General features: G+C 41.9%; 103 protein-coding genes, 1 tRNA gene and 1 pseudogene (2 of these 105 running past the window's edge). 55 read left to right on the top strand and 50 right to left on the bottom strand.

Annotated elements, in window-relative coordinates; genetic code table 11:
• On the bottom strand, positions 1–1,159 hold the 5' portion of the coding sequence (locus KW060_RS10585; protein WP_249034796.1) for a histidine kinase dimerization/phospho-acceptor domain-containing protein. Its footprint begins 374 nt before the window's first position; only the first 1,159 of its 1,533 coding nucleotides appear in the window; the start codon lies at positions 1,157–1,159; the stop codon falls past the left edge of the window.
• A gap of 145 nt (positions 1,160–1,304) precedes the next feature.
• Here KW060_RS10585 and KW060_RS10580 point away from each other — a divergent pair, with 145 nt between their 5' ends.
• Positions 1,305–2,657, top strand: a complete 1,353-nt coding sequence (locus KW060_RS10580) for a serine hydrolase domain-containing protein (protein WP_249034795.1) — start codon at positions 1,305–1,307, stop codon at positions 2,655–2,657.
• Here KW060_RS10580 and KW060_RS10575 read toward each other — a convergent pair.
• Entirely contained in the window at positions 2,647–3,786 is a 1,140-nt protein-coding gene (locus KW060_RS10575; protein WP_249034794.1) for an alpha-hydroxy acid oxidase, read from the bottom strand. The two genes, KW060_RS10580 and KW060_RS10575, sit on opposite strands and share 11 nt — an antisense overlap.
• Before the next feature lie 149 nt (positions 3,787–3,935).
• Between KW060_RS10575 and KW060_RS10570 the strand changes: the two genes are divergently transcribed.
• Positions 3,936–4,349: an STAS/SEC14 domain-containing protein gene (locus KW060_RS10570; protein ID WP_249034793.1), complete on the top strand. Its 414-nt coding sequence runs from the start codon at positions 3,936–3,938 to the stop codon at positions 4,347–4,349.
• Here the strand turns inward: KW060_RS10570 and KW060_RS10565 are convergent.
• From KW060_RS10565 to KW060_RS10545, 5 genes and pseudogenes are all read right to left on the bottom strand, one after another.
• Positions 4,322–5,281 (bottom strand): annotated as a pseudogene (locus KW060_RS10565) (TRAP transporter substrate-binding protein). The gene KW060_RS10570 and the pseudogene KW060_RS10565 overlap by 28 nt on opposite strands.
• 150 nt (positions 5,282–5,431) lie before the next feature.
• The gene (locus tag KW060_RS10560) at positions 5,432–6,550 is read right to left on the bottom strand and encodes a pyridoxal phosphate-dependent aminotransferase (RefSeq protein WP_249034792.1); all 1,119 of its coding nucleotides are present in this window, start codon (positions 6,548–6,550) and stop codon (positions 5,432–5,434) included.
• Positions 6,551–6,552: 2 nt separating this feature from the next.
• The gene (locus KW060_RS10555) at positions 6,553–7,620 is read right to left on the bottom strand and encodes a fumarylacetoacetate hydrolase family protein (RefSeq protein ID WP_249034791.1); all 1,068 of its coding nucleotides are present in this window, start codon (positions 7,618–7,620) and stop codon (positions 6,553–6,555) included.
• Between the two features lie 124 nt (positions 7,621–7,744).
• Positions 7,745–8,761, bottom strand: coding sequence for an MsnO8 family LLM class oxidoreductase (locus KW060_RS10550; RefSeq protein ID WP_249034790.1), 1,017 nt, complete (start codon positions 8,759–8,761; stop codon positions 7,745–7,747).
• 29 nt (positions 8,762–8,790) lie between these two features.
• A complete protein-coding gene (locus KW060_RS10545; RefSeq protein WP_249034789.1) occupies positions 8,791–9,036 on the bottom strand; it encodes a GlsB/YeaQ/YmgE family stress response membrane protein in 246 nt (81 codons plus the stop codon).
• A gap of 220 nt (positions 9,037–9,256) precedes the next feature.
• Between KW060_RS10545 and KW060_RS10540 the strand changes: the two genes are divergently transcribed.
• Entirely contained in the window at positions 9,257–10,573 is a 1,317-nt protein-coding gene (locus KW060_RS10540; RefSeq protein WP_249034788.1) for a sulfatase family protein, read from the top strand.
• Here KW060_RS10540 and KW060_RS10535 read toward each other — a convergent pair.
• Positions 10,554–10,805, bottom strand: a complete 252-nt coding sequence (locus KW060_RS10535) for a GIY-YIG nuclease family protein (protein ID WP_249034787.1) — start codon at positions 10,803–10,805, stop codon at positions 10,554–10,556. The genes KW060_RS10540 and KW060_RS10535 overlap by 20 nt on opposite strands.
• Positions 10,806–10,873: 68 nt before the next feature.
• On the opposite strand from KW060_RS10535, the gene KW060_RS10530 reads away from it, so the two are divergent.
• The gene (locus KW060_RS10530; RefSeq protein ID WP_249034786.1) at positions 10,874–11,740 is read left to right on the top strand and encodes a cupin domain-containing protein; all 867 of its coding nucleotides are present in this window, start codon (positions 10,874–10,876) and stop codon (positions 11,738–11,740) included.
• A gap of 3 nt (positions 11,741–11,743) precedes the next feature.
• On the opposite strand, the gene cobT is transcribed toward KW060_RS10530, so the two are convergent.
• From cobT to KW060_RS10515, 3 genes are read right to left on the bottom strand one after another with little or no spacing between them, the layout of a single operon-like run.
• Positions 11,744–13,582: a cobaltochelatase subunit CobT gene (gene cobT / locus KW060_RS10525; protein WP_249034785.1), complete on the bottom strand. Its 1,839-nt coding sequence runs from the start codon at positions 13,580–13,582 to the stop codon at positions 11,744–11,746.
• Between the two features lie 10 nt (positions 13,583–13,592).
• Positions 13,593–14,582 carry a cobaltochelatase subunit CobS gene (gene cobS / locus KW060_RS10520; RefSeq protein ID WP_249034784.1) on the bottom strand — a complete coding sequence of 330 codons (990 nt, stop codon included), beginning with the start codon at positions 14,580–14,582 and terminating at the stop codon, positions 13,593–13,595.
• Positions 14,583–14,603: 21 nt separating this feature from the next.
• Positions 14,604–15,098 carry a J domain-containing protein gene (locus KW060_RS10515; RefSeq protein ID WP_249034783.1) on the bottom strand — a complete coding sequence of 165 codons (495 nt, stop codon included), beginning with the start codon at positions 15,096–15,098 and terminating at the stop codon, positions 14,604–14,606.
• A gap of 83 nt (positions 15,099–15,181) precedes the next feature.
• Between KW060_RS10515 and KW060_RS10510 the strand changes: the two genes are divergently transcribed.
• On the top strand, positions 15,182–15,448 hold the full coding sequence (locus tag KW060_RS10510; protein WP_249034782.1) for a BolA family protein: 267 nt from the start codon (positions 15,182–15,184) through the stop codon (positions 15,446–15,448).
• On the opposite strand, the gene KW060_RS10505 is transcribed toward KW060_RS10510, so the two are convergent.
• Both KW060_RS10505 and KW060_RS10500 read right to left on the bottom strand, forming a co-directional pair.
• The gene (locus KW060_RS10505; protein ID WP_249034781.1) at positions 15,445–16,320 is read right to left on the bottom strand and encodes an AEC family transporter; all 876 of its coding nucleotides are present in this window, start codon (positions 16,318–16,320) and stop codon (positions 15,445–15,447) included. The genes KW060_RS10510 and KW060_RS10505 overlap by 4 nt on opposite strands.
• 6 nt (positions 16,321–16,326) lie before the next feature.
• A complete protein-coding gene (locus tag KW060_RS10500) occupies positions 16,327–17,214 on the bottom strand; it encodes a LysR family transcriptional regulator (RefSeq protein ID WP_249034780.1) in 888 nt (295 codons plus the stop codon).
• Positions 17,215–17,328: 114 nt separating this feature from the next.
• Here KW060_RS10500 and KW060_RS10495 point away from each other — a divergent pair, with 114 nt between their 5' ends.
• Both KW060_RS10495 and KW060_RS10490 read left to right on the top strand, forming a co-directional pair.
• Positions 17,329–17,694 (top strand): hypothetical protein, encoded by a 366-nt coding sequence (locus tag KW060_RS10495; protein ID WP_249034779.1) that lies wholly within the window; start codon positions 17,329–17,331, stop codon positions 17,692–17,694.
• Between the two features lie 47 nt (positions 17,695–17,741).
• Complete coding sequence (locus KW060_RS10490) at positions 17,742–19,010, top strand: serine hydrolase domain-containing protein (protein WP_249034778.1); 1,269 nt, start codon at positions 17,742–17,744, stop codon at positions 19,008–19,010.
• Positions 19,011–19,033: 23 nt separating this feature from the next.
• Here KW060_RS10490 and KW060_RS10485 read toward each other — a convergent pair whose 3' ends face one another.
• Positions 19,034–19,963, bottom strand: coding sequence for a hypothetical protein (locus KW060_RS10485; RefSeq protein WP_249034777.1), 930 nt, complete (start codon positions 19,961–19,963; stop codon positions 19,034–19,036).
• A 188-nt stretch (positions 19,964–20,151) separates the two neighbouring features.
• Here KW060_RS10485 and KW060_RS10480 point away from each other — a divergent pair, with 188 nt between their 5' ends.
• The 6 genes from KW060_RS10480 to KW060_RS10455 all read left to right on the top strand — a co-directional run bounded on the left by KW060_RS10480 (position 20,152) and on the right by KW060_RS10455 (position 27,256).
• Positions 20,152–21,759 carry a carboxyl transferase domain-containing protein gene (locus KW060_RS10480; protein ID WP_249034776.1) on the top strand — a complete coding sequence of 536 codons (1,608 nt, stop codon included), beginning with the start codon at positions 20,152–20,154 and terminating at the stop codon, positions 21,757–21,759.
• Positions 21,760–21,762: 3 nt separating this feature from the next.
• Positions 21,763–22,551, top strand: a complete 789-nt coding sequence (locus tag KW060_RS10475) for an enoyl-CoA hydratase/isomerase family protein (protein WP_249034775.1) — start codon at positions 21,763–21,765, stop codon at positions 22,549–22,551.
• Positions 22,544–24,526: an acetyl/propionyl/methylcrotonyl-CoA carboxylase subunit alpha gene (locus KW060_RS10470; protein WP_249034774.1), complete on the top strand. Its 1,983-nt coding sequence runs from the start codon at positions 22,544–22,546 to the stop codon at positions 24,524–24,526. Before KW060_RS10475 ends, KW060_RS10470 begins: the two co-directional genes overlap by 8 nt.
• Entirely contained in the window at positions 24,527–25,387 is an 861-nt protein-coding gene (locus tag KW060_RS10465; RefSeq protein WP_249034773.1) for a hydroxymethylglutaryl-CoA lyase, read from the top strand.
• Between the two features lie 15 nt (positions 25,388–25,402).
• Complete coding sequence (locus KW060_RS10460) at positions 25,403–26,569, top strand: isovaleryl-CoA dehydrogenase (protein WP_250646651.1); 1,167 nt, start codon at positions 25,403–25,405, stop codon at positions 26,567–26,569.
• Between the two features lie 354 nt (positions 26,570–26,923).
• Positions 26,924–27,256 carry an ArsR/SmtB family transcription factor gene (locus KW060_RS10455; protein WP_249034772.1) on the top strand — a complete coding sequence of 111 codons (333 nt, stop codon included), beginning with the start codon at positions 26,924–26,926 and terminating at the stop codon, positions 27,254–27,256.
• A gap of 88 nt (positions 27,257–27,344) precedes the next feature.
• Here KW060_RS10455 and KW060_RS10450 read toward each other — a convergent pair whose 3' ends face one another.
• Positions 27,345–28,388 carry an AI-2E family transporter gene (locus KW060_RS10450; protein ID WP_249034771.1) on the bottom strand — a complete coding sequence of 348 codons (1,044 nt, stop codon included), beginning with the start codon at positions 28,386–28,388 and terminating at the stop codon, positions 27,345–27,347.
• Positions 28,389–28,516: 128 nt separating this feature from the next.
• Between KW060_RS10450 and KW060_RS10445 the strand changes: the two genes are divergently transcribed.
• From KW060_RS10445 to KW060_RS10425, 5 genes are read left to right on the top strand one after another with little or no spacing between them, the layout of a single operon-like run.
• Positions 28,517–29,287, top strand: coding sequence for an AsmA family protein (locus tag KW060_RS10445; protein ID WP_249034770.1), 771 nt, complete (start codon positions 28,517–28,519; stop codon positions 29,285–29,287).
• Between the two features lie 27 nt (positions 29,288–29,314).
• On the top strand, positions 29,315–29,878 hold the full coding sequence (locus tag KW060_RS10440) for a LemA family protein (protein ID WP_249034769.1): 564 nt from the start codon (positions 29,315–29,317) through the stop codon (positions 29,876–29,878).
• A 12-nt stretch (positions 29,879–29,890) separates the two neighbouring features.
• Complete coding sequence (locus tag KW060_RS10435) at positions 29,891–30,814, top strand: DUF3137 domain-containing protein (RefSeq protein WP_249034768.1); 924 nt, start codon at positions 29,891–29,893, stop codon at positions 30,812–30,814.
• A 5-nt stretch (positions 30,815–30,819) separates the two neighbouring features.
• Positions 30,820–31,950, top strand: a complete 1,131-nt coding sequence (locus KW060_RS10430) for an aminotransferase class V-fold PLP-dependent enzyme (protein ID WP_249034767.1) — start codon at positions 30,820–30,822, stop codon at positions 31,948–31,950.
• A gap of 3 nt (positions 31,951–31,953) precedes the next feature.
• Complete coding sequence (locus KW060_RS10425) at positions 31,954–32,463, top strand: CYTH domain-containing protein (RefSeq protein ID WP_249034766.1); 510 nt, start codon at positions 31,954–31,956, stop codon at positions 32,461–32,463.
• On the opposite strand, the gene KW060_RS10420 is transcribed toward KW060_RS10425, so the two are convergent.
• Positions 32,464–32,961: a DnaJ domain-containing protein gene (locus tag KW060_RS10420; protein ID WP_249034765.1), complete on the bottom strand. Its 498-nt coding sequence runs from the start codon at positions 32,959–32,961 to the stop codon at positions 32,464–32,466.
• Positions 32,962–33,035: 74 nt separating this feature from the next.
• Here KW060_RS10420 and KW060_RS10415 point away from each other — a divergent pair, with 74 nt between their 5' ends.
• Positions 33,036–33,632: a GNAT family N-acetyltransferase gene (locus KW060_RS10415; RefSeq protein WP_249034764.1), complete on the top strand. Its 597-nt coding sequence runs from the start codon at positions 33,036–33,038 to the stop codon at positions 33,630–33,632.
• A gap of 58 nt (positions 33,633–33,690) precedes the next feature.
• Here KW060_RS10415 and KW060_RS10410 read toward each other — a convergent pair whose 3' ends face one another.
• The gene (locus KW060_RS10410) at positions 33,691–35,295 is read right to left on the bottom strand and encodes a phosphoenolpyruvate carboxykinase (RefSeq protein WP_249034763.1); all 1,605 of its coding nucleotides are present in this window, start codon (positions 35,293–35,295) and stop codon (positions 33,691–33,693) included.
• Positions 35,296–35,548: 253 nt separating this feature from the next.
• Here KW060_RS10410 and KW060_RS10405 point away from each other — a divergent pair, with 253 nt between their 5' ends.
• From KW060_RS10405 to trxA, 14 genes are all read left to right on the top strand, one after another.
• On the top strand, positions 35,549–36,253 hold the full coding sequence (locus KW060_RS10405) for a response regulator transcription factor (RefSeq protein WP_249034762.1): 705 nt from the start codon (positions 35,549–35,551) through the stop codon (positions 36,251–36,253).
• The gene (locus tag KW060_RS10400; protein ID WP_249034761.1) at positions 36,243–37,877 is read left to right on the top strand and encodes a stimulus-sensing domain-containing protein; all 1,635 of its coding nucleotides are present in this window, start codon (positions 36,243–36,245) and stop codon (positions 37,875–37,877) included. Before KW060_RS10405 ends, KW060_RS10400 begins: the two co-directional genes overlap by 11 nt.
• Positions 37,878–37,887: 10 nt before the next feature.
• Entirely contained in the window at positions 37,888–38,310 is a 423-nt protein-coding gene (locus KW060_RS10395) for an HPr kinase/phosphorylase (protein ID WP_249034760.1), read from the top strand.
• A complete protein-coding gene (gene rapZ, locus KW060_RS10390) occupies positions 38,303–39,184 on the top strand; it encodes an RNase adapter RapZ (protein ID WP_249034759.1) in 882 nt (293 codons plus the stop codon). Before KW060_RS10395 ends, rapZ begins: the two co-directional genes overlap by 8 nt.
• A 101-nt stretch (positions 39,185–39,285) precedes the next feature.
• Positions 39,286–39,690 (top strand): PTS sugar transporter subunit IIA, encoded by a 405-nt coding sequence (locus tag KW060_RS10385; protein WP_249034758.1) that lies wholly within the window; start codon positions 39,286–39,288, stop codon positions 39,688–39,690.
• On the top strand, positions 39,690–39,977 hold the full coding sequence (locus KW060_RS10380; protein ID WP_249034757.1) for an HPr family phosphocarrier protein: 288 nt from the start codon (positions 39,690–39,692) through the stop codon (positions 39,975–39,977). The genes KW060_RS10385 and KW060_RS10380 overlap by 1 nt, the downstream gene beginning before the upstream one ends.
• 77 nt (positions 39,978–40,054) lie before the next feature.
• Complete coding sequence (locus tag KW060_RS10375) at positions 40,055–41,647, top strand: flavin monoamine oxidase family protein (protein ID WP_249034756.1); 1,593 nt, start codon at positions 40,055–40,057, stop codon at positions 41,645–41,647.
• Between the two features lie 186 nt (positions 41,648–41,833).
• Complete coding sequence (gene ahcY, locus KW060_RS10370) at positions 41,834–43,129, top strand: adenosylhomocysteinase (protein ID WP_249034755.1); 1,296 nt, start codon at positions 41,834–41,836, stop codon at positions 43,127–43,129.
• Positions 43,130–43,219: 90 nt separating this feature from the next.
• Positions 43,220–45,769: a sensor histidine kinase gene (locus KW060_RS10365; protein ID WP_249034753.1), complete on the top strand. Its 2,550-nt coding sequence runs from the start codon at positions 43,220–43,222 to the stop codon at positions 45,767–45,769.
• A complete protein-coding gene (gene tsaE / locus KW060_RS10360) occupies positions 45,766–46,242 on the top strand; it encodes a tRNA (adenosine(37)-N6)-threonylcarbamoyltransferase complex ATPase subunit type 1 TsaE (protein WP_249034752.1) in 477 nt (158 codons plus the stop codon). The genes KW060_RS10365 and tsaE overlap by 4 nt, the downstream gene beginning before the upstream one ends.
• Positions 46,243–47,934 (top strand): phosphotransferase, encoded by a 1,692-nt coding sequence (locus KW060_RS10355; RefSeq protein ID WP_249034751.1) that lies wholly within the window; start codon positions 46,243–46,245, stop codon positions 47,932–47,934.
• Positions 47,935–47,940: 6 nt separating this feature from the next.
• The gene (gene addB, locus KW060_RS10350) at positions 47,941–50,886 is read left to right on the top strand and encodes a double-strand break repair protein AddB (protein WP_249034750.1); all 2,946 of its coding nucleotides are present in this window, start codon (positions 47,941–47,943) and stop codon (positions 50,884–50,886) included.
• On the top strand, positions 50,886–54,317 hold the full coding sequence (addA, locus tag KW060_RS10345; protein ID WP_249034749.1) for a double-strand break repair helicase AddA: 3,432 nt from the start codon (positions 50,886–50,888) through the stop codon (positions 54,315–54,317). The genes addB and addA overlap by 1 nt, the downstream gene beginning before the upstream one ends.
• A 74-nt stretch (positions 54,318–54,391) precedes the next feature.
• On the top strand, positions 54,392–54,709 hold the full coding sequence (gene trxA / locus KW060_RS10340; protein ID WP_249034748.1) for a thioredoxin: 318 nt from the start codon (positions 54,392–54,394) through the stop codon (positions 54,707–54,709).
• A 75-nt stretch (positions 54,710–54,784) separates the two neighbouring features.
• Here trxA and KW060_RS10335 read toward each other — a convergent pair whose 3' ends face one another.
• The 7 genes from KW060_RS10335 to serB all read right to left on the bottom strand — a co-directional run bounded on the left by KW060_RS10335 (position 54,785) and on the right by serB (position 62,381).
• Positions 54,785–55,909: a pyridoxal phosphate-dependent aminotransferase gene (locus KW060_RS10335; RefSeq protein ID WP_249034747.1), complete on the bottom strand. Its 1,125-nt coding sequence runs from the start codon at positions 55,907–55,909 to the stop codon at positions 54,785–54,787.
• Positions 55,910–55,938: 29 nt separating this feature from the next.
• Positions 55,939–57,066, bottom strand: coding sequence for a pyridoxal phosphate-dependent aminotransferase (locus KW060_RS10330; protein WP_249034746.1), 1,128 nt, complete (start codon positions 57,064–57,066; stop codon positions 55,939–55,941).
• A 23-nt stretch (positions 57,067–57,089) separates the two neighbouring features.
• Entirely contained in the window at positions 57,090–58,217 is a 1,128-nt protein-coding gene (locus tag KW060_RS10325; protein WP_249034745.1) for a pyridoxal phosphate-dependent aminotransferase, read from the bottom strand.
• Between the two features lie 136 nt (positions 58,218–58,353).
• The gene (locus tag KW060_RS10320; protein ID WP_249034744.1) at positions 58,354–59,472 is read right to left on the bottom strand and encodes a pyridoxal phosphate-dependent aminotransferase; all 1,119 of its coding nucleotides are present in this window, start codon (positions 59,470–59,472) and stop codon (positions 58,354–58,356) included.
• 142 nt (positions 59,473–59,614) lie between these two features.
• Positions 59,615–60,280: a porin family protein gene (locus KW060_RS10315; protein ID WP_249034743.1), complete on the bottom strand. Its 666-nt coding sequence runs from the start codon at positions 60,278–60,280 to the stop codon at positions 59,615–59,617.
• Between the two features lie 76 nt (positions 60,281–60,356).
• Complete coding sequence (locus tag KW060_RS10310; protein ID WP_249034742.1) at positions 60,357–61,478, bottom strand: PQQ-dependent sugar dehydrogenase; 1,122 nt, start codon at positions 61,476–61,478, stop codon at positions 60,357–60,359.
• A 42-nt stretch (positions 61,479–61,520) separates the two neighbouring features.
• The gene (gene serB / locus KW060_RS10305; RefSeq protein WP_249034741.1) at positions 61,521–62,381 is read right to left on the bottom strand and encodes a phosphoserine phosphatase SerB; all 861 of its coding nucleotides are present in this window, start codon (positions 62,379–62,381) and stop codon (positions 61,521–61,523) included.
• 78 nt (positions 62,382–62,459) lie between these two features.
• On the opposite strand from serB, the gene miaA reads away from it, so the two are divergent.
• From miaA to ilvC, 4 genes are all read left to right on the top strand, one after another.
• Entirely contained in the window at positions 62,460–63,344 is an 885-nt protein-coding gene (gene miaA / locus KW060_RS10300) for a tRNA (adenosine(37)-N6)-dimethylallyltransferase MiaA (RefSeq protein ID WP_249034740.1), read from the top strand.
• 218 nt (positions 63,345–63,562) lie between these two features.
• Positions 63,563–65,317, top strand: a complete 1,755-nt coding sequence (locus tag KW060_RS10295; protein WP_249034739.1) for an acetolactate synthase 3 large subunit — start codon at positions 63,563–63,565, stop codon at positions 65,315–65,317.
• A gap of 20 nt (positions 65,318–65,337) precedes the next feature.
• Positions 65,338–65,853, top strand: coding sequence for an acetolactate synthase small subunit (gene ilvN, locus KW060_RS10290; protein WP_249034738.1), 516 nt, complete (start codon positions 65,338–65,340; stop codon positions 65,851–65,853).
• A gap of 53 nt (positions 65,854–65,906) precedes the next feature.
• Entirely contained in the window at positions 65,907–66,926 is a 1,020-nt protein-coding gene (gene ilvC / locus KW060_RS10285; RefSeq protein ID WP_249034737.1) for a ketol-acid reductoisomerase, read from the top strand.
• 80 nt (positions 66,927–67,006) lie between these two features.
• On the opposite strand, the gene KW060_RS10280 is transcribed toward ilvC, so the two are convergent.
• Complete coding sequence (locus KW060_RS10280) at positions 67,007–67,750, bottom strand: c-type cytochrome (RefSeq protein ID WP_249034736.1); 744 nt, start codon at positions 67,748–67,750, stop codon at positions 67,007–67,009.
• A 278-nt stretch (positions 67,751–68,028) separates the two neighbouring features.
• Here KW060_RS10280 and KW060_RS10275 point away from each other — a divergent pair, with 278 nt between their 5' ends.
• Positions 68,029–70,464, top strand: a complete 2,436-nt coding sequence (locus KW060_RS10275) for a TonB-dependent receptor domain-containing protein (RefSeq protein WP_249034735.1) — start codon at positions 68,029–68,031, stop codon at positions 70,462–70,464.
• Between the two features lie 78 nt (positions 70,465–70,542).
• On the opposite strand, the gene KW060_RS10270 is transcribed toward KW060_RS10275, so the two are convergent.
• The gene (locus KW060_RS10270; protein ID WP_249034734.1) at positions 70,543–71,679 is read right to left on the bottom strand and encodes an alkaline phosphatase family protein; all 1,137 of its coding nucleotides are present in this window, start codon (positions 71,677–71,679) and stop codon (positions 70,543–70,545) included.
• A 168-nt stretch (positions 71,680–71,847) separates the two neighbouring features.
• Between KW060_RS10270 and KW060_RS10265 the strand changes: the two genes are divergently transcribed.
• Together KW060_RS10265 and KW060_RS10260 are read left to right on the top strand one after the other, a co-directional pair.
• Complete coding sequence (locus KW060_RS10265; RefSeq protein ID WP_249034733.1) at positions 71,848–73,257, top strand: amidase; 1,410 nt, start codon at positions 71,848–71,850, stop codon at positions 73,255–73,257.
• A gap of 180 nt (positions 73,258–73,437) precedes the next feature.
• On the top strand, positions 73,438–74,154 hold the full coding sequence (locus KW060_RS10260) for a hypothetical protein (protein ID WP_249034732.1): 717 nt from the start codon (positions 73,438–73,440) through the stop codon (positions 74,152–74,154).
• A 9-nt stretch (positions 74,155–74,163) separates the two neighbouring features.
• Here KW060_RS10260 and hslO read toward each other — a convergent pair whose 3' ends face one another.
• The 4 genes from hslO to KW060_RS10240 all read right to left on the bottom strand — a co-directional run bounded on the left by hslO (position 74,164) and on the right by KW060_RS10240 (position 78,170).
• Positions 74,164–75,084, bottom strand: coding sequence for an Hsp33 family molecular chaperone HslO (gene hslO, locus KW060_RS10255; RefSeq protein ID WP_249034731.1), 921 nt, complete (start codon positions 75,082–75,084; stop codon positions 74,164–74,166).
• A gap of 18 nt (positions 75,085–75,102) precedes the next feature.
• Positions 75,103–76,056, bottom strand: coding sequence for an ornithine carbamoyltransferase (gene argF, locus KW060_RS10250; protein ID WP_249034730.1), 954 nt, complete (start codon positions 76,054–76,056; stop codon positions 75,103–75,105).
• Between the two features lie 17 nt (positions 76,057–76,073).
• Positions 76,074–77,270, bottom strand: a complete 1,197-nt coding sequence (locus tag KW060_RS10245; RefSeq protein WP_249034729.1) for an aspartate aminotransferase family protein — start codon at positions 77,268–77,270, stop codon at positions 76,074–76,076.
• 84 nt (positions 77,271–77,354) lie between these two features.
• Positions 77,355–78,170 carry an ABC transporter permease gene (locus tag KW060_RS10240; RefSeq protein WP_249034728.1) on the bottom strand — a complete coding sequence of 272 codons (816 nt, stop codon included), beginning with the start codon at positions 78,168–78,170 and terminating at the stop codon, positions 77,355–77,357.
• 200 nt (positions 78,171–78,370) lie between these two features.
• Between KW060_RS10240 and KW060_RS10235 the strand changes: the two genes are divergently transcribed.
• The 7 genes from KW060_RS10235 to KW060_RS10205 all read left to right on the top strand — a co-directional run bounded on the left by KW060_RS10235 (position 78,371) and on the right by KW060_RS10205 (position 87,599).
• Entirely contained in the window at positions 78,371–78,850 is a 480-nt protein-coding gene (locus tag KW060_RS10235; protein ID WP_249034727.1) for a GcrA family cell cycle regulator, read from the top strand.
• Positions 78,851–78,945: 95 nt separating this feature from the next.
• Positions 78,946–80,685 carry a gamma-glutamyltransferase gene (ggt, locus tag KW060_RS10230; protein WP_249034726.1) on the top strand — a complete coding sequence of 580 codons (1,740 nt, stop codon included), beginning with the start codon at positions 78,946–78,948 and terminating at the stop codon, positions 80,683–80,685.
• Positions 80,686–80,916: 231 nt separating this feature from the next.
• Entirely contained in the window at positions 80,917–82,005 is a 1,089-nt protein-coding gene (locus KW060_RS10225; RefSeq protein WP_249034725.1) for a hypothetical protein, read from the top strand.
• 142 nt (positions 82,006–82,147) lie between these two features.
• On the top strand, positions 82,148–82,738 hold the full coding sequence (locus KW060_RS10220) for a TetR/AcrR family transcriptional regulator (protein ID WP_249034724.1): 591 nt from the start codon (positions 82,148–82,150) through the stop codon (positions 82,736–82,738).
• Positions 82,739–82,778: 40 nt separating this feature from the next.
• On the top strand, positions 82,779–84,584 hold the full coding sequence (gene ggt / locus KW060_RS10215) for a gamma-glutamyltransferase (protein ID WP_249034723.1): 1,806 nt from the start codon (positions 82,779–82,781) through the stop codon (positions 84,582–84,584).
• Between the two features lie 220 nt (positions 84,585–84,804).
• Positions 84,805–86,553 carry a gamma-glutamyltransferase gene (gene ggt, locus KW060_RS10210; protein ID WP_249034722.1) on the top strand — a complete coding sequence of 583 codons (1,749 nt, stop codon included), beginning with the start codon at positions 84,805–84,807 and terminating at the stop codon, positions 86,551–86,553.
• A gap of 149 nt (positions 86,554–86,702) precedes the next feature.
• Positions 86,703–87,599 (top strand): dienelactone hydrolase family protein, encoded by an 897-nt coding sequence (locus KW060_RS10205; protein ID WP_249034721.1) that lies wholly within the window; start codon positions 86,703–86,705, stop codon positions 87,597–87,599.
• A gap of 45 nt (positions 87,600–87,644) precedes the next feature.
• On the opposite strand, the gene KW060_RS10200 is transcribed toward KW060_RS10205, so the two are convergent.
• The 6 genes from KW060_RS10200 to KW060_RS10175 all read right to left on the bottom strand — a co-directional run bounded on the left by KW060_RS10200 (position 87,645) and on the right by KW060_RS10175 (position 92,916).
• The gene (locus tag KW060_RS10200) at positions 87,645–89,066 is read right to left on the bottom strand and encodes a pyridoxal phosphate-dependent decarboxylase family protein (protein ID WP_249034720.1); all 1,422 of its coding nucleotides are present in this window, start codon (positions 89,064–89,066) and stop codon (positions 87,645–87,647) included.
• Positions 89,067–89,149: 83 nt separating this feature from the next.
• A complete protein-coding gene (locus tag KW060_RS10195) occupies positions 89,150–89,653 on the bottom strand; it encodes a hypothetical protein (protein ID WP_249034719.1) in 504 nt (167 codons plus the stop codon).
• Positions 89,654–89,673: 20 nt separating this feature from the next.
• Entirely contained in the window at positions 89,674–90,483 is an 810-nt protein-coding gene (locus KW060_RS10190; protein ID WP_249034718.1) for a LytR/AlgR family response regulator transcription factor, read from the bottom strand.
• The gene (locus KW060_RS10185; RefSeq protein ID WP_249034717.1) at positions 90,476–91,582 is read right to left on the bottom strand and encodes a sensor histidine kinase; all 1,107 of its coding nucleotides are present in this window, start codon (positions 91,580–91,582) and stop codon (positions 90,476–90,478) included. The genes KW060_RS10190 and KW060_RS10185 overlap by 8 nt, the downstream gene beginning before the upstream one ends.
• A gap of 2 nt (positions 91,583–91,584) precedes the next feature.
• The gene (locus tag KW060_RS10180) at positions 91,585–92,412 is read right to left on the bottom strand and encodes a mechanosensitive ion channel family protein (RefSeq protein WP_249034716.1); all 828 of its coding nucleotides are present in this window, start codon (positions 92,410–92,412) and stop codon (positions 91,585–91,587) included.
• 66 nt (positions 92,413–92,478) lie between these two features.
• Entirely contained in the window at positions 92,479–92,916 is a 438-nt protein-coding gene (locus tag KW060_RS10175; RefSeq protein ID WP_249034715.1) for an iron-sulfur cluster assembly scaffold protein, read from the bottom strand.
• A gap of 265 nt (positions 92,917–93,181) precedes the next feature.
• Between KW060_RS10175 and KW060_RS10170 the strand changes: the two genes are divergently transcribed.
• The 5 genes from KW060_RS10170 to KW060_RS10145 all read left to right on the top strand — a co-directional run bounded on the left by KW060_RS10170 (position 93,182) and on the right by KW060_RS10145 (position 98,171).
• A complete protein-coding gene (locus tag KW060_RS10170; RefSeq protein WP_249034714.1) occupies positions 93,182–94,519 on the top strand; it encodes an ArsB/NhaD family transporter in 1,338 nt (445 codons plus the stop codon).
• 230 nt (positions 94,520–94,749) lie between these two features.
• Complete coding sequence (locus KW060_RS10165; protein WP_249034713.1) at positions 94,750–96,411, top strand: alanine/glycine:cation symporter family protein; 1,662 nt, start codon at positions 94,750–94,752, stop codon at positions 96,409–96,411.
• Positions 96,412–96,795: 384 nt separating this feature from the next.
• The gene (locus tag KW060_RS15855) at positions 96,796–97,407 is read left to right on the top strand and encodes a cold-shock protein (RefSeq protein ID WP_338050532.1); all 612 of its coding nucleotides are present in this window, start codon (positions 96,796–96,798) and stop codon (positions 97,405–97,407) included.
• A gap of 110 nt (positions 97,408–97,517) precedes the next feature.
• Positions 97,518–98,006: a DUF192 domain-containing protein gene (locus KW060_RS10150; RefSeq protein WP_249034712.1), complete on the top strand. Its 489-nt coding sequence runs from the start codon at positions 97,518–97,520 to the stop codon at positions 98,004–98,006.
• An 88-nt stretch (positions 98,007–98,094) separates the two neighbouring features.
• A tRNA-Pro gene (locus KW060_RS10145) sits at positions 98,095–98,171 on the top strand.
• A gap of 40 nt (positions 98,172–98,211) precedes the next feature.
• Here KW060_RS10145 and KW060_RS10140 read toward each other — a convergent pair.
• Positions 98,212–99,354 carry a glycosyltransferase gene (locus tag KW060_RS10140; RefSeq protein WP_249034711.1) on the bottom strand — a complete coding sequence of 381 codons (1,143 nt, stop codon included), beginning with the start codon at positions 99,352–99,354 and terminating at the stop codon, positions 98,212–98,214.
• Between the two features lie 92 nt (positions 99,355–99,446).
• Between KW060_RS10140 and mtnA the strand changes: the two genes are divergently transcribed.
• Positions 99,447–100,517 carry an S-methyl-5-thioribose-1-phosphate isomerase gene (mtnA, locus tag KW060_RS10135; RefSeq protein WP_249034710.1) on the top strand — a complete coding sequence of 357 codons (1,071 nt, stop codon included), beginning with the start codon at positions 99,447–99,449 and terminating at the stop codon, positions 100,515–100,517.
• A 1-nt stretch (position 100,518) separates the two neighbouring features.
• The gene (locus KW060_RS10130; protein ID WP_249034709.1) at positions 100,519–102,126 is read left to right on the top strand and encodes an amidase; all 1,608 of its coding nucleotides are present in this window, start codon (positions 100,519–100,521) and stop codon (positions 102,124–102,126) included.
• A 9-nt stretch (positions 102,127–102,135) separates the two neighbouring features.
• Here KW060_RS10130 and KW060_RS10125 read toward each other — a convergent pair whose 3' ends face one another.
• The 11 genes from KW060_RS10125 to KW060_RS10075 all read right to left on the bottom strand — a co-directional run bounded on the left by KW060_RS10125 (position 102,136) and on the right by KW060_RS10075 (position 113,025).
• Positions 102,136–102,888 carry a hypothetical protein gene (locus KW060_RS10125; RefSeq protein ID WP_249034708.1) on the bottom strand — a complete coding sequence of 251 codons (753 nt, stop codon included), beginning with the start codon at positions 102,886–102,888 and terminating at the stop codon, positions 102,136–102,138.
• Between the two features lie 80 nt (positions 102,889–102,968).
• The gene (locus tag KW060_RS10120) at positions 102,969–103,736 is read right to left on the bottom strand and encodes an alpha/beta hydrolase family protein (RefSeq protein WP_249034707.1); all 768 of its coding nucleotides are present in this window, start codon (positions 103,734–103,736) and stop codon (positions 102,969–102,971) included.
• 18 nt (positions 103,737–103,754) lie between these two features.
• The gene (locus KW060_RS10115) at positions 103,755–104,492 is read right to left on the bottom strand and encodes an alpha/beta hydrolase family protein (protein ID WP_249034706.1); all 738 of its coding nucleotides are present in this window, start codon (positions 104,490–104,492) and stop codon (positions 103,755–103,757) included.
• Between the two features lie 64 nt (positions 104,493–104,556).
• Entirely contained in the window at positions 104,557–105,270 is a 714-nt protein-coding gene (locus KW060_RS10110) for a hypothetical protein (protein WP_249034705.1), read from the bottom strand.
• 102 nt (positions 105,271–105,372) lie between these two features.
• Positions 105,373–106,116, bottom strand: a complete 744-nt coding sequence (locus KW060_RS10105; protein WP_249034704.1) for an alpha/beta hydrolase family protein — start codon at positions 106,114–106,116, stop codon at positions 105,373–105,375.
• Positions 106,117–106,206: 90 nt separating this feature from the next.
• Positions 106,207–106,926, bottom strand: a complete 720-nt coding sequence (gene phoU, locus KW060_RS10100; RefSeq protein WP_249034703.1) for a phosphate signaling complex protein PhoU — start codon at positions 106,924–106,926, stop codon at positions 106,207–106,209.
• Positions 106,927–106,960: 34 nt separating this feature from the next.
• Positions 106,961–107,776, bottom strand: coding sequence for a phosphate ABC transporter ATP-binding protein PstB (gene pstB / locus KW060_RS10095; RefSeq protein ID WP_420833188.1), 816 nt, complete (start codon positions 107,774–107,776; stop codon positions 106,961–106,963).
• Entirely contained in the window at positions 107,773–109,119 is a 1,347-nt protein-coding gene (gene pstA, locus KW060_RS10090) for a phosphate ABC transporter permease PstA (RefSeq protein WP_249034701.1), read from the bottom strand. The genes pstB and pstA overlap by 4 nt, the downstream gene beginning before the upstream one ends.
• A complete protein-coding gene (gene pstC / locus KW060_RS10085) occupies positions 109,112–110,482 on the bottom strand; it encodes a phosphate ABC transporter permease subunit PstC (protein ID WP_249034700.1) in 1,371 nt (456 codons plus the stop codon). The genes pstA and pstC overlap by 8 nt, the downstream gene beginning before the upstream one ends.
• Before the next feature lie 111 nt (positions 110,483–110,593).
• On the bottom strand, positions 110,594–111,631 hold the full coding sequence (locus KW060_RS10080) for a PstS family phosphate ABC transporter substrate-binding protein (RefSeq protein ID WP_249034699.1): 1,038 nt from the start codon (positions 111,629–111,631) through the stop codon (positions 110,594–110,596).
• 197 nt (positions 111,632–111,828) lie between these two features.
• On the bottom strand, positions 111,829–113,025 hold the full coding sequence (locus tag KW060_RS10075; protein WP_249034698.1) for an OprO/OprP family phosphate-selective porin: 1,197 nt from the start codon (positions 113,023–113,025) through the stop codon (positions 111,829–111,831).
• A gap of 237 nt (positions 113,026–113,262) precedes the next feature.
• On the opposite strand from KW060_RS10075, the gene KW060_RS10070 reads away from it, so the two are divergent.
• Positions 113,263–113,670 (top strand): carboxymuconolactone decarboxylase family protein, encoded by a 408-nt coding sequence (locus tag KW060_RS10070; protein WP_249034697.1) that lies wholly within the window; start codon positions 113,263–113,265, stop codon positions 113,668–113,670.
• An 8-nt stretch (positions 113,671–113,678) separates the two neighbouring features.
• Here the strand turns inward: KW060_RS10070 and KW060_RS10065 are convergent, their stop codons facing one another.
• Both KW060_RS10065 and KW060_RS10060 read right to left on the bottom strand, forming a co-directional pair.
• Positions 113,679–115,070, bottom strand: coding sequence for a serine hydrolase domain-containing protein (locus KW060_RS10065; RefSeq protein WP_249034696.1), 1,392 nt, complete (start codon positions 115,068–115,070; stop codon positions 113,679–113,681).
• 77 nt (positions 115,071–115,147) lie between these two features.
• Positions 115,148–115,343, bottom strand: the end of a protein-coding gene (locus KW060_RS10060; protein ID WP_249034695.1) for an ATP-binding protein. 1,457 nt of this gene lie beyond the right edge of the window; only the last 196 of its 1,653 coding nucleotides appear in the window; its start codon lies beyond the right edge, outside the window; it ends in the stop codon at positions 115,148–115,150.

The following is a 115,343-nucleotide window of genomic DNA, read 5'->3' as shown; positions in this document are numbered from 1 at the left end:
TAATTCCTTTTTCACTGGCAAGGCGTTTAAGTGTATCTATAGACGCGCCAACCTCATCAACGATATCAAATTTTTCCAAAACGACTTCCATTTCACCGGCTTCTACCTTAGATAAATCGAGGATTTCATTAATAAGCGTCAAAAGATGGTGACTACTTGATTGTACAATGTTCAGATATTCTTTGTTTTTATCACCTTCTACTTTGCCAAATGTTTCCTGCCTAACCATTTCAGTAAAGCCCATTATGGCGTTTAATGGGGTTCTGATTTCGTGTGACATGTTGGCTAAAAAATCTGATTTAGCGCGGTTTGCCTCATTTAAATCATTAACCATGGCGGTTGCGTTACGATAAAACCAAATGAACGTGGCGCATAAGACAAGAATGATCAGTAACGTAGGAAATGATAATTTGGCAATGATATCACTGGCCAATGTTTTGGATTTCCAAGTGAAATATAAGGGTTCTCCGTTTCCAATTACGGTATCATAAAAACTATCGTCGACTTTGACGACTGTATCATCATTATTAAATGCGTTTGATAAATGGAATCTGTTTAAATTAAGTGTAATACCTGTGGCGGTAATCTCTTCTTCAGTGACTTCGTCAATTAAAACAAGTGCTGGTGCTCTTTTGGGGTCGAATTGTTCCCGTCTTCCATCAAGGAAGGATTCCTGCACTAACCCAATACCAATATTAAATAATCGTCCATCAAAATATTGATATATGGCAATGGAATTTAAAGCGTTGGTTTCACTTAAGGTAAGTGACGTTAATAGTTCTTCCAATCCTTTATCAAGAAAAGTATTTGGGGTGGGTAAACGCCCTGTCATGTCCGTATAAAGGATTTGATCATCCGTTCCAAAAATGAACTTTCCTTCTGCGACTTCTCTGTCGTCGGAAATATTATCCCTTATCCATGCTTCGTTAAAATTAACAGCAATATTTTCGTAAGCAGCTGTCCACCATGTGTTGTCTTCGGTTACTGCACGTAATCTTTTTGAAAGCTCAAGATAATGAGATTGTAATATGCGAATTTCAACCTTGGTCGCGGCATCATCGGATTGATTTACGGTAAGAATAAAAAGTAACGTAAAACTTATAAAGCCGAGGGCGATCATCACTCCTACAGGTATAATCAAGCTTTTTAAGTTGTTCATAGCGTCACTCAATACTAAAATAAAAATGTTAATGGCTGATAAAGCTGTTAACACATATATTATGCCATGTTTGCACGAAAAATGGAATGATTTTAATTGGTTAAAACTATTGGTATATGAAAATTACGATAATAGGGAGAAATAAGTGAAAAATTTAATTTCGAGACGGAAATTTTTAAATACCGCAGGTCGTGGTGCCTTGGGTGTCGGGCTTGTTTCATCTTTACCAATACAAAGTTATGCGCAAGCAAATATAAATTCAGAAGGAATATATTTTCCCCCACCAGAAAATCTGGGTGGTTGGCGGTCGTTTGATCCAAAAGGGCTTGATGATATTGACGAGATCAAATTGGCAGAAGCTGTGAATTACCATAATACCGCCGAAGTCAGCACAAGCCGCGGTGCAGCAATCATCATCATTCATAAAGGGCGTCTAATCGCCGAAAGTTATGTTACGGGTAATGATGGCGGGCCTGCGAATTGGACGGCCAAAACATGTAATGATATGAAGTCGTCAACCAAATCTGTTTATGGAACGGGGGCGGGTGTATTCCTTGATGAATATAGCGATCAGGTTTCGCTTGAAACTGACCTGGTGGGGCAGAGCCGCGAGACATCATTAATTCCGCAAATTTGGGATCAGTCGATCACAGACGAACGAAAGAAAAAAATCAAAGTCAAACATGTACTTTCCATGACGTCCGGGCATGCCGGACCGGAACCGTGGCTGGGTCGCGCGAAAAGGCAGCATTATAAAGATTATAAGGGCGCCTATCAGATGTATGAATATTGCTTCGGCTGGTGGAATTTCGAAGGGGTTGAGGCCCACGATACGCTTTTATTCGAGCCAGGAACCGATTACCGATATAGTAATTTTGGTATGGAACAATTTGCGCTTGCCATGCGAAATATATCCGGTCAAAAACTAGGTGAATATACATATGATAAGGTTCTTGGTCCAATCGGCATGCCGATTACATTAAGGAATAATCAGTACCGAGATATGCCGTACTCTGATAACCGTGAATTGAATTTCGATGAAATAGCAGGTTGGGGCGTTGGCGGCAGCACAGGTTGCGATGCATATGGTGCGGATGGTTCTGAAAGCCCTTACGGATTAAATTCTATCGCAGGCAGCACATTTAGATGTACGGCACGTGACTTTGCGCGTCTTGCTTATCTGTGGCTGAATAAAGGGCGTTGGATGGATGAGCAGCTAGTTCTTGAAAGCTGGATGGATATTGCTACCCAAAGATTTAAACGCGATGATGGATCAACACCAAATGGGTATGGTTATACATTCTGGGTGATGGATGATATCGACGGGGTTCCAAATGACTTATTTATGTCGCGCGGTCATAATTTGAACCACAGCTTTATAATCCCGAGCAAGGATCTTGTGGTTGTGCGTCAAGGAAATGACAATCGCCGCACGGTGAATGGTGAGGATTTCTCAGCTGCGTTAATTCGTAAGGTGGTCGCTGCGATTAAGGCTTAAGTCGGTTGATAAAGCTTTCGTCAATATCGCTAATATTTTGAACGCCAAGCAGGATCATATCGCGTTTGATAGCGTCATGTATGATTTCGACGGAACGTACCGCGCCGTCAATTCCGCCCGCGGCCAAGCCATATAAATAAGGTCTTGCGAAACTAACAGCATTGGCACCCATGGCCAGCGCTTTTAAGACATCCGTACCACGGCGAATGCCGCCATCGACAATCAGTTCTGTTTTATCAGAAACAGCATCACGAATGGGATCTAAACAAGATATGGGGGCAGGCGATGTATCAAGCTGTCTGCCGCCATGGTTTGAAATGGAAATGGCGTTAAATCCGGTTCTTTCCGCACGGATTGCGTCATCGGACCTGACCACACCTTTTAAAATGCTGGGGCCATTCCATTCACCAAGAAGCCATTCCGCGTCATCCCAACTGAATGATGCATCCAGTTGTTCAGCGACAAAATCATTAAGCGAAATTGCCGAAGTTTCCTCTGATAAATTGGCATATCTGATTTGTGGCTTTGTTAGATAATCAAGTGACCACCACGGCGCTTTCATGGCTTCCCACATTTGTTTGGGGCCAATTTTGGGTGGGATCGTAAACCCGTTTTTGGGGTCGCGTTCACGGTTACCGGCAATTGGAAGATCAACTGTTAAAAACATGGCGGTAAAGCCGGCTGCCTTGGCACGGTCCAGCATCTCTTTTACTAATCCACGGTCTTTCCAGACATAAAGCTGAAACCATTTTGGGCCATTTGTAAGTGCGCCAATTTCCTCTATGGATAGGGATGACAGGGTGGCTAGCGAATAAACGGTACCAAATTTTTCTGCGGCGATACATGGGCCGCGTTCACCGTCCGTGTGGAATAACCGGTTTCCAGCGGATGGTGATAAAATAAAAGGAACGTCAATTTTTTGACCAAGCAATGTGGTCGACATATCTGGATTATCAACACCGGAAAGAACCCGGTACATCAGTTCATAATCGTCATAAGCAGATGAATTTCTTTTCAGTGTTACTTCATCATCGGAACCACCATCAATATAATCAAACACCATTTTATGGGCGCGCTTTTTCGCGGCCATACGCAGGTCTTCTATATTGATACAGTTCTTAATATTCATGGTTTGGTTTCCCTAACTCCTTAAAAAGTAAATTAAATTTTATTCAAACACAAATCAAACTTTTTCCAAAATTACCAATTTATCAATGTGGATTAGGTATTCTAATTAAGAATCGGGGGAAATGTTTATAACAGTTTTGAGTAGGGGTTATGCCTTATCAGATTACATCGGAAAATCGGGGGATTTATATAAAACTTGAAGGTGTAATCACGTTCAAGGATGTAAGACGTGCCGCCGCCGATGGCTGGGAACATGAAAACCGTGATTCAAATATTTATCAAATCTGGGATTACAGAAACACATTCGAATTCGAAGTAGAATTGCTTGAAACCGCACTTGCCGCACGCATGGATAATATTGCTTTTAGTAATATCGGTATTTTTACAAAGATTGCCGTTATTGCAGATTTGAATGAAATCATTGATAAATATAAAAGTTACCAGAAATATCTTGATCATACACTTGTTGAAGCGAACATCTTTAAGGAAGAAGAACAGGCCCGTGAATGGGTTGCAAAAAGAGAGGTTAGTAAATATTACTGGGGTTTATCCTGTTCTTCATGATTAAATTTTAAATCATCAATTAAGGCTTCAATTTTTTTAATCATTTCCTCTGTTTCTTCTTGTTTTTCACTGTTTTCAACAATGCTTTTTACCATTTTGGGATAGAATTCATTTTTCCATTCGTTTCGTTCTTCTATTGATAAAAAGTGAAAATTTACCCCCATTGACTGATTGCGTGATATTGCCCAAAAGGTTGTATCGCTTTGGTAAGCAACTGATGCCATTTGGCCCTCGTGGATGGCTTTTTCAATGCCGTGTTTTTGAAAATCGGTTAACCCGTCCCACACTTCCTGATTGATCATTATGGTATAAAATATGTTGTAAAAATCAGGAATGAGAGTTGTATGCTTAAAACGTTTATATAATTTTTGCACATAATTATTTTGCAGCATACCGATGTTGATATCGAAATCGGAACCTTCCTCGACAAGTTTTCCTTCAAGTGCCTCTGAAAAACCGATGAAGCGCCTTTCTTTCGGCTTAATATCTGTCCACATTGGATCTCAGGTACGGGCAAAGCCATTGATGATTTTTCCTTCAAAATCTATTGGTTTTTTAATTGGAGTGAGGCTGTTGATGCTTACATATGATGCATTGTATATGTGTCCTAATACCTTGACATTATATGTGGTTTCAATTTTTTCTGATAACCATCTGGCGGGTTCTGATGTCATGAACCTGCGTGAATGTTCCTCGCCGTTAAAAAGAAAGGGTATTGACTGGATCATAACTTCCGGAACGCGAGGAAGGAAAAATGCAGGGACGCTGGTTGCTTGTATTTGATTATTACTGGCGACCATGGATGGGGATTGGAACATGGGAATGCCGTCAGGTTGCTTGCCAGGTAAAATTTCCCAAACGATTTGACCGTCCGTATATTCATGAATTTTTTTAGCAATCAATTCTTGGATACGTGGGGTATGTGTTGGCATTTCACCTGTTTCGGTTGGGCCAAATACATTCCCCATTATTATGATTATGGGATCATCGGCAAAAACAGGATTGAAATTCAAAGTGAAAATAAAGGTGATAATTTTTATTATTCTTTTCATTTTTTAAATCCTGTTTTTTAGGAGGTTTTATTAACTAAATGCTTTTCTTAATACATCCGCGACATAAATCATTTCTTCCGGTTTTGCCGTGCTTATACGGACCCAGTCGGTAAATGGTCTAAAGGGGCGGGAACCCATAATACCATTTTCCCTTAAGAATGAATTTATTTCTGTTGAGGGTCTTTTTGCATTAAAGAATGTGAAATTGGTTTGTGATTTTATGTATTCCAATCCAAATTCATCAAAAACATTATAAAGAATATCAAGCGATTGTTTGTTTTTCTGTCTGATGAAATCCTGATATTCCGTATCTTGATAACTGACGATGGCTCCCATCTGGGCCATGTAATTCATCGATAGATCAAATGGCGCCGTGATTAATTTTAACGTTTCGGGGTGGGCGAATGCAAATCCAACCCGAATACCCGCCATGGCATGGATTTTTGATGCGGTTCTGGTAACGATGATATTTTGGTGATCTTTAACCAGTTCCGCCATGGTTTGATAATCGGGGCTATCTGCATATTCATAATATGCTTCGTCTATAAGTACGATTGCCTTTTTTGACATTTCAATACAGAAATCCTTTAATGCATTTTTTTCAATGATGGTTGGAATCGGGTTGTTGGGGTTACACAGATAAATCAATTTTACCTTGTCTGTTATTGCGGCACGCATAGCATCCAGATTAATCGCTAAATCGTCACCAACTGGTACCCGAATTATTTCTGCACCGATTTGTTCGCCGACACTCATAACGCTGTTATATGTTGGGTTAGGGGCAAGAATTGCGCCACCATCCATCCGGGCAACATAGGCCGCCTTTTCAAGAAAGGGACTTGAACCGGATGCCGCTGCGATATGATCTTCCGGAATATTTTCCATTTTCGCTATCACGGCTTTTAATTGGCCGCCTGCACGGAAATTATAAAGGTGTGCTTGCTTTGCTGCTTTATCCATTGCTTGTTGGGCTTTAATGGATGGGCCATAAACATTTTCATTGGCGCCACATCTGATTGGCGTTTGCATGGATGGATTTGTAATGGCATCTGGAAATGTTTGGCCGAATGCAATGTTGCTTGTCATCATGGTACCTGCGGCAATGCCGCCGCCGATAAGCCAGTCGCGTCTTGTGATTTGATCGTTCATAATTATTCTTCCTCGGCTGTGATTGGGGTAATCATTGTTCCAATGCCCTCGATAGACATTTCGACGACATCACCAGGCTTAAGGAATTCAGGTGGTGTGCGTGCAGAACCAACACCCGCAGGGGTTCCTGTAAGAACCACATCGCCCGGGTAAAGCGTCAGGATGGATGTAACATGTCTTAATAAGCGTTCTTCATTGTGGATCATGTCTTTTGAATTGCCATTTTGTTTTTCAATGCCGTTAACCTTGGTCATGATTTGTAAGTTTGCGCTGTCACCAATGAATTCACGAGGCACGATAACAGGACCAAATGGGGCTGCGTTGTCTCTGCTTTTGGCTTCAAACCAGTTTACACCAAAACTAAAGCCGCCTTCTTCCTCGTCATCAGGAAGGTCAGGATTATCGCGTGTGCTGACATCAAAAACGATGCTATAACCAAAAACATGATCTTTTGCGTTTTCAAGCGTCAGCCTTTTTGCTTTTTTGCCGATAATAACCGCCAGTTCATTTTCAAAATCCCAAACCTTATCAGATGGTGGAATAGGAAAAGCTGTGCCCGGATCAATAATGCTGGAACGTGGTGATTTAGCGAAGAAGACTGGTTTTGAACGGTCCGGGTCAACCGGCTTTGGATCGGGATTGCCGTAACGTCTTGCCATTTCCATGGAGTGATCTTGATAGTTTGCGGCTGCTGCCAGCATGTTATACGGATATTTAATTGGTGCCTTTAATGTTACTGCATCATATTCAAATGAAAAAGAACGCCCTGCTGAATTACCATTATAATGATTTGCAATTTGATAAAGTCGTGATTTAACGCCATCATAACTTTCTATCAAGTTACGCATATTTCTTGGGATGCGTTTTGATGAAAGGTTTTCTTCGCTACTCAACGCGGCATTGGCAGCTCTGATATCAAGGATTTGTCCCCCTAACACCATTCCTAATCTTGTCATGCCGTCTGCTTCAAATGTTGCCAATTTAAATGGTGTATCTGGCGATGTGCTTGGGGCGGCAATAGCCGTGATGCTATAAATTAAAGCGATAAATGCAGTTAATATAAGTCGCATTTCCTTCTCCGTATTTTGAAATTAAATTATTGATACGGAAAACGATAACACAACCACCCCTTTAAAATGTCCCGGGATGTATCGTAAAAATAGTTTTTATTATAATAAAATGATTATAATGAAGCTAAGAAATGGTCAGCTTTTCACCGATTAATTGGTAACTTTTTAATCTGCTTTCAAAATCATGTGTGACAGTTAGAAAGGCAAATTCATCCGTTTGCCAATATTTGCTTAAAAGTGCAATTTCCTCTTCAATTTTTTCCGGTGTACCAATGATAAAACTTTCGGCGAGCAGATTATAATAGCGCCAGTCGCGCGGCGAAAAACGTGTCATTTCATCCTGAATGATTTCCGGGGAAATCCATGGGCCGTCTTCACCGCGCGTTTGCTGTATGGTTTTTTTGTATAGTTGTGATGATGCTATGTAATCCGCTTCTTCCTGAGTGTCAGCACAATATGCACCCACGGCAATCATTACTTTTGGGTCATGGGTATGTCCGGCTTGCTCAAAGGCCTTAAGATATTCTTCGATAACATCATATTTTGCCCCTGTTGGCGCGATGAATAGGGCGAATGCCAGATGATACCCCAGATGTCCGGCAAGAGCCGCACTGCCGCCGCTGCTACCCAGCATCCATAGTTCTGGATTATAATCCGGATATGGGGATGCGATTAAGTTTTTAAACGGATGATCATCTTCCATATCCCCATATAGAAAAGATTTTAAATCAAGAGCTTGTCTTGAATATAATTCCCCATGTGTCGCATTTCCCGGCCATGCCAGCGCTTGACTGGAAAGGCCACCACCACCGGGAGCGCGGCCAATACCAAGATCAATACGGTCCGGGAAAAGGGTGCTTAATAATCTGAACTGTTCAGCGACCATAAAGGGACTATAATGGCTAAGCATGACACCGCCGCTACCAACGCGAATTCTGTTGGTAATGGATGCAATATGACTGATGAGTGTTGCGGGGGTTGGGCCGGAAAAATATGTCGCGCTATGATGTTCCGCGAGCCAGTATCTATAATATCCGGATTTTTCGCATTCTTTTGCCAGTTCTGCACTTAAGGCGGGGGCAGGGCGTGTGTCGCTTGAGCCCGGTTGGACAGGCGACTGATCAATAACAGTAAGTTTCATTTAATATTAATCCGTCGCCTGAGTATCTGTTAGCTTTCAGATTTAATTTTACTTAACATAAATAATAAAATAACAGCACCAACTGTTGCTGATACCAATGAACCTATCATGCCACCTACGCTAAGTCCTAATAGATTGAACAAAAATCCGCCTAGAAATGCACCTGCAACACCGATAGCGACATTTTTAACGATGCCATGACCAGATCCTTTCATAAAGTTACCAGCAAGCCAGCCGGCAATTCCCCCGATAATTAAAAACCAAATTAAGTTCATAACTTCCTTCTCCCTTTTTGTGATTAGGTGGTTGTATCTTGCATGCAAAACTCTATCTTGGCAATAAATTTTATTTTCTGTAAAAAAATGTGGATGTTTTATATAATGAAAACATGGCTTTATAAAAAGGATCACATAATTGAAGAATAAAAATATTATGCACATATTGATGTTTTTTACATTGTCTCTATTTGTCAATTTCGCTCATGCAAGTGAAAAAATGAATGTTATTGTCATTGTGCCTGATGATCATTCCAGGCGTGCAATGGGGGCTTATGGGGATAAGCTGGTCTTAACACCAAATTTTGATCAATTGGCAGAAGATGGCATTCTTTTTACCAATGCATATGCCGCTGCGCCCGTCTGTTCACCAAGCCGTGCCGCACTGCTTAGTGGCCAGTATCCCAGTCAGGTGGGTGTCCATGATTTTTTGATGTTAAATGAAAAATATAAGGACCGTGGGCTTAATACATCTGCGCTTATTTACCCGCAAGTTTTGAAACAAAATGGTTATGTCACGGGGATGATCGGTAAATGGCATTTGGGAACGGCACCAGAACGACATCCGTTGAAACGAGGGTTTGATTATTTTGTCGGATACGAACAGGATCTGGCACCATATAACCCCATTCTTGATGTAAATGGCGTAACACAAGAGATCAAAGGTCACACTTCAGATATATTCGTCAAATATGCCAAAGAATTTTTGAATGATAATAAAGATAATCAATTTTCACTAAATATATCATTCCGCGAGCCGCAACGACCATGGGATCAAGTGCCAAAACAGGATTTGGATGCTGTCTCTCATATCGATCCGATTGTGCCGGAAAGGGATGGGGTTGATACAGAATGGCTTAAAAAAATGACCCGGAATAACTATGCTGCAATACATGCATTGGATAGGGCTGTGGGCGAGGTTGTAGCCGAAGTGGAAAGATTGGGAATTGCTGATAAGACCATTATTTTTTATGTGGGTGATCATGGTATGTTAATCGGGCATCACGGCTATTTTGGTAGAGGGGCTGTTGGTGTGATTGCTGGCGATGAAGTTGTCGGCAGTGAAAATATTGCAAACCTTTATGATGAAGCCATTAAAATACCAATGATCATTAAGTGGCCTGGCGTGGTTAAAGAAAATATTGTGATAAATACCTCTGTTTCAAATACGGATGTTTATCCAACAATTCTGAGTATGCTTGATATAAATCTATCAGGCATTAACAACTTGGTAGGGCAGGATTTAACATCATTCATAAAATCAGAAAATGATGATGATCGTGCCGTGTTTGCTGAATATAACATGGAAAATTTTGGTAATGCTAAATTGCGTATGGTGCGACTTGGTGATTATAAATTGATAAAGCGTTTCGGTTTAAATGCGAAATCAGAATTGGTCGATGAACTTTATAACCTTGCTACTGATCCGGATGAGGAACAGAATTTAATCGCGGATGGTTCAAGTGCGCAGATAATAAAGCGTTTGGAAGATTTACTATATCAACATATGAAGGAAATTAATGACCCTGCTTTATAAGGGTTTCTTTATCTGATCTGTTTAATTTTTTAATTTCATATTCACGTTTTGATGCATCATTGCGATTAGCGTGTTTTTCTGTGTAAGCAATTTCAAAGGGGCCGCGCCCGCGCGTGTACTTGGCGCCAATTCCACTTTCATGATCGGATATTCTTTTTTCAAGGTTATTTGTGATGCCTGTGTAAAATGTATCGTCGTTACATTTCAAAATATACAGAACCCATTTGGACATTTAATTTCCCTGATTTTAATGTTATAGGTCACTTTACATGATTGAAAATAAAATAAAAGCTGTGATCAATGCCCAAAGCCGTGCCGTTACTTTCAAAAATTCCTGAGAAATCAGAATTTTATCAGAAATACTGGAATAAAAGCCCTTTTATTATCAAGGGTGGGATAGATAAAACAGTGCTGCAAGAGCTGATCCCTGCTGAAGAGCTGGCGGGACTTTCATTAGAAGAGGACATACGTTCCCGGATCGTCATGTCAGGCGCCACACCGAAGGATTGGACATGCGAACATGGCCCATTTGACGAAGAAAAATATTCGACGTTACCAGAAATGAACTGGTCTTTACTTGTTCAAGATGTTGAGAAAAACCACCCGCCCACGGCATCATTGTTGGGCGAGTTTGCATTTTCACCTTCTTGGCTGATTGATGATGTGATGGTTAGCTATTCGGTGCCGGGTGGTGGTGTTGGTCCGCATATTGACAGTTATCATGTATTTTTGGTTCAAGGACAGGGAAAACGGTCATGGAAAATTGGCCATGATCCAATTCAGATGGGAGAATATATCGAAGACATCGATTTAAAAATTCTAAAGCATGAATTTGACGGTGATGTGTTCGATGTGGAAGCAGGGGATATTATATATATTCCGCCATATTTCCCACATTCCGGCGAAACCACCCAGGAAAGTTTGACGTATTCCGTTGGGTTTTTGGGGCCGTCCTTATCAGAAATGATGGTTGAATTTGGCCATTTTATCGAGGAACAGGAAAAATTAAACAGCCGCTATGCTGGTGCAAAACTTGATGAACAATCCTCCGGTGATGATATGTCTGTGGGTGAAGTGGAAAATTTCAGAAATTCGATGAGAGACGCCATCAATTCTGAACATTTTGAAGCATGGCTAAGATCATATTTTGATGATCAGTGTGATTGATCGTCACTTATCATCAAATAGCATCGCAAGTTGATCAGTAATCGCGCCGCCAAGTTGTTCCGCATCCATAATGGTAATGGCGTTTTTATAATAACGCGTCACATCATGACCAATACCAATCGCCAGTAGTTTCACCGGTGACTTGGTTTCAATAACCTCAATCACATGACGAAGATGTTCTTCAAGGAAGTTTGCATTGTTTGATGAAAGCGTGCTGTCATCAACAGGTGCACCATCGGAAATAACCATGAGAATACGGCGTTCTTCTGGTCTACCTATTAATCTGTTATGCGCCCATAATAAGCTTTCGCCATCAATATTTTCCTTAAGCAATCCTTCACGTAGCATAAGACCAAGGTTATTTCGGCTTCTGCGTAGTGGCGTATCAGCAGATTTATAAATGATATGACGCAGGTCATTAAGGCGTCCCGGGTTATCCGGTTTACCGTCCTCTGTCCATTTGATGCGGGATTTTCCGCCTTTCCACGCTTTGGTGGTGAAGCCAAGAATTTCAACGCTTACACCGCAACGTTCCAGTGTTCTTGCGAGGATGTCACCACACATGGCCGCGATTGAAATCGGTCTACCACGCATTGACCCCGAATTATCCACAAGTAAGGTCACAACCGTGTCTTTAAAATCACTATCATGTTCAATTTTAAATGATAACGGATGTGTCGGGTTGGTCACCACGCGGGTCAGTCGCGCTGTATCCAGAATGCCGTCTTCCAAGTCAAATTCCCATGCGCGGGTTTGTTTCGCCATTAGAAAACGTTGTAATCTGTTCGCTAGCTTCGAAACCATACCTTGTAAATGATAAAGCTGTTGATCCAGTTTTTTACGTAGCTGGATCAGCTCATCAGGGTCACATAATTCTTCTGCGGCGATGCATTCATCAAATTCACGGGTATAGGCTTGATAACCCGGACCGGATGCAAAGCCGAACGGGTCATTATCATTGCGCGGTGGCGACGCTTCTTCTGATTGGGCTTGCTTTAGCATTTCCATCAGTTCTTCGGTGGTCATTTCCGTTGACATTTCACCGGTTGCGCCGTCGTCAGATTCATCTTCTGATTGTTCGCCGCTTTCTTCTATGCCGTCTTCGTCGCTTTCCTGTTCGTTTTCGATCTCTTCTTCGACTTGTTGATTGCTGTCGGCTTGATCATCCATGTCGTCGTTGGTTTGATCTTCTTGTTCTTGTGTGTCGTTATAATCACGGGCAAGATCAAGATCGGCAATGATCTTGCGGCTCAGGATAGAAAACTGGTCTTGATCATGGATGTTGGCGATTAATTCATCCAAATGCTCGCCTGCTTTTTCTTCGATTTCGTATCTTAAGTCATTAACGGCTTTGCGGGTGTTTTCCGGCGGCAATTCATGGGTAAGACGTTCACGGACTAGTAACTTCATCACATCACCAAGGAAGACCTGCTTATCGCCTTCGCATTTGGTCATTTCATGGTTTTCATAATGATTTTCCAGGTGCGCTTTTAGGTTTTGTGCGACCCCCTTCATTTCCATGCTGCCGATGGCCTCGACACGCGCATCTTCGATAGAATTATATACATCAACGGCAATATCACCCTTGGGCATATATTTGTAATGAAGTGAATTATCGTGAAAACGTTTGTTCAGGGAAAAGCTATCCCCTTGACCGCGAAGTTCGGCGATTTCTGCAGCCGACATATCGGAATATACCATTGGCAAGCGTAATTGCCCTGGTTTTGGGGAAGGGGCCGTGCCAAAGCTAACCTCTACTTCCGGATCACCAGCAAGTACGCGCACCGTACTGGATACGGCGCGTTTAAAATCTTCTAATTTTTGAAGATTGCCTTTGCTCAATGTAACTTCCTTATTCGGCAGAAGTTGAAATTATACTGCCGCCTTTTAATTCCTCACCGAAACAACGCTGATAATATTCTGCAATAACCGGACGTTCCAGTTCATCACATTTATTCAGGAACGACAGACGGAAAGAAAATCCTAGATCTTTAAAGATTTCGAAATTCTCTGCCCACGTTAGTACGGTACGCGGGGACATCACGGTTGAAATGTCACCATTGATAAAGCCCTTACGGCTAAGATCAGCAACCTGAACCATTTGTTTGATGATTTTGATGTCTTCTTCATTTTGCATCATCGGCATTTTCGCCGCGATGATGTTTTCTTCATGTTCATGCGGCAAGTAATTAAGCGTTGTTACAATGCTCCAGCGGTCCATTTGCCCTTGGTTGATTTGTTGTGTGCCGTGATAAAGACCGGATGTATCACCAAGACCAATTGTATTGGTTGTGGCGAATAATCTGAATGCCTCATGTGGGCGGATCACTTTATTCTGGTCAAGCAGTGTAAGCTTACCTGCGACTTCAAGCACGCGCTGGATTACAAACATCACATCTGGACGACCCGCATCATATTCATCGAATACAAGTGCGGTTGGATTTTGTAAGGCCCACGGCAGAATACCTTCTTTAAATTCTGTGACTTGTACCCCGTCTTTAAGGGTAATGGCATCCTTACCAATAAGATCAATACGGCTGACGTGACTGTCGAGGTTAATACGCAAACAAGGCCAGTTAAGACGTGCTGCAACCTGTTCAATGTGTGTGGATTTACCGGTACCATGATAACCTTGTACCATCACGCGGCGGTTATGTTGAAAACCAGCAAGAATAGCGAGCGTTGTATCATGATCAAAAAGGTAGTTTTTATCAATTTCCGGAACATGTTCATTTGGCTCTGCAAAAGCAGTGACTTCCATATCAGAATCAATGCCGAAAACTTGTCTAACATTCAGCTTCATATCTGGTGTGCCGGATTCTGCACCCTTTGTCGTAGTCATTTTATAAGATCCACTTGAATTTTATTTGTTAAAATCTTTTTCTTTCAAGGCGTTATAGGCCTCTGTCACTTTGGTAAATATATATGTACCATGTTCAAGATCGGGATTTTGGTCTGGATGGCAATGTTTTACAAGTGTTTTATATGCTTTTTTTATTTCATCCAGATTTGCACCTGTATCAAGGCCCAAAACTTTTAGATTTGCGATATCTTCGCGGGTGTATTCAATCAGCTTTTCACCAGTGGCATGCTTCATACGAACGGATTTATTTATGTCCGGGTACGGCTTGGAATAATTCTGATAAGTTTTGCTTTTTGCTTTTTGTTCTTGCGTCCAGTTTGGGCCCGCTGAGCCAAAGAAAGGACCAGATGAAACAACACTTAAATCAAAGGTTCGTGCATGAAGCGCACAGAACCAGTGAATGTCATTCATATCTGAAGAGGCCTGTATTCTATAGCGGCCTTCTTTCGGACATCGATGCCATTCGCAGTCGCGTATATGTGCTTTCTGTTGCATATGTTGCTTTGATGTTGTTATTTCATTGATGATTGACTATAGCATTAATAAGCATATTTTAAAGATAAAAGAAAGGGTTAGATATGTCAGTAAAGGAAACCATTGAGGCAAAAATCAATGATCAGATCAAACCTGAGCAATTAGAAGTCATCGATGAATCCCATAAACATGCTGGTCATGCCGGTGCCAGACCGGAAGGTGAAACCCATTTCCATATCAACATGACGGCAAGTGCCCTAAACGGCCAGTCACGCGTTAATCGTCAACGTATGATTTATAAAGTACTTGCTGATGAACTCGCTGGCCCCATCCATGCATTATCGTTGGATGTAAAAGGCACAGAAGATTAAAACAAAAACAGCAGCATTAACGGAACAAGTGCGAAACTCATGAGCGTGGTTGTGAAGATCAGGCTCGCGACCTCGTCTGGGTTTCTGTTGTAGCGGGCGGCGAGCAAATAACTGAATACCGCGACCGGCATTGACATTTGTAAGATCAAAACGTTCCTGTCCACACCAGTATATCCGAACCAGTTCGCAACCACGATACCGATACCAATTCCGACGGCCATTTTTATGGCGCCGATTGTTGCAATTTTGCCAAGTTTAATGATTTGAAGTCGCGCAAGTGATGCTCCAAGCGCAAGAAGCATCAGCGGGATCATAATTCCGGCTAGCAGTTCTGTTGTATTCATAAGCCAAATGGGTGGTTCAGTTCCCGTCATGATGAAATAGGCAGCTGCGACAATACCCCATAATATTGAAAGCCTTAATAGTTCATGGATTTTCATATTCCCATGAGATATCAGCAGAGACACTGTATATTGGAAAATGGAACCGACCACATAAAAGGCAATAGCATATGACATGCCGATATTGCCAAAGGCAAACAGACATAAAGGAATACCCATGTTGCCACAATTTGATGACGAAAGGGCAATGATGTATCCCCGTTTCGGAAGCCCGGCCATATAAACAAAAATTGCGGATGCAACAAGCAAGATCACAATCGCCACCAGTGAAGCAAACATAAATGTTGTCATCGCGGAAATATCATCACGCAGACCAAGCAGTCCGATAAAGACAAGACACGGCGCACCTAAATTCATATTAATGCGGGTGATGAAATCGGTTGGAAATTCATATTCCTTTTTTACCCAGATAAAACCGATCAATGAAATAAGCAGTACTGGTGAAACAACATTAAAAAGTTCAGCAAACATATATGATCAGCTTTCGTAAGTAATTTCGGGTAAATGCGTTTTAGTAAAATCGGTGAATTGTTTCAAGAGCGCTTCACTTTCATCACTTAAGTTATAGGATGTTTTTACAAATCCAATTTCCCGCTTGAAATCATAACCAATCATTTTGACGCGGCGAACGCCATCATGTTCATAATGATCCGGCATTGTGGTAAATCCCACACCAGCAGCGACCATGGCAATGGCCCGTTCATCCTGTGTGGTATTATAAACAAGGCGGGGTCTTACGTTGTTATCTGTGAAAAAACGACTTGTTTCACTTAATATTTCGCATCTTGATCTGACGATTGTCGGTTCACCTGCGAAGTCCTCTGGGTGGATGGTTTCTTGCTTTGCAAGCGGGTGATGTTTGGGAAGGGCTATTGAGTATCCCTCTTTATAAAGCGGGATTTTTTCCTGATTTTGCGTTGGTCTTAAAATTGTCATGGCAATATCAATTTGCCCTTCTTCAAGGCGGTTTTGAATTTCCTGTTCTGTCCCTTCAAACAGTTCGATGACGACTTTGCCGTCTTCGCGTTCAAATGCAGAAAGAATAGTGCTGACGATATTGATTGGAATAGTCGATAAAATACCAAGTTTTAAGACGTTCGAATGGCCGGTGGATTTGATATCGGCTTCAGCCAAATTTAATTGATAAAGGATGGATTTTGCGTGCGGAACGAACCGCGTCCCACTTTCGGTTAAGAAAACACGTTTGGATGTTCGGTTGAATAATTTTTTCCCAAGATCCTCTTCAAGTTTTTTAATGCCGGCAGATAATGTGGGTTGGGTGACAAATACTCTTTTGGCGGCTTTTGTGAAACTTCCGGTTTCGACAACGGCCAAAAAATAACGAAGTTGATAATTTTCAATCATAAAATATATCTTTTAAAGTTTTGTAATTAATAGATAATATCTATGATAAAGGGGTTTGTAAAATTCATTCTTTTGGTTTAAGCTACCGCAAAAATAAAATATAGGGAGCAAATGATGGATAAAATTAAGGAAAAATCGCTTGAGTTTTTTGCATGCATAGTGATTTTAATTGCTTTAGCAGGTACGGTTTATAATAGCGCTTTTTCAACTCCTCCGCATTTTATTATTCCTACTCAAATACTTATGATAGGTGTGTTTTTTGGGAATTTAGTGTATTACAGCACTAAGGGGAAAAAATGGGCAAAAATTATTTTGTTCTGGATATTCTGCCTTGGTGATTTTTGTGCTTTCCTAGCCATTTTTAATTCACCTTCATTGGCGAAAGTTTCATATGGTCCAGTTTTAGTGGCAGTTTTGGTTCCATTTTTTACTTACTTATTATACAGTTACCAAAAAATTCATAGTTTATTTAAAGATTAACTATTTTTTGCTAGTTTGTTTGTAATATTGCAATTTACGGATTTTAAATGCGACTATTAAAATTTATTACTTTGATTTTATTTTCGGTGGTTTCAGCGTCGCATGCTGCATCGGTTAGTGATGTTGTCACCAATTTCAAAAAAGATTTTAAAGCCAAGCTTAAAGAAAACAAAGTGCCTGGCGGTGCGTATGCCATTATTCATAATGGTGAAATTATCGCCATGGAAGGGCATGGTGTTCGCGCACTTGGTAGTAATAAAAAAGTAACGCCTGATACTGTTTTCCGCCTTGCCAGTGTTTCAAAAACATTTGCCGCGGGGCTAACCGCGCAGCTGGTCGAAGATAATGAATTTAGCTGGGATGATAAAATTGTTGACTATGTCCCGGAATTTCGTTTTAAAACCAAAAGTTATTCAGATAACTTAACGGTTAATCACATACTTTCGCAAAGCTCGAGCCTTGTTCATAATGCCTATGATAATTTGATTGAGGCAAATTATGATATGCCGCGTATCATTGATAAATTCAGCGAAATTGATCCAATGTGTAAGCTTGGCCAATGCTACGGTTATCAAAATGTACTTTATAGTTTGATTGAACCTGTGATCGAGCAATCCACCAACGCAAGTTACACAGATAACATGCATCGTAAGATTTTTGATCCGCTTGAAATGGAACATTCATCACTTGGATATGAATCGTTCCTTGAAACGGATAACCGTGCAGAGCCACATTTACTAACACGTAAAGGCTGGGTTAAAACAAAGGTTAAACCAAGTTATTATAACATCCTGCCTGCGGCGGGTGTAAATGCCAGTATCGCTGATATGACTAAATGGGTTAAGGCACAAATGGGCTATTATCCGGAAAGCTATTCCCAAGGTGTGATTGATACAGTGACAACGAAACGCGTTCGTACCCGTAAAGAAATGCGTAAACGCAACTGGCGTTCAGCACTTAAAAACGCGCATTATGGTTATGGCTGGCGTTTATATGACCTTAAGGGCGGGGCAGAAGAAACGGACCTTGTTTATCATGGTGGTTCGGTTGCCGGTTTTCGTTCGGAAATCGCATATTCCAAGGAAAAAGATCTTGCGCTTGTGATCCTGCTGAATGCGGAAACACGTATGGGCAGTGATTTAAATGCTGAGTTTTGGCAAGAGGTCTATAAACCCGAAGCAAAAGCAAAGGCAAAGCCAAAAGCACAGCCAAGGCAAATTGCAAAGGCTGCGCCAGTAAAGTCAAAAAATTCACCTGGTTGGTCACGTACGAGTGTTCCGCGCGATAAGCCGAAAAATATTCCGGCAACCAGATAAATATTTCTTTTAAATCGTTTGGTTTATTCGCAAGTGCTCATGCTTGCGGCACCATTTGTTGCGACCTCAAGGTTAATGTAGCTCATCCATGATGCGACGGCTGGTGCATTGTCAATCAGTGATGTATGCGTAACATTCGCGAACTTGCCGGACATTTTATACCAATATCCTTTTTCCATTGTTTCGGCTGGGATAACGGCCTCACCAGCTTCAAACGTGAGGTATGTTGCATTTAACGTGGCAACGCCGGATGTGTAAATGCGCTTTCCATTGTCATGACATTTATCAAGCTGAATGGTCACATAATCATCCATAATGCCATTGGGGTCTTTTTCACCGTTAAAACCGTCCCAACGGACAATAAGGTCTTTTGTATAATCGATATCAGTGTAACCGATTTCTTTATCTTCCTGATAAATAGATAACTTTACAGGGCCGGGGCGTTCACCTGACGGGATCGGAACCATTTGACTTGTTGTCCTGCCATCAGAGTGTTTGATATCAAATTGATATTCTTCGCCGGGTTCTTTTTGTTCCATTTCATCAAAATCGGCATAACGTCCACCATGAAAGAAATTTGAACGGTAATCGGGGTACATTGTAAATTGTTCATCAGCCGGTCTTTCGTCGCCAACCCGTTTGAAAGTCGCGCTTTCAAGGTTGCTGATCGGAAGTGAGAAAATTTCACCATAACGGTGATAGCCACCATATACCATTTCACCGTTATGCTTTTGATTATAGGTTTCTGATTTAACAATAATCACCATGTTGATATCACGGGATGGCGTTTGTAACTTTGCCGGAATTTCAACATGACCCGGGCTATGCTGTTTTGATGGCGGCAGGTTTTTCCATGCCGGTTCTTGCGCTGATATGTTAACTGTCATTCCCAAAAGGATGGCAGATAAAGCAACTGTGCTTGTTAAAAATTTGGATTTAGATGTTTTTTTCATGACCAGAAGTTCCCCTGATTTAAGTCTTGTATAAAATATACAATACAATAACTGCTTACTTTTGAAAACCCGATTGTTTTGAAAATACTAACATAGAAATTTTCTATAAATAATATAAATTTTATTAATTTTATCTATGTACGAATTTTTGCTATTCTTTAAGCCTAAACAATCAAGGGCGAAGAAAAGTGGCAACCATCAAAAGTAATATTGACGTTCATAGTGAAGAGTTTCAAACTAATAAATCAGTCATGGACACATTAATCAGCGATCTTAAAGAAAAAATCGCTATGATTGAAAATGGTGGTGCGGAAAAATATCGTGAACGCCATGTATCTCGTGGAAAATTGCTTCCACGTGACCGGATCAGACGTCTGCTTGATAAGGGTAGTGCGTTTCTCGAGTTTTCTCAATTTGCTGCTTATGATGTTTATGATAGTGATGTGCCAGCCGCCGGGATTATCACTGGTATTGGCCGTGTCGCTGGTCTTGAATGTGTGATTGTTTGTAATGACGCCACCGTTAAGGGCGGGACTTATTTCCCATTAACGGTGAAAAAGCATTTGCGGGCGCAGGAAATCGCGGCGAAAAATAATCTACCGTGTATTTATTTGGTGGATAGCGGCGGCGCGAACCTTCCTAACCAAGATGAAGTTTTTCCTGACCGTGACCATTTCGGACGCATTTTTTATAATCAGGCAAGATTGTCGTCACAGAATATCCCGCAAATTGCTGTCGTGATGGGATCATGCACGGCGGGTGGGGCCTATGTTCCAGCGATGAGCGATGAAAATGTGATTGTAAAAGAGCAAGGTACCATTTTCCTTGCCGGACCGCCATTGGTGAAAGCGGCAACAGGCGAAGTCGTGAGCGCAGAAGATTTAGGCGGCGGTGATATCCATACGCGCGTTTCCGGCGTTGCGGATCATTTGGCCGATGATGATAATCACGCGCTTGAATTAACGCGGTCCATCGTATCAAATCTGAACCGTCAGAAATCACATGATCTTGTGATGCGTGAACCACAAGAACCGCTGTATCACCCTGATGAAATTTATGGTGTGGTGCCGTCGGAACTTAAAATCCCATATGACGTGAGAGAGGTAATCGCTCGGGTCGTTGATGGCAGTGAATTTGATGAATTTAAAAAACGCTATGGCCCGACCCTTGTTTGTGGTTTTGCCCACATTTACGGCATGCCGGTTGGTATTGTGGCGAATAATGGTGTTCTTTTTTCCGAAGCTGCACTTAAAGGTGCCCATTTTGTTGAGCTATGCTCATCACGTAAAATCCCGCTTGTTTTCTTGCAAAACATCACTGGGTTTATGGTTGGTGAAAAATATGAAACGGGCGGCATCGCCAAGGATGGCGCCAAAATGGTAACCGCCGTATCGTGCGCTGAAGTGCCGAAATTCACAGTGATCATCGGTGGCTCATTTGGGGCGGGTAATTATGGCATGTGCGGCAGGGCATATGATCCGCGTTTCTTATGGATGTGGCCCAATGCCCGTATTTCAGTGATGGGCGGTGAACAAGCGGCCGGGGTTCTTTCCACAGTGAAACGAGATGGTATGGAGCGCGCGGGCAAAAATTGGTCGGATAGCGAAGAGGCCGATTTTAAAAAGCCGATCATTGATCAATATGAAAAACAAGGTCACCCATATTATTCATCAGCAAGACTTTGGGATGATGGTGTGATTGATCCTGCGGATACAAGACGTGTTCTTGGTCTTTCATTATCTGCAAGCCTTAATGCCCCGATAAACGAAACAAAATTTGGTACTTTCAGGATGTAAATTATGACAATTTTATTTGATAAAAACGAAAATGGTATTGCGCGTATTACTTTAAACCGTCCGGAAGTTCACAATGCATTTAATGATGAAATGATCAGTGATCTTTATGACGCCTTCAAAAAATTACAAAATGACGATGATTGCAAAGTGGTGGTGCTTTCCGGTAATGGCGTTAGCTTTTCCGCGGGCGCTGACCTTAACTGGATGAAGAAGGCAGCGGATTACAGTTATGGTGAAAATCTGGATGACGCAAACCGGTTAAGCGACATGCTTAACGCGCTTTATCATTTACCGCAATTAACGGTTACCTGTACCAAGGGTGCTAATATGGGCGGTGCGCTTGGGCTTATTAGTTGTTCTGATATCGTTGTTGCCGATGAAAGTAGTCGTTTTTCATTTTCCGAAGTAAAATTGGGATTGGTCCCCGCAACCATTTCACCATTTGTGATTAAGGCCATCGGTGAAAGACAGGCAAAACGGTATTTCCAAACAGCCGAAAATTTCGGTGTTGAAAAAGCAAAAGAAATTGGCCTGGTTCATGAAATCACAACATCGGAAGATGCGCTTGATGGTTTTCTGGAAACACTTTTCTATAACATCAAAAATAATGCGCCAATGGCGATGAGATCCGCGAAAGATCTGGTTAGCCAAATTGGCGGGCGGGAAATCACAGATGGCCTTCGTGAGAATACAGCCGAACAGATTGCCAAAACGCGCGTTTCATCAGAGGCAAGAGAAGGGTTAACCGCATTTTTCGATAAAAGAAAACCGGACTGGAAAAATAATGTTTGAAAAAATTCTAATTGCCAATCGCGGTGAGATTGCTTGTCGGATTATTGAAACGGCCCGTCGTCGCGGTATTAAAACAGTTGCTGTTTTTTCAGAGGCTGACGCCAATTCAAGACACGTAAGAATGGCTGATGAGGCATATGAAATTGGACCAGCCGAAGCGTCGGAAAGCTATCTTCGAGGTGATAAAATCATATCCATCGCCCTTAAAAGCGGGGCGGAGGCCATCCATCCGGGATACGGGTTTCTTTCTGAAAATGCGGATTTCGCAAGGGAATGTGAAAAGGCTGAATTAAGATTTATCGGGCCAAGCGCTGAATCTATTTTGTTAATGGGATTAAAAGATCAGGCAAAGATTGAAATGATCAATGCAGGTGTTCCAGTGGTGCCGGGTTATGATGGTGAAGATCAATCGGAAGAGCTTTTAAAATCTGAAGCCGAAAAAATCGGTTTTCCATTATTGATTAAGGCCGTTGCTGGTGGTGGTGGTAAAGGCATGCGCCTTGTTGAAAATCTTGATGAATTTTTAAGCCAGTTATCATCCGCAAAAAGCGAGGCCATGTCATCATTTGGCAATGACCGCGTGCTGCTTGAAAAATATATCCGAAAAGCCCGCCATATCGAAGTGCAGGTATTCGCCGATATGGTCGGTAATGCGGTTTATTTGCATGAACGCGACTGTTCATTACAGCGTCGCCATCAAAAGGTCGTGGAAGAGGCACCAGCACCTGATTTAAGCGAGGATATGCGTTTCGAAATTGGTGAAACGGCAATCCGTGCGGCAAAGGCCATTAAATACCGTGGTGCAGGAACCATTGAATTTATCGTTGATGTTGAACATGGCCTTAAGGATGCGCCATTTTATTTCATGGAAATGAATACAAGGCTTCAGGTAGAACACCCGGTTACGGAATTGATCACGGGGCTTGACCTTGTGGAATGGCAGTTGCGTGTTGCGGCGGGCGAAAGGTTGCCGTTAACGCAGAATGATATTCCGTTAAAAGGACATGCTTTCGAAGTAAGGCTTTATGCGGAAGACCCATCAAAAGGATTTTTACCACAAACAGGTAAGTTGCACCATTTTTCTTATCCTGCGGTTAATGGTAGTTTCAGGGTCGATACCGGCATCGAAGAAGGGGATGAGGTCAGTATTTATTATGACCCGATGATCGCCAAATTAATCGTATGGGGCGAGAGCCGCAGCGAAGCCATTCGCCATATGCGCCGGGTTCTTAAAAATACGGCCATTGCCGGTGTTAAAACGAACCTTGAGTTTTTATATAATATCTTTAACCGCAAGGCATTTAATGTAGCGGATTTTGATACAGGGTTTATTGATAAATATATTGTTCATTTAACCCCGGGTGATGAACATGTATCACCATCAACACTTGTTCTTGCCGCGCTTGCTGAACTTGCCCCACATGCAAAGGGCGCGGATGTTTGGGATTGGTCAGATGGTTGGCAGCTTAATAGCCATTTGAAAACCAATATTACTTATCTGGAAAATGATAGTTCATATGACATTCTGGTCACTTACCTTCGTGATGGTTATGAAATGGAAGTGGCGGGTAAAAGGTATCAGGTTAAGTTGTTAGACCGGGATGGTGATGATTATTTGATATCGCTTAATGGTGAAAAAATATCAGGCAAAGTCATTACAGAAGACCGCGATTTTACAGTCTTTTCTGACGGAAGCGTGTCATACCTGCATCATTATGTGCCGGGTGTGGATGGCCGTGATGATGAAAAAGCGGACGGTACCATTGTAACGCCAATGCCGGGCAAGGTTGCTAAAATGATTGCCGAAAATGGCGCAGAAGTTCAGGAAGGTGATCCGATCCTGATACTAGAGGCCATGAAAATGGAACACACCATTAAGGCACCAAAAACAGGTATTCTTGAATTTAATTCCTTGCAAGAAAACATGCAGGTTGCTGATGGTCATGTGCTTTTAAGAATTGCGGAAAGCGGTTAAATGACGGACGTAACAATATTTGAAGTTGGGCCAAGAGACGGTCTTCAGAACGAAAAGCAATTCGTGCCGACAGATATCAAGGTTGATTTGATCAACAGGCTTGTTGATGCGGGAATTAATAAAATTGAATGCACCAGTTTTGTGTCGCCAAAATGGGTGCCGCAAATGGCCGATGCTATGGATGTGATGTCAGCAATTGACAGAAAAGATAATGTAACGTATAGCGCATTAACCCCAAACGAAAGGGGAATGCATGCAGCACTTGAGGCAAATGTATCCGAGGTCGCGGTATTTGCGGCCGCATCGGAAAGCTTTAGCCAAAAGAACATAAATTGCAGCATTGAAGAAAGCCTTACAAGGTTTGATCCGGTTATGAAACTTGCCAAAGAAAACGGATTAAAGGTACGTGGCTATGTTTCGTGTGTGACGCACTGTCCTTATGAAGGAGCCATCGACCCTGCAATGGTAAAAATGGTCGGCGAAAAATTGCTTGAGATGGGATGCTATGAATTATCGCTTGGTGACACAATCGGTAAAGCCCACCCACAGGATATTCAAAAATTAATTGAGACCGTAACGCAAACTATTTCCATTGGTAATTTAGCGCTTCATTTGCATGACACTTATGACCGCGCGCTTGAAAATATGCAAATGGGGTTGGATCTTGGAATTCGCACTTTTGATAGTTCGGTCGCTGGGCTTGGTGGTTGTCCATACGCAGAAGGGGCAAGCGGAAATGTTTCAACAGAAGCGGCAGTGCATTTAATTCATGAAAATGGATTTTCAACGGGTGTTGAACTCGCTGCTCTTCACGAAGTTGTTGAATTTATTTCATTAACTATGAACAGTTTATCTGATTAACGGAGTTTAGAAATTATGATTAATTATCCATCACTGAATTTTAATTTGGGCGAAGATATCAATATGCTTCAAGACATGGTTCGTAAATTTGCATCGGAACAAATTGCCCCGCGTGCAGAACAGATCGATCATGATAATGAATTCCCTAATGAGTTGTGGACGCAGTTTGGTGAGCTTGGGTTATTAGGCATGACTGTTTCTGAGGAATATGGTGGCGTTGATATGGGGTACTTGGCTCATACGATTGCCGTAGAAGAAATATCCCGTGCATCGGGTAGCGTCGGACTTAGTTATGGTGCTCATTCAAATCTGTGTGTTAATCAGATCAACCGAAATGGTAATAAAGAACAAAAACAGAAATATTTACCAAAATTAATTAGCGGTGAGCATATTGGCGCCCTTGCGATGAGTGAATCTGGAGCGGGTTCTGATGTGGTTAGTATGCGTCTGCGTGCCGAAAAAAAAGGTGATAAGTATATTCTTAATGGCACAAAAATGTGGATCACAAATGGGCCAGACGCAGATGTTCTTGTGGTTTATGCCAAAACGGATATGGCGGCGCATTCAAAAGGAATCACGGCGTTTATCATCGAAAAGGACTTTCCTGGCTTCAGTACGGCTCAGAAATTAGATAAATTAGGCATGCGTGGATCAAACACATGTGAGCTGGTTTTTGAAGATTGCGAAGTGCCGGCGGAAAATATCCTCGGTGAAGAAGGAAAGGGGGTGCGCGTCCTTATGTCCGGCCTTGATTACGAACGCGTTATTCTTTCAGGTGGGCCGCTTGGTATTATGCAATCATGCTTGGATACGGTGCTTCCTTACGTCAAGGAACGCACACAATTCGGTAAAGCAATCGGTGAATTTCAATTTATTCAGGGAAAAATTGCCGACATGTACACAGAACTAAATGCTTGTCGTAGTTATGTTTATACGGTTGCGGCGGCTTGTGATCGTGGCGAGACCACAAGGAAAGACGCGGCGGGCTGTATTTTATATGCGGCAGAAAAAGCAACACAAATGGCACTTGAAGCTATTCAGTGTTTAGGTGGTAATGGCTATATCAACGAGTTTCCGACAGGGCGTTATTTACGCGATGCCAAACTATATGAAATTGGTGCAGGGACCAGTGAAATCAGAAGAATGTTGATCGGCAGAGAGCTTTTTTCAGAATATTCTTAAATCGGAATATTATAACATACGGCAAATGTAGGTTGAAAAATACAAAAAAAGTACTTGGCAATTTTAAGTTAATATATTAAACACTGCGCACAAGTTAGAAACATTGTAATTCTAACTAATTTTCTGCCGTTGTGTTGTTACACTTGTTTAGTAAAATTGATTTGAATGTACTTAAAGTATCGCTTTTAGATTTTTTAAAACTATTAAGTTAGTAAGTTCTAAAATGCTACTTTAGCGCTCCAGCAGATAAATACAAAAATATTAACGATTTTTTAGCTTAAATTAATAAATTGTTAACTAATATTCACGATTATTTTAAGATATTTTGTATGTGTAAATTCTGGGGAAACCTGAATGAAAAAATTAGGCGAAGAAAATAGCCACTTGAATATTGATATGTCGCAAGCTGCTGAAAATGCAGCAGAATTTTTAAAAACTTTAGCTAATCCTAATAGACTTATAATACTCGGATGTCTCTTGAAGGGGGAATCCAATGTAGGGGAATTGGAAAAAAGTTTAAATATTTCGCAATCTGCATTATCACAACATCTTAGCCGTATGCGCGGTGAAGGTATTCTTGCAAGGCGTCGCGAGAGCCAGCAAATTTTTTATTCCATCTGTGATGATCGGGTTGAAAAATTTCTGAGTATTGCAAACGAACTATTTTACAATAACCAAGAGAAATAATTTTATTTTTCCTGCTTGTTGTAAGTATCAGAATTCCTTTACGTAAGAATATTATAATATTCTAATTTTCTATTATAAGTTTAACAGCTTATTTTTTGCTGGTTCCGATCTTTCCGTTTTGTGATAGTAAAATGGCGATGGGGCGCGTTTTTGGAAATTCAGAAAAGATAATCATCAGAATAACAGTAAATGGCACACTTAAAAACATGCCAGCGACACCCCAAATACTGCCCCAAATGGCAAGTGAAAGCATTACAACTAGCGGGCTAAGGTTCAGTGAATTGCCCATTAATTTAGGTTCAAGGATATTGCCAACAGCCACCTGAATACACACGAGTGATGTTAGAACAATCAGAAACGGTGTAAAAGTCGGAAACTGCACAAGGCTTAAAAGCGCGGGAAATAATACGGCGAGCATTGATCCGACAGTCGGGATATAATTAAGTAAGAAGATTATAAATGCCCAGAAACTGGCATAATCAACATCATTCATAAGCAACACAAAATAACATGCCGTGCCGGTTAGAATGCTGACGAATGTTTTAATCGCAACATATGTTTCAATTTTTTCATGAATGGTATGGATGATTTCCTGTACGGTTCCGGAATGCTTTGACCCATTTAACAGGGCCTCAAGTTTTGGTGAAAAGCTTGCCTGTTCCAGAAAAAGAAAGAGAACATAAATTAAAATAAGGCCTGCATTACCAGCAATACTCGCCATCGTTCCGGCAATGTTACTAATGAATGGGCGCAGATCAATCTGTCCGATCAGTTGTGATAAATTTGGCTGATTTTCAATGCCCAGCAGATTGAAGACACGATCCGATAGGTTTAGAAGGTTTTCTTGGTAAACCGGTGCAGCGGCCCTGACGTCAGCAATATTATTGCCGATCATTTCAACAATTAAATATATAGCGACAATAGTTGTGATCAGTGACGTGATAAAACATAAGGCTTTAGGAAACCGAAATGCACCGATTTTAATTTTATAATAATAATCGGATAACGTATTGATTAAATACCATATAACGACACTGATCAGGAATGGGACAATTAAATCACGGCCAACCACCATGATGTAAACCGTTAATGTGATAAGCCCTAATCCGCCGATGTATGGTAATACGCCCATTTTTTGCCCCTTTCATTTTTTATATGCTTGGATTGTTGTTTGAATAGCAGCAAAGGTCAAGAGATTTATAGTTGCAATTACATAATAATTCAGTGAAACTGATTTACATATTTAAATGGAGATAAGTTATGAAAAAAATTCTTATTGGACTGGTAGTTATCATAGCCATTGGCGCGGGCGCAGCAATGTATTTATCATCAAATGCCGACGGTATGATCAAAGATAGTGTTGTTCAATATACACCACCGGTGATTGGTGCGGATGTTGAACTGGCGAATGTGAACCTTGATCCTGCTAACGGTGTTGCATCACTTCAGGGCATGACCATCGGTAATCCGGAAGGGTTTACATCAGATCATCTGTTCAAGATGGATGAATTACTGGTTAAGATGGATGTAAATCTTGAAAACCTGACATCTGATGTTATTCGCATAAACGAAGTGCGCCTTGATGGTGCAGATATGATTTATGAAATTGGTTCGAATGGTAATAACGTCAGTCAAATTCAGGAAAATATTGACGCATACCTAACATCAATGGGCATTGACACCAATTCAGAAAGCGAAAAGAAATTTATCATTGATGATGTTTATGTCAATGGGACCAATGTAAAAATTGCAAGTGATCTTCTTGGTGGCAAAGGGGTTGGTTTTTCATTGCCGGATCTTCATTTAAGTGGCATTGGTGAAAAAGAAAACGGTGTACTTGCGTCAGATGCCATCAAACAAATCTGGGGTGCGATTAGCGGTAGTGTAAGCAAGGCCGTAGAAAGTGAAATGCTTAATAATGTTGTTGGTGATGTAAAGGACGAAGCTGAGAACGTTGTGAAAGACCTGGAAGATAAAGTTGCCGATCAAGTTGGGGATAAATTAAGAGGATTAATTCCACCGGGGCAATAAACGGTCAGGAAAAATTAGGAGGACCAAATGGAATTATTAATCGGATTGGGCGTAATCGGTGTGATATTCTATATTTTGTATGTCAGATTGATTAAGCTTAAAAACGGCACGTTAGAGGCATTATCATCCATTGATGTACAGCTTAAAAAACGCCATGACCTTGTTCCCAATATTCTGACGATTGCGAAAAAATTCATGGAACATGAAGAAGCAGTGCTGACGAAAGTCACGCAAATGCGGACCATATCAGGGAGCGATTATGATAAAAATAACCCTGATGAAGTCGCACAACATCTTGAAGCCAATAAGCAATTACAATCAGCAATGATGAATTTGTTTGCAGTTGCAGAAAATTATCCTGATCTAAAATCACAGGAAACAATGGTCCGTGCGCAGGAAACCTATGAAGAGGTGGAAGGCCATATTTCAGCCGCGCGCCGTTTTTATAATTCATCTGTAACCGATCTTAAAAATGCGGTGGAAATTTTCCCTAGCAGCATGGTCGCCAGCATGATTGGTGTAAAGGCCATGCCGTTTTTTGAAATTGATGAAGCAGAAAGAGAACCGGTAAACGCCGCCGATATTCTTTAAGGGCTTATGAACATGACCATAGAAGAAATGCGAGCTGCGCTTCATTCATTTGATGATAGCGGCTTAAAGCCCATATTGGATAAACTCGAGGAAAGGCGAAAAGCTGCTTTTAAAAGGTTCCTCACGGTAGTTTTTATTGTAGGTTTTGTTGTCTTTTTCATGATCCTGACAATGGGTATGACGGATCTTGTGGAATTTTCAATTGCTGGCGCAGTGCTGATATCAATATTTTTCTATAGCAGGCTTGCGGTTATAAGGCGTGAGGCAAAAGAAAAATTAATGCCGCTGTTGTGCGTTGAAATTGGCCTTGATTATAACGTTGCGCCGAGTGGGGCTGCTATAAGGCCTTACGATGATTTAAATATCATTCCGTCATATGATGAAAAGACACTTGAAGATCAAATCAGCGGAAATGTAGAAGATATTGATTTCAATTTGCTTGAAGCCAAACTTGTAAATGTAAGTCGCGATAGTAAAGGCAGAACAACAAGAACGACAGTATTTCAAGGGTTTCTGGTGGAGTTTGATTTTCATAAAAATTTCACTGCGGAAACCATCATCACCAAAGATAGAACAGTAATCGGTAACTTCCTAACCAATTGGACCAAAAATGGTGACAAGGTGAAATTGGAGGACCCGAATTTCGAACGCGAATTTGAAGTTCATTCAACTGACCAGGTAGAGGCAAGATATCTGTTAACTCCCATGTTTATGGAAAGGGTATTGCAGTTTAACCGCCTGCCGAGTGTTAAGCAGTTACAAATGGCCTTTAGTAAAGGTAAGATTTATATGGCCATCAAGCGTAAGGGGAATGCGTTTGAAGGTGGATCATTTAACCTGAATGATCCGAAGTTGATTGAACAGAATATAAAAGATATCGCAGTGATATTTGATGTGGTAACAGAACTCAACCTGACACAGGAAACGAAAGTATAAGAATAATGGATTGCCAGAGGAAACTTTTTGATATCCCGGATGGGGTGACATATTTAAATGCGGCCTATATGGGGCCACTTTTAAAATCGGCGGCGGAAATCGGTGAAAAAGCATTACGTAAGAAATTAACGCCTTGGGACCTTCCCATCAGTGATTTTTTTGGCCCGCCGAATAGGTTTTATGAACTATCAGCAAAGCTGATTGATGCAAACCCAGATGATATCGCCATTGTTCCATCCGTGTCGTACGGTACGGCGATTGCCGCCAAAAATATCGCTGTGAAATCTGGACAAAATATTGTCGTAATGGCGGACCAGTTTCCATCGAATGTATATGCGTGGCGGGAACTTGCTGAAAATAGTAATGCTGAAATTATTACGGTGCCTTGGCCGGATGATGGTGATTGGACGTCGGCCATTCTAAATACAATTAACGATCAAACCGTGATTGTGGCAACCGCAAATGCACATTGGACCAACGGAAGCTATATTGATCTGGTTGCGGTTGGTAAAAAGACACGTACGGTCGGGGCGTCGCTTGTTCTTGATTTAACGCAGACGCTTGGTGTTGTCCCTTTTTCTGTAAAGGATATTGATCCGGATTATATGGTTACGGGTGGGTACAAATGGCTGCTTGGACCATATTCGTTTGGGATGCTTTATGTGGCGCCGCGTAATCAAGGCGGAAAACCGATTGAAGAAAGCTGGATCACCCGAAAGGGGGCAGAGGACTTCGCAAAACTGGTGGATTATAAAGATGAGTATGAACCGGGTGCGCGCCGTTTTGATATGGGTGAAAAAAGTAACTTTATCAATGTTCCAATGGCCAACGAAGCCTTAGAAGTTATGCTTGGATTTGGAATTGATCATATCGCGGCATATTTAAAAACATTGACGGATTATATCGCGGAACGTGCCCGTAAAATTGGATTAAATGTTGCAGATGATAAATTCCGTGTGCCAAATTTAATCGGCATCAATTTCGATGATGGTGTGCCGGAACATTTGCCAAAGGTTCTTTCGGATAATAAGGTGTTCGTGAGTATCCGCGGAAACAGTATTCGTGTATCACCGCATATTTATAATGATAAATCGGATGTTGACCGTTTATTTGATGTCTTAGAAAGCGCGCTTTAAAATATGGCAATTGAGCTTGAAATCGAACGAAAATTTTTAATCACGAAACGCCCGCCATATCCGCCTGATGAAATTTTTAACATCAGACAAGGATATGTGGCGCGCGATAGTGGTAATACCGTTCGAATTCGCGAAAAAAACGGCAAGTTTATCTTAAACATCAAAACCCCAAGGCTGGATCATGGTGGCCGTCATGAACTGGAATATGAAATTCCGGCGGATGAGGGCGAACATTTATTTGACAGCATTGCCCATGACCCTATTCTAAAAACTCGTGAAATTTATGAAATTGACGGCTTGAAATGGGAACTTGATATTTTCGAAGGGGAAAATAGCGGCCTTATGGTGGCTGAGGTTGAACTTCAAAGTGCGGATCAGGATATTAATATTCCTGATTGGATTGGGCCGGATGTAACCCAATATGGCAATTTTTATAACGCGACCATCGCGTATCACCCGTTTAAAGATTGGGGCGTTACTTATGCAGCACTTCTGGAACAGCTTCGGGAATAATTATTTCTTTTTTAAAACTTCGTATGCCGCTTTGACCTGCTGGAATTTAATGGCGCTTTCCGCGTCACCGAGATTGGTATCCGGATGATATTGTTTCGCAAGCCTGCGGTATGATGATTTAATTTCCGCGTCCGTTGCATCATCATCAAGGTCAAGAATTTCAAGCGCGTCAGCACGGCGTTCTTCTTTGCCGTATGTTTTTGGGGCATCGTCAAATGTACCGGCGCTTCTGTACCCCTTGGCTTTGCGCATTTCTTCTTGCGCGCGTTTCATGGCCTCTTCACGGCTTAGGCCATCGAAGTAATTCCAGTTTTTATTGAATTCAGCGACATGCGGCTGGCAGAAATACCATTTTTCTTTACTGTCCGGGGCTTTGGGGGCGGGGTAATCGCCCGGCTCATCACACCCTTCATAGTCACACAAACGAACCGAGATCGGTTCCTTTTCTGTGTGGTAATCCCCCCATCTGGGGAATGTCCATGATTTGGGTCGTGACATTTATTGGTCCTTAGCGTAAAAAACGCAGTACTAACAGTTTTTAATGGCGACTAACAAGGGTTAATTGGTAAAAAATGGATTATATTATCAGACCAGCAAAAAAAGAAGAGGCATATGAACTAGCCCAGCTTGTTAATCAGGCCGGGCAGGGACCGGGAACCCGCGGGCTTGATTTTACATATTGGTCAATGGCTGCCAAAGACGGGCAGGACCCCTATGAAATCGGCCAAAAAACGGTTGAGGATGAAAATGATCCTTATTCCTATAATAATATGCGTGTGTTGGAAGTGGATAATGATATTGCCGCCCTTGCTATGTGTTTTGAGGCATGGACAAGAACAGCTGAAGAGATGGCAAAAATTCCAACTGAATTTCAGGTGTTTAAGCATTTAACCAATGAAATTCCGGGTGAGTTTTACTTGGATAGTATTGCGGCAAAACCGGAATATCGTGGTAAAGGATATGGCCAGATCATGCTTCAGGATTGTATCGATCAAGCAAAGAGTAAAAATTATAATGCCGTTTATTTGATTGCGTTTGATAAAAATGCGCCGGGTGTGGGGCTTTATGAAAAGAATGGTTTTTATCCTGTTCGTGACCTTCCCAATACGGATCATCCAGATATGCCCTATCAGGGCGGTAAAATCGTTCTCTATAAAAAAGATTTATAATCCAACAAAAAAGCCCCACTGAAATCAGCGGGGCTTTCTTTATAAATTTTTATTTTATTTAAGCAATCGGACCTGCTGAGATGATAGCATCATCAACATGCTCTTCGAACTCAACAAAGTTTTCTTTGAATAGTCCAACAAGGTGAGCTGCTTGCTTGTCATAAGCTTCTGTGTCTTCCCATGTGCCGCGTGGGTCAAGGACCGCATCATCAACGCCTGGGCAGCTAAGTGGAACGTCAAAACCGAAGTTTGGATCTTGACGGAATTCAACATCGTTTAATGTACCGTCAAGCGCACCATGAAGAAGCGCACGTGTGTATTTAATCGGCATACGGTGACCAACACCATAAACACCGCCGGTCCAGCCTGTGTTCACAAGCCAGCATTTAACATCGCCCTTGGCAATTTTTTCACGAAGAAGATTACCGTATACGGATGGGTGACGTGGCATAAATGGTGCGCCGAAACATGTTGAGAATGTTGCTTGTGGTTCTTTACCAAGACCTTTTTCTGTACCGGCGACTTTCGCAGTATAACCACTTAGGAAGTGATACATTGCTTGTTCTGCAGTAAGGCGTGCCATTGGTGGCATAACACCAAATGCATCAGCCGTAAGCATGATAACATTTTTCGGGTATGCACCCGGGGCGCCGTCTGTTGTATTTGGAATTGATGTAATTGGGTAAGCAGCACGTGTGTTTTCCGCTTTTGAATTGTCATCAAGATCAATTTCGCGTGTGTCATCATCAATCACAACATTTTCAAGAACAGTACCGAACATGCTTGTTGTCGCATAAATTTCTGGCTCAGCTTCTTGTGAAAGACGAATTACTTTCGCGTAACATCCACCTTCGAAGTTAAAGATTGTGTTATCTGACCAACCGTGCTCGTCATCACCAATAAGTTGGCGTTCCGGATCAGCAGAAAGTGTTGTTTTACCAGTTCCAGAAAGACCGAAGAATACAGCAGAATCGCCATCTTTGCCGATGTTCGCCGAACAATGCATCGGCATGATGCCTTTTTCAGGAAGCAGGTAGTTAAGAATGGAGAATACTGATTTCTTCATTTCACCAGCATAAGATGTGCCAGCGATAAGAACAGTGCGTTTCGCAATGTTAATTGTGATCAGTGTTTCTGAATTAATGCCAAGTTCTTCCGGATCCATTTTAAGTTCCGGTGCATGCAGGATTGTGAAATCCGGTGCAAATCCCTCAAGATCAGCCGCATCGGGGCGTACAAGAAGATTACGAATAAATAGGCTGTGCCATGGTGATGGTGAAATTGCACGAACGCTGATGCGGTGCGCTGGGTCTGTGCCGCCATATAGGTCCTGAACATAAAGATTACGTTCATTTAGGTAAGCAAGGATTTGCTTGTGCGCGATGTCGAATTTTTCTTCGCTGATTGGCTTGTTAACCTTGCCCCACCAGATGTTATCGCGTGATGATGGCTCATCAACCATGAATTTGTCATTGGCACTACGGCCAGTGTGTTGTCCTGTTTCCACAACAAGGGCACCGCCCTTTGACATTTGGCCTAGGCCTTGTTTGATTGTGTGTTCGTAAAGAAGTTCTGTTCCAAAATTCCAATGAATGTCGTTATCAGAGTTAATATTTTGGTTTTCTACGCCGTTTTTGCTGACGTATTTCCCAACGTTATTCATACTTGTATCCCTTTTCATTGAATTACGTTCTCACGCGTAATTCTTCTGAGTTAATATTGGCTCTCATGGGGCAATATTAATAGAGATATTTTTGGTACAAGAAAAATGATTTTGAATTTTTTTTCAAACTGTTGATTTATAAGGGGAAAAATGTCACATTTATGACACTTTTTTAACGCATTTTTTTTCGAAGCGTAATTATTGCTCGAAATATAGGTTAAAAAGATTCGTTTCAGAAAGGGAAAATTGGCTAATGGCTTCTCTCATTACACTTGTTGATGATGATCAGAATATTCTAACGTCTGTAAAAATGGCACTTGAAAGTGAAGGTTTTGATGTAAGAACCTTTACCGATGGGGCTAGTGCACTTGAAGGAATTAATAATAATCCAGGTGATCTTGCGGTGCTGGATATTAAAATGCCACGCATGGATGGAATGGAACTCTTACGCCGCTTGCGTGAAAAGCATTCTTTACCGGTTATATTCCTGACATCAAAAGATGATGAAATTGATGAAATGCTTGGTCTTAAAATGGGGGCGGATGATTATATCAAAAAACCATTTTCACAAAGACTATTGATTGAGCGGATCAAAACGATCCTACGCCGCATGGAAGCCATTAAAAAGGTTGAAAGCGCGGACGAGGACGAAACAGGTGTCATCGTAAGAGGTAGATTGAAACTTGATCCGGTTAGACATGTCTGTGACTGGGATGGTGGTGATGTAAAGCTGACGGTGACAGAATTCCTTATTTTACAAGCGCTTGTCCAACATCCGGGTCATGTGAAAAGCCGTGACCAATTAATGGATGTGGCCTATAGCGATGATATATATGTTGATGACCGTACTATCGATAGCCATATAAAACGCCTAAGAAAGAAATTCCGTAAAGTGGATAATAAGTTCGATGGTATCGAAACACTTTATGGTGTTGGATACAGGTATAGTGAAAGTTAATAACAAGCATATCATCAGAAAACGACGACTAATTTCGCCGCTTACCATTCGTATTTTGGCGGTGAATTTGTTTGCGCTCGTTTTTCTTGGGGGTGGTGTGCTTTATGTTGATCAGGTTCAAAAGACACTGATTGAATCGCGAATAGAAGAGCTGGTGAAAGATGCCAACATTATGGCGGGGGCGCTTGGTGAATCGGCAACTGGCGGTCCGGAATCAACAGAACTATTAATTGAACCTGCTGAAAATATCCTGACCCGTTTGGTAAGCGTGACAAATGTCCGTACTCGTTTTTTCGGTGTTAACCGTGAATTGCAGATCGATAGCCGTGACCTTGATATCAATCAAGTGGTTGTCGAAAACACAATGCCACGAAAACTCGGGATTGAGGATTTCTGGGAAATCATTAACCGTGAAGTGGGTCAATTACTGGATATCATTCAAAAGCGCGATGCACTTGAAGAATATCGCGAGGTAGAAGATGAAAAAGCAGATCATTACCCCGAAGTGATCGAAGCCCTTGCCGGTGAAGAAAGCAGCATGATCAGACGTCTTAACGGCGAACGTGATGTTATCACGGTTGCGGTGCCTGTTCAGCGTTTTCGTCGTGTGTTGGGCGCGCTCATGCTATCTGCGGATACTGGTGAAATTTATAACGCGGTGCAGGAGGTTAGACTTACCATCATTCAATTTTTCTGTGCATCCCTGTTAATCACGTTGCTCGTGTCATTATTTCTTGCAAAAACAATCGTTAGACCCGTATTACGCCTCGCCAGATCGGCGGACCAGATCAGCCTTGGCCGTAAATCAGACATTCCCGATCTATCGTCACGTAATGATGAAATTGGTGATCTTTCTCGCTCTCTTAAAGATATGACGGAAATTTTGGCGCGCCAAATTGATGCAGTGGCTAGTTTTGCGGCCGATGTTGCGCATGAGTTAAAAAACCCGCTTACGAGTATGCGTAGTGCCATCGAAACAATGGAATATGCCAAAACGGAAGAAGATCAGAAAAAATTAAGAACGATCATTGGTGAGGATGTCAAAAGGTTGGACCGTTTAATATCCGATATTTCCGATGTTTCCAGGCTTGATGCCGAAATGTCCAATGCGAAATTGGCGCAGGTAAATTTAAATGCGTTATTGGAAACCCTTGTTGATATTTATCTGACAACACAACAAGACGTGTTGCCGGAAATCCATCTGGATATTAAAAAACGCCGCTTTAAGGATAAAGACGGTAAACCAGCACCATATTTGGTTCGTGGTCTTGAGGGACAGCTTGGGCAGGTGGTTCGAAACCTGCTTGATAATGCGATATCATTTTCCAAAAAACATGGGAATATCTGGATCAAATTATCCCGAAAAAACAATATGGTTGAAATCACAGTCGAGGACGAAGGCGTCGGCATCCCACCAACCAAGTTAGAAAGCATTTTTGATCGCTTTTATTCAGAAAGACCAAAGGGCGAGGCGTTTGGAAAACATTCAGGTTTGGGGCTTAATATTTGTAAGCAGGTGGTCGAGGCGCATGGCGGAAGTATTTATGCTGAAAACAGATATGATAAAGAGAAGAATATTATCGGCGCCCGATTTGTGGTACTCTTACCGCTTTCCGATGATTAGGGGGTAATTTATGGCTCTGCTTCATGCGACATGTGTATGTTTTCAGAATAAAGGTATTCTGATTATGGGTGATTCCGGCAGTGGCAAATCCGACCTTGCATTACGTATTATTGATGCTGGTGGCATATTGGTGTCTGACGATTATGTGGAAGTTGATGAAGTTGACGGCAATATCGTTGCGACAACAGCGCCAAATATCGAAGGAATGATAGAGGTTCGCGGCGTAGGGTTAATCAATGTTGATTATCAAAAACGCACCGATATTGATTTGGTTATTAACCTTGTGCCCCTGAAAGAAATTGACAGATTGCCAGAAGAAAAATTCTATTCACATAATAATGCAACAATTCCAATGTATGACTTTTACGGGTTCGAGGTATCGGCCTTTGCCAAATTAAAAGTCATTTTAAACGGGTTGGACCTAAATGAGTGAGAATAAAGATAAATTAACTGTTCTATTAATCACCGGATTGTCGGGGGCCGGTAAATCAACTGCACTTTCGGTATTAGAAGATCTTGATTACGAAGCGATCGATAATTTGCCGGTTAACCTGTTGCCGGGACTTATTGAACTTGCCGAAAAAAATGATCCAGTGCATAAGAAAACAGCACTAGCCGTTTGTATTGACGCCAGAACTAGGAATTTTCAACAGGAAAATATCATTTCCACGCTTAGGGATATTAAAAACAGTGGTTCTGTAAATTTAAACTTTCTGTATTTTGATTGTAGCGATGAAAAGCTGGTTTCCAGGTTTACAGAAACAAGAAGACGTCACCCGCTCGCCAAAGACCGCCCTGTGATCGATGGAATTGTTCGGGAAAGGCAACTGCTTGAAATTATTAAGGCGGAAAGCGATTATCTTTTTGATACCACGGAATTAAATATTCATGATTTAAAACGGCTGCTTTCCGGGCAGTTTAAAAGAAAAACAAGCGAAGGATTAAACATAACCGTTTATTCATTCGGTTATCCGAAAGGATTGCCGCGCGATGCTGACCTTGTTTTGGATATGCGATTTTTGAAAAATCCGCATTATGATGAAAATTTACGCCGAAAGACGGGAATGGACGGTGATGTTGGCGAATATATTATGAGCGACCCTGTTTTTGAAAATTCATGGGATAAGGTATCATCAATGATCTTGACGTTGTTGCCGGAATATAAACGAGAGGGAAAATCGTATTTGACCATTGCATTTGGCTGCACTGGCGGTAAGCATCGTTCCGTATTTATGGCGGAAAGGATGGCTAAGTTATTAACCGATATGGGGAATAATGTTAGTCTGATGCACCGCGAATTATCCTGATTAAAAAAGCGTATCATTCCATCAAGTTTGCAATTGTCCTGATAAAAAAGTCATACTATACTCGTTTCAATATTTTTAAAAATTACGAGAAGGGGTAATTTATGATTGGTATGGTCGTTGTCACTCACGGCAGGCTGGCAGAAGAGTTTATCGCAGCCATGGAACATGTTGTGGGACCACAGTCCGCGTTACAAGCAATTTCAATCGGACCAGATGATGATATGGAACAGCGCAGACAGGATATCCTTGATGCGGTTTCTTTTGTTGACGAAGGAAACGGCGTTATTTTGTTAACGGATATGTTTGGTGGAACACCTTCTAACCTTGCCATTTCTATTATGGATAGCACCAATGTTGAGGTCATCGCCGGTATCAATTTGCCGATGCTCATTAAGCTTGCCAGTGTCCGTCAAAGCGGCACCATGGAAGAGGCCGTATCAGCAGCACAAGAATCCGGCCGTAAATATATCAATATTGCATCACACGTTCTTTCCGGTGAAAATTAATGACATCTACTATTATCGATGACTTGCTTACGGCAACCATTTCCAATAAGCGCGGCTTGCATGCGCGTGCATCCGCAAAATTTGTCAGTGTTGCTGGTGATTTTGATGCCAAACTGACCGTTTCAAAGGACGGCACATCGGTTTGTGCTACATCGATTATGGGGTTGATGATGTTAGCGGCGGCGATCGGTGATCAAATTACAGTAAAGGGCGAAGGGCCGGATAAAGATAGGGCCCTTATTGCGATTGAAGAACTTATCAATGATAAGTTTGGGGAAGAGTGTTAAAGAGTGGTTGAGGGATATACCCAACCGATTTTATTCATTTATTAATTCAGAAAATTTAAAGATCAAGAGCATTTGTTATGTCTAATGAAAATTCAGTAATCAGTAAACGTGAACTACTTAAAACCATCGGTATTCTTGGTGGATCAGCGGCGATGTATACCGCAATGCAGGGCTTGAACAAGGTTCATGCATCACTTCTAACAGAACCGCCGAAAATGTCGACTGAGGGTAACGGCAAAAAGATCGTCATACTGGGCGGTGGTATTTCCGGTATGGTCACGGCCATTGAAATGCTGAAAAAAGGATATGAATGCGAAATCATCGAAGCAACAAGCAGGGCTGGTGGTCGCTGTCAATCGGGCCGTAAAGGCACAGTCGTGCAGGATCAAGGTGGCGAAACACAAGTGTGTAATTTTGCTGATGATCAATATTTAAACTATGGCCCATGGCGTATTCCGGTTGAGCATTATTCAACCCTTTATTATTGCCGTACACTCGGTGTTGCACTTGAACCGATGATTAATAAATCAAGTAAGGCATATTTATATTCTGAAAATTCCGGCGGTCCGTTTCAAGGCAGACCGATACGCCAACATGAAGTGGAAATAGACCGTCAGGGCAGCGTAATGGAACTGCTTGCTAAATGTGCACATGACGGAAGCCTTGATGATAAGGTGGATCAGGAAACCATCGAAATGTTGGTTGATTATATGCGTAATACGGGCCTGCTTAGCCGCAAGGAAATGGAATATCGTGGCAACCGCGCACGTGGATATTCCAATTACCCAGGTGTGGGAATGGATTTAGGTGAATTGTCCGATCCATATGATTTAAAAGAACTTTTACAGTTTAAGATGGGCCGTAAATATGAAACATCAGACCATCCGGCTGTGATGTTCCAGGCCGTTGGTGGCATGGATCAAGTTGCTAAGGGCATGTTTGATGCGCTTCCGAAAAATATTTTCAAATTTAATTCTGAAATTATCGACATCAATCAAAGTTCTGATGAAGTTGTCATTACCTATAAAAATACAGAGAGCGGCGCGGTTTCTACAACCCGTGGTGATTATTGTGTATGTGCATTACCGTTCCCTGTTTTAACAAGCATTAAAAATAATTTTAGACCAGAATTGATGGAGGCCTTAAAAGCACCATCAGGTGTTCCTGCCATCAAGTTCGGTGTTCAAATGGACAGACGATTCTGGGAACAGGACGAAATGATTTTTGGCGGCACGTCGGTAACCGATATTCCGGGACAGGGTGTCTTAAGTTATCCTTCATCTGACCTTCATAGTGATAAGGGTGGTGTGCTATTATGTGCGTATAGTTGGGGATCGCAGGCCGCGAAATTAAGTAACCTATCCGTTGAAGAAAGGGTTGAATTTGCTCTTTCCGTTGGTGAAAAACTGCATCCGGGTAAATTTAGAAAACATTATAACGGTAATGCGATCACCATGGCATGGCATAAACAGAAATACAGCCTTGGTGGTTGGGCGTCATGGACCGCGAGAAAACGCAGAAAATATATGAATACCGTGCTTAAGGGCGAAGAACGCATTCTGTTTTCAAGTGATACACTTTATTCCGAATATCCAGGTTGGATGGGCGGTGCCATCGAAGCGGCGTGGTTAACCATGAAAGAACTAGATAAACGCGCGGCACAAGGGTGACGCGCGGCGTATAATATTTAATGAGAAGGGCTACTTTACTATTAAACGTGGCTTCATAAAATATTAAACTTTCTTCAATATATATAAATATAAAGATTTCTTTATGCTTGATAAAACTTGTGATCAGGCGTATAGACTGATGCATATTTCTATTTTTCTATGACCGGATAAAAGGACCTTATTCCTATGACTGAATTTACTGATTATAAAGTTGCTGATTTTTCACTTGCTGATTGGGGGCGTCGTGAAATTAATATCGCTGAAACTGAAATGCCGGGCCTTATGGCGCTGCGCGAAGAGTTCGGTGAAAGCAAGCCACTTAAAGGCGCGCGTATTGCGGGCTGTCTTCATATGACCATTCAAACGGCGGTGTTAATGGAAACATTGACTGAACTTGGTGCTGAGGTGCGTTGGTCATCATGTAATATTTTCTCAACACAAGACCATGCGGCGGCGGCAATGGCAGCAGCAGAAATTCCGGTATTCGCATGGAAAGGAATGAACGAGGAAGAATTTAACTGGTGTATTCGTGAAACAATCATTGGTCCTGATGGCTGGCGTCCGAATGTGATCCTTGATGACGGTGGTGATCTGACAGCAATGATGTATGACGATTTCCCGGAATTAATGGATGATATCCGTGGTATTTCAGAAGAAACAACAACAGGTGTTCTTCGTCTTTATCAAATGGAAAAAGAAGGTCGTTTGACGGTTCCTGCGATTAACGTCAATGATAGTGTGACAAAATCAAAATTCGATAACCTTTATGGCTGCCGCGAAAGTCTTGTGGACGGTATCAAGCGTGCAACAGATGTAATGCTTGCGGGTAAAGTTGCAGTTGTTGCCGGTTACGGTGATGTGGGTAAAGGTTCTGCTGCATCCCTTCGTGGTCAAGGTGCACGTGTGCTGGTTACTGAAATTGATCCGATCTGCGCACTTCAAGCTGCGATGGAAGGGTATGAGGTCGTCACTATGGAAGATGCCGCCCCGCGTGGTGATCTGTTTGTGACGACAACAGGTAATTTCGATGTGATTACCATTGACCATATGCGTGAAATGAAGGATCGCGCCATTGTGTGTAACATTGGCCATTTTGATAGTGAAATTCAAATCGCGGCACTTGAAAATTACAAGTGGGAAGAAGTTAAGCCACAAGTGGATGAGGTGATTTTCCCTGATGGTAAGCGTCTGATTGTTCTTGCGAAAGGCCGTCTTGTGAACCTTGGTTGTGCGACAGGTCACCCAAGCTTTGTGATGAGCGCATCATTCACAAACCAAGTACTTGCACAGATGGAACTATTCAATAACGGTGAAGAATACGAAAACAAAGTATATGTACTTCCGAAACACCTTGATGAAAAAGTTGCGTCGCTTCACCTTGATAAGCTGGGTGTACAGTTAACTAAATTGAATGAAGAACAGGCAAAATATATTGATGTGCCTGTTGAAGGTCCGTTTAAACCGGAACATTACCGTTACTAAGACGGAACACAATTAAATTATAGGCCCGTTCATGGTTAATTTGCCGTGAACGGGCTTTTCTTTTATGGATAAAGTGGTTATCTTAAGTGGTTGATAAATATTCCAAAAGGGGATGGTGAAATCACTGTTAAGGCTATAAGAACAGCTTTGCATGCGGGGCTTGTCGGATATCTATTGTCCGGAGCGTCATCGTATGCGCAAAATACTGATGCGGAACTCAGCTTAAATGCAATCGGTAGTGATTTTTGGCTGGCGCTTGCGATGTTCTTTGTGATTACCATTTCACTTGTGTTTTGGTTGCTTGTCAATCGCCATAAAGACCAAAAAAGACTTGATGAAGCCATAAAGCATGAAACGTTTTTACGCCATATTGTGATGGACAAAAATCAAAGCTTTTATCTTTGGAATGATCAAAAAGAATTAACATTAAAATCGCCGATTAATATCCGGTTTGAAGACGACAGCAGCCCGGACGGACTGGATGATTTAAAAAGCAGGTTTTCTAAGTCAGATTTGGATTTATTTGAAAGCAATTTAAATAAGCTTCTTAAAATTGGTAGTGATTTCACGCAAACCATCGATCTAAAACAGTTTAATATGCATTTGTTGATAACCGGCAATGCACTTGATATTGATGAGTTTGGCAAGAAGTTTTATGTGGTTTGGTTTAAAGACAACACCATCGCTGAAAAAATCCAGCGTTATCAAATGCTTGAAAATAATGATACATCCGATCGCGTTAAAATGCTTGAAAATGCGCTTAACGTCGCGAATTTTCCGGTCTGGATCCGAGGTGAGGATTTAAAATTAAAATGGGTCAATAAAGCGTATCTTGATGCAGTTGGCGGGATTACTTTTAAAAATGTAATTGAGAAAAACCTGGAACTTTCCACCAATACATTAGGCGTCAGTTTAAAAAGCATGGCCGAAGGGGTGAGCCTGAGCGGCGAGCAAAAATCAGAAAGTCATTATATCGTGATTGGCGGCGAACGCCGTTCGATGGATTTTCATAATATCCCTTATGCGGTTGAAGATCACAGCGAAGCAATCCTTGGATACGCGCAAGATATTACCGAGCTTGAAGAAGCAAGAGGAAGCCTTGCGGATCATACGGAATCTTATGCGGAAACGCTGGATAAATTTTCAACGGCGGTGGCGATTTTTGACCGGGACATGCGTCTTGAATATTACAATAAAGCTTACATTAGGCTATGGGGATTGCCGGAAAGTTTGCTATTCAGTCATCCTGATTATGGTGAGATTTTAGAAGCACTACGCGAAGCCAGAAAATTACCGGAACAGGCAAACTTCCCAGCGTGGAAGAAAAAACAACTTGAAGATTACACGCAGGTAATCGACCCTGTTGAAAAAATGATGCATTTGCCGGACGGTAAAACATTACGTGTTGTGATGCAGCATCACCCTATGGGCGGTATGTTGATTTTTTATGAGGATGTCACCGATTATTTCGCCCTTGAAAGTTCATATAACACTTTGATCGCTGTGCAGCGTGAAACGCTTGATAACCTTCATGAAGGGATCGCCGTGTTTGGTTTTGACGGCAGGCTTAAGCTGTTCAATGATGGTTTTATCAATATCTGGGATGTGTCGAATGATTTCTTAAATACCGATCCACATGCTTATGAAGTGATGGACAGATGCGGAAGGCTTTTTGATAGTTTTGAAGAAATCGAACAGTTTAAAACCATGATCGTGGGTGGCGAAGTTAAGAAAGAAGCAAACTCGGGCCAGATCAAACTGAATAATGACAAGGTGATTAATTATTCAATGGTGCCGCTTCCTGATGGGGCGGTGCTTCTGATTTTCATTGATGTGACCGATAGTTTCCGCGTTGAATATTCCCTTCGTAAACATAATGAGGCACTCGAAGAAGCGCAGAACATTAAGACGGATTTCCTCGCGCATATGTCATATGAACTTCGCAACCCGCTTAATAGTGTTCTTGGGTTTGCAGAACTTCTGGAAAAAGAATATCAAGGCCCGCTTAATGATCAACAACATCAATATATGAAAAATATATTGAGCGCGTCTGATCACCTGCTTGATTTGATCAATGACATTCTTGATATTTCAGTGATTGAAGCAGGCGGGCTGTCCATTGATACTTCTGACTTTGATTTAAGCGAACTGATCGACGGTGTGGTAAATAAACTTGATGAACGCATTAAGCAGAAGTCAATTAATCTGACGGTTGAATATGATCCAGATTTAAAGACGGTAACAGCAGACCCGCGCCGTATTCAACATTCAATTTCCAACTTGTTAAGCAATGCGGTCAAATTTACGCCGGATTCCGGTAGTATTGATATTAAAACATGGCAGGACAGTCAGAATTATTTCATTACTATTCGTGATGATGGTATCGGAATTGAACCGGATGATATTCAGAATATTTTTGAAAAATTTTACACTGGATCCAATACACCAAAAGGAAAAGGGACCGGACTTGGTCTGTCGCTAGTGAAAATATTTGTTGAAAAGCATGGTGGGGAAGTGATTGTGGAATCTGATCTTGGTTTTGGAACGGAAATGACGTGTAAACTTCCGAAAGAATTACCGGATCTGGAAGAAATCCCTGATCAGGATGTTAAAGCCGATCATGTGCAGATACCTCTATGATAATAAGTGAATTTTACCTTTCCGATATAAATGACAGCAAGAAACTAGCCGCAAAGCTGGCAGGTATACTTGAAACTGGTGATATTGTGACCTTTGAAGGAACACTTGGTGCGGGTAAAACAGAATTCTGCCGTGCGCTTATTCATGCATCCGGTTTTAACGAAGATGTGCCAAGTCCTACATTTAGTTTACTTCAAACTTATGAACCGTCGATCGATGATCTTGATGGTTCAGCGATTTGGCATTTTGATTTATACCGACTTGAAAACCCGGAAGATGTGTTTGAATTGGGGATTGAGGATGGTTTTGATACTGCTATTACATTAATTGAATGGCCGGATAAAATGGGAACATATTTACCCGAAGAACATTTGAAAATATCAATTTCCCTAACGGATGAAATGGGTGCAAGAAATATAAAGTTTGAAGGCAACGAATATTGGAAGTTGCGATTAAAGGATTTATCACTTTAAATGACAAGAAAAGAAGAAATACTGGATTTCCTAGTAACAGCGGGTTGGGAAGGTGCAGAAATAACATCACTTGCCGGGGATGCATCATTCAGGCGTTATGATCGCATTAAAATGGACGATAAACATGCCGTTTTAATGGACGCTCCACCGGAATTTGAAGACACGCGCCCCTTTGTCGCGATTGCAGAATATCTAGTGTCCCAAGGATTAAGAGCGCCCGTTATTTTTGCCAAGGATGTTGAGCGCGGCTTTTTATTGCTTGAGGATCTGGGGGATAATCTATTTAAACGAGTTCTTGATGGTGAACCGGAAAAGGAAGCATTGCTTTACAGGCATGCTGTGGATGAACTTGTTAAATTAAATCATGCTCCACTCTATCAGGATGTGTCGCACTATGATCAGGCATTATATTTGACGGAACTGGCACTCTTTACAGATTGGTATTACCCAGCGTTAACAGGAAATAGATTGCCCGAAAGCAAAAGAGCAGGATTTCTAAATCTATGGAAAGATGTACTCGGCAATCTGGATCATTCAAATGAATGTCTTGTGCTGCGTGATTATCATGCGGAAAACTTGCTTGATCTTGATAATGGTGATGTGGGGCAGCTTGATTTTCAGGATGCGGTTATTGGCCATAGTGCTTATGATCTTGTGTCATTATTGCAGGATGCAAGACGCGATGTTGATCCGGCTACTGAACAAGAAATGATTGAATATTTCGCTGATGCCTTAAATCGTGACCTTGATGATTTTAAGCGTGATTATGCGATCTTGGGGGCGCAACGAAACTTAAAAATCATTGGTATTTTTGCAAGGCTTACCTTACGTGATGGTAAGGATCATTATTTATCGCTTGAACCGCGGGTTTGGGGATTACTTGAAAGGTGCCTTGAGCATCCGATATTATCGAAAATCAAAAACTGGCTTGATCAGGAAACACCGGATAAAAGGCATGAGCCACTTGCCCCCATTCCATTAATGCCAAATAAGGCGATGATACTAGCAGCGGGACTTGGGACACGAATGCGACCGTTGACGGATCATATGCCAAAAGTCCTTATTCAGGTGGCGGGTAAGGAAATGCTCGGTAGCACGCTTGATGCACTTGCAAATGCAGGGATTAAAAAAGCGGTTATCAATAAACATCATCATGCGGGTCAAATTGATGAATTTATTGAGAATAGAAAAGATTGGCGCCCAGTTGTATCATTTTCCGATGAAACTGATGAGTTGCTGGATAGTGGCGGTGGCGTTAAAAAGGCGCTATCTGACCTTGGAAATGAACCTTTTTACATATTTAACAGTGACATGATTTGGCAAAGCGATGGACAGGACGCATTGATGCGACTGGCGACCCGATGGACGGATGAAATGGATATGTTGATGTTACTGATCCGCAGGGGTGAGGCGCATGGCCATGACGGGCCAGGTGATTTTCACATGGATGAAAATGGCAAGTTAGATTGGCGCGGTGATGATGATTATTCGGATTTTCTTTATGGCGGTATTATGATCATCAGACCGGAATGTTTCACTGATAGTCCCGATGGGCCATTTAGCTTACGTCTGTTGTTCGATAGGGCGGTGAAGGCAGGAAAACTTTATGGTATGGTTCATGAAGGGAACTGGTATCATGTGGGGACAACGGATGCCATTGCCAAAACAGAAAAGCTTTTAAAGGGGGATTAATCATATATGCCAAGACGGCTTCAGAAAAATCCTGAAATATATAACATTCGTGCATCGCTCTCGTTTGTGGATGTGCTTGCAAATGGGATTTATGAACGTTTTGGCGATAATCCGATCACCTTAAGCGAAGTATTGATATTATTGCCGAACCGTCGCGCGGTCAGGTCATTACGCGACGCTTTTTTAAGATTAAATGATGGCAAGCCAACAATCCTTCCCAATATGCAGCCAATTGGCGATGTGGATGAAGACGGGCTTATTATGGCTGGCGGCACGTTATATGACGACCTTGATTTAAAACCTGCTGTACCCGCATCCATCCGCCAGATGATTTTGATGAATATCATTCATGATTGGCATAAGGCAGAAAAGAAAGATATTCCGGAAAACGCGACCTGTGCTGTTTTGGCGGAGGCGTTAGGATCACTGCTTGATCAGGTTCAAACAGAAGAAATTGATTTCGCCAGTATGGAAGATATTGTTCCTGACGAATATGCCATCCACTGGCAACAGACGCTGGAATTTTTAAAAATTGTCACGGAAATGTGGCCGGATATCTTGGCTACAACGGGATATATGGATGCGGCGGACAGGCGTAACCGGTTATTACGTGGGCTTGCCGAAAAATGGATTAATAATCCGCCGCAGTTTCCGATTATTGCTGCGGGTTCAACGGGATCTATCAAATCGACGGCGCATTTGCTTTCGGTGATTTCCCGTCTTCCGAATGGTATGGTGGTGCTTCCGGGGGTCGATCAGAACATGGATGATGATACATGGGAAAAAATCGAAGAAACCCATCCACAATCCACCATGAAACACTTACTTGATGAAATCGGCGTTGACCGTGTTGAAATTAACAATTGGGATGGCAGTGATCCATCAATAGATCATCAAAAAACAACATTTTTCAGGGAAATTATGCGCCCCGCAGAAACAACCCATCTATGGCGCGATCTGGAAGCACAAAAACATGATGATATCACCCAAATTGTGACACCGGGCAGTCGGGAAGAGGCAGGTGTCATTGCCCTTATGATGCGTGAGCAATTAGAAATACCGGGAAAAACGGCTGCGCTTGTAACCCCGGACAGGATGCTTGCAAGGCAGGTAGCAGGGGAATTGAACCGTTGGGGCGTCGAAATTGATGATAGTGCCGGTACACCGCTTTTTAATAAGGCAGTGGGTGTGTATTTACGACTTTCGGCCGAAATGATCGCTGAAAACTTTAGCCCCGTTTCACTTATGAGCATGCTAAAGCACCCGTTAACTGCGGGAGGGCATAATATTGCTGACTTCCGGGCGAATGTCAGGCTTTTTGAAAGAAAATACCTGCGCGGCCCAAGACCGCCAGCGGGGCTCTACGGCATTGAAAAAGTCATGGATCATGAAAGCGGATCGGATGATGCATTATATGATTGGTGGCAAGGGTTAAAGGATATCATTGAGCCTTTTGATGCCATGCTTGCCGATCCGAATGTGACATTTGCGGATATGTTGATCGCCCATATTGAAATGGCAGAAAAGCTGGCGGCAACAGATGAGGTATCTGGTGAAAATCGCATTTGGAAAGGCGATGATGGTGAGGCAGCCGCAAAATTAATCGAGGATTTACAGCAAGCAGCACCTTATATGAGGTATTTCAAGGCCGACCAATATGCGGCACTGTTTGATCAATTTATGAAATCGGTTACCGTACGTTCCAAATACGGGCAACATCCCCGTCTTAATATTTGGGGGCCACTTGAGGCAAGGTTACAGCATGCGGATTTGATGATCCTGTCCGGTCTTAACGAAGGGGTATGGCCACCGGAAGCAGGCGATGACCCGTGGATGAGCCGCCCGATGCGTCGTGATTTCGGTCTTCCGGGATTGGAACAGAAAATTGGCTTAAGCGCCCATGATTTTGTGCAAACAGCATCAGCAGGTAATGTGGTAATCACCCGTGCAGAAAAACAGGACGGCACCCCGACTGTGAAATCCAGATGGTTAAACAGACTGCATGCAATCATTGGTGATCACCATCATGAGGCGGAAAGCGCAAAATGGCTTGGTTGGTATAAAGATATTGATGCACCGGATAAGGAAATTAAAATTGATCCACCCGCGCCAAAACCGCCCGTGGATAAAAGACCGCGGAACTTATCGGTTACACGCATTCAACAATGGATGCAGGACCCTTATAGCATTTACGCCAGTAAAATATTGAACCTTAAAAAATTGGATGAATTGGATCAGGACCCGGGTGCCATTGATAAGGGGGTCATGATCCATGATATTCTTGATGAATTTATGTCGCGTCATAAAGATTATCTGCCGGATGATGCGGAAGAAATATTGATCGATATCGGTCATAAATATTTCAAGGAAAAAATCGATAAACCAACGGTGCGGACATTCTGGTGGCCAAGGTTTAAACAGATCGCGAAATGGTTCATTGAAACGGAACGGTTGCGCCGTGAAAATATCAAAACACTTGCCACAGAAACAAATGGTAGAATTGATTTAAAACCATTCGGTGGCATGTTTACCTTAACTGCCAAAGCCGACCGTATTGATTTAATGGCGGACGATACATTAAGCATCATTGATTATAAAACGGGTTCCCCACCCACGTTACGGTCATTAAAGGCAGGGTATACACCGCAACTGCCATTAGAAGGGGTGATCGCTGCACAAGGCGGGTTTGATTTAATTCCTGATTACCAGATAAGCGATCTTTCTTATTGGCAATTATCCGGCGGGGAAACGCCCGGCAAAATAAGTTCCTTTAACGCGTCACGAAAAGTCGACGTGATGGAAGAGGTGCAAAAATCATATGATGGTTTAATTAAGCTGGTTACCACATTTGATTTACCGGAAACGCCATATCTTTCCAACCCAAACCCAATGCAACGGGGATATGGTGAATTTGATCACCTTGCCCGCGCCAAAGAGTGGGGGGATGGTTAATGGTTAAACAAACAAGCGAACAATTACGCGCATCAAACCCGAAATCATCCGTATGGGTGGGGGCATCGGCGGGGACGGGTAAAACATTCGTTCTTTCAAATCGTGTACTTCGGTTAATGCTGTCGGGCAGTAATCCTAATAAGATTTTGTGCCTGACTTATACCAACACCGCGGCGGCGGAAATGGCGATCCGTGTCAATAAACGTCTTTCCGGTTGGATCACGATGGATGATGCGGCGCTTTTCGCGGAACTTGAAAATGTACTTGGGGAAAAGCCTAGCAGCGAACTGATGTTGCTTGCACGGAAATTATTCGCGAAAGTTTTGGATGTTCCGGGCGGTTTAAAAATTCAAACGATCCATTCATTTTGTCAGTCATTACTGGGCCGTTTCCCGATTGAGGCCGATATATCGCCCAATTTCGAACTTTTGGATGATATTACCATTCATGAACAATTACGGTTATCACAGGATGAGTTACTGATTGAAATTGCGGACGGTGAACGCGATGAATTAAGCAAAGCATTAGAACAAATTTCCGGAATGCTGGCGGAAGGAACATTTTCCGATTTGATGCGGAACCTGTCCAATGAACGCGGCGGGCTTGAAAAGTTATTTGAAAGAAACGCAAGGTCATTTTCTGAAATCGATAAGTCATTAAAAGAACTGATTGGTTTTGAAAAGGGTGACACACGAGAGAGCATTTTGGCGGCGGCCTGTGACATTGACGTAAGCGGATTAAAACAAGCCGCCGATGATTTGATGGCAGGGACAAAAACCGATAAAGGGCGCGGTGAAATAATATTGTCCTGGGTTAATAAACCTGATGATCGCGTCCGAAATTTCAATGATTATAAGCTTGCCTTTTTAACTGCGAAGGATGAAATCCGCGCGAAGCTTACCACCAAGAAAGTCATGGAAGATTTTCCGGACAGTGTGGACTGTTTATTTAAGGAAGCCGAGCGGGTGAAGTTCACGGTCGAACGTCTTCGCGCATATTCACTCTATGAAAATACGAGGAATATATTACGGATTGGTTTTGAGCTGATTGGTAAATATAACAGCCGTAAGAAAAGCCATAATGTGGTGGATTTTGATGACCTGATAGGCAAGGTAAGCCTGCTCGTGCATAAAATTGACGCAAGCTGGATACTTTATAAACTTGACGAAGGTATTGACCATATTCTGATTGATGAGGCGCAGGATACAAACCCAATTCAGTGGAATATCATTCGCAAGATTACACAGGAATTCTTTACCGGCGCCGGCAACCGTGAAGAAGAGGACCTATTCGAAAATCCACGTACCATTTTCGCGGTGGGGGATATCAAACAATCCATTTATTCTTTCCAGAAAGCAGAGCCGAAAAAGTTCGATGAAAACAAAAGATATTTTGTGAAACAGGCAAATGATGCGGGGTTAAAATTTGACGAGGTTCCAATGAACCTGTCGTTCCGTTCAACGTCAACCGTGCTTGGCGCTGTGGATCAGGTATTTGACGGCGAAGAAAAACGCTTTTCCGTATCATTCAGTCATAATGAAATAAAACATGATACCCACCGTGAAAATGAACCGGGGTTGATTGAGGTCTGGGAAACGGTAGAACCACCGGAAGAGGCGGAAGAAGAGGGCTGGTCACCACCCGTTATCCAAAAGCCATCAGAAGACCCAAAAAGAATTGTTGCAGAAAAAATCGCTAAACAGATCAAAAGCTGGATCGATGCCAAAGAAATACTGCCATCCAAAGGGCGACCGATCACCGCGGGTGATGTGCTCATTCTTGTGCAAAAGCGAAAAGAATTTGTTCATTACATGATCAGTGCCTTGAAAGAATTGGATGTAAATGTTGCCGGTCTGGATCAAATGGTATTGACAGAACAGCTTCCTGTGATGGATTTGATGGCGGTGGCGAATTTTACGCTTTTACCAAGTGATGATCTGACGCTCGCGGTGGTGTTAAAAAGCCCGTTTATTGGATTTAGTGAAGATGATCTTTTTGATCTTGCGAACCCACGTGGGAAACAAGAAAGTTTATGGCAGGCGTTATTAAAAAGGCGTAATGAGAGGGAAGTTTTTTCTGACGCGGCAAATTTTCTAACCGCACTGACGGATTATGCTGATTTTTATCCGCCGTTTGAATTTTTCAATTATCTTTTATCTGCTAAAGGAGGACGAGAGAAATTAATTGCTCGCCTTGGGGAACAGATTAATGACCCGGTTGATGAATTTTTAAACCAAGCCATGAAATATGAACAGAATAATATTTCATCTATGCAAGGGTTCATTAATTGGTTCACCAAAGGGGATATCAAAATTAAACGTGATATGGAGCAGGGCGGTGATATGGTCCGTATCATGACCGTACACGGGGCAAAAGGGCTTCAGGCACCAATTGTGTTCTTACCCGATACATGTCAGTCTGCTGGCTTAAGGGATAACCTTTTCTGGACAAAAGAGGGGCTATCAGAACAACTTTTATATGTTCGTAATGAAGAGACACGCGTTGGCCCGGCGAAGGTGGCCTATGAAGCACGAAAACGCGACATAGAAGATGAGAATAAACGTCTTTTATATGTGGCAATGACCCGCGCTGAGGATCAATTATATGTCACAGGATGGGAAGATAAAAAAGGGCGACAGGATGGCAATTGGTATGACCTGATCCGTGATGCTGTGTCCTCGATGGGTGGTTCTGAAAAATTAGACAGAAATGGCGAAAATATTCTTACCTTTAATCAAGGAACAAAGGTTGTTGTTCCAGCACCCGAAGAAAAGAAAGAAAGCATTGTTACTGAAGCGCTTCCCATATGGGCGAAACTGCCGCCTATGAGCGAGCCGACACCATCAAGACCGCTTTCCCCATCCAGACCAGAGACAGAAGAAGAGGAAATATCAAGAAGCCCGTTAAAGCTTGCCGAAGAAATGGCGAAAGACAAACGTAAATATCACCGTGGTCGTGTGATTCATAAATTGCTGGAAATATTGCCGGATGTGGAAATAGGGGAACGGGATGAGGCCACCTTTAAATATTTATCACAAAGCGCACTTGAATTATCACAAGATGACATAGGGCAAATTTCATCGGAAGTGATGGGCATATTGAATGATAATGAATTATTAGAAGTTTTTGGCCCGAATAGCCGCGCAGAAGTGCCCATTGTGGGGCAGGTTGGGAGTTATACGTTAAGTGGTCAGGTCGACAGGCTTGCGGTTACAGATGACGAAATATTGGTGATTGATTATAAAACCAATCGCCCTCCACCAAGTTCACCCGAAAAAATTCCATCTATTTATCAAAAACAGATGGCCGCATATCGCGCCGTTCTTACTGATATTTATCCGGATAAAAGGATCAGAAGTTTTCTTCTTTGGACCGATATCGGTTCATTGATGGAGATACCAGAAGAAATATTAAACAAAATCAATTTTTAACATGATGCCTCTTGACGGAATCAGGGGTAATTCTTAAGTTCACTACATATTGATTTTTTATTTAAGGACAAGAAATGAGCATTAAAGCAGTAACAGACGCAGATTTTGAAGCAGAAGTTTTAAATTCTGATAAACCGGTAATCGTTGATTTTTGGGCGGAATGGTGCGGCCCATGTAAACAGTTTGGCCCTGTTTTTGAAGAAGTTTCAGAAAACGTTGCTGAAGTTTCATTTGCCAAAGTGAACATCGATGAAAACCCTGAAGCACCTACTAAATATGGTGTGCGTGGTATTCCGACAATGCTTATGTTCAAAAACGGCGAAGTTGCAGCGATGAAAGTTGGCAATACAACGAAAAGCGATTTCGAAGCATGGGTTAACGAAAACAAATAATCGTTTTCATTATGTTTAAAAAATTAAGGGCGCCTTTTATAGGCGCCCTTTTTTATTGTCTAGGTGGTTCTCAATTTATCCCACAAATTCTTTTTCATAAACTTCGGCGAAATATTTCATGTCTTCCGGTTTTTGAATGCTGACACGCGCCCATGTTGTGAAAGGCGGGAACGGACGGCCAACGTCAATACCGTGCTTTAAGAAACGCTCTTTTGTTTCTTTGAAATCAAGGCCGGTTTCAAAGAATGTGAAGTTTGCGTTTGATTTGAAATGGCGAACATTGTGTTTATCAAATACTTTGTAAACCTCTTCTAGGCCTTCTTTATTTTTGCGAACGACAAAATCCATAAACTCTTTATCCTTGTAACTCGCAATGGCACCCATTACTGATGGGGTGGCGATTGTACCAGTTACACGGCGGCTGATCTTTCTAAGCAGTTCCGGTTTCGCAATAGCAAAACCTATACGTACGCCGGCAAAGCCGTGAATTTTTGATGCAGTACGTGAAACGATCACATTGTCCGTTGTTGCTGCAACCTCTGCCATTGAGCCATAGTTAGAATCCGTTACAAATTCATGATATGCTTCATCCACGAAGACGTAGCATTTCTGTGACATTTCAAGAACGAATTCACGCAATGCTTGTTTTTCAATAATGGTAGGAATTGGGTTATTTGGATTACATAGATAAATGATCTTTACATCATCTGTGTATGCCTTACGCATTGCGTCTAGGTCAATTGACATATCTTCGTTATGAACATCAACCCAGGTGATATCTGTATCAACCCAATCAGCATAACGTACAAGATCATGGAAGGTCGGATTTGCTGAAAGCACTCTACCACCTTCGATCTTAGTGATCAGGGCCATAACTTTTAGAATTTCTTTTGAACCACTAGCAAGTAGAACATTATTAGGATTAACGCCGTTCATATCCGCATATAGCTGTCTTAATTCATTTTGTCCTGAACGAGCATATAAATGTGATACGCCCCAAGATTCCGACATTGCATTTTTTGCTGAACGTGAAATACCAAATGGGTTTTCATTCGCGCTCATACGGATTGGGTTTTCTCTGGTTGGGGTGTATCCCTTTACGGTAACGCTTTGTGCTTGCGCAGTTGTTGCGTATACCAGACTGGCTGCTGCAAGTGATGATGTACCTTTTAACCAATCGCGTCTTGTTAATTCTCTCATATATTTTGTCCCTTAGTCTTAAATTTTATTTATCCAAAGTCGCGTTTATAAACGTCGACCATATATTGTGTTTCTTCCGGCTTGGCGGTGCTGATACGGATCCAATTTGGTGAATGCGCGTATTGTCGTCCAATTAATACACCAGATTCAAGTAATTTTTCTCTGACTTCTGATGCATCACGTCCTGCATTGGCAAAAACGAAATTGGCGTGTGCCTTCACATACGGCATATTCAGTTCTTCAAACATTTTATAAAGAATTTCAAGCGATTCATAATTTTTGTCGATGACAAATTTCTGGTAATCAAGATCTTTATAGCTGGCAACGGCACCCATAATGGCTGGGTAAGACGATGTGCCAGAACGAAACGCCATTAATTTTTTCATTGTATCCGGATGCGCAAAGGCAAATCCAATACGGACATTTGCGAATGCATGAATTTTTGAAGCGGTTCTAAGAACGATAATATTTGGGTTATCTTTAATTAGGTGCGCCATTGTTGAATAGCTGTCATCACGAACATATTCATAATATGCCTCGTCAACAACGACCATTGCTTGTTTTGAAACCTCAAGACAGAATTGTTCAAGTGCCGTTTTTTCAACGATACTTGGAACCGGGTTATTTGGATTACAAATATAAACACATTTTGTGTTTTTGGTCATTGCCTTGCGCAAGGAATCTAGGCTGATGGACAAGTCCTCGTTCATTGGTGCTTGAATGATTTTTGAACCTAATGCCGATGCGCTTCTGGTGATTGATCCGAATGTTATTTCCGGAATGACCATATCACCACCGGATACAGCGCATAATGTGCCCGCGGCAACAAGATATTCACTTGATCCCGCACCAACAGCAATGCATTCTTCAGGAATGTTTTCCATGTCTGCAATTACTTTGGTCAATTCACGTCTCGCGCGGAAATTATAAATATGGGCGCGTTTATATGCCTTAATGATTACATCCATCGCTTTTGGATTAATACCATATGGGTTTTCATTGTTGGTCATACGGATCGGGTTGTCTTTACTGATCGGCATTCCCATGTTTGTCATGCTGGCCATGTCCTGCGCTGACGCTGCGTTTGCGATCATCATGCTGCCTGCGACGGCGGATGTACCAACCAGCCAGTCACGTCTTGTTAAATTATTTGTCATTGTCTTATCCCCTTTAAACTATATTAAGCGTATTCTTGCTTATACTTTTCGACAAAATATTTCATTTCTTCCGGTTTCGTCATGCTTAGTCTAACCCAGTTGCTATATAGTTTAAACTCACGGCCCGTAAGAATGTGATGTTTTTTCATGGTTTCTGCGACTTCAAGTGCAGGGCGTCCAGCATTGAAAAACGTGAAGTTGGCGTTTGATTTCACATATTCTAGGCCAAGTTCTTCAAACATTTCATAACATATTTCCAGGCATTCTTTGTTTTTCTGTTTCAGGAATGCTTGATATTCAGTGTCCCGGTAACTCGCCATGGCGCCTCTGATGGCTGTGTAATTTAATGTATTGGAAAACAGGCCATATGATTTTTGAACAAAATCAGGGTGCGAATAACAAATACCAATACGCACGCCAGCAAAGGCATGGATTTTTGAAGCGGTTCTTGTAACAATCACATTTTTATTTTCACGAACCATGCTGACCATACTTTCATAATCCGGATTATCAACATATTCATGATATGCTTCATCAACCAGGACAGTTACACCACGATTAGACATTTCAGTGATGAATTCTTTTAATGCATTTTTTTCAATGATGGTCGGAATTGGATTGTTCGGATTACAAAGATAAATGAGCTTCACTTCATCCGTCATGGCAGCTCGCATAGCTTCCAGATTAATTGCCAAGTCATCACCAACTGGTACTTCGATCAGTTTAGTGCCGAGTGTTTTGGAAAATCTTGCAATATCGCCATATGTTGGGGTAGGGGACATAACCGCACCACCACTAACATGATTAAGTACAGCTGCCTTTTCCAGTATTTCTGTTGATCCTGCACCAAGGGTTACATATTCAAACGGAATATCTTCAAGTTCTGCCATCAGGCCCATAAGATCGAAAACTTCGCGGAACGTATAAAGGTGCGATTTATCAAACGCATCCTTCATCGCTTTAATGGCCATTTTTGATTGCCCATATGGGTTTTCATTAAAATGCGCGCGGATTGGATTTTCTGCTGTCGGATTGACATTTGGTTGCATAAATGTTTGTGCGGTTGCTTTTGTTCCTGAAAGGGCCAAAGTTGCCGCAGCCGCAGTTGCAGAGCCGGTTAACCAATCACGGCGTGTCATTTTAGTAGTCATCGATGTATCCCTAAATATGCTTTGTGAAACAATATAACGTATATAATCATATTATCGGTGGAAATCCAAGTAATGATTTGCCATAAAAAAAGGCACCTTGAATAAGGTGCCTTTAAATTTATTGTTGTTTTACGGATTAACCGAATAATTCACGGTACTTATCAGCAACAATTTGCATTTCTTCAGGTTTGACGGTGCTTAAACGAACCCAGTTTGTAAATGGTGGGAACGGGCGTCCGGTAAGAATACCGTGCTTTCTCATTTCCGTTGCGACCTCTGATGATGGTCTTCCGGCATTAAAGAATGCAAAGTTAGTGTTTGATTTTACATATTCCAGATTTAGATCCTCGAACATTTTCTCCAGAATATCCATGCTTTCACGGTTTTTCTGTTTAATGAAGTTTTGGTACTCAAGATCCTGATAACTTTCCACTGCACCAGCAACAGCAACATTTGCCAGTGAAATATTAAACGGACCAGTAATCAAGCGCATCGTTTCAGGATGGGCAAAGGCAAAACCGATACGTACACCGGCAAACCCGTGAATTTTTGATGCTGTGCGACAAATAATGATGTTCTTATTGTCAACCACCAGATCTTTCATGGATTGGAAATCGGGGTTATTCACATATTCATAGTATGCTTCATCAACAACTATGAGGGCGCGTTTTGACATTTCAAGACAGAAGTCCTTCAGCGCATTCTTTTCAATAATGCTTGGGATCGGGTTGTTTGGATTACACAGATAAATCAGTTTGATATCATCTGTCATGGCAGCGCGCATGGCGTCCAGGTTAATATGCATATCGTCACCAACAGGTACGGATACGACATCAACACCAAGCATTTTTGCTGTACCAACTACACTTTGGTATGTGGGTTCAGGGGCAAGTACTTTTCCTTGTTTAATGGCGCATGCCATTGCGGAACGTTCAAGAAATGGGGTTGATCCATTTCCTATTGCGCTGTGTGAACCGGGAATGCCTTCCATGTCAGAAATAATCTTATTTAAATCGCGCTGTGCAAAGAAATTATAAAGATGCGCTGTTTCAGCTGCCTTATCCATTACTTTCTTTGCTCTTAATGACGGACCATATACATTTTCATTAAATCCGGCGCGGATCGGGTTTTCACGTGTTGGTTTTAAAATCGGTGCTGGAACAGTTTGTGCTGATGCCATTTTTGATACGAGCATTGATCCGGCAACAGTCGCGCCCCCAACAAGCCAATCGCGGCGGGTTAATTCAGTCGTCATATGATATTTCCTTATATTTTGTGTTACTACGTCATTTTATGCAATGATTATAATACGCAAGGCAAGTCAAAAGTATGTGAAGTAATTTAAAATAAAAAAGGCCGGGATGACCCGGCCTTTAAAAAAATATGAGTGGTTCTTGTTAGAAGCGAGCAATCATAGAAACTTGAAAGCGGTCACGTCTGAATTTATTTTGGAAATCAACCTGAGTAGTGACAGCAGGGTCAACTGTGTTATCAACAAACACTTGTGACATCTCATGTTGGAACGTTGCGCGGTTATATTCCCCTCTAATAGCGAGATTATTTGGAAGGATAATTTCTACGCCCGCACCAAAATGAAAGCCTGTATCTGAATTTTGGTTTAATACCCCTTCAAATGTTCTGGTTACAGTTTGCTGCGAAGCGCCAAATCGTGTGAATAGGATCATGTTATCATTCACCCAAATTCCAGGAAGAACTGAAATACCAAATTCGTTTGTATTTTCATATGTTTCAGCAACTGATAACTCGTTGTTGATGAAACTGTAGCCATAGCGACCTTCAACAGCAAGTGTGAATTGACGTTCGGATAATCTGTAACCGATGAACAAACCAGCCGCGAGACCTTCGTCATCATAAATTAATTTGTTGTCTGTTGGTGTCATGTCCGTAAGGCTTTCCACGCGATAGGAATCAAAACGTGTTAAGTCGTAGGTTGCGTCCGCACCAATATATAAACCGTCATGTGGGCTGCCTTGTGAAAATGCTGCTTGTACAGGTAACAGCAGTGCAGCAAATAGTGCAATTTTTGTTAATGTCTTTTTCATTTTTATATCCTTTGTTTTCCCCCCTGATATTAAAAGGGTGTTTGATACTATTAATACGCAATTATTAAAATACTGTTTATTTACTATAAGTTACTCTGTAAACAACGCCCGCATGATCATCTGCGACCAATAGACTGCCGTCATTTAATTCAAGTATATCGGATGGGCGGCCCCATGCTTCGTTATTTTGAAGGAAGCCTGTGATGAATGGTTCATATTTCACTGCCTTACCATTTTCAACAGTGACAAGGGTTAATCGGTGTCCTGTATGGCCCGCTTCTTCAGTGCGGTTCCATGAACCGTGTTCTGCGACGATGATATTATTTTTATAACTTCCCGGGAACATATCCCCTTTATAAAAAGCCATGCCAACCGCACCAGCATGTGGGGCTAATTTTTGCGCGGGAGGTGTATAATCAGCTGCATTTTTCCCATTGCCAAATTCTGGGTCATTAAAGTCACCCTGATGAATGTACGGGTAGCCGAAATGTTCACCATTTTTAGAAATTTTATTTAATTCATCGGCAGGCATTTCATCACCAAGGCCGTCACCGCCGTTATCAGTGAACCAAAGTTCCCCCGTTTTTGGATCCCAGTCAAAGCCAACAGTATTGCGAACTCCACCCGCGATTTTTGTTAGGCTATTGTTTGGATCATTTATATCCATTGTATGGATTGCGGCATAAATGTCATCGGGATCACAGATATTACATGGTGCGCCAACAGGAATGTAAAGTAAGTTATCAGGTCCAAAGTCGATAAATTTCCAGCCATGATGTGTATCAGTTGGTAACTTATCAGTGACGATTTCTGCTTTAGGGTCACTTAATGAATTTGCGATGTCTGTATATTTATAAATGGTGCTAATAGCGCCAACATAAAGATCACCATTTTTATAAGTTAATCCAGAAGGTGATTTCAAACCTTGATCAATGACAGTTACATCGTCTGCTTTATAATCGCCGTTACTATCTGTAATTGCAAAAATGCGACCGCGTGCATCACCAAGGGTGCCGACATATACGGTTCCGTCTTCGCCAAGTGCCATTTGACGCGCATTAGGGATGCGTGCGTATACTTCCGCCGCAAAGCCATCCGGCATCACTAGCTTATCAAGTTCAGGTGCTTGTGCGTTTGAAGTATTCGCAAAAAGAGCGCCAATAAATGCTGCGGATAAGATACTGATTGTTTTTTTCATTTTTTTTATTTCTCCCTGATTTTGCAGTGTAGCATATCGCAACTAATCTACAAAATCGTCTATTGAATAGCCTTGTAAGTAAAGTAGGGCTGTTAAGTCGGCATGTTCAATTGCAACATCGGCGGCTTCACCCGCAGCGGGGAATGGGTGATATCCAACACCAAGTCCTGCGCCATTTAACATCGGAATATCATTGGCACCATCGCCAACAGCGATAATTTCGTGAGTTTCAAGGCTATCCGCTGATTGAAATTCCCGTAATGTGTTGATTTTTGTATCTGAATCAACGATTGGTTCACCAACTTCGCCTGTTAACTTGCCGTCTTCATGAAGCAGGATATTCGCACGATTAGCTTTAAAACCTGTGATTTCTGATACGCGTCCAGTGAAATAAGTAAAACCACCGGACACAAGAACCGTATTCGCGCCATTCGCATTCATGGTTTTAACAAGAGTTTCTGCACCGGGTGTTAATTTAACCCTTTGGTTAAATACGGTTTCAAGATCGGAAACATTTAATCCTTTAAGAAGCGCGACGCGTTCACGTAATGCGCCCTTAAAATCAATTTCGCCACGCATGGCCGCTTCTGTTATGCCGGAAACTTTATCTTTAATCCCTAAGAAATCCGCGAGTTCATCAATACATTCACATTGAATAATGGTGCTATCCATATCTGCGAGCAGTAGTTTTTTACCGCGTGTCGCGACATCCTGAACGGCATAATCAAAATCGCCCTTTATGATTGATGTATCAATTTCACCATCGAAATAGATATCAAAAGCGATATTTTTATTCAGCCATTTTGTGCTAGATGCGTTAACAGCGGCTGCAATTTGATCTTTAATTTCATCGTTAAGTGTGGGGTTTTCCGGGTTGGAAATAAGCGTCAGAACCTTAGTCATTGATTAAGCCTGTAGAATTATTGTTATGCTTGGTATATTTACAGTATCAAGTTTGAATAGTGAAACGGAAAGTGAAGCATGCGGAAAATAATCCTGCTTGGTGGGCCAACAGCCAGTGGAAAGTCGTCACTCGCCCTGAAATGGGCGGCGGAAAGTGACGGTGAAATCGTCAATGGCGATAGTATGCAGATCTATAAAGAACTGGATATCCTGACCGCATGCCCGTCGGAAGACGAAATGGCGATGACACCGCATCATTTATACCGGGTATTAAAAGGGGATGATGCTTGTTCCGCCGAACGTTGGCGAGAAATGGCAAGAGGGGTAATTGATGATGTCTGGTCACGTGGCAAGGTTCCCATTATTGTTGGCGGTACGGGATTATATTTAAAGGCGCTTGTATACGGTCTTTCCAAAGTTCCAGAAATTGATGAAGAAATCCGCGCGGAAATTCGCGAGGAGATTAAACAAAGCGGCTCGGAATTAGCGCATGAAAAATTATCGAACCTTGATCCTGAAATGGCAGGGAGGTTGGCACCGGGTGATAGCCAACGTATTGGTCGCGCCCTTGAAGTGATATTAGCGACAAAAAGAAGTCTGGCTGAATGGCAGAAAGAACCGCTTGTTGGCGGTCTTATGGATGAAGATGGTCTGGAAATAAAAAAGAACGTTTTGGAACGTGACCGCGCCGTACTTTATGAACGCTGTAACGACCGTTTTGATTACATGATCCGTGAGGGCGGCGCGATAGAAGAGGTCAGCGCTTTAATGGAATTGAATTATCCTGAAAATGTAGCGGTGATGAAGTCACTGGGCGTGCCGCAAATTATTGAATATTTAAAAGGAAATATAAGCCTTGATGAATGTGTGACCCTTGCACAAACCGCGACCAGACAGTTTGCGAAACGACAAATGACCTGGTTCAGAAATCAATTTTCCGACTGGAACGTCATCAAATTGTAACTTTCATAAAGAAAAATTTTCATTTTTGTAATTTTATTTCAAAAAAAATGTTGACTTGATAATTTTATATCATTAAGTTACGTGAAATTTTGAATGGTAAATAGTGTGTGTTTTATCAACTATTTGGGTTTGCTATTCGGGCCGTATGCCTTTATAACCCTACAGTTATTTAATTTAAGACATGCATAATAATAAGAACAAAAGGAAAGGTGGACGTTATGTCTTCGAAAGCATTAACTGGCGCAGAGATCATCGTAAAAGCATTAGAGGATCTTGGTGTGGATGTCATTTTTGGCTATCCCGGCGGTGCCGTGCTGCCAATTTATGATGAACTTCATGAACATTCGAAGATTACTCACGTCCTTGTCCGTCATGAACAAGCAGCCGTCCACGCAGCAGAAGGATACGCACGTGCAACCGGAAAGCCGGGCTGCGTTCTTGTGACATCTGGCCCGGGTGCGACAAATGCGATTACTGGCCTTGCGGATGCGATGCTGGATAGTATTCCAGTTGTTTGTTTGACGGGACAGGTTCCAGTACAGCTAATCGGTACAGATGCGTTCCAGGAAGCGGACACCGTCGGCATTTCAAGACATTGTACAAAACATAACTATCTGGTTCGTAAAACCGATGATGCGTCACGCATTATGCATGAAGCATTTCATGTGGCGACAACTGGGCGTCCTGGCCCGGTTGTAATCGACGTACCAAAAGATGTTCAAATCCATACGAGCGAAAATATTCACGCTGGCCCGATTGAACACCGCAGTTACCGTCCGGCGTTTCATGGTGATGAAAGCGCGATTAAAGAAGCGGTTGAATTACTTGCAACTGCGAAAAAGCCAATTTTTTATACCGGTGGCGGTGTGATCAATTCTGGCCCTGCAGCGTCTGATCTGTTACGTGATCTGGTTAAGAAAACGGGTGTTCCGATTACAAGTACGCTAATGGGTCTTGGTGCATATCCGGCGTCCGATGAACAATGGCTTGGTATGGTTGGAATGCACGGTACATACGAAGCAAACCACGCGATGCATGATTGTGATGTGATGGTTTGTATCGGTGCACGCTTTGATGACCGTGTTACTGGGCGCATTGATGCCTTTTCACCGAATTCAAAGAAAATCCATATTGATATTGATCGTTCATCCATCAATAAAATTATTCCGGTTGAAGTGCCGGTGGTTGGTGATGTTGCAGCGGTTCTTGATGTGTTTAACAAGCTTTGGGACGAAGCAGGCCATAAACTTGATGGGGATGCGTTAAAAGCATGGTGGAAAGAAATTGACGGACGTCGCGCCCGTAATTGCCTTGGTTATAAGAACCGTGATGATGTGATTATGCCGCAATATGCGCTCGAGCGACTACAGGCATTAACCAAGGACAAAGACGTTTACTTTACAACAGAGGTTGGCCAGCATCAAATGTGGGCGGCACAGTATCTTCATTTTGAAGAGCCGAACCGTTGGATGACGTCAGGCGGCCTTGGCACCATGGGATATGGTTTCCCGGCGGCGATGGGGGTTCAAATGGGCCATCCAAATGCACTTGTGATTGATGTTGCCGGTGAAGCGTCCATTCAAATGAATATTCAGGAACTTTCAACCGTGATGCAATATGGCTTGCCGGTTAAAATCTTTATCCTGAATAATGAATATATGGGTATGGTACGCCAGTGGCAGGACCTTAATCATGACGGTCGCTATTCAAACAGTTATACGGCATCGCTTCCTGATTTCGTAAAGCTTGCTGAAAGTTACGGTGCAACTGGTCTTATCTGTGACCGTCCGGATCAAGTGGATGACACCATCAAGAAAATGATTGAAACCGATGGTCCGGTAATCGTTGATTGTCGTGTTGAAAAAATGGCGAACTGTTTCCCAATGATCCCGTCTGGTGCAGCGCATAATGAAATGCTTCTGCCAGACGAAGCAGAATTACAAGAATTTGAAGGAGGGGCCGCGCTGGTTTAATAAACGGTGCGAGATAAAAAATGATAGATACACCTCAAAACAAAGAACGCCATACACTTTCCATCATCGTTGATAACGAAGCGGGTGTGCTGGCGCGTGTGATCGGTCTTTTTTCCGGTCGTGGATATAATATTGAACATTTGACTGTGGCCCCGGTTGACCTTGAGGGTAACGAAAGCCGCATCACCGTTGTAACCATCGGTACGCCACGTATCATTGATCAGATACAAGCACAGCTTGACCGCCTTGTGCCGATCCACCGTGTTGCGGACTTAACCGATGACGGGCCGCATGTGGAACGTGAACTAGCGCTTGTGAAAGTATCCGGTGACCGTGAGCAACGTGTTGAAGCACTTCGTGTCGCCGAAGCATTCCGCGCCCGTCGCGTGGATAGCACGTCAAAAAGTTTCGTTTTTGAAGTGACAGGTAAGACAGAAAAGATTAAAGCTTTCATCGAATTGATGAGCGAGCTGGGACTGGATGAAGTTGTGCGCACGGGTGTTGCGGCGCTGCATCGTGGTCAAAAAGTTTTATAAACCACCAAGATTTAGAAGATTAATTAAAGAATTTACATTTACGGAGAATTTAAATGAGAGTTTATTACGATAACGATGCAGATGTTAATCTGATCAAAACAAAGAAAGTCCTTATCGTTGGATACGGAAGTCAGGGCCATGCCCACGCAGCAAACCTGCGTGACAGTGGTGTTACTGAAATCGCTGTTGCCCTTCGCGAAGGTTCATCAACACGCGCAAAAGCAGAAGCAGCTGATTTCAAATGCATGACAGCAGCAGAAGGTGCCGCATGGGCCGACGTTGTAATGGTTCTTGTGCCGGATGAGCTTCAAGCTGATCTTTACGCAAACGATCTTGCACCAAACATGAAAGAGGGCGCAGCCCTAATGTTCGCGCACGGTCTTAACGTTCACTTTAAACTTATCGAGCCACGTAGCGACCTTGACGTATTCATGATCGCACCAAAAGGCCCAGGCCACACAGTTCGTTCAGAATACCTTAAAGGCGCAGGTGTACCAACACTTATCGCTGTTCATCAGGACGCAACAGGTAACGCAATGGACATCGGTCTATCATATGGTTCTGCAAACGGCGGTGGCCGCGCAGGTATCATCGAAACAACATTTAAAGAAGAATGTGAAACTGACCTATTTGGTGAGCAAGCCGTTCTTTGTGGTGGTGCTTCTGCACTTGTACAATGTGGTTTTGAAGTTCTTGTTGAAGCTGGTTACGCACCGGAAATGGCATATTTCGAATGTCTTCATGAACTAAAGCTTATCGTTGACCTAATGTACGAAGGCGGTATCGCGAATATGCGTTACTCAATTTCAAACACTGCGGAATATGGTGACTATATGTCTGGTCCACGCGTGATCAACGAAGATACAAAGGCTGAGATGAAACGTATCCTTGCTGACATCCAAGAAGGTCGTTTCGTAAACGACTTCATGCTTGATAACAAAGTTGGTCAAATCAAACTTAAAGCATCACGTGCCAAGGGCGCCGCACACCAAATCGAAGAAGTGGGTGCAAACCTACGTGCAATGATGCCATGGCTTAAAGAAAACCAAAAGGTTGATAAGTCAAAGAACTAATATTTATAGTTCAGCGAATTTCAAAAGCCTCCTCAGGAAACCGAGGGGGCTTTTTTATTAGTTACTTATTTTTTTAAGGCTTACATTGCACCTTTTGCGGCTTCAATAGCTTGTTTAACTCCGTCTTGATCGGGGTCTAACGCCAGTGATGCTTCATATGCTTTAATCGCCGAAGCTGCATTGCCGGTTTTCATATAGGCATTCCCCAGAATTTCATGGGCATATGGTTCGTTCGGGAATTGTTCAGTGCCGAATTTTGCCATTTCAACGGCATTGTCATTTTCGCCGCCGATGATAAGACGGTTTGCATATTCAGCGAGTGTAAAGCCGGTGAAATCATAGGTATGACTGCCGTAATATTCTTTCTTAAGTTCCAGGTACTTGGCCTGCGCAGCACCAGTGCCGCCGGATGCAATTTCATTGTTCATGACTTCTTCAATTAAAAACGGGTTGGCTTGGCCACGGTGGCATGTTGTGCAGACAAATGCGGTTGGTTTATGCTCCGGATTATCTGGATATAGGTTTGCGGAAACCTGGCGCACATGCCCCACTAGTTTCATCATTTCGCGGGTAACACGTTTCTTGTCATTGTTATCGGTATCCCAGACCATATGCGCGCCGTCCTCGGTTTCCACCCGGTCATGGCAATATGAACAGTTTTCACCAATGGCAGCGGAAAAGCGTCGCATGATTTGCCGAAGCTGGTCGCCCTTAACCGTTTCCGGTAATACTTTTAAATTTTTGGGTTCTGCGAACGGGTTTTGCGCGTTTGCAATCGGCGCGAATAATGCGGTTAAAATTATCGTGAATAGTATTCTTTTCATTTAAACCTCCCTTGATATGATCCATAAATTAAAAATCAAATCGTCTAGTAAGTCAAATTTTGTCCATTCAAGTTTTTGTGACGGCCGCAATATTCGTAGTTAATAAATTCTTAACAAAATAGTTTAGAATGTTTCAAAAAAGCATCACTTTCACTTAAAGAAACTTTTTCTTAAAAGTCATTTTTCCTTCTGCGCATTGCCACATTACAGCTGCAAATTCCCGCTGGATCGGGGAGATGCTCGATTCTTATAAATTAATGAATATTAGGAATATTAAAATGAATTCTACACTGGAAAATAATCAACTAAGCAAATTACAAAAACGTATTTTGCTAGGTACATCAGCAATTTCAGCATTGTTGTTAATGTCAGCATGTTCAGCAAACGCTGAAGAGGCGAACGAAGAATTAGCAGCTTCTGCGCAATCCGTTGAAATTATTTCATCTGCTGCAGGCGCTGGTCAAGATAGCGCGGAAATGATTGATGAAGATGTTGTTATCGTTATGGGGAAAACAGTAACATTCGCTAATAATACCACTGACAATGTTATGATGGAACAAGAAAGTAGTGCTGCAAGTGTTCTTTCAGTGATTGATAACCTTCCGGGAGTAAGTATCGGTGAAGGTGCTGCATTTGGTTCTGACGATTGGTCAACAACAATTAGTATGCGTGGTTTTAATGTTGGTCTAAGTGAACAACAAATCGGCATGACTATTGATGGGCTTCCAAATGGTAATTCAAATTATGGCGGTGGTTCAAAAGCAAATCGTTATATAGATTTTGAAAACCTATCACGTGCAGAAGTTTCACAAGGGACCAGTGATATTTCATCAGCCTCTCATGAAGCGCTTGGCGGAACAATTAACTTTGTTACCAACAATCCAGAAGATGAAGAGCGTCTACGTGCAGGTATTAGCATGGGTGACAATAATGCTCAGCGTTATTTTTTCCGTTATGATACCGGTGACATTACCGATCGTACAAAAGCATATTTAAGTTATTCTCGTCAGTCCAATGATGCGTGGATAGGTGATGCCGGTTATAGTGACCGCGATCATTTTGCTGCTAAATTTGTATCTGATCTTGATGAATGGACATTAACGGGGCGCGTTTCCTGGGATGAGGCGCACGAAGATAACTTTCAGCGTATCAGTCTAGATCAGTTTAATGAAAATCCGGATTGGGATCGTTTGACGGATGTGATTACAGGTATTCCATATGTAGATCAGGCATATCGCCCGTCATGGTCAACACTCAGAACAAATTATTTCGCATATCTTCGTTCTGAATATGATGGTGAAAATGTGAATTTTGAATTTACACCTTATTATCACAATCAAAAAGGCCGCGGTGATTGGGTTCCTCAATATGTAGTTAATGTTGCTGGTGGTACTACTAATTTCCCTGCTGGAGTTAGCGATCTGCATACTGGTGTTGGCACAATTTATGGTGGTTCATTCGATAGTGCATATTCATTTGAAGACAGCGATGGGACGCCGTTAGCCCCTAATGACAGTTGTACTGCAACTTTGACATTCCCATATGGGGGTGGCGAAACTGGTGATAACCCTGCTTGTTATGATGATGGTGCAAACCCAGCAAGTTCTTATCGTCATACACATTACAATAAAGAACGTATTGGTTTAACAACCAAAGTTGAATATGAGATGTCAGAAGAAAATACACTGCGCGCAGGTGCATGGTGGGAACATGCAAATCGTGATGAAAGCCGTGACTGGCACCGTATCATAGACCCAAGAAGTTCGCATGAATTTGATCATGCTGCATACTGGCGTCAATATGACCGTAATTTCGTTACGAATACTTTGATGTTATATGCAGAAGATACACTGACAATTGAAAATTTCACATTCAATGCAGGCCTACGAAAATTCATTGTTAACCTGAAGCGTAAAGATAACTTTGGTATCGAAGAGTATTCAACAGTTGATGCTGATTCAAAAATATTATTCACAGCTGGTGCAATTTATGAAGCAACAGATGATATCGAACTTTTTGCTGGTTTCTCCCAAAACTTTGCTGCGATCAAGGATAGTATCATTGAAGGCAGCGCAGAGTTAAGCGAAGTTGAAGGTGAAAAAGCAGATAACTTTGATGTTGGTATTCGTGTACGTAATGACTGGTTACGTATGAGTATCACTGGTTATTATATTAAATTCTCGAACCGTATTGTTGGTATTCCGGTAGGTGATATTTCAGGTATCGATTATGCTTCGCAAATTGATACGGTTTATCAAAATGTTGGTGGAATTGAATCAAAAGGTCTGGAGGCAAGTATTTCTGCTGACCTTTGGGATTATTGGAATATCTATTCATCCCTTACAGTGAATAACTCAGAATATACAGAAACAGTTGGTAACGTAGAAGCTGGAAAAAAGGTTGCTCTTTCTCCTGAATTGCAGGCAGTTGCATCATTAAGTTACGCTAAAGATGGTGTATTCGGTGGGGTTTCTGCAAAGTATGTTGGTGAAAGATACGGCGATTTCGAAAATAAAGACCGCCTTCCATCACATGCATTGGTTGATCTATGGGTCGGTTATAACTTCGAAATGAATAATGGCTTCCAGAATATGAAAGTAAGCTTAAATGTTAACAATCTGATGGATAAAAGATATCTTGGTGGTGGTACACCAGGTGGATATTTCATCGGGGCAGGACGTCAGGTAATGGGTAACATCACACTTGATTTCTAAGAATTGCTTATAAATGATAATATAAAAGGGAGGTCTGTTTTGGACCTCCCTTTTTTTATTGCAGATGTTTTTAATAATTTATTTTTTAAACATGCTGTTTATGGGTTTTCCTGAGATTATTTCCGGGTGTGATCCTTGATATTCAAGCCCAAGAAATTTCATTAAAGTTGCAGCTATTTGATTTTGAAAAATTGCTTGAGTGTTTTTCATTTCCCCATTTGCTGGTGTATCCGGACCAATAACAGCCATCCAAATATGCTTATCATCCCTGTCGCCCGATCCATTAATAGGTGAGATGCCTTCGCCGTGATGGCGCCAGTTTTCAAGAGAATCATAGCCACGACCATGGTCAGTGGTTATTAATAATGTTGTTTTGCCTGCATAATGAGGGTCACTTTCAACGTATTCCCATACGCGTCTAATAAAATCATCAGTGCGTTTTGCTGCGTGGATGTAAAGGTCATAATGTCCATCATGAGCAAAATCGTCTGTCTCACCATATGAAATATAAAGTGCACGTGGTTTCTTTTCTTTCATATATTCAACGGCAAATTCATGTGTGAACACATCAAGTCGGACGGTATCCCATGGACTTGGGGTGTCGCGTTGAATTTGATTAAGGTCTTTAATGCGCGAATTTAATTCTTCCATATCATCAAAATCTGAGTTTAGGAAAACATCACTTCGTTCCTGATTGATGATGTATGGGAAAACATCCCAAGATGCAAATGCGGCTGTTTTTCCTTTATATGGAGCTTTTTCATCAAGCCATTCGAGAAAAGTTTTATTGGGATTTAAAATTTTTCCATTACTACTGATACGGGGATCAGCAAATCCTGTTAGCATTTCATTATATCCTGGATAGGAAAAATAAAATTTGTTGGTAAGGTCAGCGTAACTGCCGAGATCACGATTGCCGTATAGTTGGCCATTCTTTCCAATAACGTTCCATATGAAAGGGAATAATTTTTTGCGGCGCTCATCTTCATCATTGTCCCAATAGATATTTTTGAAGTTTTCATGAGTATAACCGTACTTGATGTACTTATCTTGATCGAAAAAACGCTTGTCGACACCTTTAAAGACTTCTTGCCAGCGCATACCATCAAGTGAAATTAAGATTACATTTTCAGTTTTCCCTTTTGCAAATGAATTTGCTGCAAGAAGTAAAGGAAGTAAAAGAATGAAAAAATTAGAAATGATTTTTTTAAACATAATGAGTTCTCAATAAATTTATTTACAGATGTTATCAGTATATTATTTGTTTAATGCAGATATTATTATGGTTTCCGGACAAGTTTATGACAATTTATTTTGCAGCTTGAGCAAATGAAAAACCGTATTATACTTGTTTTAATGTACAGTGGATAAAAGGATAAAAATATGGCGGATCTACATTTATTAAGTGCAGGGGAGCTCTTAACCAAATATCAGGATAAATCCATTTCACCCGTTGATGTGATCCGTGATGTGTTTGATGCCATTGATCGTCATGAACCATCCGTTAATGCTTTTGTTTTTACCGATAAAGACGGCGCGATGGAAGCCGCCAAATTATCAGAGGCCCGGTGGGCAGATGACGCCCCGATAGGCATGCTTGATGGTGTGCCCGTAACTGTCAAGGATGTCGTGGTAGCCAAAGGATGGCCTACATTTCGCGGTTCAAACACAACGGATGATACGCCTGCTGATTTTGACGCGCCGAGTGTCTCGCGCTTACGTGAAGAAGGCGCTATTTTAATTGGCAAAACGACGACACCTGAATTTGGTTGGAAAGGGGTGACCGATTGCCCAAAAACCGGCATTACCCGAAACCCATGGAATTTGGATAAAACAACCGGTGGTTCAAGCGGTGGTGCAGCCGCAGCGGCGGCTCTTGGTATGGGAGCATTACATATTGGTACTGATGGTGGTGGTTCAATACGCATGCCATGTGGCTTTACTGGCATTCCGGGAATTAAGCCAACGTTCGCACGCGTGCCTACATATCCGTTAAGTCTGTTTGGAATTTTGTCACACGCAGGTCCAATGGCAAGAACAGTAACAGATGTTGCATTGATGCTGAATGTCATGACCATGCCGGATGTACGTGATCCATATTCAAAACCATATGTGCTTGAAGATTTCACAAGAAACATCGAAGGGGGCGTTGGTGGCCTTCGGATTGCTTACCTTGAAACCATGAACGGCCAACCCGTGGATGAGGAAGTGGCAAGTGTGGTGTCAGATGCAGTTAATAAATTTGAAAAACTCGGGGCGGTTGTTGACCGTATTAATCCGGACTTACCGGATTCAAGGGATATCTTCCGCATGCATTGGTATGCCGGCGCCTCAAGAACATTACGCACCTTATCAGAGGATCAAAAGAAAAAAGTCGATCCGGCCCTTGTTGAAATCGCGGAAGAGGGGGATGCATTTACCCTCGCGGAATATCAAAATGCCATGTCGGAACGCGAAAATTATAAAGTGTTGATTGATGAAATTTTTGAAAAATATGACCTGATTATTACACCGACCTTGCCGATTACAGCATTTGATGCCGGTATAGAGTTTCCTGAAACTGGTCCGGAAAATGACGAATATAAACGTTGGACAGACTGGACCCAGTTTACCTATCCATTTAACCTGACAGGACATCCGGCAGGATCAGTGCCATGTGGGTTAAGCAGTGACAACATGCCAATTTCCATGCAGATTGTTGGACCGGAAATGTCGGATGGCCGCGTATTGCGTGCGATGAGATCATTTGAAGTAACCTATTTTGGTCCGTTGCCAGCAATGGCATATGAATGATTTTGATGGGTTAATTTACCTACTCTGTTTAGATTATCTAATCCGTGCACAACGAAAAATTGTTGTGGATACTATTCCTTTCTGTAATAGTTTCAGTTAAAGTTTATTTTACATATCAATTAATTTGCTTAAGCAAAATGTAGGATGATGGAATTTGGCTGTGGTTGAGGGACAGCGGCCATGTTCAATAAATGGGAGGATTTATCAATGGAACTTGTAAGAAAAAGGTCCGCATATGGCGTTTACGGCGGTTTGGCGCTGCTTTTATTTGGCTGTTTGGCCATAAGTTTTGCCAACATGGATTTTTCAGAAGCTGCTATGCGTAGTCGTGTTCGCATCGCAAGCCGCGTTGCGCTATTTTATTTTATACTTACATTCTGGGCGGGGCCGCTCTGGAAAGTATGGAAAAATGATTTTAGTAAATATCTGTTTCAGAACAGACGCTATCTTGGGATTTCTGCGGCATTCGCGCAAACGATTTTCATTCTTTTGGTGTCATGGACATATTCAAATATTCCAAGACCGCTTGATGAAATTTTGACATTACGTGAAATGGTAATCGGTTATTCCGGCATGGCGACATACTGGATACTTGGCCTAACGTCCAATGATGCATCGGTTAAATTTTTCGGCAAAAAATGGGCGATCATCCATATGGTTGGATTATATTACCTTTGGTACATTTATATTAATTCATATGCGCCGGGCCTGCACCGCAATCCGGAATATATCGTACCGCTGGCGTTTCTTGCGGGTGGATTTGCCCTAAGAATGTATTTGCAATTTCAGAAAATTGATAAAGTGGCACCACTACGCCGTCAGGTCGTTCTATCATCCATCGTTGGTGTGGTTTGTGTGTGGATGTCTGCGGTGATTTATACCGGACAATCAATTTAACAATTGAATTTAGTGAACCAGTTTACTGAGTTCAAATTTATGATCAGTCGTACAAAAGTCGCAGGTGACGGTAATGGTGCCCTCTTCTGCGACTTCTTGCAATTCAGCAAGGTCCATACTGGCAAGAGCCGTCCTGATTTTTTCTTCTGAACATCTGCAACCAGCCTTGATATGAGTGTCTTCAAAAATACGCACACCGCTTTCATGGTAAAGGCGGATAAGAAGATTTTGTAAACTTAAATTTGGATCAAGAAGTTCTTCTTGTTTTAAACTGCCCAGAAGAACGGATGCTGTGTTCCAGTGGTCTTCTGTTTCAAGTTCATCACGGCCTAGTTCATCTTCCGTGTTTCTTGCGTAATGCTGGATCATAATGGCGCCGGCATGCCAATTTCCATTATCATCTTTTTCACAAGAAAGCATGACTTTGGTGGGTAATTGTTCGGAACTTCTGAAATATTCTTCTGCCGCGTCGGTAAGGGTCTCGCCTTCTAATTTCACGATACCTTGATAGCGTTCCATGAATTTACCCTGGTCAATGGTAATGGCCATATAACCATTATCACCAAACATTTCGGAAAGTGTATCACCATCAAGCACATCATCATCGAATGATGCATATCCGCGAATATCACCGATGTTGTTATTTTCGGCTGCTTTATAAAAATCACTAACCAATACACGAAATGCGCCATCCCCCTTAAGCTGTGTAGTAAGGATGCCGTCATATTTCATCAAGCTGCCGATCATTGCTGTAAAGGCAAGATTCTGGCCCATTAATTTTGCAATGTGATCCGGATAATTATGCTTGGTCAGTATTTCATTTACGCTGCGCCCAAGACGCACGACACGGCCTTTAATGTCCTGCCCTTCGATTTGGAAAGGCAGGCAGCTATCAATCAGTAATGGTAATTTCTTTTCATTTTCGCTCATAAGCCACTATATAAACGCTTATTTGCCAAAGCACCACATTAAAATTGCCTTCTGAATATGAAGCCTGTTTTCGGCCTCATCCCAGATAACGGACTGTGGCCCGTCGATTACGTCTGCGGTAACTTCTTCGCCGCGGTGGGCGGGTAAGCAATGCATAAAGATGGCGTCACTATCTGCTTTTACCATTAGATCGCTATCAACAATATATGGTGCCAGCGTTTTAAGACGTTCTTTTGCGTCCTCATCACCCATAGAAACAAATGTATCGGTGATGACACAATCGGCGTCTTTTACAGCGACTTCAGGGTCGGTGGTTAATGTGATTTTGCCACCGTTTTCATTGGCCCAGTCAACCACGCTTTGCAGCGGGGCATATTCATCTGGGCAGGCAAGGGCCAGTTCACAGTCAAATTTTACCGCAGCATGGATCCATGAAACGGCCACGTTATTGCCGTCGCCGCACCATGCGATTTTTTTACCCTTGATGGATCCTTTATGTTCCTCGAATGTCAGGATATCCGCCATGATTTGGCATGGATGTGAATAATCCGTCAGCGCATTGATGATTGGAACCTTGGAATATTCCGCCATTTCAAGCAGGTCATCATGGCTATTGGCGCGTAACATAATCGCATCGACAAAACCGGATAAGACCTGCGCCGTGTCAGAAACACTTTCACCGCGTCCCAGTTGCATATCATGATTTTGAAGCACAACCGATTTACCGCCAAGCTGATGCATGGCCATTTCAAATGACACGCGTGTACGGGTGCTTGATTTTTCAAAAATCATCGCGAGCGCCTTGTTTTTTAATGGCGCATCCGGATGTGTGAAACCTTTACTGATATTAATATCTTTAGAGGCTTTTTTTAACTCTTTTGCTTTTTCAATAATATAGACCGCATCATCAGATGTGATTGATGATATATCAAGAAAATGTCTGTGATTTTCTAGTAAGTTATGATTGCTCATTGTTTTTATGTCTGATCTTATGAATTTTGGATTTGCTTGATGCTTTTTTCAAGACGTTCTATTGCAAGATCAATATCCTTTTTCGTTACATTCAGCGGCGGTAACATGCGAACTGTATTATCAGACGCCCCCACCAGTAATAATTTATTTTCAAGTGCGGCACTAACGAGCACCGGTGGTTCGATTTTAAGCTTTACGCCAATCATAAGGCCAAGCCCGCGAACCAAATCAATAATGTCCGGATATCGTCGTCGGAGCGTTTCTAAATGATCGCAAAGGTAAGCCGACATTTCATTCACATTATCAAGAATTTTTTCTTCTTCGATGATATCAAGAACGGCACTGCCCATTGCTGTTGCAAGCGGGTTGCCGCCATATGTGGACCCATGGGTTCCTTTTGTCATGTGGCATGCCACGTCCTCTATCGCGAGGCAGGCACCAAGCGGGAAACCGCCGCCTATGCCCTTGGCAATGGCCATAATATCAGGTGTGACACCCGCATGTTCATAGGCGAATAATTTACCGGTTCTGCCAACACCGCATTGTACTTCATCAAAAATAAGAAGCAGGCCATTATCATCGGCCAGTTTACGCAGTGTTTTTAAATTTTCGTCTGATACGTTTCTGATGCCGCCTTCGCCCTGAACGGGTTCAATCATGATTGCGGCAGTGTTATCTGTAATATGCTTTTCAACATCGGCCATATCGTCATAGAAAGGCACATTGTCAAAACCATCAAGGTCAGGGCCAAACCCTTCTAACATCTTTGCTGACCCGGCTGCGGCGATGGTCGCCAGCGTACGGCCATGGAAGCTGCCCTCAAATGTAATGATGCGATTTTTATTCACGTTGCCAGTACAGTAATGATAACGGCGCGCCATTTTAATCGCACATTCAACGGATTCTGCACCGGAATTGGTGAAGAACATTTTATCCGCGAATGTCAGTTTGCTTAATCTGTCAGACAGATTTTCCTGGCCCGACATGATATACAGGTTGGATGTATGCCACAGCTTTTCAGATTGATCTTTTAAAGCCTTAACCATTTTCGGGTGGCAATGACCAAGCAAATTCACAGCAATGCCACTGCCAAAATCGACATAATCATCACCGTTTTCATCATATAAATGCGCGCCTGATCCTCGCTCGAATTTTACATTCATACGGGAATAGGTTGGCAATACGTGCGATATATTATTTTGTTTTTCACTCATGTTGACGCATATTATTTTGTTCAAAGAAGGGTCTTTTGAACTATATTCGCCGTAAATTCAAGTAAAAAATGTAATATTTTTACCTTACGCGCGTAATTTATAACCGCTTTTGAACATTCTGTAACAGCAGACCCACAATGTGACATTAATCGCCAAAATATAAAGCACACCAATCATTGTGTTTGCTTCGGCCTGTCCGGTGAAACCATAACGAAAACCATCAATCAGATAAAAGAACGGGTTAACCTGGCTGATTTGATACCAAACACCGCTTAAGCGATCGATGGAATAAAATGTACCCGACAGAAAAGACAGCGGCATTATCACGAAATTATTGATGGCGGATGTCTGGTCAAAACGTTGGCCCCAAATCCCTGTCATAATACCAAGCAGTGAAAGCATCATGGTGCCGGAAATGCCGAAATATAATATCGCCCAGATGTTCATAAAGCTGACGTCTGTCATGATGCTCATGGCGACCATAACAAAACATCCAACCATAAGACCGCGTGTCATACCACCAAAGGCATAAGCCATTGTGATTTCCTTGGCACCGATTGGTGCAAGCAGGATGTCAATAATATTGCCCTGCATTTTTGAACCGATGATCGATGATGATGTGTTGGCAAAACTATTTTGCAACATTGACATGATAATAAGTCCTGGTGCCAGGAAAACGGCATAAGGTACATCACCCATGTATCGTCCTTCACCACCAAGGGCGAGTGTAAAGATCATCATAAACATCAATGTGGTTACAACCGGCGCACCGACAGTTTGGCCGAATACTTTAATATATCTGCGGACTTCTTTTTCATAAAGTGTGCGAAAGCCGGACCAGTTAAACGATCCAAGGCGTTTTTTACGAAATTCATTTACATTATGATCAGCTGATGACATCTTTTTTTCCTGTTTTTATTCTGTGCTACTTATAGAGTAAAAGGGATAAGCGACGCAATCTCAACTTGACGTGAGTGGCCAAGAATATTAAATAGCTGCTTTCTTAATTAAAGATTTTGGCTTGATGAAAAAATTTTGGGCATTCTTTAAATAAGTATGTTATATGTTGCCTTTGTGAAAAATAATAATGAGGATCAAATATGGCCTGGACTGATGAGCGCGTCGAAAAACTCCGTGAATTATGGGATAAAGGACTAAGCGCGAGCCAAATTGCCAAAGAACTTGCAGAAGGGGTTACCCGTAATGCTGTTATTGGTAAGGCACACCGTATGGGACTTGCATCACGCCCGTCGCCTGTTAAATCTGATCCTGCCAAACGTGCTGCTGCCGCGAAAAAGAAAAAGGCCGCCGCTGCTGCAACAGCAGCGCCGAAAAAAGCACCAGCGACAGCGAAAGCAGCCCCTGCGACTGGGAAGGTTAGCATCCTTGATTTGACGGAAAGCATGTGTAAATGGCCGATCGGTCATCCGGGCGAGCCGGATTTCCATTTTTGTGGCAAGCCATCACAGCCGACATTCCCATATTGCGCAAACCATTGTGTTGAAGCTTATCAGGTACAACAACCACGCAAAGCACGCCGCAATACAAGACGCCGCGTTATGGCAACACCGGTTAAATAATTCAGTTTAAAATCATTATAATTTTCAATTCCATTGCAAGCGGGCTTTAATCATATTAAGCTCGCTTCAGTTTTTTATAGGGAAGAGGATATATAATGAATAAACTATTCACATCATTTTTGATTGCGATCCATGTGGTCGTATTTGCCATTCTTCCTGCCCGTGCGCAGGATGATTATAAGCCACCGGAATATAGTTCAAGTGACGGTTTTGTCCCTGTAGTGGGCAAGAACGGTATGGTGAGTGCCCGTGAAAGTATCGCGACACAGGTTGGTGCCGATATTTTGGCACAAGGCGGAAATGCCATTGATGCAGCCGCAGCAGTTGGTTTTGCGCTTGCGGTGACGTATCCGTCGGCCGGTAACATCGGCGGCGGTGGTTTTATGGTTGTTCATTTGGCTGATAAAAATGAAACGGTCGCCATTGATTACCGCGAAATGTCAGCAGGCACAGCGCGTCATGATCTTTATGTGGTTGATGGTAAAGTGGATAACAGACTTGCGAAATACAGCCGTCAATCATCCGGCGTACCGGGTACCGTTATGGGGATGGCACATGCGATTGAAAAATATGGCACGATGTCATTGAAAGAGATCATCGAGCCAGCCTATAAACTGGCGAAAGAGGGTTTCCCTGTATACACAAACCTTGAAGTATCCTTAAATCGCAGTAAACGACGCCTTGGTGCTGATCCTGCGGCGGCAGAAGTATTTTATAAACCGGATGGAAGCACTTACCGCGCCGGTGAATTATTGGTTCAGGAAGATCTCGCCTGGTCATTAAAACAGATTATGGATCACGGCACAGATGCATTTTATAAAGGCGAAATCGCGGAGCGCATTACTGCCGACATGGCGGCCAATGATGGCCTCTTAACCATGGAAGATTTCGCCGCTTATAAGGTTTATGAACGTGAGCCAGTAATGGGTACCTATAAGGATTATACAATCGCAACCATGCCGCCACCATCATCCGGCGGAATGCATATGGTTCAAATGATGAATATGCTGGAACATGATGACCTTAAATCAAAAGGTCATAATAGTGCAGCGACACTTCATTTATATATTGAAGCCATGCGTCAAGCCTACGCCGATCGTTCGTTATATGCGGGTGATCCGGCATTCTTTAATGTTCCGGTTGATAAATTGATTGATAAGGATTACGCCGCAGAGGTTCGTGCCCGCATCCCGATGGACCGCGCCCGCGAAAGTTCCGAAGTTGCACCGACCAAAAACCTTGCATACGAAAGCCCGGAAACAACCCATTATTCCGTGATGGATAAATGGGGTAATGCAGTCAGTAATACGTATACGCTGAATTTTGGTTATGGTAACGGCATTATGGCCGCGAATACAGGTATTCTGCTGAATAATGAACTGGATGATTTCGATCATGAACCATATAAGGCCGATGAAAATGGTAACGTCAGTGGTAAGGCTAATGCGCAGGAACCACATAAGCGCCCACGTTCATCGATGACACCGACTATCGTGTTAAAGGATGGCAAGCCGTTCCTTGTGACCGGTTCACCGGGTGGTGGCACAATCATCAACACCGTTTTCCAAATGGTGATGAATGTGATTGAATTTGATATGAATGTGGCCGCCGCAAGCAGCAAGCCACGTATCAACCACCAATGGATGCCAGATGCAACATCCCTTGAAAACGGGATTAGTCAGGACACTATTAATATTCTGGAAGGTATGGGGCATAAACTGAATGATAGACGACGTACTCTCGGCAGCATGAACAGTATCGTCTGGCGCGATGGCTGGTTCTATGGTTCCCATGATCCGCGTAATATGAATGCGGGAACCATTGGGTTAGAGTAATACGTATATAGGTCATTATCCGACTTGATCGGGTAATCCATACAAGGATAGATTTATGTCAATAATGGATAGCCCGATCAAGTCGGGCTATGACATAAGAGAAAGAAAAAGGCGGGCCAATGGCTCGTCTTTTTTGTTTAGTCACTTGACCGAGAATAGTAACTTGATCATAGTTCATTTGGAAATTATCAACATGGGGGGCATATTGCCGTTGCAATAGTGAAATAATTTATGTCGAATATAATTGAAGATACTTTTGAAATTGATGAAGGCACGAACACGGTAAAACACCTGTTGTCGAAACAGTCTATGCGATTTATAGGAAATAACGAATTTCCCAAAACTATAATTTACGAAGATCCTGACTTTAGAAGTACTCTATCTTTAGATTATTTTCTTAATGGCGAAAACCTTCACGGAATAGAGATCAGTATTAAAGAGGGCACAGAAAATTATGCATTATGTTGCCGTATTTTATTGTTATTGATTGATGTCTGCCCAATTTTAAAAAAACATGAACATTTCAAATTTATGAATGCGTATCACATTTACTTAATTGGTTTTTGGGAAAGTGGAATTTGGAATGCAGATAGAATGGTTTGGCTTACAAGTAATTTCCTTTATCAGTTGAAAGGAAATTATGATTTTGACGGGTTAATACCAATTGAAAGAGACCCTAAAGATTGGGAGTTCGTTATTCCAGAAACCTCAGTAAATGAGACAAGGTTACCAGTGGAAGTATTAGAGAATGGAGTTGAAATTAGTCATCAAAATAAGGATGAGTTTATAAATACTATTAGTCAAATGCCATATTTTATTCGTTCAGATAAGGATGCAATTGTTTTTCTTAAGAATTTGGAATTTAATTTACTAAGGGAAAATTTGGTTACTCAAAGCATATATGGGTTTTATATGAAAGATTGTGTTTTTGATTTCAAATTTAGTACTTGGGGAGGCTTAAACATCTATATTTCAAAACCTGTATTTTTTAATAATATGAAAAAATTTGATCGCTATTTTCGTGGGAAATTTTTTACTCCAAAAAGAAAGGATATGAAGAATAGCGTAACAATTATGCTCAAGCCGAAACTTGCTGAAGAATTGGCATTAGCTTTAATTGATGCTAGGCCAAAACTACATTCTATTCAAATGGATGAGCGCCCAAGAATTTATCCCACAAAAGGGCTGTCAAATTTTGAATATTATAAAAATAATTTTAATCAAAAGCAGAAAAATGATGGCCAACCTTTTGGTCATGATTTGTATAATTTTTCTGAGTGGTTGAGATTACCTCTAGGTAGTTCTGCAAAAAAAATATAAAAATATCAAAGAGAAGAAAATGGCGAGCCAATGGCTCGCTTTTTTTGTTTGGAAACAAAGGATTAAATGAAAATAATAACTTTTTCTTTACAGTAGTGTAAAAGTTATGTAGCTTTTCATCAGTTTTATAGGGAAAGTTTGAATGAGAAAAGATACGATCGAACGCCGCAAGCGCATTTTGAATGCTGCGATTGAATGTTATAAGGATGTTGGTGTTCAGTTTTCCTCATTAGGGATGGTTGCGGATGTGGCCGGTGTAACACGGCCAACGGTGTACGCCCATTTTAGTTCAAAAGAAAATTTGTTTTCAGAAGTCATGAATATTGTCGAAGAACAATATGCCGCACAACCACTACCGAAATATGAAAATGGTGAATGCCCGAAAAAGCAAATATTTGATTTCTTCCGTGCCTATATCGAAAATGTCACCAATGATGAAAATATGAAACTTTATCGCGCGCTTGTGATGGAAGCGTTGCGTAAAAAAGAACTTGCCCCCGAATATGAAGAACTTAGCAATTTAAGCCAGTTAATCATCTGGCTTAATGATGCAAAGTCCGATGGAAAAATCATTGATATTGATACCGGGATCGCCGCTAGTAATTTGGTGGCATTGATGGACGGGCTTATTTTTTGGCCAATCTTAAATTGCGTCAAAGAATTTGATCATAATGATATTGAAGATGTTTTGGAAAATGGGCTTGGGTCATATGTGGACCATTTATTCAAATAAAGATTAATTGATTTTGGGGATAGAATATAAAGGAAAAGTTATGAAAAAACTGTTTGCGAATGTGATGGTCGTTCTGGCCTTTGTAATCGCCCCACTAACGGCGAATGCGCAGGATTTATCGACATTGATCGAAATGATGTCGGGCAAAAAGGTTGAATATGATCATAAGATGCCAAACTATACCGATGTTGATGGCTTTGTACCGCAAATTGCTACAAATGGAATGGTATCCGCAAGGGATAACATCGCAACAAAGGTCGGCGCGGATATATTAGCCAAGGGCGGCAATGCCGTTGATGCGGCGGTTGCGGTTGCATTTGCGCTTGCGGTTGTTCATCCGGAAGCCGGTAATATTGGCGGCGGTGGTTTCATGATGATCCATATGGCGGAACAGGACCTTACCACAACGATTGATTACCGTGAGGTTGCGGCTGGTGCAGCGACACATGATTTATATGTTGAAAATGGTGAATTAAACCCGATGCTATCAATGATGAGCCGTAAATCGGTTGGTGTACCGGGAACGGTTGCCGGTATGGCAATGGCCGCTGAAAAATACGGCACCATGAGCTTAAGTGAATTAATCGAGCCAGCATATAGGCTCGCGAATGACGGTTTTCCAATTAATTTTCATATGGAAAAAACATTGGCGACCATCAAGAACCTTTTGATCAATGATCCGGAAGGCAGAATTACATTCTATAAAGAAGATGGCAGCACATATAAATACGGCGAAATTTTAAAACAGAAAAACTTAGCGACCTCACTAAAGCAAATTATGGAACAGGGGCCAGACGCTTTCTATAAAGGTGATATCGCAAGAAAAATCGTCGCCGACCAGGAAGCAAACGGCGGTATCATCACCATGAATGATATGGCCGCCTATAAAGCGATCGAAAGAAAACCTGTTTTTGGAACTTATAAAGGATATGAGCTTGCGACCATGCCGCCACCATCATCCGGTGGTATCCACATTATTCAAATGATGAATATGCTTGAACATGATGATCTAAAATCAATGGGCCATAACAGCGCTGCTGTATTGCATTTATATATCGAAGCCATGCGTCAAGCATACGCGGACCGCAGCAAATATGCGGGTGATCCTGCCTTTTATGATGTGCCGGTTGAAAAATTAATTGATAAGGAATACGCGAAAGAATTGCGTGCAAAATTCCCAACCGATCGCGCCAGAAAATCATCGGAAGTGGCGCCAACAGAAGGGTTGGTAAAAGAAGGAAATCACACAACGCATTTTTCCGTAATGGATAAAGACGGCAATGCGGTCAGCAACACATACACCATTAACTATGGGTTTTATATGGGCATGATGGCAAAGGGGACCGGTATTGCGCTTAACAATGAACTGGATGATTTTGACCACTTACCGTATGAACCGGATGAAAATGGAAACATTAGCGGTAAAGCCAATGCCCAAGAACCATTTAAACGCCCGCGATCATCTATGAGCCCGACAATTGTGTTTAAGGATGGTACGCCATATTTGGTGACAGGTTCACCGGGTGGTCCAACAATCATCAATACAGTTTTCCAAACCATTATGAATGTCTTGGAATTTGATATGAACATCACCGCTGCATCAAGTAAGGCCCGTATTCACCATTCATGGATGCCTGATGAAATATGGGCCGAGAAAAGCTTAAGCGTTGATACATTTAATATCCTGCAAGGCATGGGACATAATATTAAATCCATGAGAGATGGGGGCTTCATTGGATTTAAGACATTAGGCCAAACCAACAGTATCATGTATAAGGATGGTTATTTTTATGGTGCAAGTGATCCACGGACCATGGATTCTGGAACAGTGGGACTTAATGAATAAATTTTAAAAAATTGATGTACGGCGGCATTTGCCGCCGTTATTGCTAGTGGGTATTTTATCCTATAAAGAGAGAAGATATCGTAAGACTTCCGGATAACGTGTTAATTTTAATATGGTTTTCGGAAACTTTCCGGAAACGGCGGTTTTTCGCCTTTTTTTATTGCAGAATCAATTCTGATATGCAGGATGTTTGCAGCGTTTACATTATAGAGAGAAAAAAATGAAAATTAGACTTTTTGTTATCATTTCAGCAATCGTGAGCTTCGTTGCTTCACCGGTCCTTGCTCAGATGGGCAGCGGTGGTGCGGCAAACACGCCACGTTTGAATACAACGGACCGTTTTGTTCCGGTCGTTAGCCGAAATGGCATGGTTGCATCACGCGAAAAAATCGCTTCACAAGTTGGTGCAGATATCCTTGCACAGGGCGGTAATGCGGTTGATGCAGCAGTTGCTGTCGGTTATGCCCTTGCAGTGACGTACCCACAAGCCGGTAACATCGGTGGTGGCGGCTTTATGGTTGTTCATCTAGCGGAAGAAAATAAATCAATCACAATTGATTACCGTGAAATGGCACCGGCAAAAGCACACCGTGACATGTATCTGAACGAAGACGGTTCAGTGAATGACGACCGTTCAAAATATGGCCCACTTGCATCTGGCGTACCGGGTACAGTAGCCGGTATGTCACTGGCGCTTGAAAAATACGGTACAATGTCACTGAAACAAGTGATTGAGCCGGCATATAAGCTCGCGAAAGATGGTTTCCCAATGTATAACTATCTTGTGAACTCTCTTAACGGCCGTAAAGAACGTCTGGCACAGAACGAAGCTGCAGCGAAAGTATTCTATAAGGCAGATGGTTCATCATATGAATTTGGTGAAATTCTTAAGCAAGACGACCTTGCATGGTCACTGAAGCAAATCATGGACGGTGGTCCTGATGCCTTTTATAAAGGTGAGATCGCAAAACGTATCGCAGCCGACAGCAAGGCCCAAGGCGGTCTGATCACGGAAGCTGATATGGCAAATTACGTTGCCAAGGAACGTGAAGCAATCGTTGGCACATATAAAGATTATAAAGTTGTAACAATGCCACCACCATCATCAGGCGGTGTTCATTTGGTGCAAATGATGAATATGCTTGAAAATGATGATCTTAAATCAAAAGGTCACAACAGCGCAGCAATGCTTCACCTTTATATCGAAGCAATGCGTCAGGCATATGCAGATCGTAGTAAATATCTTGGTGACCCTGATTTCTCAGATGTTCCTGTTGCTGATCTAACAAGTAAGGAATATGCAGCCAAGGTTCGTGCACTTATCCCAGAAGATCGCTCACGTCGTTCAACGGACGTTGCACCTGCGCTTGATCTTGTGAAAGAAAGCCCAGACACAACACATTATTCCGTTATGGATAAATGGGGTAACGCTGTAAGTAACACTTACACACTGAACTTCAGTTACGGTAGCCACATGATGGCTGCGGGTACAGGTATCCTGATGAACAATGAAATGGATGACTTCTCTGCGAAGCCGGGTACACCAAATGGTTACGGTCTTATCGGCGGTGAAGCAAACAGCGTTCAACCAAAGAAACGCCCGCTTTCATCAATGACACCGACAATCGTTCTAAAAGACGACAAGCCATTCTTCGTAACAGGCTCACCAGGCGGTAGTACAATTATTACTGTTGTGATGCAGTCAGTTCTTAACGTTGTGGAATTTGATATGAATGCCATGCATGCGCTTGCGGCGCCACGTATTCACCATCAATGGCTGCCGGATGCGGTTATGGTTGAAGAAGGCGTTAGCCAGGATACCAAAAATATCCTGACCAACATGGGCCATCAACTTGCACCAATGCCATTCACATTGGGTTCTTTAAGCAACATTATGTATAAAGACGGCATTTTCTATGGTGCGGCGGATATCCGTAGCATGGACGCTGCGGCGATTGGTATCGACTAACCAATTCGGTTATAAAAAAAATCAACAGGCGGGTCATGTGATCCGCCTTTTTTGTTACCAAGTTTGCTTTTTTTTTCTTTTCGGGTACTCTTTTCCATAGGGTGGAACTCTTGTCACAATGACTCGGGGTATAATCGAAAGGAATAATCATGACAGGACAAATTCAATTCAACATTCCGGAAGAGGCATTCGATTGGTACGATGCCTATGCACACGGAATGATGGACCGCCGTGAATTTATGGATAGGCTCGGTACATTGGCCAAGGGTGGTATTACAATGGCGATGTTAACCAGTGCGCTTATCCCCAATTATGCACTTGCGGAACAGGTTAATTTTAACGACGAAGATATTAAAGCGAGTTATGCGACATTCTCATCGCCAAATGGCCATGGGGAAGGGCGCGGCTATCTCGTTCAACCATCATCACTGGCAGATGGCGCAACGGCACCTTGTGTATTGGTTGTTCATGAAAATAGGGGGCTTAATCCATATGTAAAGGACGTCGCCAGAAGACTTGCCAAGGTTGGTTTCGTGGCATTTGCACCGGATGCGCTTCATCCGCTTGGTGGTTATCCCGGCAATGATGATGAGGGCCGAACTATGCAACGCAGCCTTGACCGCAGTAAAATCGAGGCAGATTTTATCGCCGCCGCTAATTTCTTGCATGACCATGCGCTTTCAAGTGGCAAAGTCGGTGTGGTTGGTTTCTGTTTCGGCGGTTATATCAGCAACTTTCTTGCAGCGAGCCTGCCGGATGTGATTGATGCGGCAGTGCCATATTACGGGACACCTGCACGAAATGATATTGTCGGCAATGTTAAAGGGCCGGTGATGATCCAGCTTGCGGAAACTGATGAACGTGTTAATGCGGCGTGGCCTGCCTATGAGGAAGTGCTTAAAGCCAACAACGCCCCCTATCAGATGCATATGTATCCTGATACGAGGCACGGTTTCCATAACGATAGTACCGGGCGTTATAACCCGGAAATGGCCGAGTTATCATGGGGCAGAACTATCGAGTTCTTTAACGAACATTTGAATTAAGGATCAGTCAATTTAGTTAAAGGTAGGTCAAAGGCCTGCCTTTAATTATTTGGTATATTTATCTCTTTCAATATTCAGTTCTTCAATTAATTCATCTAATTCTGATTCAGTCGTATTGTAATTGGTTATACATGCACGAAAACAGTTTATGTTATTGATAGGGTATACTGATAACCACGAATTGCCGTTCTCATAAATATTTTCCAGAATCTGGGTTGTGAAGTTTTGATCGTTTTTATTTTTCTCATCGGTAAAACAAACGACAGGTAAGTTGGATTTGTTTAATACGACCCAGCCATTGTTAGTTAATTTATTTCTAAGCAAGTCTGCCATATCGGCTTGATGGTTAATCGTTTCCTCGTAACCTTTCCAACCATAAAATAATAATGATAGAAATAATTTTAATCCGATAAATCGACGTGACCATTGAATTGAATGGCAGTAAGGGTCAACAACCTCTAATTTGTCGGCATCCTTTGGCATATATTCTGTAGAAATACTAAATGTTTTAGCGAGAATATTAGGATGTGATGTAATAAAGACACTTGCCCCCATTGGAACGGACATCCATTTATGCGCATCAAAAGTAATTGAGTTGCTTAATTCAATACCCTTTAACTGGTTTCTCAGTTTCTCACTTAAAGCGGCAGCACCACCATAAGCAGCATCAACATGGAACCAGATATTATACTCTTTTGCGATATTATTAATCTCAACCAGGTCGTCAATAATGCCTGCCCCTGTTGTTCCAGCCGTACCAATAATCATTAATGGTGCATGATTGGACTGGGTAGATACCTCTATTTTTTCCTTTAAAATCGTGGTGTCTAACTTTTGATCGTTGCCAACTGGTATTGGAATGACGCTATTGTATCCTAAACCTGCCGTTTTTGCTGCTTTATGCACGGAATGATGCGCTTCTTCAGAACAATAAATAATAGGCTTCTTTGAAACAGAAAAGATGCCGTCACGATTAAAATTTGGATATTGGTTGTTAAGTGCACACAAGACAGCTGTCTGATTTGCTTCGTTACCGCCTGTTGCAAAGACACCGTCAAATTTATTGGTCGAATATCCAAACTTTGAAGCAAGTTCAGCAATTAAGTGTGCTTCAACCTCTACCGCAAAAGGGGCGTGGCTCCATGCGGCTAACTGAGGATTAAAATATGCCGTAATCAAATCGGCGATTATACCTGCGTAATTTGAACGGGGATTATATAAACCAAAATAACTTGGATGCGGTGTATGTACTGAGTTTTCTTTTAGATTTTTCGTAACGTAATCAATTGCTTCAAAATTATCCATGCCATTAATTAAATCTACTTGGCTTACAAGATTTTTAATATTCGCAACATCAATGGTTGGTGTAATTTTACAAGCTTTAGTATTGGCGTAATAATCCTCGAGTTTCTCCGTTACGGCAATAAGAATTTCTTTTCTTGTATTCTGATCTAAATCAAACTTCATATTATATCCTTTGTTATAAACACATTATGGATATATAAAATTCAAATTCCTATCTGATTGTTGTTGTTATTAGAATTTTTTCTTTAACAACTGACAACTTTATCCAGTGGCTTGCCAGCAAAGCTGTTAATGCGCCAACCGTTTTCGGTGCGGACCATGATATATACTGTTCCGTTCATGGATATGATGCTGTCGTCGGCCGCGCGGCGGGTGTTATAGCCACTGACGAATGCTGTATTTGGTGAAAGAACACAGGTTTTTTGAATGGTGAATTCGGAACGGTCATATTCCGGATTATTTTTCTTAATATTGGCGTAAGATTGATAATAAAAATCGTTGGATTCTTCCGCCGTCATGTAAATGCGATCTGTACCGAGTACTGCCCAAGGGATTGTATGGGTTTCACTTGGGAATTTATCCATCTGATTTGCAGAAAAATATGTGTAATAGCGGTCAACGATCAGTTTGACTTCTTCCTTGATCCTGATTTCTTGAGAGGGGGTGACGAAATTCGGATTAAATTCCTGCGCGGACGCAGTGGTTATCATCACGCAAAGCGCGATCATGGTTGAAAGTAATGTTTTCATTTTTCCCTCTCTTTTTATGTTTATAAAAACTGCTTTAAGGACTCCCGGTAATTGCGGCTGGCTTGTAATTCTGAACCATTTTTTAAGGTAATCAGATATTTGCCACCCGCGCTGGAGGCTAGTTTTTCAATCATATTGATATTCACAATTGTTGATCTGTGGATGCGTTTGAACACATCCGGATCAAGGCGCTTTTCCATGTTTTTCATGGTTTCACGCAATATGTGTGTTTTGTTGTCTGTATGCAAGCACATGTAATCACCGGCCGCATCAATCCATTGAATGCTGCTGACGCTCACCAGCGTGATTTCACCGCGATCTTTGATGCTGAACTGGCTTTCAAACTGTTTCTTGGTTGTGATGTCGTCCGCCGTCAGAATTTCCGACAGTTCAATTTCCGGTGGATCATCCATATTACGGATCAGGTCGATCAACTTCGCATTCTGTTCAATGGCAATATGTTCGGAAATTTGTTCACGAACGCGGCTTATCGCCTGTTCAAGTCTTTCTTCTTCAATCGGTTTTAACAAATAATCGGTTGCGTGGGTTTCAAACGCCTGAATAGCATATTTGTCAAACGCGGTGGCGAAAATGATGATCGGCAATTCTTCATTAGCGAGCGCCTTAACCACATCAAAACCACCCATGCCCGGCATTTGAATATCCAGAAACACAAGATCCGGTTTTTCAGAACGGATTTTTTTAACGGCTTCGCGGCCATTGGATGCCGTATCCACCACTTCCAAGTCATCAAATTGTTCCAATCTGATTTTTAAACCTTGTAAGGCAAGTGGTTCATCATCAACCAAAAGGGTTCTGATCTTATTCATTTGTTTCCTTTCCCTCAGCCGCGGTTTCAAACGGTAATGCAATGAAAATTTGTAAGCCCCCTTCTTCGCGGTTGTTTATGGCAATATTATGATTGCCTGGATAAAGTTCAAGAAGTCTGGTTTTTGTATTGGCAAGTCCAACGCCACTTGAATCATCTCTCGTCTTTTTCATTTCTTCTTCGCTCGGAAGACCAGGGCCAGTATCACACAGAAGAATTTTTAAAATCTTACGGTCTCGTTTCACACTTAATGAAATTGTACCGCCGTCTTCCATGGGGGCAATGGCGTATTTAATGGCGTTTTCGATTAACGGCTGCAGTAACAGGCTGGGGATTAAGGCCTGTTTTGCATCATCGGCGATATTGAAATCAATTTTGAGGCGTTCCTGGAAGCGAACCTTTTCAATATCAAGATAGAGCCAAAGGGCATAAACCTCTTCCTCAATGGTGATTTTTTGCTGTGGCTGGTTTACCAGACTAAAGCGTAAGAACGCGCTTAATTTAGTAAGCATGCCATTGGCTTCTTTACTTTGATTGGTAAGCACCAAGGTTGAAATCGCATTTAACGTATTAAACAGGAAATGCGGGTTTAACTGGTAACGCAGCATTTTTAACTGCGACTGGTGGGCCTGTGCGACAGCTTGCAAGGTTTTTTCTTTTTCTTCTAACAGCAAGAAATGATAATTGATAATGAAATAGGCACCCGTCCAGATTAACAATACAAAAACGTTATAAAGGCTACGCCCGGCAAAATCATTGACCAGTAAGTCGATGAAATAAATCTGCACGACAATCCAGATGTCAATCGCGCTAAGAATAACCGCACACACAACGATGCAGCTGATAATCGAAAGCACCATGGTTGATGCGGGAAGGTTGCTTGAGCGTAATTTTCTATAAACAAGCCTTAATAGAATTGTAATCAGAAAGCCACTGACCACAGAAACCGCAACAATAAGCTGGAAATTAATATCATCACCAAGGGCAAATGAATTAAGTGCGCGGGTGGCCCCGAAAGTGAGCCAGCCCGCGACTTGTAATTTCCAGAATAAGCTTTCTTTTTGCTTATATTGTTTTTCTATGAAGCTTTCTAAACTCATGCTTACTTAACACTTGAAACGATATGTACGTCCTGTTGTGGATAAGGGAAGCTGATTTCTTTTTCATCAAATGTTTGTTTGATGGCTTTGGTAAGGTCGGCTTTTAACGGCCAGTAATTGCCACTGTCTGTCCAGACACGCACCACAAGGTCAACGGAACTTGCGCCAAGTTCACCAACAAAAATTGATGGATCAGGGTCTTTATCAGCGCGTGCATCCGCATCAATGATGGCACCGATTTCTGCAATTGCCTTATCAATATCATCGTCATAACCGATACCAATAACCAAATCGACACGGCGTTTGTCATTGGCAGAGAAGTTCTTGATAGAAGCCCCCCAGATTTGCCCGTTTGGAATGATGATCTTAACATTGTCACCAGTGGCCATTTCCGTTACAAATAGACCCAGATGCTTAACGGTTCCCGCATGACCCGCGACATCAACAAATTGCCCGACCTTGAAAGGACGGAAGATAAGCAGCATGACACCAGCAGCAACATTGCTAAGGGTGCCTTGTAGCGCAAGACCAATGGCAAGGGATGCGGCACCGAGTATCGCAATAAGACTTGCCGTTTCGACACCGAAACGATCAAGTACCGCAAGAACGGTAAAGATAATGATGACATATCTGGCAAGGCTAGAGAAAAAGGCGCCAAGGGTATCGTCGATTTTGCTGCTTTTTTTACAGGCTTTTAATACAAGATTTTTAATTCTTCCCGCGATCCAAAGACCGATTATCAGTATTAAAATGGCAAAAACGATATTAAGACCGTATGTCGTGCCCAGTTCAACTAGCATTTCGCTGTATTCTGCAATGAATTCTTCCATGATGCCCTCTTTTATGGTTGTGTTTATTTAAAAATACGTCTTAAAGGGCTATTCTGCAAACATTTTTTATGAATGTTCTTCGAGTGCTTGCTTTAACGCATCAAAGGGTAGGGTGACGCATGTTTTGCGGCTTTTATGGTCCCTAACAACATTAAAGACATCGAGTGCGGCCCATTTATCATCGGGCCAAGAGTTTTGTTCTGGGCCGTTTGGGTCACCTAGTGAGTTTTTAATGCTTTCAATCAAGGTGTTAATTTTATCAATTGTAAGTCCTTGAAAATGTTCCCCTAAAACGGATGCACTTGCTTGGCAAAGGGCGCAGGCCTTTGCCTCGTGGGAAAAATCAACCAGTTCACCATTTTCAAGTTTTATATAAACTTTTATTCGGTCCCCGCACATTGGATTATGTACCATGGCGCTATGGTCGGCTTCTTCGAGTGCGCCATGCCCAGTGGCATTTGCGGCATGTTTTAGGATGGTTTTCTGGTATAATTTATCGATCATGATTTACGACTAATATATATGAAGTTCCATGTCTACCCTTGATCTGTAAAAGCAGCTCTTAAGCCTTAAAAACAGACTCTTTTCCTTCGATTTTGATTGCATTTCCCCGAAATAATGCTAAATTCCTCCAAAATTTAGGGTACGAGGGAATCTACAAGAAAACTACAATGAAATGAATTTCAGTGATGATTTGCGTTTTGATATTCTTTCTCTTTGGTTTTTCTAAATTTTTCAAAATTAACAATTTAAACAAAGAGTTATTTTAATGCATGAATTAGTCTTTAATAACACGATGTTGATCTCGGGAATTATTCTCGCTGTGACCTTCATCGGTATTTTTACAGAGCATGTGCATGGTTTCCACCGTGCTAAGTTCGCGATGCTTGGTGCTGGCACAATCCTACTTATCGGTAAGGAAATGGGCTTTTATAGCGTAGAACAAGCTTATGAAGCTGTGGATTGGAACGTGATTTTCCTACTTGGCTGTATGATGACAATCGTTGCTATCATGATCCCAACTGGTGGTTTCCAAAACCTTGCTGTGGAACTGGCACGTTTCAGTAAAGGTCGCCTTTACATGATGCTTGCACTGATCGGTACAGCGGTTACAGTAATCAGTCTTCTGCTTGATAACGTGACAACAGTGGTTATCTTTGGCCCGCTCATTATCATGATTGCTCGTACACTTAATGTTTCTCCACTGCCATACCTAATGGCTGCTGCTCTACTATCTGATACAGGTGGTGTTGCAACACTTGTTGGTGATCCACCTAACCTAATGATCGGTTCTGCTGCGAACATTTCATTTAACACATTCCTTGTACACATGGGCCCTCCTGTGCTTGTTGCATGGTTAACTGTGCTTGTCGCTCTTAAGTATCTATTTAAAGAAGAACTTGCTGAGAAGCCAAAAGACTGGCAAGACATTGAAGAAATTCCAATTACAAACAAGAAAGTTTGGTATTCTGCTTTAGCTATTCTTGGTCTAATGACTGTACTATTTATGGCTCACGGTGCGCTGCACATGGAACCATGGGAAGTATCAGCACTTGGTCTAACGCTTCTATTCTTTGCTAGCCGTCACATCGAAGTTGATGAGTCACTAGAGCAAGTTGAGATTTCTCTACTACTCTTCTTTATCTCGCTCTTCATTCTGATCGGTGGTGTTGAACACAGTCAGTTCCTTGAATATGTTGGTACACAAATCCTGCCAATGGTTCGTGAAGACCTTCTAATGGCTTCTATCATGCTTATGTGGGTTGCTGCGGTTCTATCTGCTGCGATTGATAACATTCCGTTCACAGCGGCGATGATTCCAATTATTCTTGGTCTAGAAACACAAGGCATTAACGTATCACCACTATGGTGGTCACTTGCTATCGGTGTTGGCATGGGCGGTAACGGTACACACATTGGTTCAACAGCCAACGTTTACATCGTTACAATTTCCGAGCGTCTTGCGCGTGAAACAGGAAACCCGAAAATGGCAATCACACCTGGCCTTTGGATGAAAAAAGGTCTTCCAGTGATGTTCCTGACACTTGTTGTTTCAACAATCTTGTTCTCTACATTCTTCGATTGGTTTACAGCTCCTGTAAACTAGGAATTAAGAACATAGAAATTTTTAAAACCCGGCTTTTAAAGCCGGGTTTTTTATTTTCGGATTTTTTCTGGATTAAGAGTGATCATTAGGAATATTTCGTAAATTTTACGGATTTGTTAAAAAAATACATTAATTCCTATACCTAGCTCCAGAATCCCTATAGTGTTGTGCACTAATTTATAACAAGTCAGAAACTGACGAATTAAATTCATCAAAATAAGAGGGAATTAATGTTAGAAGTTAATAATTTTCTGGTCTCTATCGACAGCTTTATCGGTAGTGCTCCATGGTTTCCGTTCTACCTACTCGGTATAGGTTTATTCTTCACCATTTATCTTAAGTTTCCACAAATTCGCTTCTTTAAGCATGCTTGGGGCGTACTTCTTGGCAAAGATAAAGAGTTTGAAGAGCATAAAGCGCAAGGTGAGACATCCCATTTCCAGGCGATGTCCATGGCGTTATCCGGTACGATCGGTACGGGTAATATTGGTGGTGTTGGTCTTGCCATTTATCTTGGTGGTCCGGCTGCTATTTTCTGGATGCTCGCGACCGCCTTTATGGGTATGACAACCAAATTTGTGGAAGTATCACTTTCCCATAAATACCGTATTAAAACCGATGATGGTACTGTTGCTGGTGGTCCGATGTATGTGATGGACCGTGGTTTGGGGTGGAAGCCTTTGGCGGCGATGTTCGCGGCTGCAGCGGCCCTTAGTTCCTTTGGTTCAGGCAGTATGCCACAGGTTAATAACATTGCGCAGGCTATGAATGAAACATTCGGGATCGAAGCATGGATGACTGGTATTGTTGCATCGGTGTTGCTTGCTTTCGTGATTATTGGTGGTGTTACACGTATTGCGAACTTCGCATCACGTGTTGTTCCGTCCATGGCGTTATTATATTTGGTTGGTGCACTTTGTGTGATTTTCGCTAACATCGAAAATGTTGTGCCATCATTCGTTTCTATTTTCGCTGATGCCTTTAACGGTAGTGCGGCACTTGGTGGCTTCCTTGGTGCGACGTTCGCGTTTGCCTTTAACCGTGGTGTTAACCGTGGCCTGTTCTCAAACGAAGCAGGGCAGGGTTCATCTGCTATTGCTCACGCATCCGCAATTACAGAAGAGCCGGTATCAGAAGGCATGGTATCATTACTTGAGCCATTCATTGATACCATCATGATTTGTACGCTTACGGGGCTTGTGATCCTATCATCAGGTGTTTGGACAGAAAAACACGATACAACATTCCAGACATCTGATTTCAGCATTATTAATGGTGTTTATGATGATGCGGTACAAGCAGACCGTGAAGCGTTATTCAAGCATCTTAACGTGGTTGAAGGTTCGACAATTACCACACACACAGGCGAAATTGATGTGATGAACGGTATGCTGACTTCTGGTGGTGTTACAGTGCTTCACGCGCGTTCTGTGGCAGAAGATGTGGTCTTTAGCAAAAATGATCAGCCATTTACCGGTAAGATTTCTGTTACGGGTGGTAAGCTCGATGACGGCGAAGTTGTTGTTAAAGGTAAATCACTTATCCATTCAGCGGCACTAACAAGTAAAGCCTTTACCAAAAGCTTCTTAGGGGACAGTGGTCAATATATCGTTGCGATCTCACTGGCGCTCTTTGCTTTCTCAACGGCGGTTGCGTGGTCATACTATGGCGATAGGGCGATAACTTACCTATTTGGTCAGTCTGCTGTTATGCCGTACCGTGTTGTATATGTGATTGGTTTCTTTGTAGCGTCGATTGCGGATACAACTGTTATCTGGACCTTTGCTGCGATTACAGTGGCCTTCATGACTATACCGAACGTGATATGTATGTTTGTGATGCGTAAAGAGGTTAAAGAAATGGTCAATGATTATGCTGATAAAATAAAATAGATCAGATAATTATTAAATATATTAAAGAAAGGCAGCTTTTGAAGCTGCCTTTTTTGTTGCAAAATTGTGACAAAAAAGTACTTTTTTTGTGCGTTTAAGTGTATAGTAATATTAACTTATTCTTAATAAATGGGGTTTTACAATAGATTGGTTTAGAGTAATCTCTTGATTTAAGGGCTTTTTTTTTATAGAGTAATCACGAGCATATTATGGAAAATATAACTATGGTATACTACAAAAGTTAAATTATGGAATTGTTTCCAATGATTTAGGGCAAACTTTTGATGTGAATTATTTAAGTTATAGTTGCAAAAGTGACTGTTAAGCGATAAAAATAATAGCATAAGTATGTATATAGTTATGGATAAATGGGAAGTAAAAAAAATGAGTAGCAGCGCGATAAAAGGTTTGACTACTGACGAAGACGTTGAACTTCAAAAAGGCTCAACAAGCGTTTCAGGTAATGACGCAACAAGTTCAGTATCCGAACATTTTGACGAAATAGTCGGATCAATCAAATGGTTTGACGATGTTAAGGGGTATGGCTTCATCGAAGCCGATGATACAGAAAATCGCAATAAAGGCGACATTCTGGTTCATTTTTCCATTTTGAAAGAACATGACCGTGGTTCCTTACCAGAAGGAACGAAAGTCGTATGTCTATCAGCCAACCGTCCAAAAGGACGTCAGGCCGTGAAAATCCTTAGCTTCGATCTTTCAACAGCCATTGAAAAATCCGAACCGGAAAATAAAGTTACAATTGACGATTCAATTTATTCTGATGATGACTATGTTGACGTAGTTGTTAAATGGTTTAACAAGGTTCGTGGATACGGATTTGTAAACCGTGGGGACGGTGGTCAAGATATTTTCATTCACATGGAAGTACTTCGCCATTATGAAATGGATCAACTGATTCCTGGACAGGAACTGTCAGTTGTTGTGGGGAATGGTGAACGTGGCCTTATGGTCAATGCCATTAAAGCAGAAGCATAATTCACTTAAGTTTCCAAAACTTCTTTTTAAAGTTTGGCCTTTAAATTGCCAATCTTTGCTGTCATTATGATTTTTGACAATAGAATTTTGTCAGAAGAAAGGATGGATTTATGAGTTCTAAAGTGATTGTAAGCGGGTTTATCCAAAGGATATTTATTGCACTTATTGGCTTGTTTTTTGTGGCCAATATTGCGAATGCACAGCAAAAATTTCCAACAGACACACTTTCCATAATCAGCAAAGATAACACATACGATTTTGACATCGAACTGGCACTGGATGACAGCCATAGACAATATGGCATGATGTTCCGTACAGAACTTCCTGAAATGAACGGTATGCTTTTTATTTATGACAATAAAAAGCGCATCAGCATGTGGATGAAAAATACCTTTATTCCACTGGACATTATATTCGTTGATGAAGCTGGGAAAATCATGAGAATCGAAAAAATGGCGCAGCCCAGATCGCTCTCGTTAATCCGTTCCGGCGGTCTTGCAAAAGCGGTTTTAGAGGTTAATGGTGGGCTTGCAGACAAACTAGGAATTGATGTAGGGGACGAGTTAATCTACTCCACATTTGGAAATGCAACAAAATAGTCATTTTTAGTAAAATAACACTTGCACCTTCTTCATAGTTCGCGTATTAACCCAACCACAATTTGTTTTTACAAATTGCTTTCTCGGTCGGGGAGTGGCGCAGCCTGGTAGCGCACCTGTTTTGGGTACAGGGGGTCGCTGGTTCGAATCCAGTCTCCCCGACCATTTAAATTTCCAATAAAATTAAAAAATTAGTTCAAGAAATTCAGCTTAGAATTTCATTGATAATATTGATGTTGCTTTGTGCAGTATCTTGCCAGTTATTGGTCATTGATGACTTGGCAATTGTGTTTTGGTCATAATCTTTATGTTTTAATTTTTCGACGGCACGGACAAGCAAATAATCATCCTGCGCATCAAGCAGGAAACCATTTTCATCATTGATAATATCAGCGATATCACCGACATTTGTTGTGATGATTGGTGACCCGCAGGCGAGTGCCTCGTTAATCACCGATGGCATCGATTCCATATCTGACATATGAATGGTGGCCGTTGCCCCTTTGTAAAATTCGGCAAGCTTTGATTGATCGAGATATTTGATGAATTGAACCCGTCCCGCGATGCCAAGATCTTTTGCCCTTTGTTTTAATGCGCGTCTTTGTTCACCATCACCGACGATGATCAGCCGTTTTTTCAAGAGACTTGCGAAGGCATCAAGAATGACATGCTGCCCTTTGCTGATGGATAATTCGCCGACAGACAGGTAATATTTTTCCCGTAATGGGTTGGCTTCAACATTTAAATTAAAGGTATCTTGATCAAGGCCGTTTGGAATGATCGACAGTTTGTTATCTGATATGCCATGATGGGTCAATTCGTCTTTTAAACACCCACTGATACAGATCAGTTTGCTGGCGTAATCAATTGCGGAAAAGATTTTATCCCGGTGCTTTTTGATATCCATCCAGAAATGAACATCGTCGCCACGTGCGGTTAATAATAATGGCTTATTGTATTTTTCTGCGTAATGGTGGGCTATAAGCGCATCGGGGTATAATGATTGTGCCTCGATCAAATCAAATGAACTGCTTTGACAAGCAAGATCATTTTCATCAATGGATTTAATGATTGATTTGATTTCGTTGTTTAAAAACTCATATGGATAATCAACATATCTTGGGTGATGAATTTCAATATCATCGACCATGTAACTTTCATCTAGTCGTTCATAAGCCTGATATCTGTCTGTGATTTTTCTTAAGCGGGGGCAGTGCGGTACTGGCGCGATAACGGTTCTTTTAATGTTGGCGGTTTTATTCATCGCCAGCATCAGGTTTTTAATGTTGATGCCTGATCCCGGTTCGACAGCGTTTGGAAATTGAATAGCGAAAGAGAGTATTTTCATTTGAATATTTTTATATGTTTCAAGATTGCGTTTATACTAGAGAACATATTAAGTTATGAAAAGAAATAACTATAAATAAAGGGATGGAAATATTGCCGGACAAATCAATTATTGCTGATGACTTGCCGTTATCGATCGAATGGAAAGATGGTGAACTTTACATCCTTGATCAGACATTGTTGCCGCATAAAACGGTCATGGAGCACCATACAAACGCAGAACAGGTTTGGGACACCATCAAACGGTTAAAGGTGCGTGGTGCCCCTGCGATTGGCGTTTCGGCGGCATATGGATTGTGTGTGGAAATGCGACATCATGTGAACCTGTCATCAGATGAATTTATTCAGAAAGTGAAAGAACAAGCCGATTATTTGGACAGCTCACGTCCCACGGCCATTAATCTGAATTGGGCGATGAAACGGATGGTGGAATGTCTTGATCAGAATATATCTGGTTCCAACGATGAAATGTTAAATGCCTTGATCCGTGAAGCAGAATTGATCCATGAAGAAGACAAGGCGATCAGTTACGGTCTTGCCAAGGTCGCAGAACCGTTAATTAAAGACGGTATGGGCATTATGACCCATTGTAACGCAGGGTCACTGGCCACATCCATACTCGGCACGGCGACAGCACCAATGTATCTGGCCCATGATAAGGGTAAGAATTTCAAGGTTTATGCCAATGAAACAAGACCGCTATTCCAAGGTGCACGCCTTACCGCATGGGAATTGGATAAGGCGGGTATTGATGTAACGTTAATCACCGATAATATGGCGGCCCATATGATGGCGACCGGGCAAATTAACATGGTAATCGTGGGCACGGACCGTGTTGTTGCCAACGGTGATGTTGCTAACAAAATTGGCACCTTGGGTGTTGCGATCCTTGCGAAACATTACGGTATTCCATTTTATGTGGCCTGCCCATCCAGTACGATTGATATGCATACGGCGACGGGCGCAGATATCCCGATTGAAGAACGCGACGGCGCGGAAGTGACAACCATTCTCGGGCAAGATGTTGCCGCAATAGGCACCAAAACACGCAGCCCTGCATTTGATGTAACGCCAAATGAATTGGTAACAGGGATTTTTACTGAAAAAGGAATGATCACAGCACCATATAAGGATGCATTGGAACAGCTCATGAAAGGGGCATAGGATGAATAAGAATTTAGCGACACTTGTGTTAATGGCAGTATTATCATCATGTTCAGAAATACCAGTAAATAATGAACAGGAAACTAGCCAAGCCGAAATATCGATTAATGATTTTGTTTTGGATGAAATTACCGTCGCTGAATTAAACGAAGCCTATAAAAATGGTACCTATACAGCGGAACAGGTGGTTAAATTATATCTTGGTCGTATTGAAGCGCTCAATAAAAAAGGGCCACGCCTTAACGCTGTTATATCCGTTAATCCGGATGCTGTTGCTATTGCGGGTGCGCTTGATCAAGAACGTCAAGAGACAGGCCCGCGCGGGCCAATGCATGGAATACCGATCTTATTGAAGGATAATATTGATACCAAGGACAATATGCCGACTACGGCAGGATCAATTGCGTTAAAGGATAACTATGCAAAAGAGGATTCACCACTCGCCGCGAGTCTTCGTGAGGCCGGTGCAATTATTATTGGTAAGGCGAATTTAAGCGAATGGGCTAATTTCCGTTCAACAAACAGCTCAAGCGGTTGGAGTGGCATGGGCGGTCAAACCAGAAATCCATATTTGCTTACCGCCAATACCTGTGGTTCCAGTTCAGGGTCAGGGGCTGCTGCTGCGGCCAATATGGCTGCGGTGACCGTTGGGACCGAAACGGATGGTTCGGTGGTGTGTCCGGCTGCGTATAACGGTATCGTTGGCATTAAACCAACAGTGGGACTTGTCAGCCGTACAGGAATTATTCCAATCGCGGCAACACAGGACACCGCAGGGCCGATGACCAGAACGGTTGCGGACGCAGCATATTTGTTAACGGCGATGGTTAGCCAAAATGCAGAGGACCCAGCCACATTAAGCCAGCCGGATGTTAAGGTCGCATATGAAGATCATTTAAAAGCGGATGGTTTAAGCGGTAAGCGGATTGGTGTCATTAGATCCCCTTTTAGAATGCATGATGATTTACCGGAAATTTTTAATGAAAATATTGAAGCCATGAAAGCACATGGCGCTGTGATCATTGATGATCTTGAGTTTGGCAGCAGGGAAGGGATCGGTAAAAATGAAGGAACAGTGCTCGATTATGAATTCAAGCATTACCTAAACGAGTATTTAAAGAATACTCCTGACGCGGTGGAAACAAGAACGCTTGAAGAATTGATTGCCTTTAATATTGAGCATGCGGATGAAGAAATGCCATATTTTAAGCAGGAAATATTTCTAGATTCACAGGAAAAAGGGCCGCTAACGGATCAGGAGTATTTAGAAGCAGCACAAGGCAACCAACCAGCCATGCAAAAGGTGATTGATGATTTGATGGATGCACATAATTTGGATTTGATTGTGCTTCCTTCAAGAAACCCTGCAAATAGTCAGGATGTAATTAATGGTGACCATCCAAGTGGGGGTGGTACGTCGTCTTATGCCGCGGTTAGCGGCTATCCGTCAATTACGGTCCCAATGGGGTATATTCATGAGCTTCCTGTATCATTATCATTCATCGGAAGGGCGTATTCAGAAGCAATGATGATCGAAGCGGCATACGCTTTTGAAAATGCGACAAAGGTCAGGAGGAAACCAAAATTCCTGCCTTATGTTTATGAATGATGGATGGTATTAATCTCTGGAATCCAGGATTTCAATCGCGTCTAACAATCTGCGTCGTTTGATGCTTTTGCCGTAAATAAGGTCGGGAACGTTTATAAATTCAACATTTTCAAAATCTGAATTGGTATATTTACGGTATGACCGTCTCATTTGTTGTCTGATATCCTGCTCTTTACTGGCAATAAAAACATATCTGTTGTTTCTCATCAGTTCGATCGTGTCGGGTGTATCATTTCGCCAATTAATAGGAAGGCATGTTGCATAAATTGCTCCCTTAAAGATAGTTGGATAAACCTGCATCGCCGCGCTGGCCGGATGACAGCCATCTGTTGATGCTGCAATATAAACCCTGTCAGGGTTTATACTGTACTGACTTTCGATCAGTGGCGCAGCAAGAACGGTTAATAACATTTCCTTATTTTGCGGAAGACGTCCAACTTTATTCATGGAAATCCAGATCAGGTTCTTGTCATCCATGGCAGATTCCCACCCAAATGGCATATTCGCCTGGTTGCGCTCTGTTATATGAACAAGAATGCCAGGTGGTTTGCTACTATCATATCCTTTTGGAATATATACGGACCATTTATACTGTTCATCTGTTGCAAGGACAGCTTCAAATGGAATGGCATCATTGCCGATGATTTCCCCACTTGATTTTGTGTATTCTTTATATCCTGTGATGTCTCTTCTATCATCTTGAGCGAATAAGGAATTTGAATATAAGAGTGATATTGTGACAATAATTATACGGCTGATCATCTTCTAGAAACCATCATTTTTTTAACAGTAATTTTATTTCTACATATATCATATCTTAAATAAACTCATTCAAAAATACTTTAATTGACTGACTCAATATCGCCATCAAGGTATGCGACTATATCTCTGATATGATTATTGTTTAGTTTCACATTACCATCAAGTGATGACAGTAGCTTGAACTGTGTATTTTCTATGCCGGATTTATTATATTTTATCAGAGATCTTCTGATTTCTCGGTTGTTTTCGCTGCGTGCGCTGGCTATGAAGACATATCTATGCTTTCTCATAAGGTCGATGCCGGGTGGCAATTCTTTCTTCCAGGTTTCTGCCTTGCAGCTGTTATAAATGGCGCCTGAGAATATATTCGGATAAATCCTTGCTGCGTTACTCGCCAAATCACAACCAGATCGGTCGCCTGTAACATAAACCCTTGATCCATTGATTGGATATAATGATTCAATAAGGGGCGTTGCAAGCACACCTAACAATAGTTTCTTTCTATTGGTGAAATTCCTTGCCCTTTTAGGGGAGACCCAAATGAAATTTTTCTCTTCGGCGGCACCTTTCCAGCCTGATTCAACTTGGTTTGGATATTTGTCGCTGAAATAAACAATTACACCAGCTGCGTTTTCCGGTGTAAAATTGGCCGGTACAAAGACGTTCCAAAGCAATTCTTCATCTGCATCAAAGATTTGTTCATATGATTTGGCTGTCTTTTCCCCCAGAAGGTCCACAATGGTGCTTTTTACGTCAAATTCACCAGTTCGGTAATTTCTTTCGCTTTCTTGTGCAAGTACAGGTTGGCTTACAAGAAAAAATAAAAAAATGAATATTTGTTTTAGCATTTATAAGTCTCCAATAACTTATTGATCTAGCATGTTAATTGCTTTTAAAATTCTACGGCGATCAAACCTAACGACAATACGGCCTTGGCTGTTAAGTAACAAAAATTCTACTTTACGAACTCCAGCTTCTACAAATTTATGATATGCATATCCAATTGTTTGTGGAATTCTGGTTTTGCTTGAAGAAACAAAAACAAATTTATTATCCAATGCGTTTTGGATTTTCTCATCTGCGTTCTCATCCCAGACATTGTTATCGCCGTAATTAAGACTGCTGAAAATTGCACCTTTAAATATATTGGGGTAATTAAGAGCTGCTCTACTCGCAATTCTAGGTTCACCAGAAATATAAATGCGATCAGGGTTGATTGAGTATCTTTTTGTTATTTGTAAAACAGCCATCATTGCAAGCATCGTTTTTTGTTGAATTGTTGATCCATTGCCTGATCTTCTTGGAGCGATCCAAATTAAGTTTTTATCTTCAATGGAACTGTACCAACCCCGTGGCGGTCTTACATCATTTGGCGCGCCTGCAAAAACCATTATCCCTGCCGGTTTATCCGGGTTATATCTTTTGGGTACATATACCTCCCAAGATAAATTGGCATTAGCATCAATAATGTTTTTGAATTGCTCGGCATCATGTCCTAGCACTTCTTCAGGTGTAGAGGTTAATATATATTCACCAGTTTTTTGAGCATTTGCAGAAACAGTACTCAACAATAATATCAAAATAACAAAAGATTTTTTAATCACGAAGGCCCCAATTAGTTTTTAGAATAAAATGAATGTTTATTTATAAGAAAATACCACTTTATTCCTATTGATCAAGATATTCAATCGAGTTTAATAAATCTCTTCTGTCGAAACGTTGCCTGCCTCTAAGGAAATGAAGTTGGATGTTTTCAACACCGGCGGCTTTAAATTTATTGTAGGCGTATCTGTTTCCTTGTGGAACAATGTGTCTTTCTCTTGTGACAAATACGTAGCGGTTTTTCAGGGCTTTTTTAAGTTTTTCGTCCGCATTATCTTCCCATAACTTGCCACCAAGCAAAATTGCGCCATTGAACATTTCCGGGTATTCAAGCGCGGTTCTACTGGCGGTGCGACCTTCGCCGGAAATATAAATTCGACTGTCGTCGATATTATATTCTTTTTGGATCATCGGCACAGATAGCATCGCGAGTAATTTTTTCTGATGGATGGATGACCCGTTGCCTGATCTTCTTGCGGCGACCCATATTAGGTTGCTGTCTTTCATCGCACTTAACCAGCCGACAGGGGGGCGAACATCATTCGGCGCACCCGCATAAACCATTACACCAGCAGGGTTCGATGCGTCATAATTTTCAGGTACGTAAATTTCCCAAGAGATGTTATCATCTGTTGCAATATAATCATTATATTGCGCGGCGTCCTGCCCAAGGATTTCAGCAGGAGTAGATGTGATAATGAATTCACCTGTTTTGGATGTTTGGGCGAAAGCAGTTGTTATTCCCAATAAAAACAGAATGAAGATGTTTCTGATAATCATATCAATCTCGAGGTGATTTTATTTAAATTTATGCAACTATAGGGTTAATTATATATATTCTAAGTTGCTTTATTTAAATAATTGCATGAAAATAGTAAAAAATCAAGAGCCGTCCAGAAATTCAATAGCTCGTTTTAACCTGCTGCTTCTTGGATTACTATGCCCCATTCGCGGTATTACCATCAGGTCAACGCTTGATACACCAGCTTTTTTATATTTGCTATAAACCTGTCTGGTGTCGTTAAGATTAAAATCCTCTGAACCAGTAATAAATACATATCGGTTTTCTTTGATCATATCCAGATTATTATCACTAACGTTATTCCAGAAATTTACCCCACAGTTATAAATGGCCCCTTTAAATATGTTTGGGTTTTGACTTGCCATGATACTGGCCACGCGACCGCCACCGGAAAAACCGGTAATATAAATTCTATTTAAATCTAATTTATAACGGTCTTGAACGTATTGAATGCCTGTCATCGCAAGCAGGATGCGTTTCATTGTATAAATATCATTTCCTGAATTTCTCGCTGCGATCCAGATCAGGTTTTTCTCCTTCGTAATGTCAAGCCATCCGCGTGGGATGTTGATCTCATTTTCGGGGCTTATGTAGATAAGAATTCCTGGTGGGTTTTCTGATGAATAATTATCTGGGACTGTTATTTCCCAAGTTAGCTTTTCGTCATGGGGGATGATTGCCTGATTTGTGGTGGCAATATTTTGTCCTGCAATTTCGGTAGTCGTGCTGTTGATAATATATGAACCAGTTTTGATTTCAGTTTCCTGTGAAACTGATATGGAAAAAAGTGCTATATAACAAAGCAGAAAATGTAATGATCTCATAAAAATACCCTAGCATTTATCATCAAATACTAGGGCTTTATGTTTGATTTCATCAAGCAACGAAAAGTCACTTTTTCGTGAATTTAGGATTTAATCGGCATTAAATTCTACGTTTGCTTCGCTGCTTAGGTCACCTTTTGGTCTTACCATTTCAAGTTGGGTGCCTTCGATGATGTAATAAATCAATTCAGCAATATTTGTAATATGATCGCCAGCGCGTTCAACATTTTTGGCAACAAACAATAAATGCGTTGCCGGTGTGATTGATTTTGGGTTTTCCATCATATAGGTCAGCATTTGACGGAATAGACCATCATAAAGGTTATCCACAACCATATCACGAGACCATACGGCGATCGCTTTTTCTGCGTTTCTATTCACATAGGCATCAACAACATCTTTATTCATGATGTTGATCATGGAAATCATTTGGCTAATAACTGAATAATTGGCTTCTAAGTTCTTAGATTCATGAAGAACAGTTACGCGTTTGGATAGGTTTTTTGCATAATCACCGATACGTTCAAGAGCAGTGCTTATTTTAATCGCGGAAATAATTTCCCGAAGATCATCCGCCATTGGTGAACGGATCGCAATCAGTTCAATTGCTTTTTTTTCGATGTTTTGTTCCATGTCATCGACAATTTTATCTTGCTCGCGAATTTTTTTCGCAAGATCAAGGTCTTGGTTTAACAGTGCCTCTTCAGCATATGAAAATTGCTTTTCAACAAAATTTGCCATTTCAACTATTTTGGCACGCAATTCTTTAATATCTTCGTCAAATGAACTGACTATATGTGAATTCGACATGATTTCTTCCTTTGATGATCAACCGTATCGTTAATTAACCGTAACGTCCAGTGATATAATCTTTTGTTTTTTCGTGTTTTGGGTTTGTGAAAATGTCAGTTGTGTTGCCAACTTCCATTAATTTACCCAAATGGAAAAATGCCGTTTTTTGTGAAATACGTGCTGCCTGTTGCATGGAATGCGTTACGATAACAATGGCATAACGTGTTTTAAGATCTTCAATAAGCTCTTCGATAATCGCTGTCGCAATTGGATCAAGCGCGGAACATGGTTCATCCATCAAGATGACTTCTGGCTCAATGGCAATCGTTCTTGCGATACATAGACGCTGTTGCTGACCACCGGAAAGAGAAGTGCCGGATGCGTCAAGCCTGTCGTGTACCTCGTCCCAAAGACCGGCTTTTTTCAAGCTTGAATGAACAATATCATCTAGTTCTTCTTTGCTGTTGGCGATACCGTGAATGCGTGGGCCATAAGCAATATTGTCATATATGGATTTTGGGAACGGGTTTGGCTTTTGAAAAACCATACCGACACGTGCGCGAAGTTGAACAACATCGATTTTTTTATCATTGATGTTTCTGTCATCCAGTGTAATTGCACCTTCAACGCGGCACCCTTCGATGGTGTCATTCATGCGGTTCAGGCATCTTAGGAATGTTGATTTACCACAACCAGACGGGCCGATAAGGGCTGTTACCTCATTCGGATTAATATCCAGATTGATGTCACGAAGTGCATGGTTTTCGCCATAAAAAACATTAACGTTTTTTGCGACCATTTTTGGGTCGGCTTTTAATTCTGTGGCTTGATGACTTTCATTCATATCCATAACATTCATCCTGTTCACCATTTTTTCTCAAACTTTTGTCTCAACCAAATGGCTAAACCATTCATTATAATCAAGAATAATAATAATACCATAATTGCGGCACTTGTTTTTTCAAGGAAACCGCGTTCCGGGCTATCCGCCCATAAATAAACCTGTACCGGAAGGGCTGTTGCTGCTTCTGAAATGCCGGATGGTGTATCCACAATAAAGGCCACCATACCAATCATAAGAAGCGGTGCTGTTTCACCAAGTGCCTGCGCCATTCCAATAATCGCACCTGTTAAAATACCCGGCATGCTTAAAGGCAATACATGATGGAATACCGTTTGCATATGCGATGCGCCTAGGCCGATGGCCGCTTCCTTAATGGATGGCGGAACCGCTTTAATGGCGGCACGTGCCGTAATGATAATGGTTGGCAACGTCATTAATGCTAACGTCAAACCACCAACAAGTGGTGCAGAACGCGGTAATTCCATAATATTAATAAAGATCGCAAGACCAAGAAGACCGAAAATAATCGACGGAACCGCAGCAAGGTTATTAATGTTAATTTCAATCAGGTCAGTCAGCCTATTTTTTGGCGCAAATTCTTCAAGATAAATGGCCGACCCAACACCAATTGGGAAGGATATAAAGAATGTCACCATCAGGGTTAGGAATGAACCGACAGTTGCGCTCCAGATGCCGGCAAGTTCTGGTTCACGGCTATCACCGCTGGTGAAAAAGCCCCAGTTAAAGCCCTGTTTAATGCTACCTTCTTCAGAAAATTGATCGACCCATGCGATTTGCATGTCTGAAATTTTACGGTCGCTTTCCTCTACGTCGCGGGAAATTTTTCCTTTTAAGAACATGTCAACGTCACTGCCAGCTTTCAAATCAATGGAAACTGTTTGCCCGATGATTGATGGGTCAACGAGGATTGCATCACGAATGTCGGTTTGTGCGCCAACACTGAAAAGACGCAGCATAGCAAATGTATCACGGCGGCTTGTGACATCAGGAAACTTTTCCTGTAATGCACTAATGAGCATTCTGTTGGCGTTAATACCTGCAACATGAGCACTGCGCTCTTCATCATTCATGGCTGATATATCACCGATGACGGCTTCATCCATGTTGATGTTCATTGTAATGCGTGTTTCAGTAAAGCCGCTAAAACCAGTAATGAAAATACTGATCAGCACGACAAGTAGTGCACCGATAGCCGTTCCAAGGCTACAGATCGCTAGCGTCTTGAAAAGTTTTTCTTTTCTATAACGCGAAGCAAGCCTGTCTAACTGTTCCTGGGAATTCCAGTCTACTTTTGCCTTGTGCTTTTTCTTGGCAATATGCTGTTCTGTTTCCGGTGTATCAGTCATATTCTTCTCTGTATTTTCTTACGATGTATAGTGCGAGAGCGTTTAGCGCGAGCGTTGTTACAAATAACGCTAACCCCAGGGCAAACGCAGATAGTGTCTTAGCACTCGCAAATTCTTGGTCACCGGTTAACAGCGCAACAATTTGCACGGTAACGGTTGTGACGGCCTCTAACGGATTAATGGTAAGGTTCGCGGCCATTCCGGCGGCCATAACCACAATCATGGTTTCACCGATGGCGCGGGATGTCGCGAGCAATAATGCGCCAACAATGCCGGGCAGGGCGGATGGCAAGATTACTTTTAATACGGTTTCTGTTTTGGTCGCGCCAAGGCCCAGTGACCCTTCGCGTAAATTCTGTGGAACCACACTGATCACATCATCTGATAATGATGAAATAAGCGGAATAATCATTACGCCCATAACGATACCTGCGGCAAGTGCGCTTTCCGATGCGATTTCAAGACCGAGAAGCTCACCTGTATTACGGATAAACGGCGCAACAACAAGCGCGGCAATAAAACCGTAAACAACAGTTGGGATACCAGCAAGAATTTCCAAAAGCGGCTTTGCAATTTTTCTAACGCGTTTGCTTGAAAATTCAGCCATGTAAATAGCAGATAGCAACCCGATAGGTCCCGCGATCATCATGGCGATGATGGTAATGAGCATTGTACCAACAAAAAGCGGTACGGCGCCAAATGCGCCAGAGCTTCCGACCTGATCGGCGCGGATGGCTGTTTGTGGGCTCCATTGTGTGCCAAATACAAATTCGGTTATGGATACCTGGTCAAAAAAGCGGATGCTTTCAAATAACAACGAAAAGACAATACCAATTGTCGTGATAATGGCGATGATTGAAAAGATCAGAAGAATAGTACGAACAATGCCTTCGATATTATTTCTGGCATTGACGTGCGGGTTCATTCTTGAAAGGGTGCGGTAACCGCTAAAGCAGCTAAGGCCAAGACCGGCTAAAAAGAATGCCCATGCTAGTTTTTCTGATGTATCAACATAATATTCTGCGTGAGACAATAATGCTTGGTCCGGGGTTTCAGCATTAAAATAGCCCTTTACAGAATTTAAAAGATTTTCTAGCTCAAACGGTGCAAGACCAGTGGTCTTGTCACCAAGATTGGTTAAAAGCATGCTGTCCAAAATTGAATTACCAAAGATGAACCAGATCGATAAAACAATAAAACCGGGTATAAAGCTGTTAATTCCCGCGGACCAACCATAGTGAATCGGCAGGGAATGAAGTATTTTTATATCGCCGTTAGATACCTGTAACGATTTTTTCTTGCCGACATAGTAAAATGAAAACAGCAATAAAAACAGACAAATAAGTAATGAAAAGACGCTCATTTATTGGGATGCCCTATTTAAGTAATCGTTATCAGTTAATCAATCGTTGTATAGAATAAAAATGAAAGAAAGGCCAGTATAAGACTGGCCTTTCATATTTATTTCACAAAGTTACTTACTTAGCGGAATAAGGTTCGTTGCAGTATTTTGAACATCTGCAAGTTCAGCGCCCGGAAGCGGAATTAAACCTTTTTCAGCAAGGTAACCAAAATCACCCATCGCTTTGTCGCTTAGGAACTCAGATAGATATTCCTGAATGCCTGGTACTGTACCGATGTGTGCTTTCTTCACATAGAAGAAAAGCGAACGTGATACTTTGTATGCTTTATCAGCGATGTTTTCGAATGTTGGTTCTGATCCTTCAACAACGTTACCTTGGATAACGTCACTGTTTTCTTCAAGGAAGCTATAACCGAAAACGCCATATGCATTTGGGTTTGCCTGAAGCTTACCAACGATCAGGTTGTCATTTTCGCCTGATTCAACATATACGCCATCTTCGCGGATTGTGTGACAAAGTGCTGTATAGCGACCTTTATCTGAACTTTTAAGTGCCGCAACTTCTGGAACCTGTTCACATCCGCCTTCAAGAGCAAGCTCAGCAAATGCATCACGTGTGCCAGATGTTGGAGGAGGGCCAAGAACCTCGATCTTTGTATTTGGAAGAGCAGGGTTCACATCTTGCCATGTGTTATGTGGGTTTGGAACGATTTCACCGTTAACCACAACTTCTTTCGCAAGCGCTGTCCAAATGTCTTTTAATGAAAATTCAACTTGGGCACCTTCTTTAGAGTTTGCAAAAACAATACCGTCATAACCAACTTTAATTTCAATGATTTCGCTGATGCCGTTTGACGCACAAAGTTCAACTTCTGAACTTTTGATTGCGCGTGAAGCATTGGTAATGTCAGGGTGGCTTTCACCAACGCCAGCACAGAAAAGCTTTAGACCGCCACCTGAACCAGTACTTTCAACAACAGGTGTTTTGAAAGATGTTGAACGACCAAACTCTTCGGCTACTGCCGTTGAAAATGGAAACACTGTAGATGAACCTACAATTCGGATTTGGTCACGTGCTTCTGCAGCGGCAACCATGGAAAGACCTACCAGACCCATTCCGATCATTTTAAGCGTAGGTTTTTTGTACATCATTTTTCTCCAATAAAAAAATTCAAACATAATAAAAGAATCACTCTTCTTTCTTAAAAAGACATTAGTAAATCTGCGTTACAGTTTTGTGACAATTACGTTAAACAAATATGTCACAATTTAATAAGTGATTGTTTTTAAAAGAAAAAGGCGGATATGATATCCGCCCCTTTATCATGTTTTATTATGATTGCCTGTTACCAGTGTGTTTGGAAACGAACGCCGAATGCATCGATCTTTTCGCCGTCGTTTACACCGCCATCAATATCCGCTTTTACATAGTTCGCTTGGATACGTACGAAATTGTTAAGATGCCAGTTAACACCAAACTGATATGATGTTTGTTTACCACCCATAACGCCTGAATCGGCGTCATTTAGATCAACAACGTCATAACGTGCTGCTAGTTGCCATGCGCCAGCGCCGCCTTGGAATACTGGGTTAATAACTTGTGCTTGGTCGATCATACCTTTTTTGTAACCGCGTGTTTCACCGGTTAGGAAGTATGATACGCTTGCATATCCGCCTTGGAATGTTGAACTTGTACCACCTGTCGGTGCGTCAACTGTCATCCATCCCCATTCGCCCTGTACGTTTAGTGGGCCAACGATCGTTACAAGTTCACCACCAACGAATGTATCTGATGTTGCATCAAGAGCTGTTGTGTCGATGTATTTGTTTGGTGATAAATGAAGGTGAGGGCGATGGCTATAACGAATTGTTGGTTCGACATTTTCGTCATTTTCGCGTTTATAAGCAGAACCACCAATGTGAACTAAGCCACCATCAAATCTTTGTGCATAAGTTGCACGTGCAGCGTAAGTGCGGCCTTGCTTGTCATTGCCGTTGTTAAATTCACCCTGATAAACACCACCGATAAATGTAAAGTCGTTTTTATCAACGTTCGCCGTTAGACCGACTTGGCGGCCAAATTTGAATGCATCGGTAAAACCAGCACGTTCGATGAATAGTGTGTGACGTGTTGATGACATCTCTTCGAATGATACCGGAACTTTAAATTGACCGGCCATTACGGAAACAGGGTCTAACGCCCATTCGATATAAGCATCTTTAATTTCTGTTCCGCCTTCGCCCCAATCAACTTCGAATTTATATTTTACGTCGCCAGCCATAAGGCCTTCAACGCCGATACGTGCTTGGCGTACTTCTGTCTTATCAGCGAATGTACCGTTGCTGTCGGATAGGGTTCCCCAATCAACGAACATACGGCCACGTACTTTCATTTTGAAATTGCCGTCTGCACTTTCAATTTCCGGTGCGCCTTTCCAGTTCACTTTAAAATCTTGTGCATTTGCTGCATTTGAAGAAGCAAACATGGATGATGTAAGAGCTGCTGTTGCTAGCATTACATGCTTAAATTTTGGTGTATACATAATCATTCCTTATGTGTTTTACCGATTGTTACAAATTAATTATGCTTTTATGTGGGAAATGTTACAGAATTATTACACATGCATTACAAAATTGTGACTCAAGCATAATTGATAATAATTTATTGCTTCACTATACATCGTAATTGTTGCTTTATGGTTAATAGGAACTTGCAAGTTCGTTTTTAAACGAGCAAAGTGACTGAAATATTTCATTATGTTGAAAAGGAATGAAAAATAATGTCGACGATTAAACCTGTCCAAAATTTGGAAGAAAATGAACGCGTAAAAGCCGTTTTTGATGATATCAGAAAAACAAGAAATTCAGATTTTATCAATAATATGTGGAAATATATCGCATTCGATGAAGATTTACTAGAACGCACATGGGCAGATGTAAAAAGGGTTATGGCTGAACCGTCGGCAATTGACCCAGTAACAAAAGAAATGATTTATATTGCAGTTTCTATTGCAAACAGCTGTTCTTATTGTGTCCATTCCCACACAGCAATGGCAAAAGCAAAGGGAATGACGGATGATCAGCATGCAGAACTAATCAAGATCGTCTCACTTGCTGCACGGACAAATCACATTGCAAATGGTATTCAAATTCCAATTGATGATGTGTTTGAAGCGGAAAATGGATGATTCTTATATCAAAGGTCATCCAATCCTTTTAAGGCTAGGCGCAATAACCTTTCTTCAATAGCCAGAAGTGGAATTGTCGCCTTTGCTTTGCTTGGGTCATCCCCAGATCCGGTAATAAAGACGATAATGCCATCGTTTGTTAGTGGATCAAACCAGAATTGCCCTTCAAGACCATAAGCTGTTCCAAGATGGCCGTAAAGTACGCGACTATCTTCGGTTAAGCCCCAATCTTTTAAATCCTGAATATGGGTGGATAGGCCGTATGCGGTCATCATGCCAGCTGAACTGCTATCACCTTCTGCTGCTTCGCCGCCAGTGTGACCATTATTTGTTATTGGGTCATATTTCCATACGGTCTTCATCATTTCATTTATTGATGCTTTGGAAATGATTCGTTCACCGTTATGAACACCATCATTCAGTAACATTTTCATTATTACTGCCAAGTCACGTGATGAAACACGAAGCCCCCCTTGTGGGGAAAATAATGTAGGATTTTTCCCAGGGACATAATTTTCCAGCGGTGAAAGGTCAGGCGTTTCATTGCGCGCGAATGCATCACTTTCATAATAGCACCCAATTGGGTCACCATCCACCTGTTCAATCCATGGCCCCTGTGGGTCCCATGTTACGCCACCTTCACCACGGCGATAAAGGGTTGCCATAGCCGCGAAATTATTTTCATGAAGCGTACAAACGCTGAAACTTGAAGTGATTCCTAGTTTGTCAAAAAGGCTTTCTTTCACAAAAAGATCCATGCGCGTGCCGGTTACATTTTCAATAATACCGGAAAGAATACCGAAATTCAGATTTGAATATGTGAAATATTCACCGGGGCCACGGTTTTCACCGCTGGCGAAATGATTTCCGTTATCATAATGTTCTGCGCTGCGATCATTTTCACCGCCCGGAATAAAGAAATCTTTAAAATCTTCTGTTAGCCCCATGAAATAATAGGCGCCATCACGGATGGATGATGTATGCGTTACTAGTTGCTTTATTGTAATGGGGGTATCGGGATAATTTGGATTTCTTAATGTAAATCCAAGATATTCTGAAATGTCAGCATTAAGACCTACTTTTCCTTCTTCGACCAATGTCATAAAAGCGGTTGTAAGGACAAATTTAGAAATGGATGCAATGCGCACTTTATGATCATTGGTAAGTGGTACTTCTGCGCTGGGGGTGCGTCTAGCAAGACCGGCGGCATGTTCAAAAGCATTTTCTCCGTTTTTAATAAGGATCATTTCAACGCCGGAAATTTCATTTGGTGCATCACCTGGTACATTAACCAGATCATCAAGTTTTTTCTTTAATTCAAGTTTTGCAGGTGAAGGTTGCTCGGTTTCGCAAGCTATTAATATGAATGATAGAAAAAATGCAGATATTATTTTGGCCATATTCTTGGGTATAGTCCTAAACGTGCTAATCAATATAGAGACAGAGTAAAGATATTTACTATTGATACAAGATGTTTTTACGCGACGGCATCTTGGCTTTCTTTAAGGCCTGCTGCTTCGCTATCTGGGATTTCCATTGTGAATGTTGATCCTTCACCATATGTGCTTTTTACGGAAATATTGCCGCCCATAAATTCGACAAAAGTCTTAACAAGCGCAAGGCCAAGCCCTGTTCCCTGATATTCACGGGTGTGGCTGTCATCAACTTGGGAA

The sequence above is a fragment of the Pseudemcibacter aquimaris genome, from assembly GCF_028869115.1.
GTDB lineage: Bacteria > Pseudomonadota > Alphaproteobacteria > Sphingomonadales > Emcibacteraceae > Pseudemcibacter > Pseudemcibacter aquimaris.
Note: the sequence above shows the minus strand (reverse complement) of the source record. Positions and strands in the feature narration are given on the sequence as shown.

Coding starts and splice junctions, on each gene's coding strand:
- pstC (WP_249034700.1), bottom strand. CDS start 110,482: ATGAGCGTCTTTTCATTACTTATTTGTCTGTTTTTATTGCTGTTTTCA.
- KW060_RS10120 (WP_249034707.1), bottom strand. CDS start 103,736: ATGCTAAAACAAATATTCATTTTTTTATTTTTTCTTGTAAGCCAACCT.
- KW060_RS10080 (WP_249034699.1), bottom strand. CDS start 111,631: ATGTACAAAAAACCTACGCTTAAAATGATCGGAATGGGTCTGGTAGGT.
- serB (WP_249034741.1), bottom strand. CDS start 62,381: ATGACTAAGGTTCTGACGCTTATTTCCAACCCGGAAAACCCCACACTT.
- KW060_RS10165 (WP_249034713.1), top strand. CDS start 94,750: ATGTTAGAAGTTAATAATTTTCTGGTCTCTATCGACAGCTTTATCGGT.
- addB (WP_249034750.1), top strand. CDS start 47,941: ATGCCAAGACGGCTTCAGAAAAATCCTGAAATATATAACATTCGTGCA.
- KW060_RS10410 (WP_249034763.1), bottom strand. CDS start 35,295: ATGAATAACGTTGGGAAATACGTCAGCAAAAACGGCGTAGAAAACCAA.
- KW060_RS10455 (WP_249034772.1), top strand. CDS start 26,924: ATGAAAAAATTAGGCGAAGAAAATAGCCACTTGAATATTGATATGTCG.
- KW060_RS10445 (WP_249034770.1), top strand. CDS start 28,517: ATGAAAAAAATTCTTATTGGACTGGTAGTTATCATAGCCATTGGCGCG.
- KW060_RS10200 (WP_249034720.1), bottom strand. CDS start 89,066: ATGAAGTTTGATTTAGATCAGAATACAAGAAAAGAAATTCTTATTGCC.
- KW060_RS10170 (WP_249034714.1), top strand. CDS start 93,182: ATGCATGAATTAGTCTTTAATAACACGATGTTGATCTCGGGAATTATT.
- KW060_RS10465 (WP_249034773.1), top strand. CDS start 24,527: ATGACGGACGTAACAATATTTGAAGTTGGGCCAAGAGACGGTCTTCAG.
- KW060_RS10105 (WP_249034704.1), bottom strand. CDS start 106,116: ATGAGATCATTACATTTTCTGCTTTGTTATATAGCACTTTTTTCCATA.
- KW060_RS10220 (WP_249034724.1), top strand. CDS start 82,148: ATGAGAAAAGATACGATCGAACGCCGCAAGCGCATTTTGAATGCTGCG.
- ilvC (WP_249034737.1), top strand. CDS start 65,907: ATGAGAGTTTATTACGATAACGATGCAGATGTTAATCTGATCAAAACA.
- cobS (WP_249034784.1), bottom strand. CDS start 14,582: ATGACTACGACAAAGGGTGCAGAATCCGGCACACCAGATATGAAGCTG.
- KW060_RS10540 (WP_249034788.1), top strand. CDS start 9,257: ATGAATGTTATTGTCATTGTGCCTGATGATCATTCCAGGCGTGCAATG.
- KW060_RS10375 (WP_249034756.1), top strand. CDS start 40,055: ATGTCTAATGAAAATTCAGTAATCAGTAAACGTGAACTACTTAAAACC.
- KW060_RS10140 (WP_249034711.1), bottom strand. CDS start 99,354: ATGAAAATACTCTCTTTCGCTATTCAATTTCCAAACGCTGTCGAACCG.
- KW060_RS10505 (WP_249034781.1), bottom strand. CDS start 16,320: ATGTTTGCTGAACTTTTTAATGTTGTTTCACCAGTACTGCTTATTTCA.
- addA (WP_249034749.1), top strand. CDS start 50,886: ATGGTTAAACAAACAAGCGAACAATTACGCGCATCAAACCCGAAATCA.
- KW060_RS10405 (WP_249034762.1), top strand. CDS start 35,549: ATGGCTTCTCTCATTACACTTGTTGATGATGATCAGAATATTCTAACG.
- KW060_RS10355 (WP_249034751.1), top strand. CDS start 46,243: ATGACAAGAAAAGAAGAAATACTGGATTTCCTAGTAACAGCGGGTTGG.
- KW060_RS10435 (WP_249034768.1), top strand. CDS start 29,891: ATGACCATAGAAGAAATGCGAGCTGCGCTTCATTCATTTGATGATAGC.
- KW060_RS10310 (WP_249034742.1), bottom strand. CDS start 61,478: ATGAAAAAAACAATCAGTATCTTATCCGCAGCATTTATTGGCGCTCTT.
- KW060_RS10260 (WP_249034732.1), top strand. CDS start 73,438: ATGTTCAATAAATGGGAGGATTTATCAATGGAACTTGTAAGAAAAAGG.
- KW060_RS10335 (WP_249034747.1), bottom strand. CDS start 55,909: ATGAGAGAATTAACAAGACGCGATTGGTTAAAAGGTACATCATCACTT.
- rapZ (WP_249034759.1), top strand. CDS start 38,303: ATGAGTGAGAATAAAGATAAATTAACTGTTCTATTAATCACCGGATTG.
- KW060_RS10270 (WP_249034734.1), bottom strand. CDS start 71,679: ATGTTTAAAAAAATCATTTCTAATTTTTTCATTCTTTTACTTCCTTTA.
- KW060_RS10430 (WP_249034767.1), top strand. CDS start 30,820: ATGGATTGCCAGAGGAAACTTTTTGATATCCCGGATGGGGTGACATAT.
- KW060_RS10065 (WP_249034696.1), bottom strand. CDS start 115,070: ATGGCCAAAATAATATCTGCATTTTTTCTATCATTCATATTAATAGCT.
- KW060_RS10385 (WP_249034758.1), top strand. CDS start 39,286: ATGATTGGTATGGTCGTTGTCACTCACGGCAGGCTGGCAGAAGAGTTT.
- miaA (WP_249034740.1), top strand. CDS start 62,460: ATGCGGAAAATAATCCTGCTTGGTGGGCCAACAGCCAGTGGAAAGTCG.
- KW060_RS10415 (WP_249034764.1), top strand. CDS start 33,036: ATGGATTATATTATCAGACCAGCAAAAAAAGAAGAGGCATATGAACTA.
- KW060_RS10560 (WP_249034792.1), bottom strand. CDS start 6,550: ATGAACGATCAAATCACAAGACGCGACTGGCTTATCGGCGGCGGCATT.
- KW060_RS10535 (WP_249034787.1), bottom strand. CDS start 10,805: ATGTCCAAATGGGTTCTGTATATTTTGAAATGTAACGACGATACATTT.
- pstA (WP_249034701.1), bottom strand. CDS start 109,119: ATGACTGATACACCGGAAACAGAACAGCATATTGCCAAGAAAAAGCAC.
- ggt (WP_249034722.1), top strand. CDS start 84,805: ATGAAAATTAGACTTTTTGTTATCATTTCAGCAATCGTGAGCTTCGTT.
- ggt (WP_249034723.1), top strand. CDS start 82,779: ATGAAAAAACTGTTTGCGAATGTGATGGTCGTTCTGGCCTTTGTAATC.
- KW060_RS10225 (WP_249034725.1), top strand. CDS start 80,917: ATGTCGAATATAATTGAAGATACTTTTGAAATTGATGAAGGCACGAAC.
- KW060_RS10275 (WP_249034735.1), top strand. CDS start 68,029: ATGAATTCTACACTGGAAAATAATCAACTAAGCAAATTACAAAAACGT.
- KW060_RS10420 (WP_249034765.1), bottom strand. CDS start 32,961: ATGTCACGACCCAAATCATGGACATTCCCCAGATGGGGGGATTACCAC.
- KW060_RS10460 (WP_250646651.1), top strand. CDS start 25,403: ATGATTAATTATCCATCACTGAATTTTAATTTGGGCGAAGATATCAAT.
- KW060_RS10245 (WP_249034729.1), bottom strand. CDS start 77,270: ATGAGTGAAAAACAAAATAATATATCGCACGTATTGCCAACCTATTCC.
- ggt (WP_249034726.1), top strand. CDS start 78,946: ATGAATAAACTATTCACATCATTTTTGATTGCGATCCATGTGGTCGTA.
- KW060_RS10195 (WP_249034719.1), bottom strand. CDS start 89,653: ATGAAAACATTACTTTCAACCATGATCGCGCTTTGCGTGATGATAACC.
- KW060_RS10070 (WP_249034697.1), top strand. CDS start 113,263: ATGTCGACGATTAAACCTGTCCAAAATTTGGAAGAAAATGAACGCGTA.
- KW060_RS10545 (WP_249034789.1), bottom strand. CDS start 9,036: ATGAACTTAATTTGGTTTTTAATTATCGGGGGAATTGCCGGCTGGCTT.
- KW060_RS10180 (WP_249034716.1), bottom strand. CDS start 92,412: ATGGAAGAATTCATTGCAGAATACAGCGAAATGCTAGTTGAACTGGGC.
- KW060_RS10510 (WP_249034782.1), top strand. CDS start 15,182: ATGTCAGTAAAGGAAACCATTGAGGCAAAAATCAATGATCAGATCAAA.
- hslO (WP_249034731.1), bottom strand. CDS start 75,084: ATGAGCGAAAATGAAAAGAAATTACCATTACTGATTGATAGCTGCCTG.
- KW060_RS10575 (WP_249034794.1), bottom strand. CDS start 3,786: ATGAATATTAAGAACTGTATCAATATAGAAGACCTGCGTATGGCCGCG.
- KW060_RS10515 (WP_249034783.1), bottom strand. CDS start 15,098: ATGCAACAGAAAGCACATATACGCGACTGCGAATGGCATCGATGTCCG.
- argF (WP_249034730.1), bottom strand. CDS start 76,056: ATGAGCAATCATAACTTACTAGAAAATCACAGACATTTTCTTGATATA.
- phoU (WP_249034703.1), bottom strand. CDS start 106,926: ATGTCGAATTCACATATAGTCAGTTCATTTGACGAAGATATTAAAGAA.
- KW060_RS10175 (WP_249034715.1), bottom strand. CDS start 92,916: ATGATCGATAAATTATACCAGAAAACCATCCTAAAACATGCCGCAAAT.
- KW060_RS10325 (WP_249034745.1), bottom strand. CDS start 58,217: ATGACTACTAAAATGACACGCCGTGATTGGTTAACCGGCTCTGCAACT.
- KW060_RS10495 (WP_249034779.1), top strand. CDS start 17,329: ATGGATAAAATTAAGGAAAAATCGCTTGAGTTTTTTGCATGCATAGTG.
- KW060_RS10570 (WP_249034793.1), top strand. CDS start 3,936: ATGCCTTATCAGATTACATCGGAAAATCGGGGGATTTATATAAAACTT.
- KW060_RS10555 (WP_249034791.1), bottom strand. CDS start 7,620: ATGCGACTTATATTAACTGCATTTATCGCTTTAATTTATAGCATCACG.
- KW060_RS10205 (WP_249034721.1), top strand. CDS start 86,703: ATGACAGGACAAATTCAATTCAACATTCCGGAAGAGGCATTCGATTGG.
- trxA (WP_249034748.1), top strand. CDS start 54,392: ATGAGCATTAAAGCAGTAACAGACGCAGATTTTGAAGCAGAAGTTTTA.
- KW060_RS10500 (WP_249034780.1), bottom strand. CDS start 17,214: ATGATTGAAAATTATCAACTTCGTTATTTTTTGGCCGTTGTCGAAACC.
- KW060_RS10190 (WP_249034718.1), bottom strand. CDS start 90,483: ATGAATAAGATCAGAACCCTTTTGGTTGATGATGAACCACTTGCCTTA.
- KW060_RS10425 (WP_249034766.1), top strand. CDS start 31,954: ATGGCAATTGAGCTTGAAATCGAACGAAAATTTTTAATCACGAAACGC.
- ilvN (WP_249034738.1), top strand. CDS start 65,338: ATGATAGATACACCTCAAAACAAAGAACGCCATACACTTTCCATCATC.
- KW060_RS10110 (WP_249034705.1), bottom strand. CDS start 105,270: ATGATTATCAGAAACATCTTCATTCTGTTTTTATTGGGAATAACAACT.
- KW060_RS10125 (WP_249034708.1), bottom strand. CDS start 102,888: ATGATCAGCCGTATAATTATTGTCACAATATCACTCTTATATTCAAAT.
- KW060_RS10530 (WP_249034786.1), top strand. CDS start 10,874: ATGCCCAAAGCCGTGCCGTTACTTTCAAAAATTCCTGAGAAATCAGAA.
- KW060_RS10185 (WP_249034717.1), bottom strand. CDS start 91,582: ATGAGTTTAGAAAGCTTCATAGAAAAACAATATAAGCAAAAAGAAAGC.
- KW060_RS10440 (WP_249034769.1), top strand. CDS start 29,315: ATGGAATTATTAATCGGATTGGGCGTAATCGGTGTGATATTCTATATT.
- KW060_RS10330 (WP_249034746.1), bottom strand. CDS start 57,066: ATGACAAATAATTTAACAAGACGTGACTGGCTGGTTGGTACATCCGCC.
- KW060_RS10450 (WP_249034771.1), bottom strand. CDS start 28,388: ATGGGCGTATTACCATACATCGGCGGATTAGGGCTTATCACATTAACG.
- KW060_RS10395 (WP_249034760.1), top strand. CDS start 37,888: ATGGCTCTGCTTCATGCGACATGTGTATGTTTTCAGAATAAAGGTATT.
- KW060_RS10475 (WP_249034775.1), top strand. CDS start 21,763: ATGACAATTTTATTTGATAAAAACGAAAATGGTATTGCGCGTATTACT.
- KW060_RS15855 (WP_338050532.1), top strand. CDS start 96,796: ATGAGTAGCAGCGCGATAAAAGGTTTGACTACTGACGAAGACGTTGAA.
- KW060_RS10265 (WP_249034733.1), top strand. CDS start 71,848: ATGGCGGATCTACATTTATTAAGTGCAGGGGAGCTCTTAACCAAATAT.
- KW060_RS10485 (WP_249034777.1), bottom strand. CDS start 19,963: ATGAAAAAAACATCTAAATCCAAATTTTTAACAAGCACAGTTGCTTTA.
- KW060_RS10150 (WP_249034712.1), top strand. CDS start 97,518: ATGAGTTCTAAAGTGATTGTAAGCGGGTTTATCCAAAGGATATTTATT.
- KW060_RS10490 (WP_249034778.1), top strand. CDS start 17,742: ATGCGACTATTAAAATTTATTACTTTGATTTTATTTTCGGTGGTTTCA.
- KW060_RS10240 (WP_249034728.1), bottom strand. CDS start 78,170: ATGTCATCAGCTGATCATAATGTAAATGAATTTCGTAAAAAACGCCTT.
- KW060_RS10235 (WP_249034727.1), top strand. CDS start 78,371: ATGGCCTGGACTGATGAGCGCGTCGAAAAACTCCGTGAATTATGGGAT.
- KW060_RS10295 (WP_249034739.1), top strand. CDS start 63,563: ATGTCTTCGAAAGCATTAACTGGCGCAGAGATCATCGTAAAAGCATTA.
- KW060_RS10280 (WP_249034736.1), bottom strand. CDS start 67,750: ATGAAAAGAATACTATTCACGATAATTTTAACCGCATTATTCGCGCCG.
- KW060_RS10470 (WP_249034774.1), top strand. CDS start 22,544: ATGTTTGAAAAAATTCTAATTGCCAATCGCGGTGAGATTGCTTGTCGG.
- KW060_RS10320 (WP_249034744.1), bottom strand. CDS start 59,472: ATGACGACTGAATTAACCCGCCGCGATTGGCTTGTTGGGGGCGCGACT.
- ahcY (WP_249034755.1), top strand. CDS start 41,834: ATGACTGAATTTACTGATTATAAAGTTGCTGATTTTTCACTTGCTGAT.
- KW060_RS10075 (WP_249034698.1), bottom strand. CDS start 113,025: ATGTATACACCAAAATTTAAGCATGTAATGCTAGCAACAGCAGCTCTT.
- tsaE (WP_249034752.1), top strand. CDS start 45,766: ATGATAATAAGTGAATTTTACCTTTCCGATATAAATGACAGCAAGAAA.
- KW060_RS10550 (WP_249034790.1), bottom strand. CDS start 8,761: ATGAAACTTACTGTTATTGATCAGTCGCCTGTCCAACCGGGCTCAAGC.
- KW060_RS10315 (WP_249034743.1), bottom strand. CDS start 60,280: ATGAAAAAGACATTAACAAAAATTGCACTATTTGCTGCACTGCTGTTA.
- KW060_RS10380 (WP_249034757.1), top strand. CDS start 39,690: ATGACATCTACTATTATCGATGACTTGCTTACGGCAACCATTTCCAAT.
- KW060_RS10130 (WP_249034709.1), top strand. CDS start 100,519: ATGAATAAGAATTTAGCGACACTTGTGTTAATGGCAGTATTATCATCA.